The organism is Burkholderia sp. AU33423 (assembly GCF_002223135.1).
GTDB lineage: Bacteria > Pseudomonadota > Gammaproteobacteria > Burkholderiales > Burkholderiaceae > Burkholderia > Burkholderia lata_D.
The window spans coordinates 1-112,806 of sequence record NZ_NKFH01000003.1 but is presented as its reverse complement, the minus strand read 5'-3'; the positions used below and the strand labels follow the sequence as shown (position 1 = coordinate 112,806).

Sequence of the window (112,806 nt, the reverse complement as noted above, 5' to 3'; positions counted from 1 at the left end):
ACCGGCAATCAACTCACCCTCGACTACGATGCACCGGGACGCCTGTCCCGAATCATTGCGCCGCATGCCCTCGTCGCATTCCGGCATGACGCACACGGCCGCATCGTGGAGATCGTCCACCACGACGCAGACGGCGTGCGACTGGGCACGCTGGCGACGTACACGTACGACCGGGAAGGCGACCTCGTCGCGGCCGCCGATCGCTATGGCAATACCCGCTCGTATCGCTACGCCAATCATCTGGTCACGTACTATACGGATCGAACCGGACGCGGCATGCATCTCGAATGGGACGGATCGGGACCCAAGGCGAAATGCATCCGCGAGCGGGCGGACGACGGAAGTCACGCGGTCTCGCTTGCCTGGCACCCCGACTTCCGGATGGTGTCCGTCACCGATGCGCTCGGCAACGTGTCGCGCCATTACTACGACATCAAGGGCTACACGTTCCGGGTCATTCACCCCGACGGCAGCGAGGAATGGCTGTATCGCGACGAGCATGACAACCTGACGCAATACATCCATCGCGACGGCAGCGTCGAGCACATGCGTTACGACGCACGCGGCAATCTCGTCGAGCACGTGCGGGCGGACGGCAGCACGATCGCCATGACCTATGACGACGACACGCGTCTCGTCGGCGTAACCGATCCGCACGGCCATGTCTGGAAACAGGAGCACGATGCGGCCGGACAGGTCGCCGCTCGCATCGATCCGCTCGGTCACCGAACCGAATACAGCTACGACGGGCAAGGCAACGTCACGGCAATCAAGGATGCGAAGGGCGGCGTCGTTTCGCTCACCTACGACGCCGCGGGTCGCCTGACGTCCCGGACGGACTGTTCCGGCAAATCCACCGCGTTGACCTACGATGCCGACGGACGGCTGGCCTCCGAGCAGGATGCGTCAGGCGCCGTGACGACATTTGCTTATGGCGAAAACGGCCGACCGATCGAGATCAGGACGCCAGCGGGAATCGAGCGCGTCAGCTACGACGCCGAAGGACGGTTGCTTGCTCATGTCGATCCCCTGAACAACGAGACTCGTTTCGACTATGACGCCGCGGGCCGGATCGTACGTCGGACCGATCCATTGGGGCACGCGACTACGTACCGCTATGACGGACTGGGGCACGTCACTGCCGTCGTCAACGCGCAATCCGCAACGTACGGTTTCGAGTACGACGCGCTGGGCCGAATCGTTCGGGAAACGGGATTCGACGGACGAACGATCCGTTACACGTACGGAGAAACGGACGGCCTGCTGCAGGCTATCGACGATGCCGGGCAAGTCGTGACGCTCGAACACGATCGCGCCGGCCGGCCGAATGCCCGCGCGGCAGGCGACGATTCCGAGCGCTTCGTCTTCGATGCGAGCGGCAGATGGATCGACGCAACCAACCGCCATAGCCGCGTGCAGCGCTTCTTTGATCCGGTCGGCAATCTGGTTCGCGAGCACCATGCGTACACGTTGTTCGGCGAAGCGCGCAGTTACGTGTGGCATCACGAATATGACGAGCTGGGCAACCGCGTGCGGACCATTCGCCCGGACGGTCATTCGATCGACTGGCTCACCTATGGTTCGGGACACGTGCACGGGATGCTGCTCGACGGCAAGGAGCACTTGCAGTTCGAGCGCGACGACCTGCATCGCGAAACGGTACGCACGCTGTCGAGCCGCGTCAGTCAATTCACGGCATTTGATCCGGCCGGCCGACTGGCCCGACGATCGGTGCAGCGCAACCAGGCACCGGCCCCGTTCGCCGCCCGCAGCTATCGCTACGACGCCGCGGGGCAGGCGGTCGAGATCGAGGACAGCCTCAAGGGCATCATCGGCTATCGTTACGATCCGGCCGGACGCCTTGTCGAATCATCCGGCCCGGCCGGTTCGGAGCGCTTCGCGTTCGACGCGGCCGGAAATTTCGCCAATCCGGATCAGTCGGCCACGTCCCGCCCGTCGCCAGGTGCCAGCCCCGTACGGCCGGACAACACGCTACCGGCGAACGTACCGCGTGCGCTGGGCAACCTGCTGACCGAGTACGCCGGCACACGCTTCGCGTACGACCCACGCGGCAACCTCGTTCATGCCCGCTCACCGAGCGGTGAACGGCACTATGAATGGGACGCGTTCGGCCGCCTGACGGCGGCCCGCATCTCGACGCAGAACCGTCAGAGCCACGCGCGTTACTACTACGACGCGCTCGGGCGCCGGATCGCGAAGGAAGTCGACGGCGAACGCATCATATTCGGCTGGGAAGGCGACCAGCTCGCCTACGAGACCGACGGCAATCGCAGCACGCACTACGTATACGAACCGGGGACGTCGGTGCCACTCGTCCAGTTCCTCTCAGGCTCGAGCATCGGCATGCCCACGCCGACGCACGACGAGACCAATCGATACGCGCCGGAAAGCGACGCGCTGCAGCGTCATCCTCGCCGTGAAGGCGACGCCAGCGTGTTTTACTATCACTGCGACCAGATCGGCACGCCGTTGATGCTCACGGACGAAGCCGGCGAAGTGGTATGGGAGGCTTCCTATCGAGCCTGGGGCCATGCACAGGAAGTCATTGCGCGCGCATCACGGGCTGCCGGTGCGACGCCCCGCAACCCGCTGCGATTCCAGGGCCAGCAGTTCGACGACGAAACTGGGCTGCACTACAATCGCCTCCGGTACTATGATCCGCAGCTCGGGCGCTTCATCAGCGAAGACCCGATCGCACTGCACGGCGGTGTGAATACGTACCAGTACGCGCCCAATCCCGTCGCCTACATCGACCCGCTCGGGCTGGCGAGAGGCAAATGCGTGATCTACTGGTCCAACCCCCTCGAGGATGCGACCGGGCATTACACCGTCAAGACCATCGCCGGTACCGGCAGCATGCATACCGAACAGCAGACCTCGGGCGACGAAACCTGGATCGCACGCGTCAGTAGTACCACGTCCGCCGAACCGATCAACAGCGCGACCTTCGACATCCCGGACGTCGGTGCCGCACAGAAATATCAGCGCGACAAGGTGCGCGCCACTCGGGCTGAACCAGACGGTGCCTACGACGTGTCCAACAACAGCTGCATGACGCACGTGATGGACGTGCTCAACGCCGGGGGAGCCGACGTTCCGGCGAAAGGCAAGCGTGCATGGGCATTCCTCAACCGACATGGCGTCGGCCCACGTGTAAGGTAACCGGAGGTAACGACAGATGATGTCTCCAACGTTGTGCGCCAGGCACGGCGTGCGCCCATTCACCGTAGCGGCGAAGCGCATCGGCGACCGAATTCGCGAGCGCGGACGATTCGAGCCCGATGAATTGGTGCGGGTATCGCTGGATCGGCCCAAGCGCAGCCACGTCGTATGGATGACGCGCGCGGATCTGGACGAGCATGCGGTAACCGCCAACCATGTCGACGGCGTCGCGCATGTCACCGAGCTGCGAAAGTTCGCGTTGCTCGACCGGGCATGCGAGCATGTTTGCCCGGATTGCCTGGACGAACTGCTCGTACGTTCGGGCGAACAACCGCACTCGCCGACGCCCGTATCACGCGCGTTCGACACGGCGATCGTCGCAGACAATGCGACGTTGGACGGTCCGCTAGTCAAATGTGACATCCACGGGATTGCGGTCGGTTCGCGCACATCGCCAGCCATGGCAGCGTTGATCGATCGGCGTGATGCGGTGCCGCACGGTCGGCTAATCAATGTAGTCGTGACTTCACCGAAAGCAGAAAACAAATTCTGGTTCGACGAAGCCTTCCTTCTTCGTGTGCTGGGACCGGATATCGATCTTGCTACTGGCATCTATCGAATGAAATCGGGCGAGCGCAGCCTCCACCTGCTCGAAAGCGGGAAGTCGGTATGCAAGCACTGCCTGAAAGACTGGCTTCGTCGCAACGACATCGCTTAGCGATACACCGCTCCTGACAGGCGACACCGTCGTCCCGACCGGAAATCCTACGGCACGGAGTCGTGAAAGAGATTCCGCATGCTTGCGTCGGAACATGCGATGCGGTGGAAGCGGGTATGCCACGCGACCCGCGTCGGGTTTGTCGCCTTGCGGGACAGAAACGACAAAGGGCCGGGAGGAAAACCTCCCGGCCCTTCGTTCAATTTGGTGCCGGCTGCAGGACTCGAACCCGCCACCTGATGATTACAAATCAACTGCTCTACCAGATGAGCTAAGCCGGCGTAGCGCGAGATTCTACCTCATTTCACGATCTTGAGGCGAGGTCTGCTGCCACCTTTTGAACCGTCGCCATCACCGTCGGTTTTCGGCGGCTCGTCGGCGCCTTCGGAGGGTTCCTCGTTCGCGCCGCTGTCGGCAACCGGCGTCAACCCAGCAGGCGACTCGCCGCGTTGCGCATCATCCGTCGGTGCAGCATCTTCGTCGAACGCACCCGAATCCGCGCCTTCGCCCGCGACCGCATCGACCTGGAACGCCATGCCCTGCCCGTTCTCGCGCGCATAGATCGCGAGCACGTTGGCAACCGGAATCTCGATCTTGTGCGCCTTCCCGGAGAACCGGGCCGTGAACTCGATCCACTCGTTGCCCATCTGCAACTGGCTCGTCGCCTCGAAGCTGATGTTGAGCACGATCTCGCCGTCACGCACGAACTGACGCGGTACGCGCGTCGAGTTGTCGACCCTCACCGCGATATGCGGCGTGTAACCGTTATCGGTGCACCACTCGTACAACGCGCGCAGCAGATAAGGCTTCGTTGAAATCTCTTGCATCACAATCCTCGAACCCGGAGCGGGGGCGCGGCACGCCGCGCCGCCCTCTCCGTCATGCACTCATTGCACCATCAACGACGCATGACCTTTTCGGACGGCGTCAGTGCTTCGATGTAGGCCGGACGGCTGAAGATCCGCTCGGCGTACTTCATCAGCGGCGCCGCGTTCTTCGACAGCTCGATGCCGTAGTGATCCAGACGCCACAGCAGCGGCGCGATCGCGACGTCGAGCATCGAGAACTCCTCGCCGAGCATGTACTTGTTCTTCACGAAGATCGGCGCGAGCTGCGTCAGGCGATCGCGGATCGCGAGGCGTGCCTTCTCGTGGTTCTTCTCCGCTGCCTTGCCCTTCTCGTTTTCGAGCGTGCTGACGTGGACGAACAGTTCCTTCTCGAAGTTGAGCAGGAACAGGCGTGCACGTGCGCGCTGCACGGGATCGGCCGGCATCAGTTGCGGATGCGGGAAGCGCTCGTCGATGTACTCGTTGATGATGTTCGATTCGTACAGGATCAGGTCGCGCTCGACCAGGATCGGCACCTGACCGTACGGGTTCATCACCGAAATGTCTTCCGGCTTGTTGAACAGGTCGACGTCACGGATTTCGAAGTCCATGCCCTTCTCGAACAGCACCAGCCGGCAACGCTGGGAGAACGGGCAAGTTGTGCCGGAATACAGAACCATCATGTTTGCGTTTCCTCAAAAAAGCCGAGGGCCGGCACGCGGCGAACCCCTTCCGGGGTTCCACCTTGCGCCGGCCCCACGCCGGTCAGGCGTGATTACTTGATATCTTTCCAGTACGCGGCATTGAGCCGCCAGGCCAGGAAAGTCAGGACACCGAGAAAGATCAGCACCCATACGCCGAGGCGTTTGCGGGTCTGCTGAGCCGGCTCGGACATCCAGGTCATGTACGCCACCAGGTCGGCAACCGCAGAATCATAATCCACCGCGGACAGTGTCCCCGGTGTGACCTGCTGGAAGCCGATGAGCGTATGGACCTTCTCGCCCGTCTCCTCGTCCGTCTTGTCTTCGAATTTGGCGGCGCGCTGCCCCTGCAGCTGCCACAGTACATGAGGCATGCCAACGTTCTCGAACACCGCGTTGTTCCAGCCGCTCGGCCGTGTATCGTCGCGGTAGAAGCTCCGCAGATACGTATACAGCCAGTCGCGGCCGCGTGCGCGCTCCTCGACCGACAGGTCGGGCGGCGAGGTGCCGAGCCAGTTCTTCGCGTCTTCGGGCCGCATCGCGACGGACATCGTGTTGCCGACCTTGTCGGTCGTGAACAGGAGATTCTTTTCGATCTCCTTCTGGGATATGCCCAGATCCGTCAGACGGTTGTAGCGCATCAGGTTCGCGCTGTGGCAGTTCAGGCAATAGTTTACAAACAATTGCGCGCCGTGCTGAAGCGAAACGAGATTTTCCGTGTTATCGGGCGCCCGGTCGAGCGGAAAATTACCTTCCGCCCGAACCGCCGGCGCCACCAGCAGCGCACACGCGGTCGCCCCGATCAACGCGAGTGTCGAAAGCAGTTTCTTCACGTCGTTCTCTCCTCGCTCACATTAATGGGGCTTGAAGCGCACCCGCTCCGGCGGCTGCTTGAACGTGCCAAGCGGCGTCCAGACGGGCATGCCGAGGAAGAACGCGAAGTAGATCAGCGCACAGGCCTGCGCGATCAATGTCGAGGCCGGCGATGGCGGCCGCGTGCCGAGGAACCCGAGGGTCAGGAACGCCACGACGAAGATCCCGAGGAACACCTTGTGGAACAGCGGCCGGTAGCGGATCGACTTCACCGGGCTGCGGTCGAGCCACGGCAGGAAGAACAGCGTGATCACCGCGGAACCCATCACGACGACGCCCCAGAACTTCGACTCCGTCAGGTACATGAACACGACGATCGCCGCAGCCAGCACCGGCAGGCCCGCCTTCCACTTGCCGCGCGCGCGGATCAGCGCGAGCACGCCGAGCAACGCGATCACGATCATCAGGACGATCTTGAACGGGTCGGTGGTCGCGCGCAGCATCGCGTAGAACGCGGTGAAGTACCAGACCGGCGCGATCTCAGGCGGCGTCTGCAGCGGGTTCGCCGGGACGAAGTTGTTCGCCTCGAGGAAGTAGCCGCCCATCTCCGGCGAGAAGAACACGATCAGCGCGAACACCATCAGGAACCCGCACACGCCGAGGAAATCGTGCACCGAGTAGTACGGGTGGAACGGGATGCCGTCGAGCGGCACGCCGTTCTCGTCCTTCTTCGCCTTGATCTCGATGCCGTCCGGGTTGTTCGAGCCCACTTCGTGCAGCGCGACGAGGTGCGCGATCACGAGGCCGACCAGCACGAGCGGAATCGCGATCACGTGGAACGCGAAGAAGCGGTTCAGCGTGACGTCCGACACCACGTAGTCGCCGCGAATCCACAGCGACAGGTCGGGGCCGACGAACGGGATCGCCGAGAACAGGTTCACGATCACCTGCGCGCCCCAGAACGACATCTGGCCCCACGGCAGCAGGTAGCCGAAGAACGCCTCGGCCATCAGGCACAGGAAGATCGCGCAGCCGAAGATCCACACGAGTTCACGCGGCTTGCGGTACGACCCGTAAAGCAGCCCGCGGAACATGTGCAGGTAGACGACCACGAAGAACATCGATGCGCCCGTGGAGTGCATGTAGCGGATCAGCCAGCCCCACGGCACCTCGCGCATGATGTACTCGACCGACGCGAACGCGAGCGTCGAGTCGGGCTTGTAGTTCATCGTCAGGAAGATGCCGGTGACGATCTGGTTGACGAGCACCAGCAGCGCGAGGGAGCCGAAGAAGTACCAGAAGTTGAAGTTCTTCGGCGCGTAGTACTCGGAAACGTGCTTCTTCCAGGTGGACGTGAGCGGGAAGCGCTGGTCGATCCAGCCGGTAAAACCTGTCGTGGAGACTTCCTTGTTGTCGGCGGCCATCACGCTTCTCCTTTCTCGTCCTTGCCGATCACGAGGGTCGTCGCCGACGTGAACATGTAGGGCGGGATGTCGAGATTCTGAGGCGCCGGCTTGTTCTTGAACACGCGGCCGGCGAGGTCGTAGGTCGAACCATGGCACGGGCAGAGGAAGCCGCCCGGCCAGTCGTCCGGCAGGTTCGGCTGCGGACCCGGCGTGAAGCGTTGGCTTGGCGTGCAGCCGAGGTGCGTACACACGGCCATCACGACGAGAATGTTCTTGCGATCGGCCCGCGCGCGATATTCGTTCGCGCAATACGCGGGCAACGGCATCGTATAGGGCTTTTCAGTGGTCGGATCGGCCACTTCCTTGTCGGCCTTGACCACGTCGGCCAGCATCGCATCGGTGCGGTTCAGGATCCACACCGGCTTGCCGCGCCACGGCACGGTCACCATTTCACCGGGCTTCAGCGCGCTGATGTCGACTTCGACCGGTGCACCGGCCGCTTTCGCTTTCGCGGACGGCGCAAGCGACGCCGCGAAAGGTATGACGGTGGCTACGCCTCCCACGCCACCTGCTACGGATGTCGCAATCAGCCAGGTACGGCGGCCGCTGTCGACGCGTTTCTCTTCCTTGTCTCGCATCACACGCCCCACTTCTGAGTTGGATTTTCCGTCACGACTTTCCATTCCGCCGCTAGTTTGCTCGAATGGAGCCGCCATTTACAAGGCCCGGAGATGAAAATCCCTTCGAAGTGTTTGATAGTTAAGGGTTATCCCCCACTATCGGAGCGATTAAATCATTTCACTTTTAAGCATTTGCTACATTGAGAAATTTCGATGCGCTGCCGCAAATCCGGCATTCAGACCGGGTTATGGATATCGATAAAAAGGTGTTCGATATCGAATTCTTCGGACAAGTGGGCGCCAAGCGCCTGGATTCCGTAGCGCTCGGTCGCATGGTGCCCTGCCGCAACGAACGCGACACCGCTCTCGGCGGCCGTGTGCGTCACGTACTCGGACACCTCGCCGGTCAGGAACACGTCCGCGCCGGCGTCGATCGCCGCGTCGAAATAGCTTTGCGCGGCACCCGTGCACCACGCGATGCGGCGTAACTGCATGTCCGGATCGCCGAGCACGAGCGGCGTGCGGCCAAGCGTGCGCTCGACCTTAGCGACAAAATGCTCGAGCGTGACGGGCATCGGCAGCGTCGCCATCCAGCCGAGGTCGCCTTCGCCGAACCGCTGCTCGCCGATCAGGCCGAGCCGGTCGCCGAGCTGCGCGTTGTTGCCGAATTCGGGATGCGCGTCGAGCGGCAGGTGGAACGCGAACAGGTTCAGATCGTTCGCGAGCAGCAGCTTCAGGCGCTGGTACTTGCGGCCCGTGATCTGCGGCGACTCGTTGCGCCAGAAATAACCGTGATGGACGAGCACGGCATCTGCCCCCCATTCGAGCGCGGCTTCGAGAAACGCGACCGATGCCGTCACGCCGGTAGCGATCTTGTCGATCTTGCGGCGCCCCTCTACCTGGAGGCCATTCGGGCAATAGTCCTTGAAGCGCGCGGTTTCAAGGGTATTGTTCAAGTACAATTCAAGTTCGATCCGATCCATATAAACCTCTAATCCATTCAGATGCTTAGACGCTTCTGGCTGTTCTTCGCGCAGGCGGTTACCGTGCTGCTCGCGCTGATGTTCATCGTCGTGACGCTCAAGCCGCAATGGCTGCAACGGCAAGGACAGCTCGGCAAGCAGCTCGCCACGCCGATCGTCGCGCTGCGCGAAGTCGCGCCGGGCATCGGCGGCGCACCGGCGACCACGTCGTACGCCGAAGCCGCGCAGAAGGCAATGCCGGCCGTCGTCAACGTGTTCTCCAGCAAGGACGGCTCGCTGCCGCCCGACCCGCGCGCGAAGGATCCGCTGTTCCGCTACTTCTTCGGTGACCGCAACGCCCGCAAGCAGCAGGACGAACCGGCCGCCAACCTTGGCTCGGGCGTTATCGTGAGCCCTGAAGGTTACATTCTAACGAACCAGCACGTCGTGGACGGCGCCGACCAGATCGAAGTCGCGCTCGCCGACGGCCGCACGGGCACCGCGAAGGTGATCGGCAGCGATCCCGAAACCGATCTCGCCGTGCTGAAGATCAACATGACGAACCTGCCGACGATCACGCTCGGCCGCTCCGACCAGTCGCGGGTCGGCGACGTCGTGCTCGCGATCGGCAACCCGTTCGGTGTCGGCCAGACGGTCACGATGGGGATCATCAGCGCGCTGGGCCGCAACCACCTCGGCATCAACACGTTCGAGAACTTCATCCAGACCGATGCACCGATCAACCCCGGCAACTCGGGCGGCGCGCTGGTCGACGTGAACGGCAACCTGCTCGGCATCAACACCGCGATCTACTCGCGCTCGGGCGGCTCGCTCGGCATCGGCTTCGCGATCCCCGTGTCGACCGCGCGCACGGTGCTGGAAAGCATCATCACGACGGGCTCGGTCACGCGCGGCTGGATCGGTGTTGAGCCGCAGGACGTCACGCCGGAGATCGCCGAGTCGTTCGGGCTGACGCAGAAATCGGGCGCGATCGTCGCCGGCGTGCTGCAGGGCGGCCCGGCCGATAAGGCCGGCATCAAGCCGGGCGACATCCTGATCTCGGTCAACGGCGACGAGATCACCGACACCACGAAGCTGCTGAACACCGTCGCGCAAATCAAGCCGGGCACGTCGACCAAGGTGCACGTGGTGCGCAAGGGCAAGGCGTTCGACCTGAACGTGGTGATCGGCAAGCGCCCACCGCCGCCGAAGCAGGCGCTCGACGAGCAGGACAGCGATACCGAGTGACGTCGGGCGAGCGGCGCACGGCCGCATGCCGGGACACCGTCGGAAATGAAAAAGGGCAGCCGGTTGGCTGCCCTTTGTTTTAACCCTTGTCGCCGGGCAGACGTCCCCGCCATCCGCTTTTCGACCGACTACGCCACCGGGTTTCGCTCAAGCCCGGCGTCCGGAAGTCCGGCCGCCGCGCGCCGCCCGGCGCGCCGCCATCAACTGGCGGCTTCTCCATTCTCCGCCTCGCCTTCCTCGGCCGGCTTCTTCGGCACGAAGAACCGCGCCGCCAGCAGCCCGATCTCGAACAGCACGACCAGCGGCAGTGCGAGCATCAGTTGCGAGAACACGTCCGGCGGCGTGACGACCGCCGCGACGACGAACGCGCCGACGATCACGTACGGACGCATCTCCTTCAGCTTCTTCAGCGACAGCACGCCCATCCGGACGAGCAGCACGACGACGATCGGCACCTCGAACGTGACCCCGAACGCGATGAACATCCCGAGCACGAAGCTCAGGTAGTTGTCGATGTCGGTGGTCATTTCCGCGCCGAGCGGCGCGTTGTAGTGCGCCATCACGCGGAAGATCGTCGGGAACACGAGGAAGTACGCGAACGCCATGCCGCACAGGAACAGCAGGTAGCTGCTGCCGACGAGCGGCGCAACGAGCTTCTTCTCGTGCTGGTACAGCCCCGGCGCGACGAACGCCCAGATCTGGTACAGCACGATCGGCAGCGCGATCACCAGCGCGACGAGCATCGTGACCTTCATCGGCACGAAGAACGAGCCGGTGACGTCGGTGACGATCATCTTGCCGTCCTTCGGCAGGTTCTCCATCAGCGGCCGCGCGAGCAGCCGGAAGATGTCGGGCGCCCAGTAGACGAGCCCGAGGAACACGACGATCACGGCCGCGCCCGCGCGAATGATGCGATCGCGAAGCTCGACGAGATGGGAAATGAAGGTTTCTTCCGGGGCGTCGCCCGGGTTCTGCTGGGGGTCGCTCACACCGGCCCTCGGTAGGATTGACGAGCGAGCATGCGCTCGGCTCAGAAGAAGCGCGTCGGCCGGCGCAGGCTGGCCGGCTGGTGGCGCGCGACACGCGCGGCGCCCGACTGCACGTGCATACGGCGGGTGGTCGCGCGCTTGTACCAGGCAGGCGCAGCCGCCTGCTTGACGCGCCAGTTGCGGCGCTTCGGCGCGAGCGCGGCCGTACTGCCGCGCCACGACGGCGCGGCGGGCGTGTCGGAACCCGTCGAACCGGCGTCGCCCGCCGCTTCGTTGATGCCGCCGACCGCGGAATGCCACGTGTCGTTCAGGTCCTTCTCGTGCTCACGCAGGTTGTCGTGAATCGTCGTCTCGACATTGCGCGCGGCCGCCTCGAAATCGGTCTTCATCGTGCGCAACGCGTCGAGTTCGATTTCGCGCGAGACCTCGGCCTTCACGTCGTTGATGTACCGCTGCGCACGGCCGAACAGCGCGCCTGCCGTACGCGCAACGCGGGGCAGGCGCTCGGGGCCGAGCACCACGAGCGCGACGACGCCGATCAGCGCCATCTTCGAAAGACCGAGATCCAGCATCGCGAATGCCTGTCAGCGTACCGGCGTTACGCCTTGTTCGAGTCGGAACGCGTCGTTTCCTTCGCGTTGACGTCGACCGAGCCCGAGCGCGGCAGTTGCTGCGCGTCCGCCGGTGCTTCGCCGTCCTTCATGCCGTCCTTGAAACCCTTCACGGCGCTGCCGAGATCGTTGCCGATGTTGCGCAGCTTCTTCGTACCGAAAACCAGCGCGACGATCAGCAGCACGATCAGCCAGTGCCAAATGCTCAATCCACCCATGATGAAACCTCTCCTCAACCACGCCGCCATGCGGCGTAAATCGCCGGCAACGCGCCGGCTTCGACAATCGATGCGGGGAAACGCCCCGCGCCGTCAACCCATCCGCTGCCAGGGGCGCGGGCCGGCCAGGATATGCGCGTGCAGGTGGTAGACCTCCTGCCCGCCGCCCGGGCCCGTGTTGATCACCGTACGGAAACCGGTTTCGCCCCCCGTATACGCGACGCCGAGCTGGCTGGCCAGACGCGAGACGAGCAGCATCAGCCGGCCGAGCATCGGTGCATCGGCGTCGCTCGCCGCCGACAGCGTCGGCAGATGCTGGCGCGGAATCACGAGCACGTGTGTCTCGGCCGCCGGGCGGATGTCGCGGAACGCGACGAATTCGTCATCCTCGTGCACCTTCGTGCTCGGGATCTCGCCTGCCGCGATCTTGCAGAACAGGCAATTCGGATCGTGACTCATGTTGCTCCTGCAGACGCCCGCCCGCGGCCGGTCAGAACCAGGCCTGCGGATCGAGCGGCTTGTTGTCGTTCAGGTACAGCCAACCCTTGATGATACGGTACAGCGTCCAGATCCATGTGACAAACATCACTGCGAATCCGACCACCACGAACATCAGCGCGAACCCGATCACATACGCGATCAGTGCGCGCCAGAACGTGCGGATCTGCCACTCGAAGTGGGCCGCATACGGCGTGCCGGCCACATCGTCGCGCTTCACGTAGTTGATGATGATCGCGATGATGCCCGTGACGCCGCCCGTCAGCCAATGAAACGCATAGAGGCCGTAGAGCACGTGAGTCAGCGTGCGCAGCCCGTTCAGGCGCTCGGCGTCCGCGGCCCCCGGCACCGACGGCGGCGGAAACTGGCTTGGCGTATCGGTCATGATGCTACCCCCGTTAGATGACAATTCTTACAGCTTACCGCACTGTGGCCATCCCGCGACAAGGGCCTGTCAACCGCCGTTTTCCTCGCGCTCGCGACGCTTGCGCAGGGCCTTCTCCTCGATACCCGACAGCCCTTCGCGGCGCTCGAGCTCGCCGATCACGTCGGCCGGGCTCAGGTCGAAATGCGACAGCATCACGAGGCAGTGGAACCACAGGTCGGCCACCTCGCCGACGAGCGCGGTCGGCGCGCCGCCCTGGCGCACGTCCTTCGCGGCCAGCACGACTTCCGTCGCCTCTTCGCCGATCTTCTTCAGCACCGCGTCGTCGCCCTTGTGGAACAGGCGCGATACGTACGATTGATCAGGATCGCCGCCCTTGCGGCTATCGATCACGGCCGCGAGGCGCAGCAGCGTGTCTTCGGTCGATTGCGTCATTTGTAGATGTGTTCGGGGTCTTTCAGCACCGGTTCGACCGCGACCCAGTCGCCGCTGTCGACGGTACCTTCGAATTTCTGGAAGAAGCACGAATGCCGGCCGGTGTGGCACGCGATGCCCGACACCTGCTCGACCTTCAGCAGCACGACGTCCTCGTCGCAGTCGAGCCGCACCTCGTGCACGTGCTGCACGTGGCCCGACTCCTCGCCCTTGAACCAGAGGCGCTTGCGCGAGCGCGAATAGTAGACCGCGCGCTGCGTCTCGATCGTCTTCGCCAGCGCCTCGCGGTTCATCCACGCGAACATCAGCACGTCGTTCGTCGACGCCTCCTGCGCGATCACCGGCACGAGGCCGTTGTCGTCCCAGCGGACCTTGTCGAGCCACGCGGGCAATGCGTTCGTTTCCGTATTCATCACAGCCTCACCGGGATGCCCTGGTCGGCCATGAAGCGCTTCGCCTCGCCGACCGTGTGCTCGCCGTAGTGGAAGATACTCGCGGCCAGCACCGCATCGGCGCGGCCGTCCTTGATGCCGTCGGCCAGGTGCTGCAGCGAGCCGACACCGCCCGACGCGATCACCGGCACCGGCACCGCATCCGACACGCCGCGCGTGAGCGCGAGGTCGAAGCCCGACTTGGTGCCGTCGCGGTCCATGCTCGTGAGCAGGATCTCGCCGGCGCCGAGCTCGGCCATCTTGCGCGCCCATTCGATCGCGTCGAGGCCCGTGTTCTTGCGGCCGCCGTGCGTGAACACTTCCCAGCGCGGCGTCTCGCCATCGGCCGACACGCGCTTCGCGTCGATCGCGACGACGATGCACTGCGAGCCGTACTTGTCGGCCGCGTCGCGCACGAGCTGCGGGTTCGCGACCGCCGACGAATTCATGCTGACCTTGTCCGCGCCCGCGTTCAGCAGGCGCCGCACGTCCTCGACGGCGCGCACGCCGCCGCCGACGGTCAGCGGAATGAAGACCTGCGACGCGACGGCTTCGATGATCGGCAGGATCAGGTCGCGCTGGTCGGACGTCGCGGTGATGTCGAGGAAGGTCAGTTCGTCGGCACCCTGGTCGTCGTAGCGGCGGGCGATTTCGACGGGGTCGCCGGCGTCGCGCAGCTCGACGAAATTGACGCCCTTGACGACACGCCCGGCAGTCACGTCCAGGCAGGGGATGATGCGTTTAGCTAGAGCCATGATGTTGCGCCAAATGCCGCGCTGGGACGGCCGGTTGCGGAAAGCCTCGCGCGAGGCTTCCGGTCGGGGCCGCCTGCAGGCAGCCCCGGCGAGCGGGACAACCGCGCTTACGCGTTGTCGAGTTCGCCGTTCAGTTCGTCCGCGCGCTTTTGCGCGGCCGCGAAATCGAGATCGCCGGAGTAGATCGCCCGGCCGCAGATCACGCCTTCGACGCCGTGCTCTTCCACTTCGCACAGGCTCTCGATGTCCGTGAGGTTCGACAGGCCGCCGCTCGCGATCACCGGGATACCGACCGCCTGTGCGAGCTTCACGGTCGCGTCGATGTTGATGCCCTGCAGCATCCCGTCGCGGCCGATGTCCGTGTAGACGATCGATTCGACGCCGTAGTCCTCGAACTTCTTCGCGAGATCGATCACTTCGTGGCCGGTCAGCTTGCTCCAGCCGTCGGTCGCGACCTTGCCGTCCTTCGCGTCCAGCCCGACGATGATGTTGCCGGAGAACGCGGTGCATGCGTCCTGCAGGAAGCCCGGGTTCTTGACGGCCGCCGTGCCGATGATCACGTAGGACAGGCCGGCGTCGAGATATTTCTCGATCGTCTCGAGGCTGCGGATGCCGCCGCCGAGCTGTACGGGGATTTCGTCGCCGACTTCGTCGAGGATCGCTTCGATCGCCTCGAGATTCTTCGGCTTGCCGGCGAATGCGCCGTTCAGGTCGACGAGATGGAGCCGCCGGGCGCCGAGATCGACCCACTTGCGGGCCATCGCCGCCGGGTCCTCGGAAAAAATCGTGGCCTGGTCCATATCGCCCTGTTTGAGGCGCACACACTGACCGTCTTTGAGGTCGATGGCCGGAATCAGCAACATAGCAATCGGGTGTCGTCGTGGAAAATGAAAAGAATCAGGCGCGTACCGGCCAAACCGGTGCCGCGCCGTCTCGCTAGTTTAGTACAACTCTTTCGGCGCTTAAGCGCGAGCGCGCCGCGCGACAGGCCGTTCGGCCAGATCGACTGTGGCTCGCGCACCACGTTTTACGGTTTCCAGTGTACGAAGTTGCGATACAGACGCAACCCGACCTCCGCGCTTTTCTCCGGGTGGAATTGGGTCGCGAAGATGTTGTCCCGCGCGACCGCGGACGTAAACGGCGCGCCGTAGGCCGTTTCGCCAACCGTATGCACCGGGTTGTCCGGCGTCACGTAATAACTGTGCACGAAGTAGAAATACGCGTCGTCGGGCACGCCGTCCCACAGCGGGTGCGGCTGCGACTGGCGCACGCGGTTCCAGCCCATCTGCGGCACCTTGAAGCGCGAGCCGTCGTCCTGCAGGCGGCCGTCGAGCGCGAAACGCACGACCTTGCCGGGCAACAGGCCGAGGCCCTTCGTGTCGCCTTCCGCGCTCCAGTCGAACAGCATCTGCTCGCCGACGCACACGCCGAGCAGCGGCTTCGTGCGCGAGGCCTCGATCACGGCCTCCTGCAGGCCCGATTCGCCGAGGCTGCGCATGCAGTCGGGCATCGCGCCCTGGCCGGGCAGCACGACCCGGTCGGCCGCGCGGATCGCGGCCGGCGTGTCGACGATCGCCACGTCGGCGGCCGGTTCGGCCTTCTTGAGCGCCTGCGCGACCGAGCGCAGGTTGCCCATCCCATAATCTACAATCGCAATCGAAGTTTTCATCTCAGTGCAGGCAGTAGCGCCCTCAGTCCATTGACGATGAATTCCACCGCCAGCGCCGACAGCATCAGACCCATCAGCCGCGTGGCGATGTTGATGCCCGTGCGGCCGATCCAGTTCGCGATCGGCTCGGCGAGCCGCATCGCGACGAAACACAGAAAAGCCAAAGCCGCGCCGATCGCGACCAGCCCGGCCCGCTCATACCAGTGATGCGAGTTCGCCGCATAGATGATCACCGTGCTGATCGAGCCAGGGCCCGTGAGCAGCGGAATCGCCAGCGGCACGACCGCGATGTTGTCCTTCAGCTCGGCCTCGTGGCGCTCCTCCGGCGTCGATCGCGTGTTGCCGATCTGCGCGTTCAGCATGTTGATCGCCATCAGCAGCATGATGATCCCGCCGCCCACTTCGAGCGACCCGACCGAAATGCCGAAGAAGTTGATGATCTGCTGCCCGAGCAGCGTCGTCACCGTGATCACGCAGAACACCGATACCGACGCGATCCGGATCGTGCGCCGCCGCTCGGCATCCGTCTGCTGCGCCGTCAGGCTCAGGAAGAACGGCACCGCGCCGACCGGGTTGATCAGCGCCAGCAGCGAAATGAACGATTTGAGCAGATCCATCGCAAGCCGGCGCCGCGCGCCGAAGCCGTGAGGTTGTCCTTGACGCTCCGTCCGGTCAGTTCAGGTTCAGAGACTGCCCTTCGTCGACGGGATCTGCCCCGCCGCCCGCTCGTCCAGTTCCACCGCCGCACGCAGCGCACGGCCGAAGGCCTTGAACACGGTTTCGAGCTGATGGTGCGCGTTGATCCCGCGCAGGTTGTCGATGTGCAGCGTGACGCCCGCGTGGTTCACGAAACCGCGGAAGAATTCGATCGACAGGTCGACGTCGAACGTGCCGATCCGCGCCCGCGTGAACGGCACGTGGAATTCGAGGCCCGGCCGGCCGGAGAAGTCGATCACGACGCGCGACAGCGCCTCGTCGAGCGGCACGTACGAATGGCCGTAGCGGCGGATGCCCTTGCGGTCGCCGATCGCCTTCGCGACGGCCTGGCCGAGCGTGATGCCGACATCTTCGACCGTGTGGTGGTCGTCGATATGCGTATCGCCATGCGCTTCAACCTCGAGATCGACCAGACCGTGTCGAGCGATCTGGTCGAGCATATGGTCGAGGAACGGCACACCGGTGGCCAGCTTCTGCTGGCCCGTGCCGTCGAGATTGAGCTTCACACGGATCTGCGTTTCGCTGGTATTGCGAACGACTTCCGCCACACGCATGGCAATTCCTTGACTGAGTCGATGTAAATGGGGATTGATCGTTTCGCGCTGCGGCGCCAGAGGCTCAACCGGGTAGCGCGAGTTTCAAAGCGGCCAGCAGGCGCGCGTTTTCGTCGGGAGAACCGACGGTCAGCCGCACGCATTCAGCCAGCAACGGATGCATTTTACTCACGTTTTTGACCAAAACCCGCTCGGTGAGCAGCGCGTCGAACACGGCGGCCGCGTCCGGCACGCGCACCAGCAGGAAATTGCCGGCGCTCGGGAACACCGTCGTGCCCGGCAGCGCGGCCACTTCCTGGGCGAGACGCGTGCGTTCCGCTCGCAGGTCGGCCGCCTGCGCGTCGAGCACGTCGAGGTGGTCGAGCAGGAAATCGGCTGTCGCCTGGGTCAGCACGTTGATGTTGTACGGCGGACGCACCTTGTCGAATTCGGTCAGCCACGCGGGCGAACCGACCAGATAGCCGAGGCGGATGCCCGCGAGGCCGAGCTTCGACACCGTGCGCATCACGACGACGTTGTCGAATTCGGCGGCGCGCGGCAGCCACGACCGAACGGCGAACGGCTGGTACGCCTCGTCGATCACGACCAGGCTGTGCCGCGCGGCCGCGACGATCCGTTCGATGTCGGCATCGTCATACAGCGTGCCGGTCGGGTTGTTCGGGTACGCGAGATAGACGAGCGCCGGACGATGCTCGGCGACAGCCGCGAGCATCGCGTCGACGTCGAGCGTCAGGTCGGCCTTCAGCGGCACGCCGACGAATTCGAGCTGTGCGAGCTTCGCGGACAGTTCGTACATCACGAAGCCCGGCACCGGCGCGAGCACCTTCGCGCCCGGCTTCGCACAGGCCATCGACATCATGCTGATGATTTCGTCCGAGCCGTTGCCGAGCAGCACGTCGCAGCCGGCCGGCACGCCCATCGCATGGCGCAGCTTGTCGAGCAGCGCGGCCGGGCGCGGCGCCGGGTAGCGGTTCAGCGCGACCTGCGCGAGACGCTCGCCGAGCGCCGCGGCGAGCGGTTCGGGCAGCGGGTACGGGTTCTCCATCGCGTCGAGTTTCACGAACCCGCTCGCGTCCGGCACCGGGTAGCTCGTCATCGCGAGCACGTCGCGGCGGATGATGTCTTGTGGCGTCGTCATGGTCTCAAGCCGGCGTACGTCGCGCCGGCGTCAATGGGTCGGCAGGGCGGCGGCTGCCGCCCTGCACAGGTGTCTCCAGCCCCGGCCTTCGGGGGCGGGCCGGGCCGCACATCGGCGCCAGCCGCGGCCCCGCGCAGCGTGCGGTCAGTGCTTCATCCGGAACTCGGCGCTCTTCGCGTGCGCCTGCAGCCCTTCACCGTACGCGAGCTCGGATGCGATCTCGCCGAGCGTCTGCGCGCCTTCCGCGCTGACCTCGATCACGCTCGAGCGCTTGATGAAGTCGTACACGCCGAGCGGCGACGAGAAGCGCGCGGTGCGCGACGTCGGCAGCACGTGGTTCGGGCCCGCGCAGTAGTCGCCGAGGCTCTCGCTCGTGTAGCGGCCGAGGAAGATCGCGCCCGCATGGCGGATCTGCTGGCCCCATTGCTGCGGCTCCAGCGCGGAAATTTCCAGGTGCTCGGGCGCGATGTCGTTCGCGATCCGGCAGGCCTCGGCCATGTCGCGCACCTTGATCAGCGCGCCGCGGCCTTCGAGCGACGCGCGAATCACGTCCTGGCGCGGCATCGACGGCAGCAGCTCGTCGATCGCCTTTTCGACGCGCTCGAGGAACGCTCCGTCCGGGCACAGCAGGATCGATTGCGCGAGTTCGTCGTGCTCGGCCTGCGAGAACAGGTCCATCGCGACCCAGTTCGGATCGGTCGTGCCGTCGCACAGCACGAGGATTTCCGACGGCCCGGCGATCATGTCGATGCCGACCGTGCCGAACACGCGGCGCTTCGCCGACGCGACGTACGCGTTGCCGGGGCCGCAGATCTTGTCGACGGCCGGCACCGTCGCCGTGCCGTACGCGAGCGCGCCGACCGCCTGCGCACCGCCGATCGTGAACACGCGATCGACCCCGCCGAGCAGCGCCGCGGCGAGCACGAGGTCGTTCTTCACGCCGTCCGGCGTCGGCACGACCATCACGATCTCGCCGACGCCCGCGACGCGTGCGGGAATCGCGTTCATCAGCACCGACGACGGATACGCGGCCTTACCGCCCGGTACGTACAGGCCGACGCGGTCGAGCGGCGTAATCTTCTGGCCGAGCACCGTGCCGTCCGCTTCCGTGTATTGCCAGCTATGCGTGCCGCACTCGATCTTCTGCTTCTCGTGGTACGCACGCACCCGCGCGGCAGCGGCTTCCAGCGCCGCGCGCGCCTTCGGCGCGAGGCCGTCGAGCGCCGTCTGCAGCGCGTCCTGCGGCAGCTCCAGCGCGGCGACGCTGTTCGCGCTCAACCGGTCGAAGCGGTTCGTGTATTCGAGCACCGCGGCGTCGCCGCGCGACTTCACGTCGGCGAGGATCTGCGCGACCGATTGCTCGATCGCCGCGTCTTCGCTCGCCTCGAATGCGAGCAGCGCGCGCAGCTCGGCGCCGAAGCCTTCGCTCGTCGAATCGAGCTTGCGGATGGTGATGGACATGGGAGTTCCGTTACGGTGATGCGCTCAACCGCCATTCTGCGACGCGCGTTCGAACGCGTCGAGGATCGGCTTGAGCGCCGTGCGCTTCAACTTGAGCGCAGCCTGGTTCACGACGAGGCGCGACGAGATCGCCATGATCTCCTCGACCTCGACCAGATTGTTCGCCTTCAGCGTGCCGCCCGAGCTGACGAGGTCGACGATCGCGTCGGCCAGTCCAACCAGCGGCGCAAGCTCCATCGAGCCGTACAGCTTGATCAGGTCGACGTGCACGCCCTTCGCGGCAAAGTGTTCGCGTGCGGTTTCGACGTACTTCGTCGCGACGCGCAGTCGCGCGCCCTGCCGCACGGCGCTCGCATAGTCGAAACCGGCCGACACGGCCACCGACATCCGGCAGCGCGCAATGTTCAGATCGATCGGCTGGTACAGGCCCGAGCCGCCGTGCTCGACCAGCACGTCCTTGCCGGCCACGCCGAAATCGGCCGCGCCGTATTCGACATAGGTCGGCACGTCGCTCGCGCGCACGATGATCACGCGCAGGTCGGGGTTCGTCGTCGGCAGGATCAGCTTGCGCGACGTTTCCGGATCCTCGGTCACCTGCACGCCGGCCGCGGCCAGCAGCGGCAGGGTTTCCTCGAAAATCCGGCCCTTCGACAGGGCAAGGGTCAGCGGCGCGGTCATGCTTGGCTCCCGGAAAGGCGGCGCACGTTCGCGCCGACGGCGGTCAGTTTGGCTTCCATGCGGTCGTAGCCGCGGTCCAGGTGATAGATGCGGTCGACCAGCGTTTCGCCGTCGGCACGCAGCCCGGCGATCACGAGGCTCGCCGACGCACGCAGGTCGGTCGCCATCACGTTCGCGCCCGACAGCTTCTCGACCCCCGTCACGAGCGCGGTATTGCCGTCGATCGTGATGTTCGCGCCGAGCCGGTTCAGCTCCTGCACGTGCATGAAACGGTTCTCGAAAATGGTTTCGACGACCTGCGCGGTGCCCGTCGCGACCGTATTGAGGGCCATGAACTGCGCCTGCATGTCGGTCGGGAACGCCGGATATTCCGACGTGCGGATCGTCACCGCCGACGGGCGGCGGTCCATCTTCACGCGCAGCCAGCTGTCGCCTTCCTCGATCGACACGCCGGCTTCGCGCAGCTTGTCGATCACCGCGTCGAGGATGTGCGGGCGCACGCCCGTCAGCATCACGTCGCCGCCCGCCGCCGCGACCGCGCACAGGAACGTGCCGGCCTCGATGCGGTCGGGGATCACCGAATGGCGCGCGCCGTGCAGCCGCTCGACGCCCTGGATCACGAGGCGATCGGTGCCGATGCCGTCGATTTTCGCGCCCATCGCGACCAGCAAGTGTGCGAGATCGCTCACTTCCGGCTCGCGCGCGGCATTTTCGATCACCGTCTCGCCGTCGGCGAGCGTCGCGGCCATCAGCAGGTTTTCCGTCCCCGTCACCGTGATCATGTCGGTCACGATGCGCGCGCCCTTCAGGCGCTTCGCGCGGGCTTCGATAAAGCCGTGCTCGATGCTGATCTCGGCGCCCATCGCCTGCAGGCCCTTGATGTGCTGGTCGACCGGACGCGCGCCGATCGCGCAGCCGCCCGGCAGCGACACCTTCGCCTCGCCGAAGCGCGCGAGCAGCGGCCCGAGCACGAGGATCGACGCGCGCATCGTCTTCACGAGCTCGTACGGCGCGACGAGGTTGTCGACGCGCGACGCGTCGAGCTGCACGCGGCAGCCGTCGGTCTCGCTCTTCACGCCCATCTGGTTCAGCACCTTCAGCGTGGTCCGCACGTCCTTGAGATTCGGCACGTTGTCGAGATCGACCGGGTCACCGGTGAGCAGCCCCGCGCACAGGATCGGCAGCGCGGCATTCTTCGCGCCCGACACGACGATCTCGCCCGACAGACGGTGGCCGCCTTCGATCACGAGCTTGTCCATCCCATGGCCATGCGCTTCCCCGTTGGCGGCCGGGTGTGCCGTGGCGACGCTCTGGACGGCGTCGCGCTCGTTGACGGTGACTTGCACTCAGTGATTTCCGTTTATGCGTTCTGCCATTCGGCGGGCGTCAGCGTTTTCATGCTGAGCGCGTGAATTTCCTGTTTCATGCGATCGCCGAGCGCCGCATAGACGAGCTGGTGCCGCTGGATCGGCCGCTTGCCTTCGAAGGCAGCCGACACGATCGTCGCGAAAAAATGCTGGCCGTCGCCTTCGACTTCCAGATGCGTGCAGGCGAGACCGCCGGCGATGTATTGCTTGACCTGTTCGGGAGTCGGCAACATGGTGTAAGGCTCCTGTCGGCGCGCGCCGCCCGAATGGCGGCCGCTGCCTGTCGATATCAATGACGCAGTTTGTAGCCGGTCGCGAGCAGCCGCATCGCGATCAGCGCGAGCAGCACGAAGAAACCGGTGACGATCGCGAGGCTCGCGAATGGGTTGATGTCGGACGCGCCGAAGAACCCGAAACGAAAGCCGTCGATCATGTAGAAAAACGGATTGAGACGCGAGATCTCGCGCCACACGGGCGGCAGCGAGTGCGTCGAGTAGAACACGCCGGACAGGAACGTCAGCGGCATGATCAGGAAGTTCTGGAACGCGGCGAGCTGGTCGAACTTCTCGGCCCAGATCCCTGCGATCAGGCCGAGCGTGCCGAGGATCGCCGAGCCGAGCAACGCGAATGCAATGATGAACAGCGGCGCCGCGAAATGCATCGGGATAAACCAGATCGTCACGACGAACACGCCCGTGCCGACCGCGAGGCCGCGCACCACGGACGCGAGCACGTACGCGCCGAAGATGTCGCGATACGACAGCGGCGGCAGCAGCATGAACACGAGGTTGCCGGTGATCTTCGACTGGATCAGCGACGACGAGCTGTTCGCGAACGCGTTCTGCAGCACGCTCATCATCACGAGGCCCGGTACGAGAAAGCTCACGTACTCGACGCCCGGATAGACCTCGACGCGGCCCGACAGCGCGTGGCCGAAGATCGTCAGATACAGCAGCGCCGTGACGATCGGTGCGCACACCGTCTGGAACGACACTTTCCAGAAACGCAGCAGTTCCTTGTAGAACAGCGTTTGAAACCCGCTCATGCCAATCCCTCGATGACCTCTGCCCCGTTCATCACCTGGACGAACACATCTTCGAGGTCGGCCTTGCGGACCTCGATCTCGTCGAACGTGCAGCCCGCCGCGCGGCATTGCGCGAGGATGCGCTCGACATCGTCGTAGCTCGTCAGGCGCAACAGGTGCTCGCCCGGCGCGCGGGCAGCCGGGTCGGACTCCAGCCCGCGCAGCTCGGACGGCAGCGCGCCGGTCGCGAGGCGCAGGTAGAGCTGCAGCCCCGCGAAGCGGCGCAGCAGCGCATCGGTGCGGTCGAGCGCGACCACTTCGCCACGGCGCAACATCGCGATGCGGTCGCACAGCGACTCGGCTTCCTCGAGGTAATGGGTGGTCAGCACGATCGTGTGGCCTTCGCGGTTCAGGCGCGAGATGAATTTCCACAGCGTCTGGCGCAATTCGACGTCGACGCCGGCGGTCGGTTCGTCGAGCACGATCACGGGCGGCCGGTGTACGAGCGCCTGCGCGACCAGCACGCGGCGCTTCATCCCGCCCGACAGCGCGCGCATGTTCGCGTCGGCCTTCTCGGTGAGGTCGAGATTGGCCATCACTTCGTCGATCCAGTCGTCGTTGCGGCGCAGCCCGAAATAGCCGGACTGGATCCGCAGCGTCTCGCGGACGGTGAAGAACGGATCGAACACGAGTTCCTGCGGCACGACGCCGAGTGCGCGGCGCGCGCCACGGAAGTCCTTGACGACGTCGTGACCACGCACCGAGATACTGCCTTCGTCGGCCCGGGCGAGCCCGGCGAGGATACTGATGAGCGTGGTCTTGCCTGCGCCGTTGGGGCCGAGCAGACCGAAAAACTCGCCTTCCTCGACCGACAGGCTGACGCCCTTGAGCGCCTGAAGCGACTTGTAGCGCTTCTTGACGTGACGGATTTCTATGGCTGACATGACTGTGCGCGACGCCAGGGCCGCGACGCCTATTCTGTGCTTGCTGCGAATGAAAATGGGGGCCGGACGCCGATTGGCTGCCCCGCAAAACGCTTGATTATAGGGCAAACCGGCTGGGGGAGCCGGTGCCGGAGGCACGCGGCCTGAAGCTTGCGCGCGCCGGGCGGCGCGGCAGGCTCCGGTCGGACAGGGTCAATGTCGCCCGGTGCCGTCGATGAGCGCGTCGACGCCGTAGGCGCGCGCGAGGCTGGCGAGCTTCGGGGGGAGATTGTGGATGTCGAGGGTCGCGCCGCGCGCTTTGGCGGCACGTTGCCATGCGAGCAGCACGGCGAGCGCGGACGAGTCGAACTGCGTCAGCGCCGCGCAATCGACGGCGGTTGCGCCCGCGCCGATGCGCGCAAGACCGTCCGCGAGCGCGGACTTCGCGCTCGCGACGGTCAGCGAGGAGCCGGCTTCGAAGCCGCTCACGACGCTTGCTTGCCGGCGGCAAGTTGCTGGTTGCGCTGCGTGAGGAACTGGATCAGGCCTTCCACGCCGCTTTGCTGGATCTTCTCGTTGAACTGCTGCTGGTACGTCTGGATCAGCCACGCGCCGAGCACGTTCAGGTCATACACCTTCCAGCCATTGGCCGTCTTATACAGGCGGTAATCGATCTGGACCGGCTGGCCGTTGTTCATCGCGACCGTCTTGACCACGACATCGGTATCGGCCGGATCGGCGCGGAACGGCGGGTACTGGATCTGCTGGTCCGGCTTCAGCTGCGCGAGCGCGCCCGAATACGTGCGGATCAGCAGCAGCTTGAACTGCTCCTGAACCTGTTGCTGCTGCTCGGCCGTCGCCGTGCGCCAGTTGCGGCCCATCGCGAGCTGCGTGGTGCGGCGGAAATCGGTGTACGGCAGGATGTCCTTGTTGACGATCGTGATGATGCGGTTGGTGTCGCCCTGCTTGATCGTCTGCTGCTTGACTTCGTCGAGCACCTGCTGCGTCGCCGTCTTGATCAGCGCCTGCGGGTTCGACTGGTCGACTTGCGCGTGGGCTGCGCTGCCGAACGAGAACAGCGCTGCGAAAACAGGGATCAGGAACAGTTTTTTCATCGTAGTGGCCTGCATGAATGAGTCGATGCGAAGGTTGGAGCAGGTAGCTTACGCGCAAGTTCGCATACGCTACCGACTGAATCGTTTCCGGCTGTAACGAATGTAAATCCGTCAGTGCAGGCGGATACTCGGGAAGCGGAACCCGCCCGGCGACGGCGGCGCTACCTGCATCGCCGGCACGTTCGTCTCGCTGGCCGGGTTCGGCGATTCGGCCGTGCCCGAGGCCGGCGCAGCAACCGCCGCGCCCGATGCCGGCGCGGGCGCCGGCGCTGCGCCGCCCACCGCTGCCGCGCCCGCCGTACCGGCCGCGCCGGCTGCAGCCGGTGCCGCGCCGTCTTCCGGCAGGTCGTACTTCGGCAGCGCGTCGTTGCTCGACGTCGTGGCCGCCTCGCCGCGCGCGTTGCTGATCAGCATCTGGCGGCGTTGCAGGTACGCGTTGCGCACGAACGAATACTTGTCGAGCGCCGCGGCATCCAGCACGTCGCCCGCGCCGAGCAGGTTCGAACGCGTGTTGACGAGGTTCACGCCGAACAGGCCCCAGCTCAGGCCATCCGGCTTCACGTACGTGAGCGGGTTGCCGACGTAGTCGACACCCAGGCCAGCCGTGTCGCGCAGCGTGCTCGGGCCGAGCAGCGGCAGCACGAGGTACGGGCCCGACGGCATGCCGTAGCGGCCCATCGTGATCCCGAAGTCGGCCGTGTGCTTCGGCAGCTTCGCGATCGTCGCGACGTCGAACAGGCCGCCGACGCCGAACACCGTGTTGATCACGACGCGCATGATGTCGCCGACGCCGTCGGCGATCCGCAACTGCACGATGTTGTTCGCCGCGATGTAGACGTCGCCGATGTTCGAGAAGAAGTTCGTCACGCTGTCGCGCACCGGCTGCGGCACCACGTACTGGTAGCCCTTCGCGACCGGCTTCAGCGCATACGTGTCGACCGTGTCGTTGAACTTGTACATCGACCGGTTGAAGCCCTCGAGCGGATCGCCCTTGGTCGGCGTCTGCACGGTCGCGCAGCCGCTCAACGCGGCGACTGCCGCTACCGCCAGCGCCGCCTGCCTGATGCGGATCGTGTGCATGGTCATTCCCTCTTGTTTTCTCTCGTGTGGTTATTGGCCGGCCGAACCGGACACCGCCGACGCCGGCACCGCCACCGGTGCGGGCGCGGCGGGCACGGCGGGCGCGGTGGCCGATGCGCCGGCTGCCGGCTTCGCACCGCCCGCATCGGCGGCCTTGCTGTACAGGAACTGGCCGATCAGGTTCTCGAGCACGATCGCCGATTGCGTCATCGAGATCGTATCGCCCGACTTCAGCATTTCGGTGTCACCGCCCGGATCCAGGCCGATATATTGCTCGCCGAGCAGGCCCGACGTCAGGATCTTCGCCGACGAATCCTTCGGGAACTGATACTGGCCGTCGACATCGATCGTGACAAGCGCCTGGTACGTATTCGTGTCGAAGCCGATCGACTTCACGCGGCCGACCACGACGCCCGCGCTCTTCACGGCCGCGCGCGGCTTCAGCCCGCCGATATTGTCGAATTTCATCCTCACCGAATAGGTCGGCTGAAACGACAGCGAGCTCATGTTGCCGACCTTCAGCGCCAGGAACAGCACCGCAAGGAAGCCCACCACCACGAACAGGCCGACCCAGAAGTCGAGAGCAGTCTTTTTCATCGTCATCCCAAAATTTGGCTTGGCTGAGGCTTAGCTGAACATCAGCGCGGTCAGCAGGAAATCGAGGCCGAGTACGGCGAGCGACGCGAACACGACCGTCTTGGTGGTCGCGCGCGACACGCCTTCGGGCGTGGGCTTCGCTTCATACCCTTGAAACAGTGCAATGAAGGTCACGGCGAACCCGAACACGATGCTCTTGATCACGCCGTTGCCGACGTCGGCCCAGACCTGCACGCCGCCCTGCATCTGCGACCAGAACGCGCCCGGATCGACGCCGATCAGCACGACGCCGACGAAGTAACCGCCGAGCACGCCGACCGCATTGAAGATCGCGGCCAGCAGCGGCATCGCGATGATGCCCGCCCACATGCGCGGCGCGATCACGTTCTTGATCGGGTCCACCGCCATCATCTCGAGCGCGGTGAGCTGCTCGCCGGCCTTCATCAGGCCGATCTCGGCCGTGAGCGACGTGCCCGCGCGGCCCGCGAACAGCAGCGCGGTGACGACCGGCCCGAGCTCACGCACGAGCGACAGCGCGACCAGCAGGCCGAGCGCCTGCTCGGAACCGTAGCGGTTCAGCGTGTAATACCCCTGCAGGCCGAGCACGAAGCCGACGAACAGCCCCGACACGGCAATGATCACGAACGAATAGTTGCCGAGGAAATGGATCTGCTTCGTGACCAGCCGCGGCCGGCGCAGCAGCGGGAAGAATTCCAGCACAAGGCGCACGAACAGCCGCGTGCCGTAGCCCGCGCGCTCGAGGCCGCGGATGACGTAACGTCCGATCGCGCTGATCATGCGCGCCCTCCGCCGAGCCCGAAATCCGCTGCGAGCGGCGGGCTCGTGTAATGAAATTTGAACGGGCCGTCCGGCGCGCCGTCGATGAACTGCCGCACGCTCGGATCGGTCGACGCGCGCAGCTCGTCGGGCGTACCCTGCGCGAGCACGCCGCCGTTGGCCAGGAAATACACGTAGTCGGCGATCGCGAACGATTCCGGCACGTCGTGCGTGACGAGGATCGACGTCGCGCCCAGCGCCTGGTTCAGCGTGCGGATCAGGTTCGCGGTGATGCCGAGCGAGATCGGATCGAGGCCCGCGAACGGCTCGTCGTACATGATGAGCTGCGGATCGAGCGCGATCGCGCGTGCCAGCGCGATACGGCGCGCCATCCCGCCCGATACCTCGGACGGCATCAGGTCGCGCGCGCCGCGCAGCCCGACCGCATTGAGCTTCATCAGCACGAGGTCGCGGATCAGGTCTTCGGGCAGGTCGGTGTGCTCGCGCAGCGCGAACGCGACGTTCTCGAACACCGACATGTCGGTGAACAGCGCGCCGAACTGGAACAGCATGCCCATCTTGCGGCGCAGCGCGTACAGGCCGTCGCGCGTTTGCGCGCCGACATCGGCGCCGTCGAACAGCACCTGGCCGCGGCGCGCGCGCACGAGGCCGCCGATCAGGCGCAGCACGGTCGTCTTGCCGCAACCCGACCCGCCCATGACCGCAACCACCTGCCCACGCCCGAAGCGCAGGTTCAGGTTGGACAGGACGAGGCGGTCGCCGTAGCCAAAGTCGACGTCGCGAAGTTCCAGCAGTGTCTCGGTAGGAGTGGGGCTCACGGAGCTGACAGTCCTTTTACGCAGAACGCCGAATTATAGGGCCTGCATTGGAATGATGTCGTGAAGCCGTTCCGGGCCCGGCGGTCAATGATTGTCAAATTGTCCGGGAAAGCATTGCTGCAACGCAGCAATGGCGGCCCGATAGTCGGTCGCGCCCGTCACCGCACTGACCACCGCGACACTGCCGACGCCCGTTGCCAGTACGGCCGGCAGCGCGTCGAGCCCCACCCCGCCGATCGCGACGAGCGGCGCCTGGGTGCCCGCGAAGCGCGCATAGCGGGTGATCCGCGCGAGGCCCTGTGGCGGCGCAGCAACGGCCTTGGTCGCGGTCGCGTACACGGGGCCGAGCGCGAGATAGCTCGGGCGTTCGTGCAATGCCCGCAACATTTCGTAATAACCGTGGCTCGAAAGTCCGAGCCGCAGGCCCGCGCGCGCGATCGCGGCCAGATCGGCCGTTTCGAGATCTTCCTGGCCCAGATGAACGCCGTACGCCCCCTCTTCTGCAGCGATCTGCCAGTGATCGTTGATGAACACGCGTGCATCGGGATAGCGACGTCCGGCCGCGACCGCGCGGGCGATTTCCCGCCGCAAGGTGTCCGGCGTCGCGCCTTTCACACGCAGCTGCACGGTCCGCACGCCGCAATCGAGCACGCGCTCGACCCATTCGGCGTCCGGCACGACCGGATACAGGCCGAGTTGCGCGGGGCACGGCGCGAACGCAGGTTCGGGCGCGGCCGGCAGCCCGGCGACCCGCGGGAACCGCGCGGCGTCGACCGGCCACGCATCGGCGGCGCGGGTTTCATCGCCGTCGCGCCAGGCCAGCGCCAGCACCAGCGCGTCGATCGGCGCAAAGCCGCAATCGAGGAACGCCGCGAGCGCGGCGATCCAGTCGTCCCCGAGCGGATGCGCGGCGTCGAGCGCGTAACGCGCGCCCGCCGTGTGCAGTACCGCGCCCTGCTCGTCGAATTCGATCGCGACCGCGCCCGGCGCCGCGGGCCGGGACGCGGCCGACGCGCGCGCCTGCGCGGCGCGGTCGCCAGCCGAGACGATCAGCACGTCGCCATCGGCCGGCAAATCGGGCACCGCGACGCAGAGCCGCCACGGCGCCGCCCCGCCCGGCCAGTCGCCGAGCCGCGCGCGAATCCGTTCGGCCGCTTCGGCCAGTTCGTCGGCCGGCGGCCAGAATGCATCGGCGAAACGCGCGCTCATGCGCCGCCTCCGTCCTGGTGCCAGAACGGCATCCCGACGACCGGCGTGCTCGCATGCGCGGTCTCGCGCGCATCCATCGGCCCGGCGAGATACGCGGCACGGCCGGCCTCGACGCCCTGCGCAAACGCGCGCGCCATGATTTCGGGGTGCGTGGCCTGCGACACGGCGGTGTTCAGCAACACGCCGTCGAAGCCCCACTCCATCACCTGGCATGCATGCGACGGCACGCCGAGCCCCGCGTCGACGATCAACGGCACGTCCGGCAGCCGCTCGCGCAGCACGCGCAGGCCGTACGGGTTCACGACGCCCTTGCCCGTGCCGATCGGCGCGCCCCACGGCATCAGCGCCTCGCAGCCGACGTCGAGCAGGCGCCGGCCGATCACCAGATCCTCGGTGCAGTACGGCAGCACCTTGAAACCGTCCTTGACCAGTTGCGCGGCCGCTTCGATCAGGCCGACCGGGTCGGGCTGCAGCGTGTAGTCGTCGCCGATCAGTTCAAGCTTGATCCAGTCGGTGCCGAAGACCTCGCGCGCCATGTGGGCGGTCGTCACGGCTTCGGCGACGGTCTGGCAGCCGGCCGTGTTCGGCAGCAGCGGCACCGCGTGGCGCTTGAGCAGGTCGAAGAAGCCGGCTTCGGCCGTGCCGCCCGTCATCTGGCGGCGCAACGCGACCGTCACCATCCCCGGCCGCGACGCGGCGATCGAATCGGACAGCGACTGCAGCGACGGATAGCGCGACGTGCCGAGCAGCACGCGGCTTGCGAAGGTTTCACCGTACAGCGTCAACGCGTCGGCGGAAGTGAGGGACGTCATGTCGTTTTCCTGAAAGAGCGGGGACGAAGCGTGAACAACGCGGCGGCGCTCAGCCGCCCGCGACCGGGTGCACGACGTCGAGCTTGTCGCCCGCCGCGAGTGCACGCGCCGCGTGCTGCGTGCGCGCGACGAAGTTGCCGTTCAGCGCGACCGCGTACGGCGGACGCGCGCCGTACGCGGCGAGCGCGTCGGCCACCGTTGCGCCGTCGGGCAGCGTCAGGTTCTGTTGGTTGATCTGGATATCCATGAGGCTTCGTCGAATTCGATCGGCAGCGCGCGTCAGGCCGGCTGGCGCGCGTCGTTGCGGTGATGAAGGAGCGTCGGCCAGCGCTCGGCGTCGCGCCACCCGGCGAATGCATCGGCGTCGCCGAACGCGCCGCCGAGCGCGGCTTCGGCGACCGCGACTGCCGCGTGCGCGACTTCCGGCGCGATCATGAAGCCGTGCCGGTACAGGCCGTTCACGGCGAGCGTCGACGCGCCGTCCCAGATCACCGCCGGGCGATGATCGGGCAGCGTCGGCCGGCACTGCGCATTGAGTTCGAGGATGCGCGCCTCGCCGAACGCCGGATGCACGGAGAACGCCGCGCTCAGCAGTTCGAGCGCGGAGCGCACGCTGACGGGCGACATGTCCTCGCCCTCCACCTCGGTCGCGCCGATCACATAGAGATCGTCCTGCTTCGGCGCGATGTACAGCGGGTAGCGCGGATGCAGCAGCCGCACGGGCCGGGTGAGCCCGATGCCGGGCGCGCGCACGCGCGCGACTTCGCCGCGGATGCCGCGCAACGCGGGCAGCGCGGGTTTCGCGCCGAGCCCGCGGCAATCGATCGTGAAATGCGCCGCGGGCAGGTTCGCATCGTCGACGGTGACGTGCCAGTGCAGGTCGACGCCGCGTTCGACGAGGCCGGCCGCGAGCGCACGCAGCGCCTGGCGATTGTCGAGCTGGCCTTCGTTCGGCAGCAGCAGGCCGCGCGCGAAGCGGCCCGCGAGCACCGGCTCGGCCGCGTCGACCTGCGCGCCGGCGAGCGTCACGAAACCGCGGTCGAACAGGTCGGCCGGCGCGTTCGCGCGCACGCGCCGCTCGAACAGCGGCGCCTCCGCGCGATCGGCGTGATGCCAGACGACGAGCGTGCCGTGATGCTGGAAGAAGACGGGTTCGGGCAGTTCCGCGAGCCACTGCGGCCAGCGCGCGAGCGACGCGGCGCCCAGCTCGGTGATCAGCAGCTCCGCGCTCGCGGCTTCCGCGAGCGGCGCGAGCATCGCGGCCGCGATCCACGCAGCCGACTGTTCGCCGTCCGGGCCGCCGCGCTCGTAAAGCGCGACGCGATGCCCGTCGCCGGCGAGCCGCCAGGCGATCAGGCGGCCGACGAGGCCGCCGCCGAGCACCGCGAAATCGGGTCGGAAATCCCGGGCGTTCATCGCGCGCCCTCCGCGCGAGCACGCACGACGAGCGTCGACGCGCACGCGCCGCCGCGCGCGAACGCACGCGGCATCGGACCGGGAACCATGCAAAAGACTGAAGATTGTGCGGTCATCATTCCTTCCGTAACGCGCAAAGCGCGTACCCAAAAGGACGAAACCGGCAGCAAAGGCCGGCCGGGCGGGACAAGGGCGCTGACCATGTGGGATGGCAGCCAGCGCGACCCGGCGGGATCAGAAACTTCCCTCGCCGGTATTACCCGGATCGGGTGCGAAGGGTCTTTCTCAGCCTCATCGCGCTGCCCGGAACATCTGCCGGCCGCGCCACGAAGCACCCCTGTTTCGTCGTCGGCCATTAGACCATAAAAGCGGAAAGCGCCGCAAACTGTCCCCCTTGCGGCAAATTCGCCGTCGTGCCGCGCCGCTCTGGCACAATGCCCGCAGGCCGGCCGCGCGAGCGGCCGGTTGCCGCGTCACCGCCGGCCTTAAGTGCCGTTTAAGACGCGCGGGCGACCATCCGGACGCCCGCCGTCAGTCGGCGCCGCGTCCCGGCATGCCGTATCGCGGCGCGCGCCCGGCTTCGCCCGGCCCGCGCGCCGGCTACTCATCAGGAAGCACATGACCCAATCGATCGATCCCGTCCGCTCCGCCTCCGACGCGCCGCAGGACGAGCGCCCGGTATCCGCATGGAGCCTCATCAAGCCCTACTGGGTATCGTCCGAATGGAAAATCGCATGGGGCCTGCTGGTCACGATCATCGCGATCAACCTCTGCGTGGTCTGGATCAACGTCCGGCTCAACAAGTGGAACGCGGAGTTCTACAACGCGCTGCAGTCGAAGGACGTCCACGACTTCCCGAACCTGCTGATGCAGTTCTCCGCGCTCGCGTTCGCCTTCATCATCCTCGCCGTGTACGGCCGCTATCTGCGGCAGATGCTCGGCTTCCGCTGGCGCCAGTGGCTCACCGACCGCTTTCTCGGCCAGTGGCTCGGCGATCGCGCGTTCTACCGGATCGAACGTGACCGCCTCGCCGACAACCCCGACCAGCGGATCACCGACGATCTCCAGTCGTTCGCGACGACCACGCTCGCGCTGTCGCTCGACCTGCTGTCGACGGTCGTCACGCTCGTGTCGTTCATCACGATCCTGTGGTCGCTCGCCGGCGCGCTGACGATTTCGCTCGGCGCGACGCCGATCGCGATCCCCGGCTACATGGTGTGGGCGGCCGCGCTGTACGCGGTGGTCGGCTCACTGATCATCCAGAAGGTCGGCCATCCGCTCGTGTCGATCAATTACCAGCAGCAGCGCGTCGAGGCCGACTTCCGCTTCGGGCTGATCCGCGTGCGCGAGAACGCCGAGCAGATCGCGTTCTACGACGGCGAGAAGACCGAGACCGGCAACGCGCAAAGCCTCTTCATGCGCATCCGCGACAACTGGTGGCGCGTGATGAAGTACACGAAGCGGCTCACGTTCGTGCTGAGCTTCTACGGGCAGATCGCGATCATCTTCCCGCTCGTCGTCGCCGCGCCGCGCTATTTCGCGGGTGCGTTCTCGTTCGGCGTGCTGATGCAGATCTCGTCCGCGTTCGGCACCGTCAGCGATTCGTTCTCGTGGTTCATCAACAGTTACTCGACCCTCGTCGAATGGCGCGCCACCGTCAACCGTCTGCGCGAATTCAAGCGCGTGATGGGCACGTCGCACCTGAAGGAAAGCCTGTCGCCCGCGACCGAGCACGGCGGCATCAACCTGCACTACGTCGACGGCGCGAAGCTGTCGACGTCGTCGCTCAAGCTCGCGCTGCCGAACGGCAACGCGCTCGCGAACATCGGCAGCGTCACGATCGAGCCCGGCTCGCGCTGGCTCGTGATCGGCAAGTCGGGTTCCGGCAAGAGCACGTTCATGCGCGCGCTCGCGGGCCTGTGGCCATTCGGCGACGGCGCGATCGACGCGCCGGTCGGCGCGCGGATGATGTTCGTGCCGCAGACGAGCTACTTGCCGATCGGCACGCTGAAGGCCGCGCTCACCTATCCGGCGACGGCCGACGCGTTCAGCGACGAAGCCTGCCGCGACGCGCTGCGCGCATGCCGCCTCGAGGATTACGTCGACCGCCTCGACGAGACCGCGCACTGGACCCGCGTGCTGTCGCCCGGCGAGCAGCAACGCCTGGCCGGCGCACGCGTGCTGCTGCACAAGCCCGACTTCCTGTTCCTCGACGAAGCGACGAGCGCGCTCGACGCCGACAACGAAGCGCGTCTGTACCACCTGTTCGCCGAACGGCTGCCGAAGGCCGCGATCGTCAGCATCGCGCACCGCGAATCGCTGGCCGCGTTCCACGTCGGCACGATCAACGTCGAGCGCGTGAACGACAGCGACAAGGTCGCGGCTTGAGCGCACGCGCCGCGCACATCGCACGAATTGCGCTGATCACCGGCGCGGGTTCGGGGATCGGCGCGGCGCTCGCGCGGCAGCTCGCGGCGCCCGGCATGGCGCTGGCCCTGCACGCGCGCGGCGCGGACGACGCGGCGCGCGCCCGGCTCACCGAAGTGGCTCACGCGTGCACGGCGGCCGGCGCGGAGTGCGTCACGCTCACCGGCGATCTCGGCGAGCCGGGCGTCGCCGCGTCGCTCGTCGAAGCAACCGCGTCACGCTTCGGCGGGCTCGATCACCTGGTCGCCAACGCGGGCTTCGCCGCCCGGCAATCCTTTTCCGGTCTGTCCGCGGACGCGCTCGCGTCCGCCTTCGCGGCGATGCCCGGCGCGTTCTCCGCGCTCGCGGGCCGCGCGCGGCCGCTGCTCGAAGCGTCGGTTGCGCCGCGGATCGTCGCGGTCAGTTCGTTCGTTGCGCACCGCTACCGCGCCGATGCGCCGTTCGCGGCCACCGCCGCAGCGAAGGCCGCGCTCGAATCGCTGGTGCGCACCGCCGCCGCCGAATTCGCCGCGCGCGGCATCACCGTCAACGCGGTCGCGCCGGGCTTCACGCGCAAGGACCACGGGCCGAGCGCCGGCAATGCCGCCGCATGGGCGCAGGCCGAACAGGCGACACCGCTCGGCCGGATCGCCGAACCCGACGACGTCGCCGCGCTGATTGCGTTCCTGCTGTCGGACGCCGCGCGGCAGATCACCGGGCAGGTCGTGCATGTCGACGGTGGCCTGACGCTCTGAAGCATGTGCCTGCGCGCCGTGCCGGCGCGTGGACCGTCACCGTTGCCCGGGCCTGCCTGTCGCCCAGGCGCGATCGGATCGGCCATCACGCGTTCCCCGGACGAACGCCCATCGCCCTCACCGCTCACCGCGCCGCCACGCACCGGCACTCACCTTTTTGGCACCCCGCATCCCGCCCGTAAAATAGCCGCCAGACGGCAGAGCACGAGACGAGACAAAAGAGGGGGCGGCAAGCATGCAGGCATTCCAGTGGTTCAGCGAACTGTCGACGCGCGAGCGCAGGACGCTATACGCCGGGTTCGGCGGCTACGCGGTCGATGCGTTCGACTTCATGATCTATTCGTTCCTGATTCCGACGCTGATCGCCACCTGGGGCATGACGAAGAGCGAGGCCGGGATGATCGCGACGAGCTCGCTGATCTCGTCGGCGCTCGGCGGCTGGGTCGCCGGCATCCTCGCCGACCGCTACGGCCGCGTGCGCGTACTGCAGTGGACCATTGCGACGTTCGCGCTGTTCACCTGCCTGTCCGGCTTCACTCATTCGTTCTGGCAGCTGCTCGCGACGCGCACGCTGCAGGGCTTCGGCTTCGGCGGCGAATGGTCGGTCGTGACGATCATGATGGCCGAGACGATCCGCTCGCCCGAGCATCGCGGGAAGGCGGTCGGCACCGTGCAAAGCAGCTGGTCGTTCGGCTGGGGCGCGGCCGCGATCCTCTACTGGGCGTTCTTCGCGCTGCTGCCCGAGCAGGTCGCATGGCGCGCGTGCTTCTGGATCGGCATCTTGCCCGCGCTGTGGATCCTGTACATCCGCCGCAACGTCAGCGATCCCGACATCTACACGGCCACCCGCCGCGCGCGCGACGAAGGCCGCGTGTCGGGCCACTTCCTCGAGATCTTCTCGCCGCCGCACCTGCGCGCGACGCTGTTCGGCAGCGCGCTGTGCACCGGGATGCTCGGCGGCTACTACGCGATCACGACGTGGCTGCCCACCTACCTGAAAACCGTCCGCCACCTGTCGGTGTTCAACACGAGCGGCTATCTCGTCGTGCTGATCGTCGGCTCGTTCGTCGGCTACGTGGTCGGCGCGATCCTGTCCGACCGGCTCGGCCGCCGCGCGTCGTTCGTCCTGTTCGCGATCGGCTCGTTCTCGCTCGGCATGGCGTACACGATGCTGCCGATCACCGACACCGCGATGCTGCTGCTCGGCTTCCCGCTCGGCATCGTCGTGCAGGGGATCTTCGCGGGCGTCGGGGCTTATCTGTCGGAGCTGTATCCGGGCGCGATCCGCGGTTCGGGCCAGGGCTTCTGCTACAACCTCGGCCGCGGGCTCGGCTCGTTCTTCCCGATCCTCGTCGGCGCGCTGTCGCAGTCGATGTCGCTCGTGAAAGCGATCGGCCTCGTCGCGGGCGGCGGCTACCTGCTCGTGATCGTCGCCGCGCTCGTGCTGCCGGAAACGCGCGGCAAGTCGCTCGTCGACGATCCGGCCGTCGCGTCGTGAGCGGCCTCTTCGTTCGGGAAACCGCATGCACGTGATCGTTCTCGGCGCCGGCGTGATCGGCGTCACCACGGCCTGGCACCTGCGCGAAGCAGGCTGCGACGTCACCGTGATCGAACGCGAAGCCGATGTCGCGCAGGCGACGAGCCTCGGCAACGCGGGCGTGATCGCTCCCGGCTACGTGACGCCGTGGGCCGCGCCCGGGATGCCCGGCAAGATCCTCAAGTACCTGTTCAAGCCCGCTTCGCCGCTGATCTTCCGGCCGACGCTCGACGCCGCGCAGTGGCGCTGGATCGCGCGCTGGCTGCGCGAATGCAAGTTCGAGCGGTTCCGTATGAACAAGCAGCGGATGCAGCGCATCGCGTATTACAGCCGCGCGTGCCTGCATGCGTTTCGCGACAGCCATCCGTTCGACTACGGCGCGAGCCGCGGCTACCTGCAACTGCTGCGCGGCGCATTCGACGTCGAGCTGGTTCAGCCCGCGCTGAAGGTGCTGCGCGACGCCGGCATCGCGTTTCGCGAACTCGACGCGGCCGGTTGCACGGCGATCGAGCCGGGCTTGCGCTGGGCGCGGCAGGCGCCCGTCGGCGGCATCTACCTACCCGACGACGAAGCCGGCGACTGCGCACGCTTCACGCGCGAACTGCGAGCACTGTGTGAAACCAACGGCGTGACGTTCCGCTTTCGCACGGCAGCGCGGGCGCTCGACGTTGAAGCCGGCCGGGTGCGCGGCGTGCGGATCGTCGGCAACGGCGACGAGGATGGCGGACCGAATCCGCATTCATCGAACCCCGGCGGCAAGCGCCGCGACGTGCGGCTCGCCGCCGATGCGCTCGTCGTCGCGCTCGGCGTCGACAGCGCCGGCCTGCTGCGGCCGCACGGCATCGACGTGCCGCTGTATCCGGTGAAGGGCTACTCGGCGACGCTCGCCGTCGTCGACGACGAAAAATCGCCGCACGCCGCGCTGATGGACGAATCGCTGAAGACGGCGATCACGCGTTTCGGCCCGACGCTGCGCGTCGCGGGTACCGCGGAACTCGGCAACCGGCACGCCGCGCTGCGCCAGCAGGCGCTCGATACGCTAATGAAGGTGCTCGACGACTGGTTCCCGCACGCGGCCGATCGCGCGTCGGCGCGCTTCTGGGTCGGCCGCCGGCCGATGACGCCCGACGGGCCGCCGCTGCTGGGCGCGAGCGGGATCGACGGACTCTGGCTGAACGTCGGCCACGGTTCGACGGGCTGGGCGATGTCGATGGGGTCGGGGAAGGTGGTGGCGGATCTCGTCACGGGGCGGGAGCCGGAGATCGATCTGTCGGGGTTGACGCTCGCGCGCTACGCCCGGTAGGCCCGGTAGGCCCGGTAGGCCCGACGATATCGTCGACGCGATGCGCGGACGCGATACACATGGCGGCCGGTAATCGCAACGCAGCTCACAGGCCGCTCACTGCGCCGCCTGATCGCCCGCCTCATCGTCCGCCCGCGCAATCGGCGCCGACACGATCGGCCGATGCGACACGCCTTCGTGCGACAGCCGGCTTTCGAACAGCGTGAGCGCGTCGAACCGCAGCGCCACCGGCCGCTTCACCGCACCGCCGTGCGCCGGCTGCCCGACCGCGTCGTGCGGCAGCCGCGCAAGCGTCACATGCGGGCGGAACGGCCGCCGGTCAGCCGGCACGCCGAGTTCGCGCAGCTTCGCCGACAGCGCGGCATTCAACGCCGCGCACGCCGGCTCGGCGGCCAGCTCGGCGACGATCAGCCGCGCGCGCGGCAGGCTCGGCCACCACGCAATTCGTTCGACCGGCATCAACGGCAGCGCATGCGCGGCCGCGAGCGCCGGCAGGCACGCGGCCAGCTCGTCGCAGCACACCCGCTCGATCGCGCCGACGAACGCGAGCGTCACATGCAGCTGCGCGGGCAGCGGACGCCGCGCGCCCCGGGTAACCGGCAACGCGTGCAGCGCGTCGCGCGATGCCGCATCGGGCATCAGCGCGACGAACACGCGCAGCCGGTCCCCGTTCATGACTCGCGCACCACCGCGCGCGGCACGTTTGCGGCATCGGCCGCGGCCGGACGTTGCGGCAGCGGGCCATGCTCGCCCCACACGTCGGTCGGCAGCACGTTCGCGAGTTCCGGAATCGTGTTGCGCGTGAACACCGGATCGGCCACGCCTTCCGCGCGCTGGCGACGATAGTCGCGCCAGGCCGCGTGTGCGTACTTGCCGAGCGCGAGGATCGCGATCAGGTTGATGATCGCCATCAGCCCCATGCTCGTATCGGCCATCGCCCACACGAGCGGCAGTTGCCCGACGCTGCCGAACATCACCATCGCGAGCACCGCGACGCGGAACAGCGGCAGCACGCCGCGCCGCTTCGTGATGAATTCGACGTTGCCTTCCGCATACGCGTAGTTGCCGATCACCGACGAGTACGCGAAGAAGAAGATCGCGAACGCCATGTAGATGCCGCCCCAGTCGCCGACGTGGCTCGCGATCGAACGCTGCGTGAGCGCCGCGCCTTCCATGCCGGTGCCCAGTTCGTACTGGCCCGACAGCAGGATCACGAAGGCGGTCGCGCTGCAGATCACGATCGTGTCGACGAACACGCCGAGCATCTGGATCAGCCCCTGCACGACCGGATGCCGCGTGCTGGCGGTTGCCGCCGCATTCGGCGCGCTGCCCATGCCGGCCTCGTTCGAGAACAGTCCGCGCTTCACGCCCATCGCGACCGCCTGGCTGACCGCATAGCCCGTCAGGCCACCCGCCGCCTGCTCGAGACCGAATGCGCTCTTCACGATCAGCGCGATCACGCCCGGCACCAGCGCGATATGCGTCGCGACCGCATAGACCGCCAGCGCGAGGTAGCCGATCGCCATCAGCGGCACGATCACCTGCGCAACCGCCGCGATCCGGCGAATCCCGCCGAAGATGATCGGCGCGGTCAGCAACACGAGCCCGAGACCGACCGTCGCGCGGCTCCAGCCGAACGACGTGTCGAACGCATCGGCGATCGCGTTGGCCTGAACCGCGTTGAACACGAAGCCGAACGCGAGGATCAGCGACAGCGAGAACAGCACGCCGAAGCCGCGCGAGCGCAGGCCCGTCTGGATGTAGTACGCGGGGCCGCCGCGATAGCTGCCGTCCGCGTGCGACACCTTGAAGATCTGCGCGAGCGTCGCCTCGACGAACGCGGACGACATTCCGACGAGCGCCGTCATCCACATCCAGAAGATCGCGCCCGGCCCGCCGACGGTCAGCGCGACCGCAACGCCGGCGATGTTGCCGGTGCCGACGCGGCTCGCAAGCCCGGTCGCGAACGCCTGGAACGACGAGATGCTGCCCGGCTCGCCCTTGCTGCCGACCAGCTTCACGCTGAGCAACAGCGCCTTCAGCTGGATCATCCGGAACCGCAGCGTGAACCAGAGGCCCACGCCGAGCAGCAGCGCAATCAGCACGTAGTTCCACAACACGCCGTTGACGGCGTCGATCAGCCCTTGCACGAGTGCTTCCATCCAGAATCCTTGTAAATAGGGTCAGTCACATGCAGCCACCGCGAATGCGGCCCGAGGGGCGACATGATATGACAGTTTTCAAGGATTATTACAAAACGAAAGGTTTGGGATGACGGGAAATTGCAGCCGGATGTGATCAGATTAGGCGACGCTTCGCGAAATTGCGGGAGCGCCAGGATCGTGAAGCAGCGACACGGGGCCGTATCGGGATGCGCCCTGTGGCAGTGGCTGACGCGCCGAAACGCCGGTCGGTCGCCCGATACGGAACACGCAGCGCACGCGCGGCACGTCATCGAATCGCATGCGCAAAAAAAACCGGGCGCCCTTTCGGACGCCCGGTTTCCACGACGGCTACCGACCTACGCTTATCGCGGCAGGTTCGAATGCCCCATCAGGTACGCATCGACCGAGCGCGCGCACTGGCGGCCTTCGCGGATCGCCCACACCACGAGCGACTGGCCGCGGCGCATGTCGCCCGCCGCGAACACCTTGTCGACCGACGTGTAGTACGAACGATCGCCTTCGGTCGCCGCACGCGCATTGCCGCGCGCATCCTTCGCGACGCCGAATGCCTCGAGCACGGTGGCTGCCGGCTGCGTGAAGCCCATCGCGAGCAGCACGAGGTCGGCCTTCATTTCGAACTCGGAGCCCGGCACTTCCTGCATCTTGCCGTCCTTCCACTCGACGCGCACCGCGATCAGCTTCTCGACCTTGCCGTTCTTGCCTTCGAGACGCTTCGTCGCGACTGCCCAGTCGCGCTCGCAACCTTCGTCGTGCGACGACGACGTGCGCAGCTTGATCGGCCAGTACGGCCACACCAGCGGCTTGTTTTCCTCTTCCGGCGGCTGCGGCAGCAGCTCGAACTGCGTGACCTGCTTCGCACCGTGACGGTTCGACGTGCCGACGCAGTCCGAACCCGTGTCGCCACCACCGATCACGATCACGTGCTTGCCCTTCGCGAGCAGTTGGTCCGTGAGCTTGTCGCCCGCGTTTACGCGGTTCTGCTGCGGCAGGAAGTCCATCGCGAAATGCACGCCCGCGAGTTCGCGGCCCGGCACCGGCAGGTCGCGCGGCGTTTCCGAACCGCCGGCGATCACGACCGCGTCGAATTCGTCCTTCAGCGTTTCGGGCGAGATGGTTTCCTTCGCCAGGCTGCCGATCGACTCGGGCAGCGGATCCTTGCCGATGAACACGCTGGTGCGGAACGTCACGCCTTCCGCTTCCATCTGGCGCATGCGGCGGTCGATCAGCCACTTCTCGAGCTTGAAGTCGGGAATCCCGTAGCGCAGCAGGCCGCCGACGCGGTCGTTCTTCTCGAACACCGTCACGTCGTGGCCCGCGCGCGCGAGCTGTTGCGCGGCGGCGAGGCCCGCGGGGCCCGAACCGACGACCGCGACCTTCTTGCCCGTCTTGTGCTCGGCCGGCAGCGGCTTCACCCAGCCTTCCGCCCAGGCCTTGTCGATGATCGCGTGCTCGATCGACTTGATGCCGACCGGGTCGTCGTTGATCCCGAGCGTGCAGGCGGCTTCGCACGGCGCCGGGCAGATGCGGCCCGTGAATTCAGGGAAGTTGTTGGTCGAATGCAGGACTTCGATCGCCTGCTGCCAGTCCTGGCGGTAAACGAGATCGTTGAAGTCCGGAATGATGTTGTTGACCGGGCAGCCGTTGTTGCAGAACGGGATGCCGCAATCCATGCAGCGCGCGCCCTGGATCTTCGCGTCCGCGTCGGTCAGCGCCGCGACGAATTCCTTGTAGTGCTTCACGCGCGTGAGCGGTGCTTCGTACGCCTCGTGGCGGCGTTCGAACTCCAGAAAACCGGTTGCCTTGCCCATAAGGTGCTCTTCTGTTCGGTGTATCGGGTGGGGGAGCCGCGCGCGGCAATCATGCGCGCGCGGCATTCGCTATGTCGTTCGTCGCTCAGGCGGCCAGCTCTTCCTTCGCCGCCTTCTTCGCACCGATCTCGCCCAGCGCGCGCTTGTATTCGTGCGGGAACACCTTCACGAACTGGCGGCGCGCCGCGTCCCAGTTTTCCAGCAGCGACTTCGCACGCGGCGAACCCGTGAACTGGAAATGACGCTCGACGAGCCCCTTGAGCAGCGCTTCGTCCGTCGTGCCTTCGTGCCAGAGCGCGCGGTCGACCGTACGCTCCTGCTCGGCCTGCTGCAGCACCGGCTCGAGCGAGACCATCGACTTGTTGCACTTCGCCGCGAACGTGCCTTCCGGATCGTAGATGTACGCGAGACCGCCCGACATGCCGGCCGCGAAGTTGCGCCCGGTCTCGCCGAGCACGACGACCGTACCGCCCGTCATGTATTCGCAACCGTGGTCGCCCGTGCCTTCGACGACCGCCGTCGCACCCGAGTTGCGCACGCAGAAGCGCTCGCCCGCCACACCGCGGAAGAACGATTCGCCTTCGATCGCGCCGTACATCACCGTGTTGCCGCAGATGATGTTTTCCTCGGACTTGCCGCGGAAGTCGTTGGTCGGGCGGATGATGATCCGGCCGCCCGACAGCCCCTTGCCGACGTAGTCGTTGCCGTCGCCGACGAGGTCGAGCGTCACGCCCTTCGCGAGGAACGCGCCGAAGCTCTGGCCGGCCGTGCCCTTCAGCTGGATGTGCACCGCGTCGTCGGCCAGGCCGTCGTGGCCGTGCTTCTTCGCGATCACGCCCGACAGCATCGCGCCGACCGTCCGGTTCACGTTGCGCACCGGCTGGATGAACGACACATGCTCGCCGTTCTCGATCGCGGCCTTCGCCTTCTCGATCAGCACGTGGTCGAGCGCACGCTCGAGGCCGTGATCTTGCACATCGACGTGACGCGGCGCGACGTCCTCGCACTCTTCCGGCTGGTAGAACACGCGCGAGAAGTCGAGGCCCTTCGCCTTCCAGTGCTCGATGCCCTTGCGGGTGTCGAGCAGGTCGGCGCGGCCGATCAGGTCGTCGAACTTCGCGACGCCGAGCTGCGCCATGATCTCGCGCACTTCCTCGGCGACGAAGAAGAAGTAGTTCACGACGTGCTCGGGCTGGCCCTTGAACTTCGCACGCAGCACCGGATCCTGCGTCGCGACGCCGACCGGGCACGTATTCAGGTGGCACTTGCGCATCATGATGCAGCCTTCGACGACGAGCGGCGCCGTCGCGAAGCCGAATTCGTCCGCGCCGAGCAGCGCGCCGATCACGACGTCGCGGCCCGTCTTCATCTGGCCGTCGGCCTGCACGCGGATGCGGCCGCGCAGGCGGTTCAGCACCAGCGTCTGCTGCGTTTCGGCCAGGCCGAGTTCCCACGGCGTGCCTGCGTGCTTGACCGACGACAGCGGCGATGCGCCCGTGCCGCCGTCATGGCCGGCGATCACGACGTGATCGGCCTTCGCCTTCGCGACACCGGCCGCGACCGTGCCGACGCCCACTTCCGACACGAGCTTCACCGAGATGCTCGCGCTCGGGTTCACGTTCTTCAGGTCGTGGATCAGCTGCGCCAGATCCTCGATCGAGTAGATGTCGTGGTGCGGCGGCGGCGAGATCAGGCCGACGCCCGGCACCGAGTAGCGCAGCTTGCCGATGTATTCGGACACCTTGTGGCCCGGCAGCTGGCCGCCTTCGCCCGGCTTCGCGCCCTGCGCCATCTTGATCTGGATCTGGTCGGCCGACGCGAGGTACTCGGCGGTGACGCCGAAGCGGCCCGACGCGACCTGCTTGATCTTCGAGCGCAGCGAATCGCCGTCCTGCAGCGGAATGTCGCTGACGATTTCATCGCCGATGACCGACTTCAGCGTCTCGCCCGACTTGATCGGAATGCCGCGCAGCTCGTTGCGGTAGCGCTTCTCGTCCTCGCCGCCTTCGCCGGTGTTCGACTTGCCGCCGATCCGGTTCATCGCGATCGCGAGGGTTGCGTGCGCTTCCGTGCTGATCGAACCGAGCGACATCGCGCCCGTCGCGAAACGCTTGACGATGTCCTTCGCCGGCTCGACGTTCTCGATCGGGATCGCCTTGGTCGGCTCGACCTTGAACTCGAACAGGCCGCGGAACGTCATGTGACGCTTGGTCTGGTCGTTGATCAGGTGCGCGTATTCCTTGTACGTCTGGTACGAGTTGCTGCGCGTCGCGTGCTGCAGCTTCGCGATCGAATCCGGCGTCCACATGTGGTCTTCGCCACGCACGCGGTACGCGTACTCGCCGCCCGCGTCGAGCATGTCGCGCAGGACCGGGCTGTCGCCGAACGCGTCGCGGTGCAGGCGGATCGCCTCTTCCGCGACTTCGAACAGGCCGATGCCGCCCACCTTCGACGCGGTGCCCTTGAAGTACTTCTCGACCAGGTCGCTCGACAGGCCGAGCGCTTCGAAGATCTGGGCGCCCGTGTACGACATGTACGTCGAGATGCCCATCTTCGACATCACCTTCTGCAGGCCCTTGCCGACTGCCTTCGTGAAGTTGTAGACGGCCTTCTCCGGCGACAGGTCGCCCGGCAGCCCTTCTGCCATCTTCGCGAGCGTTTCCATCGCGAGGTACGGGTGCACGGCTTCCGCGCCGTAGCCCGCGAGCAGCGCGAAGTGGTGCGTTTCACGCGCGGAGCCCGTCTCGACGACGAGGCCCGTGCTCGTGCGCAGCCCTTGCTGGACGAGGTGCGAGTGGATCGCCGACGTGGCGAGCAGCGCCGGAATCGCGACATGCTCGGCGTCCGTCTTGCGGTCCGACACGATCAGCATGTTGTAGCCCGACTTCACCGCGTCGACGGCTTCCGCGCACAGCGACGCGAGGCGGGCTTCGATGCCTTCCTTGCCCCAGGCGACCGGGTAGCAGATGTTCAGCTCGTAGGCGCTGAACTTGCCGCCTGTGTACTGGTCGATCGCGCGGATCTTCGCGATGTCCTTGAAGTCGAGCACCGGCTGCGACACTTCGAGACGCATCGGCGGGTTGATGTTGTTCGTGTCGAGCAGGTTCGGCTTCGGGCCGATGAACGACACGAGCGACATGACCATGTTCTCGCGGATCGGGTCGATCGGCGGGTTCGTGACCTGCGCGAACAGCTGCTTGAAGTAGTGATAGAGCGTCTTGTTCTTGTTCGACATCACCGCCAGCGGCGAGTCGTTGCCCATCGAACCGACGGCTTCCTCACCCTGCTGCGCCATCGGCGCCATCAGGAACTTCAGGTCTTCCTGCGTGTAGCCGAACGCCTGCTGGCGGTCGAGCAGCGCGGCGCCCTGCGTGCGGCCGGCCGCGACTTCCTCGGCCTTCGGCTCGATCTCGTCGAGCTTGATGCGCACGGCGTCGATCCAGCTCTTGTACGGCTTCGCGTTCGCGAGGTTGTCCTTCAGTTCCTTGTCGTCGATGATGCGGCCGTGTTCCATGTCGATCAGGAACATCTTGCCCGGCTGCAGGCGCCACTTCTTGACGATCTTCGATTCGGGGATCGGCAGCGTGCCGGCTTCCGACGCCATGATGACGAGGTCGTCGTCGGTGACGATGTAGCGGGCCGGACGCAGGCCGTTACGGTCGAGCGTCGCGCCGATCTGGCGGCCGTCGGTGAACGCGATCGCGGCCGGGCCGTCCCACGGCTCCATCATCGCTGCGTGATATTCGTAGAACGCGCGGCGGTTCTCGTCCATCAGCGTGTGCTGTTCCCACGCTTCCGGGATCATCATCATCACCGCGTGCACGAGCGGGTAGCCGGCCATCACCAGCAGCTCGAGACAGTTGTCGAACGATGCGGTATCCGACTGGCCCGGGTAGATCAGCGGCCACAGCTTCGGCAGATCGTCGGCGAGCACGTGCGACGCGATCGCGCCGGTACGCGCGTTCAACCAGTTCACGTTGCCCTTCACGGTGTTGATCTCGCCGTTGTGCGCGATCATCCGGTACGGGTGAGCCAGCTCCCACGCCGGGAACGTGTTGGTCGAGAAGCGCTGGTGCACGAGCGCGAGCGCCGACACGACGCGCGTGTCCTGCAGGTCGCGGTAATACACGCCGACCTGGCCCGCGAGCAGCAGCCCCTTGTAGACGATCGTGCGCGCCGACATCGACGGCACGAAGTATTCCTTGCCGTGCTTGAGCTTCAGCGCCTGGATGCGGTGGCTCGCCGTCTTGCGGATCACGTACAGCTTCCGCTCGAGCGCGTCCGTCACCATGATGTCCTTGCCGCGGCCGATGAAGATCTGGCGGATCAGCGGCTCGCTCGCCTTCACGGTCGGCGAAATCGGCATCGCATGGTCGACCGGCACGTCGCGCCAGCCGAGCACGACCTGGCCTTCGGCCTTCACCGTCCGCTCGAGCTCCTGCTCGCACGCGAGACGCGACGCGTTTTCCTTCGGCAGGAAGATCATGCCGACCCCATATTCGCCGGCCGGCGGCAGATTCACGCCCTGCTTCGCCATTTCCTCGCGGTAGAACGCGTCCGGAATCTGGATCAGGATGCCCGCGCCGTCGCCCATCAGCGGATCGGCGCCGACCGCGCCACGGTGATCGAGGTTCTCGAGGATCTTCAGACCCTGCTGAATGATCTCGTGGCTCTTCTTGCCCTTGATGTGAGCGACGAAGCCGACGCCACAGGCGTCGTGTTCGTTTTGCGGGTCATACAGACCTTGTGCGGCGGGCACCGCGGCGAGCGGCTGCTGGTGGTCGTTCATGGGGACACCGTCGTAAAGGGGGCCTGGAGGCCGTTGAACCATTTTCTTGTTGCCGTCGATCCCGCTCCCGACGGGAGACGGCACGGCCGACCGTGGATGGGCATGCTTCGCCCGGGCCACCGGAATTCGGAATATACGCGACGAATCAAAGGAATAGCAACAAAAACCGCTTGATCGAACCCCAATTAAACGCGTGCCTCGATCTGGTGCCGTTTTATTGGGGTCGTATAGTTTTGGTGCAAAAAGAAGCGGCGCCCGCAGCGCCGCCTCCTGAACCGCCGGTCCTGCGTTACTGCTGGATCGGCGGCGTGTTTTCACGCACCTTTCTGGGGCGTCCGCGCGGCAGCGGCGACACCCGCCGGTTCGCGGTACGCGCCGCCCACTCGCGATAATTCTCGCCGCCGAGCACCCAACCCTTCAACGTCGCCTGCTGCAGCTGGTCGGCCTGCCGCTCGTCGAGCGGCTGCTCGCACAGCTCCTTGTACGCGCGCTGGCGGTCGAACGGCGTATTGCCGAGCGCCCAGTAGAGCGGATGGTCGGTGATCAGGCTGTCGACAGTGAGCCCGACGTGGTGCCGGTAGCTCGACCAGCGATAGGCCTCGGGCGTCGCGACGAGCTGCGCGCGCACCGGGCTCATCTCGACCACACGGCTCGCGAGCAGGAAATAGCGCTCGCCTTCGATCACGGTCGCGCGATAGCGGCCTTCCCACAGGGTGCCGCGCCGCGAATAGCGCCGGTTGAAATGCGCGACGTAGCGGCGACCGACGGCCTGCATCGCTTTCGGCAGGCTTGCTTCGTCGCTCGGCGTCACGAGCAGTTGCACCTGGCGGGGCAGCAGCACGTAGGCGTGCACCGACAGGTGATGATCGCGCGCGGCGGCCTTCAGGCAATCGATGAAGAGTTCGTAGTCCTGGTCGTCGACGAACGCGGGTTGCTGATCCAGGCCGCGCAGTATCACGTGCTGCGGCTGGTCGGGAACGTAGAGTCGTGCTAACCGTGCCATGCTGAATGTCCGTTTGAACGCGTTAGGAAATACCCGGGGGTCCGAAAATGCGCACCTGCGTAGAATGCCTGTCCCCGCTGGGCGCGAAAGCGTACGGTCGTACGAAACCTAGGGAGAAAACTCTAACTTACGAGCTTGTTTGGTTTTAAACGCAGTCGTCATAATGAGCACGCCTTTGATCGGAGGAGACACAATGAAACGAAAACTGGCCATTACGGGGGCCGCGGCACTCGCATTCTCATTGGCGGGCGCTACGGCACATGCACAATCCGCAGGTGATTTCTACGTCAGCACCGGCTGGCTGCACCTTGCGCCGCAGGACAGCAGCGACCCGCTGTTCCTCTACCGCGTCGGCGGCACGCCCATCAACCAATCGATTCCCAACACGGGCGCCGGCATCAACGACGCCGATACGCTTGGGCTCGCAACGGGCTACTTCGTCACCGACCACATCTCCACCGAGCTCGTCATGGGGATACCGCCGAAGTTCGACATCACCGGCAAGGGTCAGTTCGAAAAGTTCGGCGTCCTCGGCCGTGCGTACCAGTGGAGCCCCGCCGTATTGCTTCGCTACCACTTCAACGACGCCAACGCGAAGTTCCGTCCGTATGTCGGCGTCGGCGCGACGTATGTCTGGTTCACCGGCGCCAAGATCACGAACAGCAGCTTCGAGAACGGCGTGCTCGGCGGCCCGACCAGCGCGACGACCAGCAACCAGTGGGCGCCCGTCTTCAACGCCGGCTTCACGTACAACTTCACGAAGCACTGGTTCGCGGGCCTGTCGCTCTCGTACATCCCTGTCAGCGTGACCGCGACCTTCACGACGGCCCGCCGGACCCCGGTCGGCACCCTGACCGAAACGTCGAAAGCGAAGATCTCGCTGAATCCGATCGTCACGTACCTGAACGTCGGCTACCGCTTCTAAGCGTAGTCGAATATTTGGGGAATGGTTAATCCTGCTGCAATTTGTAGCGGATTTTTCCTGACGTAACGTCTCCACGATGCGAAACGCCCCGGCAGGAATCCCGTCGGGGCGTCTTTTTTCGCGTCAGGCACGTTCCCGGCACGGGTTTCGCCGGCCGTCGGCGCGGCCGTCAGGGAATGGCGATGTCGTCCAGCGCAGCCGGGCCGATCAGGTCGATCCGGTCCGTGCAGACCGCATCGACACCCCAGCGCGCGAGTTCGCGTGCCCGTTCGAGGTCGTTTACCGTGTAAACCAGGATGCGCAGCCCGGCCGCCTTGATCGCGCGCACGAGCGGCTCGTCGAGCTGTTTGTGGTCTGCATGCAACGAAACGCAGCCGAGCGCGCCGACGACTTGCGCATGCCAGTCGTCCGGCACGGCCTCGTAGAGCATCCCGCGCGGCAGCGCAGGCGCCGTCGCGCGCGCCTGTTGCAGCGCGTCGAACGAGAACGACGACAGGAGCGGCGGAACCGCGGCATCGCGCCAGTACACGGCTGCGTCGGCCGCCACGCGCTGCCCCGTCTCGCGCTCGCGCCCCGGGCACGGCTTGATCTCGACATTCGCGGCCAGTCCGTGGGCGAGGCAGCGCGCCGCCGCCGCCTCGAGCGTCGGCATCCGCTCGCCCGCGAAGCGCGCGTCGCGCCACGCGCCCGCATCGAGCGCGGCCAGCGCGTCATAACGCATGCCTGCCGCCGCGCCGTGACCGTTCGACGTGCGGTCGACCGTATCGTCGTGCAGCAGGAACGTCACGTCGTCGGCCGACAGCTTCGCGTCGAACTCGACCATCCGATGGCCACGGCGCGCGCCCTCGTCGAGCGCGGCGAGCGTGTTCTCCGGCGCGAGCGTGCCGCCGCCGCGATGGGCGACGACGCGCGGATAAGGCCACCAGTCGGTACGGGTCGTCATCGTCGGTCTCTCGGCAAGGTCAGCAGGTTCAGCCGGCACGCTTGCCGGTCTCGGGATCGAAGAAATGCAGCCGGTGCGCCGGCAGCGAGGCCGCCAGCGCCGTGCCGCGCGCGGGACGGTCCGCGTGCGGCAAGCGTACCGCGACGTCATGATTGCCCCAGCGGCCGTGCGCGAGATTGTCCGCGCCGAGCAGCTCGCACGAGTCGACCGGCAGCGTCGCCTGCGCGACGCCCGGCTGCGGCGTCATGTGCTCGGGACGCACGCCGAGCACCCAGTCGCGCCCGGTGGCGATCGCCGCGCCGATGCCGGGGGCGCCTGCGACCGGCAGCGCAGGGCCGCCACCCGCGACCGTAAACGTCGCGCCGTCGTCCGACAGCCGGCCGTGCATCAGGTTCATCGCGGGCGAGCCGATGAAGCCCGCGACGAACACCGTCGCCGGCTTCTCGTACACGTCGACCGGCGCGCCGATCTGCTCCGCGTAGCCGCGGTTCATCACGATCACGCGCTGCGCGAGCGTCATCGCCTCGATCTGGTCGTGCGTGACGTAGACGCTCGTCGTCGCGAGCCGCGCATGCAGCCGCTGGATCTCGAGCCGCATCTGCACGCGCAATTTCGCGTCGAGGTTCGACAAAGGCTCGTCGAACAGGAACACCGACGGCTCGCGCACGATTGCGCGCCCCATCGCGACGCGCTGCCGCTGGCCGCCCGACAGCTCGCGCGGCCGCCGTGCGAGCAGTGGCTCGAGCTCGAGGATCTTCGCGGCCGCGGCCACCCGCGAATCGATCGTTGCGCGCTCGATCCCGCGGATCTTCAACCCGTAGCCCATGTTCTGCGCGACCGTCATGTGCGGGTACAGCGCATAGTTCTGGAACACCATCGCGATGTCGCGATCCTTCGGCTCCAGCGTGTTGACGACACGCTCGCCGATCGCGATCTCGCCGTCCGTCACCGTCTCGAGCCCCGCGATCATCCGCAGCAACGTCGACTTGCCGCAGCCCGACGGGCCGACCAGCACGATGAATTCGCCGTCGGCGATCTCCACGTCGATGCCATGCAGCACGTGCTGCTTGCCGTCATAGGATTTCCTGACGCCCTTCAAGCTCAGCGCAGCCATTCTTGGTCTTTCTCCCGGTTGCCGTCCGTCATTTATTTCTCGGAATCGACGAGGCCGCGCACGAACCAGCGCTGCATCGCCAGTACGACGACGAGCGGCGGGATCATTCCCAGCAGCGTCGCCGCCATCACGTATTGCCATTCGGTCGCGGCGTCGCCGCTCGCGATCATCGTCTTGATGCCCACCACCGCCGTCGACAGCGAGGCCTCCGTCGTGATCAGGATCGGCCACAGATACTGGTTCCAGCCGTAGATGAACGTGATCACGAACAGCGCCGCGATGCTCGTCTTCGACAGCGGCAGCACGACGTCCCAGAAGAACCGCAGCGGCCCCGCGCCGTCGATGCGCGCGGCGTCCATCAGCTCGTCGGGCAGCGTCATGAAGAACTGGCGGAACAGGAACGTCGCGGTCGCCGACGCGATCAGCGGCAGCGTGAGCCCCGCATAGGTGTTCGTCAGGTGTAGCGTCGACACGACCTGCACGGTCGGGAAGATCCGCACTTCCACCGGCAGCATCAGCGTGATGAAGATCAGCCAGAACGCCGTGTTGCGGAACGGGAAGCGGAAATAGACGATCGCGTACGCGGACAGGATCGACACCGCGATCTTGCCCACCGCGATGCCGAGCGCCATCGCGAAGCTGTTCACGAGCAGGCGGCCGAACGGCGCGGTCGTGCCGCCGCTGCCGTGCCCCCAGATGTACGCGACGTTCTCGAACAGGTGCGTGCTCGGCACGAGCGACAGCGGCACCGTGAACACTTCCTGCGCGTTCATCGTCGCCGCGCAGAACGCGACGTAGACGGGAAACACGATCAGCACGACGCCCGCGATCAGCACCGCGTGGCAGAACAGGTCGAAGCCCTTGCGATTTTCGATCATGCGTATTGCACCCTGCGTTCGACGAAGCGGAACTGGATCACCGTGAGCCCGACGACGATGATCATCAGCACGACCGACTGCGCGCCCGAGCTGCCGATGTCGAGCCCCTGGAAGCCCTCCGCGAAGATCTTGTAGATCAGTGTCTTCGTGCTCTGTGCCGGGCCGCCGCCGGTGGCCGCGTCGATCACCGGGAACGTGTCGAAGAACGCGTAGACGAGGTTCACGACCAGCAGGAAGAAGCTGGTGGGCGACAGCAGCGGCAGCACGATGTTGAAGAAGCGCCGCACCGGCCCGGCGCCGTCGATCGCCGCCGCCTCGATCAGCGAGCGCGGGATCGCCTGCAGGCCCGCGTAGAAGAACAGGAAGTTGTAGCTCACCTGTTTCCACACCGACGCGAGCACGACCAGGAACATCGCCTGGTCGCCGTTCAGCGCGTGGTTCCACACAATGCCGCTCTTCGCGAGCGCATAGGTGATCAGGCCGATGCTCGGGTTGAACAGGAACGCCCACAGCACCGCGGCGATCGTCGGGGCAACCGCATACGGCCAGATCAGCAGCGTGCGGTACACGCGCGCGCCGCGGATCACGCGATCGGCGCACGCGGCGAGAATCAGCGAAACGACGAGCCCGCTCACCGTGACGAGCGAACTGAACACGAGCGTCGTGCGGAACGAATCGAGATACAGCGGATCGGCGAACAGGTGCGTGAAGTTCGCGAGGCCGACGAATTCGCTCGACGTGCCGAACGCGTCCTGCATCTGCGTCGACTGCCATAGCGCGACGCCGGCCGGCCACAGGAAGAACACGGCGGTGATCGCGAGCTGCGGCGCGATCAGCAGGTACGGCAACAGGCTCGTACCGAAACGGGAACGGGATTGCATCGCGGATATCCGGTCAGGCGCAACGGAAAGGGGGCGTGCCGCCGGCCGGCACGCGCATCCGTACAGGATGCGACGCGGCCGACAGCACGGTGCGATGCGGGCTCAGCCGCCCGACTTCTCGAACCGGCGCAGCAATTCGTCGCCGCGCGACGCGGCCGAATCGAGCGCGTCCTTCGGCGACTTCTTCTGCGCCCAGACCTGTTCGAACTCCTCGTCGACCACCGTGCGGATCTGCGGCATGTTGCCCAGGCGCAGCCCCTTCGTGTACGGCAGCGGCGGCTTGTTCAGCATCTGCTTGATCGCGGTTTCGGCGCTCGGGTTCTTCGCGTAGAAGCCCTGCTGGCGCGTGAGGTCGTACGCCGCGGTCGTCACGGGCAGGTAGCCCGTGTCCTGGTGCCACTTCGCGGCGACAGCCGGCGAGGCCAGGTACGCGAGGAATTTCGCGACGCCCTTGTAGGTCGCCGGATCCTTGCCCGCCAGCACCCACAGGCTCGCGCCGCCGATGATCGCGTTCTGCGGGGCGCCCTTCACGTTCGCGTCGTACGGCATCATGCCCGTGCCGTAGCTGAACTTCGCGAACTTCTGCACGTTCGCGAGCGCGCCCGACGACGTCGTCAGGATCCCGCAGTCGCCGCTGTAGAACTTCGCCGACGCTTCGTCCTTGCGGCCCGCGTACGTGAACGTGCCGTCCTTCGCCATCTGCTGCAGGAACGAGATGTGCGCGATCTGCTGCGGCTTGTTGAATTCGAGCACCGCGTCGGTACCGTCGAAGCCGTTGTTGCGGCTCGCGAACGGCAGCCCGTGCCACGCGCTGTAGTTCTCGAGCTGGATCCAGCCCTGCCAGCCAGTCGTGAAGCCGCATGCCATCCCCGACTTGCGCAGCTTCTCCGCGTCGGCCTGCACGTCGGCCCACGTCTTCGGCGGCTGGTTCGGGTCGAGCCCGGCCTTCTTGAACGCGTCCTTGTTGTAGTACAGCACCGGCGTCGAGCTGTTGAACGGCATCGATACGAGATGGCCCGTCTTCGCGTCGCTGTAGTAGCTCGCGATGGTCGGCACGAACGCCTTTTCGTCGAGCGGCACGCCGGCCTGCTTGAACACGTCGTAGACGGGCACGACAGCCTTCTTCGCCTGCATCATCGTGGCCGTGCCGACTTCGTAGACCTGGAGGATCGCCGGTGCGTTGCCGCTGCGATAGGCGGCGATGCCGGCCGCGAGCGCCTGGTCGTAGGTGCCCTTGAAGACCGGCACGATCTTGTAGTCGCTCTGCGACGCGTTGAACTGGTCGGCGATCGCGTTGACCCGCTCGCCGAGCGCGGCCTCCATCGCATGCCAGAACTGGATTTCCGTCGCGGCGAGCGCCACGTGCTGTACCCCGAACATCAGCGCGCCGCCGAGCGCGATCGAACGAACCAGTGTCCCCGCAGGCTTCTTCTTCATCGACCTCTCTCCTATGAAAACGTTACCAACAGCGTGTGCAACATTCCCGTCGCCATTGAACCGGCGAAGTCTAGTGATCGTTTGTGACAGTCAGTTGTCGTTGATGACGAACAGGCGCTGATACTCCTTCAGCGCGAAGCGGTCGGTCATGCCGGCGATGTAGTGCGCGACGAGCCGCGGCTGCTGCGCGACATCGTCGGACTGGTACGGCGGCGGCAGCAGGCGCGGATCGTCGATGAACGCGTCGAACAGACCGGTGACGACGCGCTGCGCCTTGCTCGCCATGCGCATCACCTTGTAGTGGCGATAGAGGTTCTTGAAGAGGAAACGCTTGAGGGCGGCCGCCTGCGCGGCAACGGTTTCGCTGTGCGACACGAGCGGCGGCGCGGCGCGCACGTCGTCGAGCGACGCGGGGGCGACACGCGCGAGATTGCGCGTCGTCTCGTCGATCAGGTCGACGATCAGCGTGTTGATGATGCGGCGCACCGTCTCGTGCACGAGACGGCGGCCTTCGAGGTGCGGGAATTCGGCGAGCGCCGCCTCGTAGTGGCGCTGCCACAGCTCGACTTCCGCGAGCTGTTCGATCGTGATCAGGCCGGAGCGCAGGCCGTCGTCGACGTCGTGGTTGTTGTACGCGATCTCGTCCGCGATGTTGGCGAGCTGCGCTTCGAGCGACGGCTGGCGGCCCTGCAGGAAGCGCTCGCCGAGCGCGCCCAGCTTGCGCGCATTCTCGCGCGAGCAGTGCTTCAGAATGCCTTCGCGCGTCTCGAAGCACAGGTTCAGCCCGTTGAACGCGCCGTAGTGCTCCTCGAGCTCGTCGACGACCGCCAGGCTCTGCAGGTTGTGCTCGAAGCCGCCATGCTCGCGCATGCAGGCATTCAGCGCATCCTGCCCGGCATGGCCGAACGGCGTATGGCCGAGGTCGTGCGCGAGCGAGATCGCCTCGACAAGATCCTCGTTCAGGCGCAGGTTGCGCGCGACCGAGCGCGCGATCTGCGCGACTTCGAGACTGTGCGTGAGGCGTGTGCGGAACAGGTCGCCTTCGTGATTGACGAAGACCTGCGTCTTGTATTCGAGCCGGCGAAATGCGGTCGAATGGACGATGCGGTCGCGGTCGCGCTGGAATTCGGTGCGCGCCGCCGGCGGTGCTTCCGGATGGCGACGGCCGCGCGACTGCGACGCGTGTGCGGCATACGGAGCGAGATGGGCTTCCAGCGCCGCCAGCGTCGGCGGCTCGGCCACCGGCGCAGCAGATGCGCGGCCGGCTTCGGGCAGTGTGCTGCTGGATGTCTCGCTCACGTCTCCTCCATGTCAGGGGCGCCGGGGCATCCGGGCCGCCGTTAGCGGGTAGTCTGCGCCAGTGTGGCGAACACGGCTTCGTCCGGCGCCTGCGTGATCAGCGTATCGCCGAATCGCTTCAGCAGGATGAACTTGATCGCGCCGGCCTCCGCCTTCTTGTCGACGCGCATCAGGTCCATGTAGCGCGCGTCGCCGAGCGCGGGCCCGCGGGTCGGCAGGTGCGCGGCCGCGATCACCGCATCGAGACGCTGCCGCGATGCTTCGTCGAGCAGGCCAAGCCGCACCGACAGGTCGCCCGCCATCACCATCCCGCAGCCAACCGCTTCGCCATGCAGCCACTCGCCGTAGCCGAGGCCGGCCTCGATCGCATGGCCGAACGTATGGCCGAAATTCAGGATCGCGCGCAGGCCGCCTTCGCGTTCGTCGGCCGCCACCACGCCCGCCTTGATCTCGCACGAGCGCTTCACCGCATGCGCGAGCGCGGCCGGGTCGCGACGGTTCAGCGCGTCGACGTTCGCCTCGATCCAGTCGAAGAATTCCGCATCGGCGATCGCGCCGGTCTTGATGATCTCGGCGACGCCGGCCGCCAGTTCGCGGTCGGGCAGGGTCGTCAGCGCGCCGATGTCCGCGATCACGGCCTGCGGCTGGTAGAACGCGCCGATCATGTTCTTGCCGAGCGGGTGGTTGATGCCCGTCTTGCCGCCGACCGACGAATCGACCTGCGACAGCAGCGTCGTCGGCACCTGGATGAACGGCACGCCGCGCATGTAGCACGCGGCCGCAAAGCCCGTCATGTCGCCGATCACGCCGCCGCCGAGCGCGACGAGCGTCGTCTTGCGGTCCGCGCGGTCGGTCAGCAGGCCGTCGAAGATCAGGTTCAGCGTTTCCCAGTTCTTGTACGCCTCGCCGTCCGGCAGCACGACCGTGGACACGCGCTTGCCGAGCGGCGCAAGCGCCGCGCGCAGCGCGTCGCCGTAGAGCGGATCGACCGTCGTGTTCGTGACGATCGTGACGGACGAGCCCTTGATATGAGGCGCGAACAACTCGGCGCGGCCGATCAGGCCGGCGCCAATATGAATCGGATAGGCGCGGTCGCCCAGATCGACGTTGACAGTAATCATGCTTGTAGCGGCTTGGCGATGACGCCCGCCAGTTCGAGTTGCATCAGCACCATGTTGACGAGACCGTTGACGGACGGACGGCCGGTCTCGATGACGAAATCCGCGCATTCGCGGTACAGCGGGTCGCGTACTTCGTACAGCGCTTCGAGACGCCCCTTCGGATCTTCGGTCTGCAGCAGCGGGCGGTTCTTGTCCTTGCGCGTGCGCAGCCACAGATCGTGCGGATTGGCGCGCAGGTAGACGACGATGCCGTGGCTTTTCAGGCAGTCGCGGTTTTCCGGGCGCAGCACCGCACCGCCGCCCGTCGCGAGCACGATGTTCTCGCGCTGCGTGAGATCGGCGATCACCTGCGTTTCGCGATCGCGAAACCCGGCCTCGCCCTCCATCTCGAAGATCACAGGAATGCGCGCGCCCGTGCGGGCCTCGATTTCGTGGTCGGAGTCGAAGAACGTCCTGTCGAGACGACGCGCGACCGCACGGCCCACGGTGGTCTTACCCGCTCCCATAAGGCCGACGAAAAATACGTTTGCATGTGGGTCCCGCGCTTGCAACGGCTTCCTCTGCTTCAATCTTGCTGGTGTGTGGCGCAGCTTACTGGCAAAGCGGCTGCCTTGTCGAGCCTGCGCCGGCGGCTTCCGGCCCCGTTTTCTCGGCATCCGCGCCGCCCGCGCCGGGCGCATTGCAGCGCGCATCGACGACGGTCGGCGTGATGAAGACGACCAGTTCGTTACGTTGATCGCGTTGCGCGCGGTGCCGGAAAAGCGCGCCCAGAAACGGTATTTTGCCCAAGAGCGGCACGCGCGTCACATCGTTCCGGTTCAGTTGCTCATAGATCCCGCCAATCGCGACCGTCCCGCCGTTCTCGACCTCGACGCGCGTCTGGACGTGCTTCGTATGGATCGCCGGGCCGGCCGCCGTCGGCTCGCCGATGCTGTCCTTCGTCACGTCCAGGTCGAGCACCACACGCCCGTCCGGCGTGATCTGCGGCTCGACCTCGAGCTTGAGCGTCGCCCGGCGGAACTGCACGCCGCTCACGCCGTTGCCGACCTTCGCCTGGTACGGCAGCTCCGAGCCCTGTTCGACGATGGCCTTGACGCGATCGGCGGTCACCACGCGCGGACTCGAAACGATCTGGCCCCGCCCTTGCGCCTCGAGCGCGCTCAGCTCGACGTCGAGCATGCGACTGAGCGGCGCGGCGAACAGCGTGAAGCCGGCGGTTGCCGCTTCGAAGCCGCCGAGCGGCCGCGCAGCCAGGTCGAGCGCGTTGCGGGCACCGGTCATAAACATGGCGCTCTCGCCCGACGGCGGCCGCTCCTGCGCCCGCAGCGCGACGCGCGCGCCGAGATTACGCGAAAAACCCTGCTCGCCCTCGACGATGCGGGCCTCGATCCGGACCTGCCGTGAGGGCCGGTCGATCGCATCGATCAGGCTCGCGATCTGGTCGAGACGCGGCGCGAGATCGGTGACGAACAGCAGGTTCGTGCGCGGATCGGCAGCTGCGGCACCACGCTTCGACAGCAGGCGCTGGCCGGTCGCGCCGGCCAGGAGCCGCTGCACGTCCTGCGCACGCGGGTAGTGCAGCGCGAACGTCCGGCTCGCAAGCGGCTCCAGATCGGCGGCCCGCGCGTGCATTTCGAAGCGCTCGCGTTCGCGGGCAGCCAGTTCGGCCGCCGGCGTGACCCATATCACGTTGCCCCGCCGGGACATCGCGAGCCCGTGTGTGTCGAGCAGCGTGTCGAAGGCATCGCGCCAGCGGACATTGTTCAGACGTAACGTGACGGTGCCACGCACCTGCTCGCTGACGACAATATTGAGTCCGGTGAACCGCGCGAACGCGTCGAACGCGGCCGCAAGCCCCGCGCCCTGCAAATTCAGCGAGATCCGCCGCGTGTCGTCCGCATCGCCCGGCTGCCGGGCCGCAGCGTCGCTCATCCGTGCCGGCGGCGCCAACGGGATCGGCGGCCCCTCCAGCCCGGGTGCCGGGGTGGCGGCCTCCGCCTGAAGCGCCGCGCGAGCCGCCTGGTCGAACGGCGGCGGGCCGGCCTCCGTCGATACGGTGTGATCCGCACCGTCCACCACGCCTTGTGGCAACGGCAGGCCCGGCACCTGCGTATCCAACGATGCGGCAGGCCAGACGGCCGGCAGCGGCGGCAACGACGCGCTTGCACTAGCCGCGGTCAATCCGGCCCAAACGACGAGCACCCGGCATCCGTGCTTGATCATGGCCGCCTCCCGTCGTCCAGCGTGACCCGGTACGCGCCGTCCGCTGTTGCCAGCGTCACGGCGACGGGATCGACGCGCACCACCCGCGCGGCCCCGACGGTATCGCCGGGGACCACGGCCGTGAACGCGCCGTCACCGTCGTCGAACAGTGCAAGACCTGCATGACCGTCGCGAATCGTGCCGGCCAGGCGGGCAGCCGCCCCCTCCGCTTCGGACGAACAGGCCTCGCCGAACGGATCGGCGCCGGGCGTGTCGGCCAGAACCGGCGCCTCCCCGCCCGTGGACGTTGGCGCCGGCAACTCCGGAAACACGTCGACGGACATTTCCACGCGCGCGGCCTCCTTTCCCCGTTCGACACGCAGCGCGGACGGCACTGCCAGCACCGGGAAACGGGCCAGCCCGCCGACCATCTGCAGCAACGCGCGAAAGCCGCCGTACGCGACGATATGCACCGAGCGCCTGCCGTCCGGCCCCGCGCCATCGGCGCGCAGCGGTTCGATCGATACGTCGCGCAGCCCGCTCGACGCGGCGCGATCCGCCAGTTCCAGCATCAAAGCGGCCCATTCCGGCGTACGCGGCGAGCGATCGCCGTGTGCCGCCGCCGGCTGCACGCCGCGTTGCCGTGCGGCGGCCACCAGGACACGCCGCGCGTCGGCCTCCCGCATCTGCGCCGCTGCGAGCAACACGCGGCTATGCGCGAGCCCGCTCCAGTCGGCAGCATTCGCCAGATGAATGCCGCCTGCCAGCACGGCCGCGAATGCGAGCCCGCAGCCTGCGACGTGCGCAGCCGACGGCGACACGCGCCGCATGCCGCCCCGCCATCCGTCGCCGCGCAGTGCGGGCCGATGCGCGAGCGCCATCATGTGCCGCCTCCCGACGCTTTCCGGGACGCCATCGCGTCGTGCCAGCGCAGCTGGACCGAGAACCGGAACGGCATCCCGCCTGTAGCGACCGGCGCATCGGAAGCAGGCTTCAACACATCGATATCGATCCGCCAGCCACGTTGCTCACGTGCCATCCCCGCGAGCCATCGCGCGGCCGCCCGGTAGCTCGCGGCACGCGCGTCGATCACGGCACCGGCCGACGTCGTGCGCAGCGCGTCGAGCCGGACGGTGCCGTCGCGCACCTGCGCCAGCGTGGCCAGCAGCCCTGCGACGTGCCGATAAGGCGCGGCAAGCTCGGCCGCCTGCGCATCGCGCTGCGCGGCAACGGCCGCCGCCCTGGCTGCGCGTGTCGCGGCCCCCACCTGCGGCTGCAACTGCCGCAGCCGCGCCTCCACGCTTGCACGTTCGGCATCCACACGCCACGCCGCCGCGGTGGCAGCGCCCGTCCACAGGCCGGCGCCGAGCACACCGAACAGAATCGCCGCACCGCACTGCGCGGCCCGGCGACGTCGCAACGCCCGCGCCAGCCGCTCGCGGTATGGCAGCAGGTTGAAACCGCCCGGCTCCGCACGACAGGCCGTCATTCCCACACCCCGCGCAATGCCAGCCCGAATGCGACAGCCCATGCCGGGCCGCCCGGCATGCCGGCGGGCGGGCACGGCTGCCCGCTCCAGCCCGTGCAGTCGAACGACACCGCAACCGCACCGAGCACATCGCCGATCTCGGCGACGGACGTGTCGAAGCGGGCGATGCAACGCTCGTCCCCGGACACAAGTACGCAACACACGGCCCCGAGCGCGCGCTGGCGCAATGCATCGGAAAACGCCCCCGGCACGGCGCCGGACAGCGTCAGCACCGGTACGGCCAACGGGCCGTCGATTCGCCAGCCGTGCACGCCCGAGTCATGAAACCAGAGCGCCGCGTAGGGGCCCGCCTGCGCGTCGGGTTCGAATTGCGCGGCATAGCGCAACGCACGCAGCGCCGCGGCCGACTCGCCGTCGACCACCGTCAGGTCGACACCGGCCTGGGCAGCCACGTCGATCCGCCGTTCGAGCAGCGCCAGCGGCGCCACGGCAACCTCGATCTCGCCCGCTCCCGCGCCGCCCTCCTGCCGCCAGTCGAACGCGAGACTGTCCGGCGCCAGCCCCGAGATGCGTTCGGCCGCCTGCCGCGCGGCGTCCTCGACGTCGGCCCGCCCGGCCAGGTCGAGCGTTGCGGTGCGCATCTCGTCATCGTGCAACGCCATCACGCCGCGCGCGTCGCACCGCACGCCGGCCGCCGACAGCCTCGACACGGCGGCGGCCAGCGCGCGCGCAACAGCCGCCCAGCGCGCATCCTCCGGCCCGCCCGCCAACCCGACCGGCTCCCGCTCGAGTCCCTCGACGCACACCTCCGCGCCCCGGCCGCGCCGGCTCAACACGACCACCCTCACCTCATGCGCACCGACGTCGATTCCCGTCGACCGGTGCCCGCCCTGTGCAAACCGCGCTCGCCATCGTCCCGCCATCCCAGCCTCCCGAATTCGTCGCGGCCCATGCCGCGTTTCCGAGACCTGATTCTGCAAATCAGCGCGTGCGGCCGACAGTCGGCCTAATGGCCAGCATCCGCTCGCGACGACCATGCGCGGGCTATGCTGGAAGTACGCCAGGCCGCGTCTTCGCGGCGGGCGGCCCCCGCGTCAGGACCGGTCTTACCGGGCAGCTATAATCGCGGGACTGTTTTCCGGTATGCCTATGCAATCCACGACTCCTACGTCCCCGCCTCCCGCCCCGGAGCCGAAGAAGCGGCCCTGGTGGCAAAAAGTCCTGCTCGGATTCGCCACGATGTGCGTGGCGCTCGTCGTGGCCGGCGGCCTCGTGCTCGGCTACGCGCTCGTCGTTGCGTGGCCGAACATGCCGTCGCTCGACGCGCTGACCGACTATCGGCCGAAGGTGCCGCTGCGCATCTATACGTCCGATCACGTGCTGATCGGCGAATTCGGCGAAGAGCGCCGCGACGTCGTCCATTTCAAGGACGTGCCCGACTCGCTGAAGAAGGCGATCCTCGCGATCGAGGACGCGCGCTTCTACGATCACGGGGGGGTCGACCTCACCGGCATCGTCCGCGCCGGCTTCGTCGCGCTGACGAACGGTCATGCATCGCAGGGTGCGAGCACGATCACGATGCAGGTCGCGCGCAACTTCTTCCTGTCGAGCGAGAAGACCTACACGCGCAAGATCTACGAGATGCTGCTCGCGTACCGGATCGAGCGTGCGCTGACGAAGGATCAGATTCTCGAGGTCTACATGAATCAGATCTATCTCGGCCAGCGCGCGTACGGCTTCGCGAGCGCTGCGCGGGTCTACTTCGGCAAGGATCTGAAGGACATCTCGCTGGCCGAAGCCGCGATGCTCGCCGGGCTGCCGAAGGCACCGTCCGCGTACAACCCGGTCGTGAACCCGAAGCGTGCGAAGGTGCGCCAGGAATACATCCTGCAGCGGATGCTCGAGCTGAATTTCATCACGCGCGAACAGTACGACGAAGCTTCCGCTCAGCCGCTCGTCGTCAAGGGTCCGGGCCGCGATTTCAGCGTGCACGCCGAGTACGTCGCGGAAATGGTCCGACAAATGATGTACGCGCAGTACCGCGAGGAAACCTACACGCGCGGCTTCAACGTCGTCACGACGATCGACTCCGCGGATCAGCAGGTCGCGTACACCGCGCTGCGCAAGGGCATCATGGATTACGAACGCCGGCACGGCTATCGGGGGCCGGAAGGCTTCATCGAGCTGCCGGCCGGGGCCGACGACCGCGAACAGGCGATCGACGATGCGCTGCTCGAACACCCCGACAACGGCGAACTGATCGCCGCGGTCGTCACGGCCGCCAGCCCGCGCCAGATCACGGTCGCGTTCATCGACGGCAGCAATGCGACGATCGAAGGCGACAACCTGCGCTTCGCGTCGGGCGCGCTGTCGGCCAATGCGCAGCCGAATCGCCGCATCCGCCCGGGCGCGATCGTCCGCGTCGTGAAGAACGACGCCGGCAAATGGTCGATCACGCAGTTGCCGCAGGTCGAGGGAGCGTTCCTGTCGATCGTCCCGCAGGACGGCGCGATCCGCTCGCTCGTCGGCGGCTTCGACTACAACAAGAACAAGTTCAACCACGTCACGCAGGCGTGGCGGCAGCCGGGTTCGTCGTTCAAGCCGTTCATCTATTCGGCGTCGCTCGACAAGGGCCTCGGGCCGGCAACCGTGATCAACGACGGCCCGCTGTATTTCAGCGCCGCCGAAACGGGTGGCCAGCCGTGGGAGCCGAAGAACTACGGCGGCGGCTTCGAAGGTCCGATGTCGATGCGCACCGCGCTGCAGCGCTCGCGCAACCTCGTGTCGATCCGGATCCTGAACCACATCGGCACGAAGTACGCGCAGCAGTACATCACCCGCTTCGGCTTCGACGCCGAACGCCATCCGGCCTACCTGCCGATGGCACTCGGCGCGGGCCAGGTCACGCCGCTGCAGATGGCGGGCGCGTACTCGGTCTTCGCGAACGGCGGCTACCGCGTCAATCCGTACCTGATCGCCGAAGTCACCGATCCGAACGGCGCGATCGTCGTGCGCGCGCAGCCGCTCGTCGCCGAGCAGAATGCGCCGCGCGCGATCGACCCGCGCAACGCGTACGTGATGAACAGCCTGCTGCAGAGCGTCGCGCAGCGCGGCACGGGCGCACGGACCAACGTGCTGAAGCGCACCGACCTCGCGGGCAAGACCGGCACGACGAACGACTCGCACGACGCGTGGTTCGCCGGCTATCAGCACACGCTCGCCGCGATCGCGTGGATCGGCTACGACAATCCGCGCAGCCTCGGCGATCGCGAAACGGGGGGCGGCCTGTCGCTGCCGGTCTGGATCGACTACATGGGCGCCGCGCTGAAGGGTGTGCCCGAGTTCAAGCCGACGGTGCCGGACGGCGTCGAGTCGCTCGGCGGCGAGCTGTACTTCACCGAGTTCGCGCCGGGCCACGGCTTCGTGTCGACGGTCGGCGTACCGCAGGCGCCGGCCGCGCAGAACGTCGACGCCACCGTGCCGCACGTCGACGAGCAGGAAAAGCAGGACATCATGAACCTGTTCGCGCACTGACCACCGGCACGGACATGAAAAAAGCGCCCCGCGGGGCGCTTTTTCTTTGATACGACGCGTCGAGGCGCAGCCCGGCTTCGGCCGGAGCGGTTACGGCGCGCTGAACGTGATCGGCAGGCCGGCCTGCTGCGTCGCGTATTCGGTGAGCGCCGAGAAAAACTCGGTGCCCGTGCGCGTATCGCGCCATTCGCCGTCGATGAAACGGTAGTGGAAGCCGCCCGCCCTCGCGGCGATCCACACTTCCTTCATCGGCGGCTGCAGGTTGACGATGATCTTCGAACCGTTCTCGAACGTCAGCGTCAGGACGCTGCCGTTGCGCTCCAGATCGATGTCGTGATCGCCGTCGTTGGCGTCGTCGACGGTACGCTCGACGGCCGCCAGCACGGCCTCGGCACGGGTCAGGTATTCGGTATCGGACATGCTAAACTCTATCGGTTCAATTGTTCAGGGACGATCATGCGAGTCGTTTTCCGGATGAGCGCGATTGTAGCGGCTTTGGCGATTCTTGCCGGCTGCGGTCAAAGCGGCGCGCTTTATCTGCCCACCGTGCCTCCGATGCCCAAGCCACTCCAGCAGCAGGACACCCCGCCGTCGGACGTGAAGCCGACCGATGAAAACGCGTCGTCCGACAGTGTGCCCGATTCGTCCGGCACGCCGCTCACGCTGTCACCCGAATTGTCGAGCAGCGCATCGTCCATGCCTGCACCGGCGTCGAGCCCGGCCGTCGCGAAGTAACGACGCGCCGCCTGCACGGCTCACGAAACAAGGCGATGACTTCCCGGTCATCGCCTTTTGTTTTTCAGGCTGCGCCGTCACGCGCGCACGCGCCGCCATCCCCATGCGATGAGCCGCCAGCCGAGCAGCACGGCGACGATTCCCCCATATAGCTTCGGCTGCGCGAGATTGTGCTTGCCGGCCCTCATCCACCAGAAGTGCAGCACGCCGAACAGCGCGATCGCGTAGATCGCGCTGTGCAGCGTCGCCCAGTGGCGCCCCAGGCGGCGCACCATGGCGCGCGGCGACGTTGCCGCGAGCGGAATCAGCAGCACGAACGCGGCGAAACCGACCGTGATGAACGGGCGCTTGCCGACGTCCTTCAGGATCGCGACGACGTCGAACCACTTGTCGAACCACAGGTAGGTCGTGAAGTGCAGCGTCGCGTAGAAGAACGCGAACAGCCCGATCATCCGGCGAAAACGCAGCAGCGTGGCGAACCCCGTCATGCGCCGAAGCGGCGTGACGGCGAGCGTGATGCACAGGATCACGAGCGTCCAGAGCCCCGTCGAGCGCGTGATGAACTCGATCGGATTCGCGCCGAGCCGGTCGGTCAGCCCGAACAGCACGAGACGCGCGAGCGGATAAAGACCGGCCGCGAAAACCAGCACCTTGGCCGGCGCGAGCCAGCGCGGTGCGGCGGGATGGACCGCGCCGCTCCGTGCGGCACGTGCAGCCTGGCCAGCGCCGGCTGTGGGCGCGGCCGTCAGGGTCGAAGGGGGCAGGTCGTTTCTCACCGTCGCCCTCAGAAATTCTTCTTCAGGTCCATGCCCTGATACATCGACGCGACCAGGTCGCCGTAGCCGTTGAACATCAGCGTCTTGCGCTTCGGCGTGAAAAAGCCGTCCTCGCCGATGCGCCGCTCGGTCGCCTGGCTCCAGCGCGGATGATCGACGTTCGGGTTCACGTTCGAATAGAAACCGTACTCGTTCGACGCGTACGTGTTCCAGCTCGTCTTCGGCTGCTTGTCGACGAAGCGGATCTTCACGAGCGACTTCGCGCTCTTGAAGCCGTACTTCCACGGCACGACGATCCGCACCGGTGCGCCGTTCTGGTTCGGCAGCACCTGCCCGTAGACGCCCATCGTCAGCAGCGTCAGCGGATTCATCGCCTCGTCCATCCGCAGCCCTTCCGAGTACGGCCAGTCGAGCACGGGCGTCGAGAGCCCGGGCATCTGCGACGGATCGGCCAGCGTGATGAACTGCACGTATTTCGCGTTACCGGTCGGCTGCACACGCTTGATCAGCTCGGACAGCGGCACACCGATCCACGGAATCACCATCGACCATCCCTCGACGCAGCGCAGCCGGTATACGCGCTCCTCGAGCGGCGCGAGTTTCAGCAGTTCGTCGAGATCGAACACCTTCGGATGCAGCACCTCGCCCTCGACGCTCACACGCCACGGGTGCGGCCGCAGCGTGCCGGCGTTCTGCGCGGGGTCGCTCTTGTCGGTACCGAATTCGTAGAAGTTGTTGTAGGTGGTGATGTCCTTGAACGGCGTCACCTTGTCGGCCGCGACGAACTTCGGATTCGTCTTCGCCGCCAGCTTCGCGGCCCGCGCATCAGGCGACGCATAGGCGGCCAATGCTGCGCCGCTGCCACCGAGCAGCCCGCCCGCCGCCGCGAGGCCGGCCGCCTGCAATACGCGCCGCCGGTTCTCGAACACCGCACGCGGCGTGATTTCGCCGGGTGCAATATCGCCGCCGGTCAGTACGTTCCGCAAAGGGCGTTTGATCCACATCGTGCTGCTCCTCCTGCCTGCGCCGCGCGCAGTTTCATGAGCGTTCGACCTGCCCCGTCTTGCGCCGTTCGACGTCAGGACCGCCCGCCCGTTACAAAAGAAAACCGCCGGGCACGCAGTGCACCGGCGGTTTCATAGTCGGACGAACAGCGGAAATCTTACAGCTTGCCGTAGCTGTGCAGCCCGGACAGGAACATGTTGACGCCGAGGAACGCGAACGTCGTCACGAGCAGGCCCGTGAGCGCCCACCATGCGGCCACCGTGCCGCGCAGGCCCTTCATCAGGCGCATGTGCAGCCACGCCGCGTAGTTGAGCCACACGATCAGCGCCCAGGTTTCCTTCGGGTCCCAGCTCCAGTAGCCGCCCCACGCTTCGGCGGCCCACAGCGCGCCGAGGATCGTCGCGATCGTGAAGAACGCAAAACCGACCGCGATCGACTTGTACATCACGTCGTCGAGCACGTCGAGCGTCGGCAGACGATCGGCGAGCACGCCGCGCTCCTTCATCAGGTACGCGACCGACACCATCGCCGACAGCGCGAAACTGCCGTAGCCGATGAAGTTCGCCGGCACGTGGATCTTCATCCACCAGCTCTGCAGCGCCGGCACGAGCGGCTGGATCTGCTGCGCATCGCGCGCGACCGAGTACCACATCAGGAAGCCGACGGCCGCGCTGATCACCAGCAGCACGAACGCGCCGAGCGCGCGCGTGCCGTAGTGGCCTTCGTAATACAGATAGAGCAGCGCGGTGATCAGGCTGAACAGCACGAACACTTCATACAGGTTCGACACCGGAATGTGCCCGACGTCCGCCCCGATCAGGTAGGACTCGTACCAGCGCACCATCAGGCCGGTGAAGCCCATCAGCACGGCGACCCACGTGAGCTTCTGGCCGATCGCGGAACCCGACTCCGAGCGTGCGAGCAAGCCGATCCAGTAGAAGATCGTCGCGAGCACGAACAGCGCGCTCATCCACAGGATGGCCGACTGGCTCGACAGGAAGTACTTGAGGAAGAACGCCGAATCGGCGCGCGCGAGATCGCCCTGGTAGATCCGGATCGACAGCAGCGCCAGCACGGCGATCGACGCCATCATCAGCCGCGCGGGCTTCCAGCGCCAGCCGAGCGCGATGAGCGCCGGCACGGTGCCGATCATCACCGCCTTGTCGTAGTAATCCATGTGCGCGTTGTAGTGCACGAGCGCATAGCCCGCGCCCACCACGAGCGCCAGTGCGAACAGCCAGTCGAATAGCGACAGGCGCGCGAGGAACGGACGGTCGTCGAACAGCGGCGCCGTAACCGGAGCCTGGGCCGACGCCCGATGGGAAGAGGAAACTTGCGTGAGATCCATGATGTTACCGGGTGGAATTCTCGGAATCGGAACCGCCGCCGGCAGGCGGACGGGCCGTCGATGCCGCACCGGCCGGCGCGGCGTCGCGAGGTGCGGCGTGCAAGGCGGCACCGGCCGCGTCGCGCGTCTGCACGAACTCTTTCTCGAAATCGAAGGTCTTGCGGGCCGTGGACATTGCCATCACCACATCGACGCCCGAACCGGCGTCCTTCAACCAGAACCAGAGGCGCCGCTCGCGCACGTAGAACATCGAGAAGATGCCGGCGACCAGCAGCAGGCTGCCAAGATACACCAGATTCTTGCCGGGTGCGCGCGTCAACTGAAATACCGAAGCTTGCACCTGCTTGAATGAGTCAAGCTGCAAATAGACCGGCGATCCATACAAAAAGCTGTCGGATAGCGCATTGATCGCGTTCTGCACGAAGCGGATCGTGTCGGTGCCCTGCTGCGCCGCCGGCTCGCCCGCACGCTCGCGCGCGATCTGCCAGACCTCCCACATCGAGCCCTCGAGCATGCGCAGCAGCAGGCTCGCGGCCTTCTCCTGCTCGGCCTTCGGCACCGAGCGGTCGATGAACGTCGCCACGGCCTGGAAGCCACCGATCGGCTGGCCGTCGGCGCCACGGCCGACGCTGTCGTCGCCCGCCGCAAAAAGGGTCAGCACCTTCAGCGCGCTGTCCTGCAGGCGGCTGCGCAGCGATGCGTCGGTGCCCGGCAGCGAACGCTGCGCGAAGCGTGCAGCGGCCTCGGCGCGCGCGGACGGATCCTCGAGCGCGGCACGCAGGTGCATCCATTCGCCGATCGAATCCTGGCTGTCGGCCGGAATCCGCATGTAGCGGAACGGGTCGTTCGGGCTCGCACGCACGCCGGCGAGGAACACGCGCTCGCCCTTCATGTCGACGGGCAGCATGTAGTTGTTGAATTCGCGCGCCTGGCCGTCCTTGCCGCGGATCTTGTACTGCACGGACGGGCCGATGTTGTGGAGCTGCGTCGGCTTCGACGTCTTCGCGCCGGAGCCGAGGCGTTCGTCGAACGCTTCCTTCAGCGAGCTCGTCGTCGCGACACCGCGCACGTCCGGCTTGCCGTTCGCGTCGGCCATGTTCTCGACGTTGATCGCACGGAAATCGGAGAACTCGATCGTGTCGCCGTCGTTGCCCGGCATCTGCAGCGGCGCCGAACTGCCGATCGTCCCCTTCACGGGGAAGGTCTTCGCGTTGCCGCCCGTCATCGGGTAGGCCGTCATCTGCATCTGCGAGCCGCCGTCCTGGAAGCTCGACTGGTAGATCGACACGCCCTTGTACGTGAACGGCTTGTTGACCTCGACGCGCGCCGGGATCTTCTGGCCGGTCTCGCGATCGATCACGACGATGTCGCTCGCGAACAGCTTCGGCATGCCCGTCGTGTAGTAGTCGACGATGAACTTGTTGAGCTGGATCGAGAACGGCAGGTCCTGGATCAGCGAGCCGCTCGGCTGGTTCAGGATCGCGGTCGATACGAACTGCCCCTCGGGCACCCACGCGTAGCCGCGGAACGTCGGGTTCGACGCGGACAGGCGATGGTCGGGCGAGATCTCGCTTATCGTCGCGCTCGTGTTGACCGGGCTCTTGCCGAACATCCACATCTGGAATTTGATCGGCAGGTTGCTGTCGAGCAGGCCGCCGATACAGATCACGACGATCGCGAGGTGCGCGGAGATGTAGCCCCACTTGGTCATCGCGCCGCGCTTCGCGGAGATCAGCGTCGCGCCGTCGTTTTCACGCACGATGTGCTTGTAGCCGGCCTTGGTGACGAACGTGGCGAGCGTCGCCGTGACGGTCGCGCGCGTGCCGGACGTCGTGTATTCGGCCTTGTGGTGGAACGCCCGCAGGCTGCCTTCGCGAACCTTGTCCTTCCAGCTCTTCGCATCGGCGAGCATCTTCGGCGCGTTGCGGATCACGCACAGCGAGATCGACACGACGAGGAAGATCAGGATCAGCATGAACCACCACGCGCTGTACACGTTGTACAGGCCGAGCGAGCGGAAGATGTCCGCCCAGAACGGCCCGAACTGGTTCACGTAGTTCGGATACGGATCGTCCTGGGTCAGGACCGTGCCGATGATGCTTGCAATCGACAGCACCACCAGCAGCGCAATCGCGAAGCGCATCGAGCTCAGCAACTCGACCGCGCGCTTCGGTGCGCCCTGACCCGACTTCGACTGCAACCCCGACGTGGTAACGCTCATTCAAACTCCGACTCAGGGGAAACAGCCCCCAACGCTCACTTTGATTACTGCCCCGAAGGGCGGTCAGCACGCTCGGGACGGCCGGCGCGCGCTGACAAAAAAGAAGGGCGAGGCAACCGCAACGATGCGGCGCCCCACCCTTTTCTTGTTCTGACTCCGGCCGCCCTTCGGGCGCCCGGTCATTCCGTTCGCGGCTTACCGCTCAACGCAGGCCCGCGATGTAATCCGCGACGGCCTTGATCTCGTTGTCCGACAGCCGCGTTGCGATCTGATGCATCGCCTCGTTGTTGTTGCGCGCGCCGGCACCCTGCTGGAACGCGGTCAACTGCGCGACCGTGTAATCGGCCCATTGCCCCGACAGACGCGGGTACTGGACCGGGATCCCTTGCCCTGTCGGCCCGTGGCAGCTCGCGCAGGCAGGTACGCCCTTCTCCGCGATGCCGCCGCGATAGATCTTCTGGCCGATCGGCACGGTTGCCGCATCGCGTGCGGTGCCGAGCTTCGTCGTCTGCGACCCGTAATACGCGGCGACGTTGCGCATGTCGTCTGCGCTCAGCGCGCTCGCGAATCCGACCATCACCGCGTTGGTACGCCCCGGCCCCTTCGCGCCCGGCTGCGTCTTGAAGTCGTTCAACTGCTTGACCAGATATTCGGGATGCTGGCCGGCAAGCTTCGGGAAACTGCCCGATGCGCTATTGCCGTCGGCGCCGTGACACGACGCACACACCTGCCCGGCAATTGCCTTGCCACGGTCGAGATCCGGCTTTGCCGCATCCGCCGCGTTTGCCTCCGCTACGAAACCTACGAACCCTGCTGCAACCTGAAGCACCATCAGAGACTTGCACAGTCGATTCATTCGCACACCCTGTTTCGTCTTGTGGGAATTTGAGGTTCTGCAAAAAACGACGGCGTTCAGTCTACCGCAGAAGCTACATAAAAGCGCGAGGCAGGCGCCCGGTAGCCTTCGGTAAAACCGCCGTATTGTACAATATCGTGTTGAAAGCTCCCGCGCCTATCGGGGCTACCCCGCCTCCACCAAGCGGCTCGCGCCGCCCGTCCTTCCGGTTCCCATGGCCTTTCTGCTCCATCAAGCCCGCTTCTACACGACCGTCAACCATCTGCGCGACCTGCCGCCGACGGTCCAGCCGGAAATCGCGTTCGCGGGCCGCTCGAATGCCGGCAAGTCGACGGCGATCAACGTGCTGTGCAACCAGAAGCGGCTCGCCTTCGCGTCGAAGACGCCTGGCCGCACGCAGCATATCAACTACTTCTCCGTCGGCCCGGCCGCCGAGCCCGTCGCGAATCTCGTCGACCTGCCCGGCTACGGCTACGCCGAAGTGCCCGGCGCCGCCAAGGCGCACTGGGAAATGCTGCTGTCGTCCTATCTCGCGACCCGCTCGCAGCTCTGCGGCCTGATCCTGATGATGGATTCACGCCGTCCGCTGACCGATCTCGACCGCCGCATGATCGAGTGGTTCGTGCCGACCGGCAAGCCGATCCACACGCTGCTGACGAAGTGCGACAAATTGACGCGGCAGGAAAGCATCAACGCGCTGCGGACCACGCAAAAGGGGCTCGATGCGTATCGTGACCAGGGTGTTCAGGGCAAGCTGACGGTTCAGCTGTTCTCGGCGATGAAGCGCATTGGGCTCGACGAGGCGCACGAATTGATCGAAAGCTGGGTGCGGCCGTCCGTCGCCGACGAAAAAAGCGAGCCTGTAGCACAATGATCGGGCAACGCGCGGCCGGGATCGGCGGCGCGCACCTGACGGCGCCTGCGGTTTCGGCCGGCTCATAAAAAAACCCGCCGTTGAACGGCGGGTCAAACAGCCTAATCGAAAAACGACAGGCACCCGCTCAGGGAGGAGAAGCGGGGAGCTGCACGCGACGCGTGCCGCTCGATCGCTATCATATACCAACGCTCCCGAAAATGACCTAAGGGTTCCGTAAGGTCTTACTGCCCTGATTTCTACCCAATCGCCATGAGCTTCCATCCGCTTCATCGTCCGCGCCGGATGCGCCGCGACGACTTCTCCCGGCGCCTGATGCGCGAAAACCGCCTGACCACCGACGACCTGATCTATCCGGTCTTCGTCGTCGAAGGCACCCACGAACGGCAGCCGGTGCCGTCGATGCCCGGCGTCGAACGCGTGTCGGTCGATCTGTTGATGCACGTCGCCGAGCAGTGCGTCGAACTGGGCGTGCCCGTGCTGTCGCTGTTCCCGGCCATCGAGCCGTCGGTGAAAACGCCTGACGGCCGCGAGGCGGCCAATCCGGAAGGCCTGATCCCGCGTGCGGTGCGCGAGCTGAAGAAGCGCTTCCCCGAACTCGGCGTGCTGACCGACGTCGCACTCGACCCGTACACGAGCCATGGCCAGGACGGCGTGCTCGACGAAAACGGCTACGTGATCAACGACGACACGATCGAGATCCTGATCGATCAGGCGCGCGCGCAGGCGGAAGCCGGCGTCGACATCGTCGCCCCGTCGGACATGATGGACGGCCGCATCGGCGCGATCCGCGAAATGCTGGAAAGCGACGGCCATATCCACACGCGAATCATGGCCTATTCGGCCAAGTTCGCGTCGGCGTTCTACGGCCCGTTCCGCGACGCGGTCGGCTCGGCATCCAATCTGGGCAAGGGCAACAAGATGACCTACCAGATGGATCCGGCGAACAGCGACGAAGCGCTGCGCGAAGTGCGCCTGGACATCGACGAAGGCGCCGACATGGTGATGGTCAAGCCCGGCATGCCGTACCTCGACATCGTGCGCCGCGTGAAGGACGAGTTCCGCTTCCCGACCTACGTGTACCAGGTGAGCGGTGAATACGCGATGCTCAAGGCCGCCGCGATGAACGGCTGGCTCGACCACGACAAGGTCGTGCTCGAATCGCTGCTCGCGTTCAAGCGTGCGGGCGCCGACGGCGTGCTCACGTACTTCGCACTCGACGCCGCGCGTCTGCTGAAAGCGCAACGCTAAGCGCCTGCCGGCAGGCGGAAAGAAAAACGGCGGGACACTTCGGTGTCCCGCCGTTTTTTGTTTGCTGTCGATCGCGGCCGTATGCCTTGTCGATCGTCAGCTCATGCCACGCAAGCGCGCCGGCTCGCCGCCGGCACGCGCGTGCCCCGCATGGTCATACCGTCGGAACTGCAGCCCGGTCGAGACTGCGCAGGAACGTCTCGGCCGCCTGATAGCCGACTACGCGCCCGATCTCGTTGCCGCTTCTATCGAAGAAGATGATGCCCGGCGGCCCGAACAGGTTGAAACGCTTCAGCAGCGCCTGGTCGTCCGGGTTGTTCGCGGTGACATCCGCGCGCACGAGATGAAGCTGCGCGAGCCGCGCCTGCACGCGCGCGTCGGTAAACGTCAGATGCTCCATTTCCTTGCAGCTCACGCACCAGTCGGCGTAGAAATCGAGCATCACGGGCTGGCCCGACGTCTTCAGCAGCGTGTCGAGTTCGCCACTCGAGCGCACCGATGCGAACGCGGGCCCATCCTGCGCGGCGGCTGCTGCGCCTGCCGCCGTGGTGCCGCCCGACGCAACCGTGCGTGCCGCCAGCACCGCCAACGGCTTGACCGGATCGGTCGATCCCGCGGCCAGGCCGACGAGCAGCGTGGCCGCCCAGATCGCGAGCGCAGCGCCCACGCCACGGCCGAGGCGACGCCAGATGGACGTGGCGCCGGCGTTCGGCGTGAACAGCCCGAGTGCCGCGGCCGCGATCAGCAGCCACAACGCGGCGAGCACCATCTTCAGGCCACCGGCCAGCACCGGCCATACGATCCACAGCGCGGCTGCGAGCAGCACGATGCCGAAGAACACCTTCACGCCGTCCATCCATGCGCCGGCGCGCGGCAGTACCGTCCCGGCACCGACGCCGACGACCAGCAGCGGCACGCCCAGCCCCAGCCCCATCGCGAACAGTGCAGCGCCGCCGAGCAGCGCATTGCCCGTGTGCGCGATGAAGGCGAGCACCGCGAACAGCGGCGCTGTCATGCATGCGCCGACGACCAGCGCGGACAGCGCGCCCATCGCCGCGACCGCAACGAAATGACCGCCCTGGCGCGCGCTCGATACCTCCGCAGCGCCGTTCTGCCAGCGCGCGGGCAGCGCAATGTCCTTGCCCGAGATCAGCGAGACGGCAAACGCGGTCAACAGCACGCCGAACGCGCCAAGCACCCACGGGTTCTGCAGCCACGCACCGAGGCTCTGGCCGACCAGCGCCGCGGCAATGCCGAGCACCGTGTAGACCAGCGCCATGCCGACCACATAGGTCATCGACAGCGCGAAACCGCGCGCATGCGTCGCGCGCGTGCCCTGGCCGATGATGATCGCCGACACGATCGGAATCATCGGATACGAACACGGCAGGAGGCTCAGCACGACGCCCGCGACGAAATACAGCGCGACGATCGTGAAGAAGCCATGCCCTTCGAGCAGCGACTGCGCGAAATCGGCGCTCGTGACCTTGTCGAACCAGCTGTCCGCGGCAGCCGTATCGCCGGACGACGGCGACGACGACGAAGCGGCGCCCAGCGCGGCGCCATCGACCTTCACGACGTGCTCGGCCGGCGGATAGCAGATGCCCTCGTCCGCGCACCCCTGCGACGTCACCGCGAGCTCGAACGGTCCCGACGCCTGCTTGACGGGCACATGGACGACGACTTCGTCACGGTAGGTCTCGACGTTCTTCTGGAAAGTCTGGTCGAACTTCACGTGGCCGGCCGGGAATTGCGGATCGCCGAGCGTCGCCTGCCCGCTCTTCACCGCGAATGCGAACCGCTCACGGTACAGGTAATAGCCGTTGGCGACCTTGAAGTGGACGTCCACCTGTCGCGGCGATTCGCTTGCGCTGAACTTGAATGCAACCGACGGATCGAGGAAATCGTCGGCCGCGCGCGCGACCGACAGGCCGCCCAGCACGAGCATGAACGACAACAGGACTGCGAGAAATCGCAGCGCGCGCACGCGCACGGGAAGCGCCATACCGTTAAACATGAAATAGACGTTGAGTTTCGCTGGTCACCCACTGGCCGTACGCGGCCGATGCCGTCGTCTGCCACGAGACGATTTCCGGCGTCTCGTAAGGATGATGCGCGAGAATAAATCGCTCCAGTTCGAGCGCCCGCACAGGGCTCGTCTTGAACAGCAACTGGATCTCGTCGGCCGTTTCGACCTTGCCCTGCCAGTGGTAGCGCGACTTGATCGCGCCGAGCTCCGACACGCACGCGGCAAGCCGCGCATCGAGCGCACCGTCTGAAAGCGTCTTGGCGATCTCGGCATCGGGCACCGTCGTCAGCATCAGCACCACTATCATCCGCGCCCTCCTGGCTGGTCTATCGGCTCCCGCCGACGCGAATTGCCCACCTGGGGCGCGCGCCGGCTGCCCCGTATCGTAGCGCAGCCCGCGCAACGCTGCCGGCGCCGCCCTGCGACAATCGATCGCAGCCGGCGCCGGAAAAACAAAAAGGGCCAAGCAATTGCTCGGCCCCTTTCAGATACTGCTGCGTACCGGAAGCTTACTCAGCTTCTTGCACGTTTTCCGTTTCGTCGACTTCCGGACGATCGAGCAGCTCGACCAGTGCCATCGGTGCGTTGTCGCCCACGCGGAAACCGAACTTCAGCACGCGCAGGTAGCCGCCCGGACGGTTCGCGAAACGCGGACCGAGCACGTCGAACAGCTTCGCCACCGAGTCACGATCGCGCAGGCGGTTGAACGCCAGGCGACGGTTTGCCAGCGACGGCTTCTTGCCGAGCGTGATCAGCGGCTCGACGACTTTACGGAGTTCCTTCGCCTTCGGCAGCGTCGTCTTGATGACTTCGTGCTCGATCAGCGAGTTGGACATGTTACGGAGCATAGCCAGACGGTGGCTGCTCGTGCGGTTCAGTTTCCGCAGACCATGACGATGGCGCATTTCAGTTTCCTTGATTCAAAGTTTTGATCCAGCTCTTCTATCGCACCTCGATGGGTGCACGGGCCGGTAACGAAAAAAAGCAAGATGCGGATTTTAAAGGAAAATCCGCATCTTTGCCAACTACAGTAACAACCGGGCTTACTTGTCGAGACCAGCCGGCGGCCAGTTTTCGAGCTTCATGCCCAGCGTGAGACCGCGCGAAGCGAGCACTTCCTTGATCTCGTTGAGCGACTTGCGACCGAGGTTCGGCGTCTTCAGCAGCTCGTTTTCCGTGCGCTGGATCAGGTCGCCGATGTAGTAGATGTTCTCGGCCTTCAGGCAGTTCGCCGAACGAACCGTCAGCTCGAGATCGTCCACCGGACGCAGCAGGATCGGATCGATCTGCGGTGCACGCGACGGCGCTTCGGCTGCCGTTTCCGTGCCTTCCAGCGCCGCGAACACGGACAGCTGGTCGACCAGGATGCGGGCCGATTGACGGATCGCTTCTTCCGGCGTGATCACACCGCTCGTCTCGATGTTCATCACGAGCTTGTCGAGGTCGGTACGCTGCTCGACACGTGCGCTTTCGACAGCGTAGCTCACGCGGCGAACCGGCGAGAACGATGCGTCGAGGACGATGCGGCCGATGATCTTGGCCGTGTCTTCGCCGTAGCGACGAACGTTGCCGGGCACATAGCCGCGACCCTTTTCGATCTTGATCTGAACGTCGAGCTTGCCGCCCTTCGACAGGTGCGCAATCACGTGATTCGGGTTGATGACTTCGCAGTCGTGAGCCAGCTCGATATCGCCGGCCGTGACAACGCCTTCACCTTCCTTGCGCAGCGTAACCGTCACTTCGTCACGGTTATGCAGCTTGAACACCACGCCCTTCAGGTTCAGCAGCAGGTTGACGACGTCTTCCTGCACGCCATCCAGCGTCGAGTACTCGTGCACCACGCCTGCGATCGTCACTTCGGTCGGCGCGTAGCCAACCATCGACGACAGCAGCACGCGGCGAAGCGCATTGCCCAAGGTATGGCCGTAACCGCGTTCGAACGGTTCCATGACCACCCTCGCGTGGTTCTCGCCCAGCGATTCCACGGCGATGATCTTGGGTTTCAGCAAACTGGTTTGCATGGGCTTTCCTTTTCAATACCCTCGGCTCGTTACACCGATAAGGCTGACCGGTAACAACCAGAAAATAAACAGCCGAGGCCCCTCCTTGCGCAACGCAATCGGGGTACCTCGGCCGTCAATCGGATTAACGCGAATACAATTCGACGATCAGGCTTTCGTTGATGTCGCCTGCGATTTCAGCGCGTTCCGGCATTTGCTTGAACGTGCCTTCGAACTTCTTCGCATCGACTGCAACCCAGCTCGGCATGCCGCCTTGCTCGGCCAGCGACAGCGCTTCAACGATACGCGCTTGCTTCTTCGCCTTTTCGCGGATCGCAACGATGTCGCCTGCCTTCACTTGCTGCGACGGGACGTTCGCGACGACGCCGTTCACGGTGATCGACTTGTGGCTCACCAGCTGACGCGCTTCAGCGCGGGTCGAGCCGAAGCCCATGCGATACACGACGTTGTCGAGACGCGATTCGAGCAGTTGCAGCAGGTTTTCACCCGTGTTGCCCTTGCGGCGGTCGGCTTCAGCGAAGTAGCGGCGGAACTGACGCTCCAGCACGCCGTAGATACGCTTGACCTTCTGCTTTTCGCGCAGCTGCGTACCGTAGTCGGACGTACGTGCGCCCGAGGTACGGCCGTGCTGACCCGGCTTGCTGTCGAGCTTGCACTTGTCGGCGAGCGAGCGGCGTGCGCTCTTCAGGAACAGGTCGGTGCCTTCACGGCGGGACAGCTTGGCCTTCGGGCCGATATAACGTGCCACTTTGCATTCCTCTATCAATCAGTCACGCAGATCTGAATCCGCGCTAGTTCGCGCCCTTTGGGGCGAACGGTGGGCTTAGTCAATCAAAAAAGCAACGCCCGTCGACGCTGAGCGGCGACAGGCAATGTGCTAGCACGAACGTGCCAGCACACCTTTAGATACGACGACGCTTCGGCGGACGGCAGCCGTTGTGCGGAATCGGGGTGACGTCCGAAATCGCGGTGATCTTGATGCCGAGGCCGTGCAGTGCGCGCACTGCCGACTCACGACCCGGGCCCGGGCCCTTGATCCGCACTTCCAGATTCTTCACGCCGTATTCCATCGCGACGCGGCCAGCCGACTCGGCTGCGACCTGAGCAGCGAACGGCGTCGATTTGCGCGAGCCCTTGAAGCCCTGACCGCCCGACGTCGCCCATGCCAGTGCGTTGCCTTGGCGATCGGTGATCGTGATGATCGTGTTGTTGAACGACGCGTGAACGTGAACCACGCCTTCAGCGACGTTCTTCTTAACCTTCTTGCGAACGCGTTGCGCCGCGGTGTTCGAAGCCTTAGCCATTACGTTTTCCTGTAACTGTCAGTTCCGCTTACTTCTTCAGCGCTTGCGCTGCACGACGCGGACCCTTGCGAGTACGTGCGTTCGTACGCGTACGCTGACCGCGCATCGGCAGGCCCTTGCGATGACGAACACCACGGTAGCAACCGAGGTCCATCAGGCGCTTGATGTTCATCGTCACTTCACGGCGCAGATCGCCTTCGACGACAAACTTGCCCACTTCTTCACGCAGCTTTTCCAAGTCTGCGTCGGTCAAGTCCTTGACCTTCTTCGAAAAATCGACGCCAGCTGCCACGCAGATGCTGCGCGAACGGGTGCGGCCGACACCAAAGATTGCCGTCAGGCCGATCTCGGTGTGCTGGTGATTCGGGATGTTAACCCCTGCGATACGAGCCATTGTTTTTCCTCAAACAAAAAGCGCAAACAAACGCGCGGTCAGCCTTGGCGCTGCTTGTGGCGCGGATCCGAGCTGCAGATCACGCGAACGACGCCTTTGCGCTTGATGATCTTGCAATTGCGGCAAATGCGCTTAACCGATGCCATCACTTTCATGATAATACCCTTTTTTCAAATCACTTCGCCCGGAACACGATCCGCGCACGAGACAGATCGTAAGGCGTCAATTCAACCGTCACCTTGTCGCCAGGCAGGATGCGGATGTAGTGCATCCGCATCTTCCCGGAAATATGCCCCAATACGACATGGCCGTTTTCCAGCTTCACACGGAAGGTCGCATTCGGGAGGTTTTCAATCACCTCACCCTGCATCTGGATTACATCGTCTTTGGCCATAGTCCTTTCAACGCATCGGGATGTTGCCGCCCTTGAAGTTCGCCTTCTTGAGCAGTGACTCATACTGTTGCGACATAACGTACGACTGCACCTGCGCCATAAAGTCCATCGTGACGACGACAATGATCAGCAGCGACGTTCCACCAAAATAAAACGGCACGTTCCAGCGCAGCACCAGGAACTCCGGCAGCAGACACACGAAGACGATGTAGATCGCACCGGCCAGCGTCAGACGCGTGAGGATGCGGTCGATATATCGCGCGGTCTGATCGCCCGGACGAATGCCCGGAACAAACGCGCCGCTCTTCTTCAGGTTGTCTGCGGTTTCCCTGCTGTTGAACACCAGTGCGGTGTAGAAGAAGCAGAAAAACACGATCGCCAGCGTGTACAGCAACACATAGACCGGCTGGCCCGGCTTCAGCGCTTCCGCCACGTTATGCAACGTATTGGAAATCCAGCTTCCCGTCGGCTGACCGGTACTGAACCAGCCGAGAATCGTTGCCGGGAACAGAATGATCGACGATGCGAAGATCGGCGGAATCACACCCGACATGTTCAGCTTCAGCGGCAGATGCGACGACTGCCCACCGTAGATCTTGTTGCCGACCTGGCGCTTCGCGTAGTTCACGAGGATCTTGCGCTGACCGCGTTCGATGAACACGACCAGGTAAGTCACCGCGGCAATCAGAACGACGATGATGATCGCCGAAATGATGCTCATCGAACCCGTACGCACCAGCTCGAACAACCCACCGACGGCATTCGGGAACCCTGCTGCGATCCCGCCGAAGATGATGATCGAGATCCCGTTGCCCAGACCACGCTCGGTAATCTGCTCGCCGAGCCACATCAGGAACATCGTGCCCGTCACCAGCGTCACGACCGTCGTCAGACGGAACAGCATGCCGGGGTCGGTGACGAGGCCCGGCTGGTTTTCCAGCGCAGCCGCGATACCGAACGCCTGGAAGGTCGCGAGCACCACGGTGAAATACCGCGTGTACTGCGTGATCTTCCGTTGCCCTGCCTGCCCTTCCTTCTTCAGCGCCTCGAGCTGCGGCGAGACAATCGCCAGCAACTGCATGATGATCGACGCCGAGATGTACGGCATGATCCCCAGCGCAAAGATCGTGAAGCGGGAAAGCGCGCCACCCGAGAACATGTTGAACATGCCCAGGATGCCGCCCGCCTGGCTTTGGAACAGCTTCGCCAGTTGATCCGGATCGATGCCCGGCACGGGAATGTGCGCGCCGATGCGATAGACGATCAGCGCCAGGAGCAAGAACATTGCTCGCCGGCGCAGATCGCCGAATTTCGCCGTGCTTCGACCGGGTTTTGCAAGACTCGGGCTGTTAGCCAAGTACCTTCTCCGATGAATGCAAGTGACGACGCGCTACGCGTGTCACTCGGCGAACGAACCGCCAGCCGCTTCGATCGCAGCGCGCGCACCCTTGGTGGCACCGAGACCCTTCACGACGATCTTGCGCTTCAGTTCGCCCGTCGCGATGATCTTTGCGCTCTTCGTCAGCTCACCGACCAGGCCGGCTTGCTTCAGTGCGAGCAGATCGATCTCGTCGACCGGCAGCTTCTCGAGGTCGCCCAGGCGCACTTCACCGACGAATTCCTTCGTCAGCGACGTGAAGCCGCGCTTCGGCAGACGACGTTGCAGCGGCATCTGACCGCCTTCGAAACCGACTTTGTGGAAGCCGCCCGAACGCGATTTCTGACCCTTGTGACCACGGCCAGCCGTCTTGCCGAGGCCCGAACCGATGCCACGGCCGACGCGACGCTTGGCGTGCTTGGCGCCAGCTGCCGGCTTCAGGTTATTCAATTCCATATCAACTCCTTGATCCGTAGGGCCGCTTACGCGATGACCTTAACGAGGTACGAGACCTTGTTGATCATGCCGCGGACCGCCGGCGTGTCCTGAAGCTCGCTGACCGAGTTGAGTCGGCGCAGGCCCAGGCCACGCACGGTCGCGCGGTGCGATTCGCGGGTCCCGATCAGGCTCTTCACGAGCTGAACCTTGACAGTTTTTTCAGACATGGTGACCACCCGGGCTTAGCCCAAAATTTCTTCGACGGACTTGCCGCGCTTCGCCGCGATGTCTGCCGGGGTGGACTGCTTGCGCAGACCGTCCAGCGTGGCGCGAACGAGGTTGTACGGGTTCGTCGAACCGTGGCTCTTCGCCACAACGTTCTGAACGCCCATCACGTCGAACACTGCGCGCATCGGGCCGCCGGCGATCACGCCCGTACCTGCCTTCGCCGGAGCGAGGAGGACAGCGGATGCGCCATGCTTGCCGTGCACTTCGTGTTGCAGCGTGCCGTTCTTGAGCGGCACCTTGAACATGTTGCGACGAGCTTGTTCCATTGCCTTCTGGACAGCGACCGGCACTTCCTTCGCCTTGCCCTTGCCCATACCGATGCGGCCATCACCGTCGCCAACCACGGTCAGTGCGGCGAAGCCGAGAATACGGCCACCCTTCACGACCTTGGTCACGCGATTGACCGAAATCATCTTTTCACGAAGGCCGTCGTCGCGCTCGTCAGCCTGAACTTTCGCTTGCATCTTTGCCATGACGAATTCCTTCCTTAGAACTTGAGCCCAGCTTCGCGAGCTGCCTCAGCCAGCGCCTTGACGCGGCCGTGGTAGCGGAAGCCCGAGCGGTCGAAGGCGACGGATTCGATGCCGGCAGCCTTTGCCTTTTCGGCAATACGCTTGCCGATCAGCGTCGCAGCATTGACGTTGCCGCCCTTGCCCGACTTGTCGGCCAGTTCTGCGCGCACTTCTGCTTCGAGCGTCGACGCGCTGGCGAGCACCTTGGTGCCGCACGGCGAGAACACTTGAGCGTAGATGTGCGTATTCGTGCGATGCACGGCGAGACGCGCGACCTGCAGCTCAGCGATCTTGATACGCGTCTGGCGAGCGCGGCGCAGGCGAGATTGAGTCTTATCCATGATTGCGCACCCTTACTTCTTCTTCGTTTCTTTGAGGATCACAACCTCGTCGGAATAGCGCACGCCCTTGCCCTTGTACGGCTCCGGCGGACGGTAACCGCGGACTTCCGCAGCTACTTGACCGACTTGTTGCTTGTTGATCCCCTTGATCACGATTTCGGTTTGCGTCGGGGTTTCTGCCTTGACGCCTTCCGGCATCTGGTGCACCACCGGGTGCGAGAAACCCAGCGACAGGTTCAGCTTGTCGCCTTGCGCTTGTGCACGATAACCGACGCCAACCAGCGTCAGCTTGCGCTCGAAACCCTTGGTCACGCCGTGCACGGCATTCGCGATAATCGCGCGCATCGTGCCCGACAGTGCATTTGCTTCGCGGCTTTCGTCCACCGGCGACAGGTTCAGCGTGCCGTCGTTGTTCGCCACGTTCACGAGCGGATTGATCGCTTGCGTGATGGTGCCCAGCGGGCCCTTGACGGTGATCGCACCGTCGGCCAGCTTGACTTCCGCGCCTTGCAGCGCGATCGGGCTCTTACCTACTCGAGACATGTTTCTCTCTCCTCGGCTTTAAGCGACGTAGCAGATGACTTCGCCGCCGACGCCGGTAGCGCGCGCCTTGCGGTCGGTCATCACGCCCTTCGGCGTCGACACGATTGCCACACCGAGGCCATTCATGACCTGCGGAATGTCGTTACGGCCACGGTACACGCGCAGGCCAGGCTTCGACACGCGTTCGATGCGTTCGATGACCGGACGGCCGGCGTAGTACTTCAGCGCGATATTCAGTTCGGACTTCGCACCTTCCGCCTTCACGGCGAAATCGTCGATATAGCCTTCGTCTTTCAGGACTTGCGCGATTGCAACCTTGACTTTCGACGAGGGCATCGACACCGATACCTTCTCGACCATCTGCCCATTGCGGATGCGAGTCAGCATATCGGCGATAGGATCACTCATGCTCATTTACGTTTCTCCTATTACCAGCTCGCCTTGGTCAGGCCAGGAATCTCGCCACGGAATGCGATTTCACGAATCTTGTTACGCGCGAGGCCGAATTTACGGAACGTGCCACGCGGACGGCCCGTAATCGCGCAGCGGTTACGCTGGCGGGTCGGGTTTGCGTTGCGGGGCAGTTGCTGCAGCTCAAGGCGTGCTTCGTAGCGCTCTTCTTCCGACTTGCTTTGGTCTTCGACGATCGCCTTCAGCGCATCGCGCTTTGCTGCGAACTTCGCGACCAGGCGGGCGCGCTTCTTTTCACGTTCGATCAGTGCCAGTTTAGCCACGGTAACCTCAGTTTCTGAACGGGAACTTGAAGCTGGCGAGCAGAGCCTTTGCTTCGTCGTCGGTCTTCGCAGTCGTCGTGATGCTGATGTTCAGCCCACGCAGTGCGTCGATCTTGTCGTAGTCGATTTCGGGGAAAATGATCTGCTCTTTCACACCGATGTTGTAGTTGCCACGGCCATCGAAAGCACGACCCGACACGCCGCGGAAGTCACGCACGCGGGGCAGGGCAACCGTCACGAAACGGTCGAGGAATTCGTACATTGCTTGGCCACGCAGCGTCACCATCGCGCCGATCGGGTAACCTTGGCGGATCTTGAAGCCTGCGATTGCCTTGCGTGCCTTCGTCACGACCGGCTTCTGACCAGCGATCTTCGTGAGGTCGCCAACGGCGTTCTCGATGATCTTCTTGTCAGCGATCGCTTCGCCAAGACCCATGTTCAGCGTGATCTTGGTGATGCGCGGCACTTCCATGACCGACTTGTAACCGAACTTCTCGATCAGGCCGGGCACAACCTTTTCTTTGTAAAACTCTTGAAAACGAGCCATTTTTTACTCCGCTGCGTCAGGCGCTCAGTACAGCACCGGTCGTCTTCAGGAAGCGAACCTTCTTGCCTTCCTCGACCTTGATGCCAACACGCGACGCCTTGCCATTCGCGTCGACCAGTGCGACGTTCGAAATATGCAGGGGCATCGTCTTCGCTTCCACGCCGCCAGTCGTACCCTTCATCGGGTTCGGCTTCACATGCTTCTTGACGAGGTTGATACCTTCAACCGTCACATGCTCTGCACCGACAGCCAGCACGACGCCGCGCTTGCCCTTGTCCTTGCCAGTGACGACGATGACTTCGTCACCTTTGCGAATCTTGTTCATCGCGACTCCTTACAGCACTTCCGGCGCCAGCGAAACGATCTTCATGAATCGTTCGCTACGCAGCTCACGCGTGACCGGCCCGAAGATACGGGTACCGATCGGCTCGAGCTTGTTATTCAAAAGCACAGCGGCGTTGCCGTCGAACTTGATCAGCGAGCCGTCTTGACGGCGCACGCCCTTGGCGGTGCGGACCACCACGGCGTTGTAAATTTCGCCTTTCTTCACGCGCCCGCGCGGCGTTGCCTCTTTGACGCTCACCTTGATGATGTCGCCAATGCCGGCATAACGACGCTTCGAGCCGCCGAGCACCTTGATGCACAGGACTTCACGTGCACCCGTGTTGTCGGCTACTTCGAGCCGAGATTCGGTCTGGATCATGGTTTGTCTTTCCCAACTTAATCCGGATGCACCACCATGATGCATTCGGTCAGTCTTGGTCCCGTCAGCCAATCGGCTGCTTGGGTTGGAACAGCAGCGACGGCAAACGAAACCCGCCATCGCAATTCGGTGAATCTTTCGGACAGGCAGGCGCCAGTCCGCTTCCCCCACCAACTTCGCCCGCGACGGGGCTCCCATAAAGAGGGAAGACCAGGATTATAACAAATAATCCTGGTCACGCAAGCAAATACTTTGCGATTTCAAGCACTTCGCGGAGAAGTGCCCGTTACTGCCTACTGCGCTGCCCGCTTAGATGACGCGAGCTGCTTCGACGAGGCGCGACACCGTCCAGGCCTTCGTCTTCGAAACAGGACGAGTTTCCTGGATTTCGACGAGATCGCCTTCGTTGTAGGTGTTCGCTTCATCGTGCGCGTGGTACTTCTTCGAACGCACGACATACTTGCCGTAGATCGGGTGCTTGACGCGGTGCTCGATCAGCACGGTGACGGTCTTGTCCATCTTGTTGCTGACGACCCGACCGACCAGCGTCCGCTTCAGCGAGGTTTTCACGCTATCGTTCATTTCTGGTTCGCCTTCTGAGTCATGACGGTCCGCACACGTGCGATGTCGCGACGAACCTTCTTCAGCTGGCTCGTGTTCGTGAGCTGCTGGGTCGCGAGTTGCATGCGCAGGCCGAATTGCGCCTTCAGCAGGTCCGCCAGCTCCTTGTTGAGCGCGGCCTGGTCTTTCTGGAGAAGTTCGGAAGCCTTCATATTTTCTCCTTAGGCGCCGAGCTGGCGCACGATGAACGCCGTCTTCAGCGGCAGCTTGGCTGCAGCCAGACGGAACGCTTCGCGTGCCAGTTCTTCGGTTACGCCGTCCATTTCATAGAGCATCTTGCCCGGCTGAATCTCGGCGACGTAGTACTCAGGGTTACCCTTACCGTTACCCATACGCACTTCGGCCGGCTTCTGCGAAATCGGCTTGTCCGGGAAGATCCGGATCCAGATGCGGCCGCCACGCTTGATGTGACGCGTCATTGCACGACGCGCCGCTTCAATCTGGCGTGCGGTCAAACGACCGCGACCGATAGCCTTCAGACCGAATTCACCGAACGACACTGCGTTGCCGCGCGTCGCCTTGCCGGTGTTACGACCTTTCTGCTCTTTACGATACTTTCTGCGTTTCGGTTGCAGCATCGTTATTCTCCAGTCTTGCCGTCTTCGGGCTTGCCGGCGCCGCGGCGCGGTGCGCCACGACGAGCACCCGGAGCGCCGCCTTCGCCGTCACGGCGCGGACGACGGTCGCCCGGACGCGCATTGCGACGCGGACGCTTGTCTTCGGCTACTTCTTCCACCACCGGTGCGTCGTTGCGGCCGAGCGTATCGCCCTTGTAAACCCACACCTTGACGCCGATGATCCCGTAGGTCGTCTTCGCTTCCGAGGTCGCGTAGTCGATATCAGCACGCAGCGTGTGAAGGGGCACGCGACCTTCGCGATACCACTCCGTACGAGCGATTTCGATACCGTTCAGACGGCCCGCGCTCATGATCTTGATGCCTTGGGCACCCAGACGCATCGCGTTCTGCATCGCACGCTTCATCGCGCGACGGAACATGATCCGGCGCTCGAGCTGTTGCGTGATCGAGTCAGCGATCAGCTGAGCATCGGTTTCCGGCTTGCGGATTTCCTCGATGTTGACGTGAACCGGCACGCCCATGCGGCGTTGCAGTTCCGTCTTCAGCTGTTCGATATCCTCGCCCTTCTTGCCGATGACCACGCCCGGACGCGAGCTGTAAATCGTGATGCGCGCGTTCTTCGCCGGACGCTCGATGACGACCCGACCGACCGAAGCGTTCTTCAGCTTCTTCTTCAGGTATTCACGAACACCGATGTCTTCCTGCAGCATTGCCGCGAAATTGTTGTTGTTCGCGTACCAACGCGAAGCCCAATTGCGGCTGACAGCCAGGCGGAAGCCAGTCGGATGAATTTTCTGTCCCATCGTATGGCTCCTTAATTCCCGACCGTCACAGTGATGTGACAGGATTGCTTCTCGATGCGGTTACCGCGGCCCTTGGCGCGCGCGGTGAAACGCTTGAGCGATGCAGCCTTGTCGACGTAGATGCTCTTGATCTTGAGCTCGTCGATATCAGCGCCTTCGTTGTGCTCCGCATTCGCGATTGCCGACAGCACAACCTTCTTCACGATGCCAGCCGCCTTCTTCGGCGAGAACGTCAGAACGTTCAGCGCCTTGTCGACCGGCAAACCGCGGATCTGGTCAGCCACAAGGCGCGTTTTCTGCGCCGAGATGCGGGCACCGCGATGAATTGCTTTCACTTCCATCTTGATTGCCCCTTATTTCTTGGCCTTCTTGTCGGCTGCGTGACCCTTGAACGTACGGGTCAGTGCGAACTCGCCAAGCTTGTGGCCGACCATGTTTTCCGAGATGTACACCGGAACGTGTTGACGGCCGTTGTGAACAGCGATCGTCAGGCCGATGAAATCCGGCAGAATCGTCGAGCGACGCGACCAGGTCTTGATCGGCTTTTTGTCGCGCGAAGCTGCAGCCGCCTCAACTTTCTTCAGCAAATGGGCGTCGCAGAACGGACCTTTTTTAACAGAACGTGCCATTGCCTACTCCTTAACGCTTGTGACGGCGCTGGACGATCATCGTCGTCGTGCGCTTGTTGCTGCGGGTGCGGTAACCCTTAGCCGGCGTACCCCACGGGCTCACCGGGTCGCGACCTGCAGCCGTCTTGCCCTCACCACCACCGTGCGGGTGATCAACCGGGTTCATCGCAACGCCACGCACCGTCGGGCGGATACCGCGCCAGCGGTTCGCGCCAGCCTTGCCGATCTGGCGCAGGCTATGCTCTTCGTTGCCGACTTCACCGATCGTTGCACGGCACTCGATGTGCACGCGGCGGATTTCGCCCGAACGCAGACGAACCTGCGCGTAGACGCCTTCACGTGCCAGCAGCATGGCCGACGTGCCAGCCGAACGCGCCATTTGCGCGCCCTTGCCCGGCAGCATCTCGATGCAGTGGATCGTCGTACCGACCGGAATGTTGCGGATCGGCAGCGTGTTGCCTGCACGGATCGGCGCTTCCGAACCCGACATCAGCTGTTGGCCGACGGTCAGGCCCTTCGGGGCGATGATGTAGCGACGTTCGCCGTCTGCGTAGAGCACCAGCGCGATGTTCGCGCTACGGTTCGGGTCGTACTCGAGACGCTCGACCTTTGCCGGAATGCCATCCTTCGTGCGACGGAAATCGACGATACGGTAGTGCTGCTTGTGACCACCACCCTTGTGACGCGTGGTGATACGACCGTTGTTGTTACGGCCGGCGGTCGAGCTCTGCGAGTCGAGCAGTGCCGCGAACGGCTTGCCCTGGTGCAGGTTCTTGTTGACCACCTTGACCATCGCGCGGCGACCCGGCGATGTCGGCTTAACTTTAACGATTGCCATGATTACTTGGCCTCCGCTTCAAAGTTGATTTCCTGGCCGGGCTTCAGGCAAACGTACGCCTTCTTCACGTCCTTGCGGCGGCCCATCGAACGGCCAAAGCGCTTTTGCTTGCCCTTCTGAACCAGCACGTTGACGGAATCAACTTCAACCTTGAACAGCAGCTCGACAGCCGCCTTCACTTCCTGCTTCGTGGCATCCGGTGCGACTTCGAACACGACTTGCTCGTTCTTGTCGGCAACCAGCGTCGCCTTTTCCGAGATCACCGGTGCGAGCAGGACCTGCATCAAACGATGATCGTTCTTGCGAATCTCGCTCATGACAGCAACTCCTCGATCTGGGCGACCGCAGCCTTCGTGACCAGCACTTTCTTGAAGTAGATCAGCGAGAGCGGGTCAGCGTAGCGCGGCTCGACAATTGCCACGTGCGGCAGGTTGCGCGATGCCAGGTACAGGTTTTCGTCAACCGTGTCGGTGATGATCAGCACGGAGTCGAGACCCATGGTCTTGAATTTTTCGGCCAGCAGCTTGGTCTTCGGCGCTTCGAGGATGATGTCCTCGACGACCGACAGACGGCCTTCACGGGCCAGCTGCGAGAAGATCGAGCAGAGACCTGCGCGATGCATCTTCTTGTTGACCTTGTGCGAGAAGTTTTCTTCCGGCGAATTCGGGAAGATACGACCACCGCCACGCCACAACGGGCTCGACGACATACCGGCACGAGCGCGGCCCGTACCCTTCTGGCGCCACGGCTTCTTCGTCGTGTGCTTGACTTGCTCACGGTCCTTCTGTGCGCGGTTACCTTGGCGAGCATTCGCCTGGTAAGCGACGACGACCTGGTGGATCAGCGCTTCGTTGTAGTCACGACCGAACACGACGTCCGATGCGTTGACCACTGCACCTTCCTGACCATTTTCGTTCAGGAGCTTGAGTTCCATTATTTCGCCCCCTTGGTCTTGACGGCCGGCGTCACGAAGACCTTGCCGCCCTTCGCGCCCGGAATCGCACCCTTCACGAGCAGCAGCTTGCGCTCTGCATCGATACGAGCGATTTCGAGGTTCTGCACCGTCACCGTCACGTCACCCATGTGACCCGTCATGCGTTTACCCGGGAAAACACGACCCGGATCCTGCGCCATACCGATCGAGCCCGGCACGTTGTGCGAGCGCGAGTTACCGTGCGTAGCACGGCCGGAGGAGAAGTTGTAACGCTTGATCGTACCGGCGTAGCCCTTACCGATCGACACGCCTTGCACGTCGACCTTCTGGCCCACTTCGAAAAGATCGGCACCGACCACGGCGCCATTCGACAGCTCAGCCGCCTTGGCCGCGTCAATGCGGAATTCCTTGAGGATTTCACCGGCTTCGACACCGGCTTTGGCGAGATGACCTGCCAGCGGCTTCGTCACGCGCGAGGCACGACGGGAGCCGAATGCAACCTGCACGGCCGTGTAGCCGTCGGTTTCAACAGTCTTGATCTGCGTCACGCGGTTGTCCGACACGTCCAGCACGGTGACGGGAATCGAATCCCCTTCCGCCGTGAAGATACGGGTCATGCCAACCTTGCGACCTACGAGTCCAAGGCTCATCATTTTCTCCATTCCCGACTGCGATTGGTCGGGGCTGATTTACAAAATGCCGGGCACGCAAGGCCCAACTTTTTTACACGAATACGCGAAAAGCCAAGCAGTATAGCCCGACTTCTCGATTTCCGCAAGCAATACAAAGACTTAGCGCCGCCCGGCATGCCGATCGGCGCCGGAAGCCTTACTGCAGCTTGATTTCCACGTCGACGCCAGCCGGCAGGTCGAGTTTCATCAGCGCGTCAACCGTCTTGTCGGTCGGATCGACGATGTCCATCAGGCGCTGGTGGGTACGGATTTCGAGCTGATCGCGCGACGTCTTGTTGACGTGCGGCGAACGCAGGATGTCAAAACGCTGAATGCGCGTCGGCAGCGGCACCGGGCCACGGACGATTGCGCCAGTCCGCTTCGCGGTATCGACGATTTCGGCAGCCGATTGATCGATCAGACGATAGTCGAAAGCCTTCAGGCGAATGCGGATTTTCTGTTGCTGCATGACGATTCCTTGGAAAGAGCGAGGCGATGTTGCATCGCCGGACACTAAAAGAACGTGAAACATGACGCCTGCGGGGAGCGAGACATCAGGTTCCGGACGGTACTTCCACTGCTAAGCCCGCGATTCTACACGAAATTCTGGAGCGATGGTGCGAGTTTCTCGCCCCGCGCCTCGGCGTGACGGAAAAACAAAACCGGGTGCCAGCGCAAGCTGGACACCCGGTTTCGACGGTACGGACTGCATACCGCGGAATCGCGGACCCCGTCGGGATCCGCGGATCGTCGATATTACTCGATGATCTTGGCGACGACGCCGGCGCCGACCGTACGGCCGCCTTCGCGGATTGCGAAGCGCAGACCTTCTTCCATCGCGATCGGTGCAATCAGCTTCACCGTGATCGACACGTTGTCGCCCGGCATCACCATTTCCTTGTCCTTCGGCAGCTCGATCGAGCCCGTCACGTCCGTCGTACGGAAGTAGAACTGCGGACGGTAGTTGTTGAAGAACGGCGTGTGACGGCCGCCTTCGTCCTTGCTCAGCACGTACACTTCAGCCGTGAAGTGCGTGTGCGGCGTGATCGAACCCGGCTTCGCCAGAACCTGGCCACGCTCCACGTCTTCACGCTTCGTGCCGCGCAGCAGGATACCAACGTTGTCGCCTGCTTGACCTTGGTCCAGCAGCTTGCGGAACATTTCAACGCCCGTGCAGGTCGTCTTCACCGTCGGCTTGATACCGACGATTTCGATTTCTTCGCCGACCTTCACGATGCCGCGCTCAACGCGACCCGTCACAACCGTACCACGGCCCGAGATCGAGAACACGTCTTCCACCGGCATCAGGAACGCGCCGTCAACTGCACGCTCCGGCGTCGGGATGTACGTGTCCAGCGCGTCGGCCAGGCTCATGATCGCCACTTCGCCCAGCTCGCCCGTGTCGCCTTCCAGCGCCAGCTTCGCCGAACCCTTCACGATCGGCGTGTCGTCGCCCGGGAAGTCGTACTTCGACAGGAGTTCGCGAACTTCCATCTCGACCAGCTCGAGCAGTTCAGCGTCGTCCACCATGTCGCACTTGTTCAGGAACACGATGATGTACGGAACGCCAACCTGACGCGCCAGCAGGATGTGCTCACGCGTTTGCGGCATCGGGCCGTCTGCTGCCGAGCAAACCAGGATCGCGCCGTCCATCTGCGCTGCGCCCGTGATCATGTTCTTCACATAGTCAGCGTGGCCCGGGCAGTCGACGTGTGCGTAGTGGCGGTTAGCCGTTTCGTACTCGACGTGTGCCGTGTTGATCGTGATGCCGCGTGCCTTTTCTTCCGGTGCCGCGTCGATCTGGTCGTATGCCTTCGCTTCGCCGCCGAACTTCTTCGTCAGAACCGTCGTGATCGCTGCCGTCAGCGTCGTCTTGCCGTGGTCAACGTGACCAATCGTACCAACGTTCACGTGCGGCTTGGTCCGCTCGAATTTACCTTTTGCCATGATTCTCTTCTTTCAAAAAATTAATCGATTGGTAGCTACAGATTTACTTCGACTTCGCGCTGATGATCGCGTCTGCAACGTTGCGCGGAGCTTCAGCGTAGTGCTTGAACTCCATCGTGTACGTTGCGCGACCTTGCGTCAGCGAGCGCAGCGACGTCGAATAGCCGAACATTTCCGACAGCGGCACTTCGGCGCGCACGATCTTGCCGCCGCCAACCATGTCTTCCATGCCCTGGACGATACCGCGACGGCCCGACAGGTCGCCCATCACGTTGCCCATGTAGTCTTCCGGCGTCTCGACTTCGACAGCCATCATCGGCTCGAGGACGACCGGGTTCGCCTTGCGCATTGCTTCCTTGAACGCCATCGAACCGGCCATGCGGAACGCGTTTTCGTTCGAGTCAACGTCGTGGTACGAACCGAACGTCAGGTGAACCTTCACGTCGACGACCGGGAAGCCAGCCAGCACGCCCGACTTCAGCGTGTCCTGGATACCCTTGTCGACCGCCGGGATGTATTCACGCGGAATCACACCACCCTTGATCTCGTCGAAGAACTCGTAGCCCTTGCCTTGTTCGTTCGGCTCGAGCGTGATGACTGCGTGACCGTACTGGCCGCGACCGCCCGACTGCTTGACGAACTTGCCGTCGACGTCCTTCGCCGTCGAACGGATCGTTTCGCGGTATGCAACCTGCGGCTTGCCGACGGTTGCTTCCACGCCGAATTCACGCTTCATCCGGTCGACCAGAATTTCGAGGTGGAGCTCGCCCATGCCCGAAATGATGGTCTGGCCCGACTCTTCGTCGGTCTGCACGCGGAACGACGGATCTTCCTGAGCCAGACGGTTCAGCGCCAGGCCCATCTTTTCCTGGTCAGCCTTGGTCTTCGGCTCGACAGCCTGCGAAATCACCGGCTCCGGGAACACCATGCGCTCGAGCACGATCGGGTTTGCCGGATCGCACAGCGTGTCGCCGGTGGTCGCTTCCTTCAGGCCGACCGCAGCAGCGATGTCGCCTGCACGGACTTCCTTGATTTCTTCACGCTGGTTCGCGTGCATCTGCAGAATACGGCCGAGGCGCTCCTTCTTGCCCTTGGTCGAGTTCAGCAGCGTGTCGCCCGAGTTGACGACGCCCGAGTACACACGGAAGAAGATTAGCTGGCCGACGAACGGGTCGGTCATGATCTTGAACGCGAGCGACGAGAACTTCTCCTCGTCCGACGCCTTGCGCTCTGCTTCTTCACCGTTTTCGAGCTCGCCCTTGACCGGCGGGATGTCGACCGGCGACGGCAGGAAGTCGATCACGGCGTCGAGCATACGCTGCACGCCCTTGTTCTTGAACGCGGTACCGCACAGCATCGGCTGGATTTCGCACGCGATCGTACGGTCGCGCAGCGCCTTGACGATGTCGGCTTCCGGCAGGTCGCCTTCTTCCAGGTACTTGTTCATCAGGTCTTCGCTGGCTTCAGCAGCCACTTCGACCATCTTCTCGCGCCATTCCTTGCAGGTCTCTGCGAGCTCGGCCGGGATGTCGACGTAGTCGAACTTCGTGCCTTGCGACGCTTCGTCCCAAATGATCGCCTTCATCTTGATCAGGTCGACGACGCCCTTGAAGTTTTCTTCCGCGCCGATCGGCACCACGACCGGAACCGGGTTCGCCTTCAGGCGCAGACGGAGCTGGTCGTAGACCTTGAAGAAGTTCGCACCGGTACGGTCCATCTTGTTGACGAACGCGAGACGCGGCACCTTGTACTTGTTAGCCTGGCGCCACACCGTTTCCGACTGCGGCTGCACGCCGCCCACTGCGCAGTACACCATGCACGCGCCGTCGAGCACGCGCATCGAGCGCTCGACTTCAATCGTGAAGTCGACGTGGCCCGGGGTGTCGATGATGTTGATGCGGTGTTCCGGATAGTTGCCGCCCATGCCCTTCCAGAAGGCGGTGGTAGCAGCGGACGTGATCGTGATGCCACGCTCTTGTTCCTGCTCCATCCAGTCCATCGTGGCTGCGCCGTCGTGGACTTCACCGATCTTGTGGTTCACACCGGTGTAAAACAGAATGCGCTCGGTCGTCGTCGTTTTGCCGGCGTCGATGTGAGCGCTAATACCGATATTGCGGTAGCGCTCGATAGGAGTCTTGCGAGCCACTTTGATCCTCTACTGGGATGACACGATGCAGCCCTGCTGCATCATGCTTCAACACAAACGGGCGAGGCGCCTGAAAAGCGCACCCGCCCGGAATTTATTTCCGCTAAAAGCCCAGCCAGGCGCTTAGAAACGGAAATGCGAGAACGCGCGGTTGGCTTCTGCCATGCGGTGAACTTCGTCGCGCTTCTTCATCGCGCCGCCACGGCCTTCGGCCGCTTCGGAGAGTTCACCTGCCAGGCGCAGGGCCATCGACTTCTCGCTACGCTTCTTCGCAGCCTCACGCAGCCAGCGCATCGCCAATGCCATACGACGCGACGGGCGCACTTCGACCGGAACTTGATAGTTGGCACCACCAACGCGACGGCTCTTCACTTCGACCACCGGCTTGACGTTGTTGAGCGCAACCGTGAACACTTCCAGCGGGTCCTTGCCACCCTTGGTCTGGATTTGTTCGAATGCGCCATAAACGATGCGCTCTGCGACCGACTTCTTGCCGGACAGCATCAGCATGTTCATGAACTTGGCTACATCAACGTTACCGAACTTCGGATCCGGCAACACTTCCCGCTTGGGGACTTCGCGACGACGCGGCATGATTCTTCCTTTACTTGTTCAGTTGGAGCTGGTTCCAGCTCCGCGGCCACCAACAAACCCGATCACATCTTCACGACTAACCAGCTTGGCCGGGTGACCACTTACTCGACAGCACCGGCAATCCGGCACTCCCGCCTTGACCGCCCTGCGGCGATCCCTGATCAAAAACTGCTTACTTGGCAGCCTTTGCACGCTTCGCGCCGTACTTCGAGCGCGCTTGCTTACGGTCCTTGACGCCCTGGGTATCCAGCGAGCCGCGAACCATGTGGTAACGCACACCCGGCAAGTCCTTCACACGGCCGCCGCGGATCAGCACAACCGAGTGTTCCTGCAGGTTGTGGCCTTCACCGCCGATGTACGAAATCACTTCGAAGCCGTTCGTCAGACGAACCTTGGCGACCTTACGGAGTGCCGAGTTCGGCTTCTTCGGCGTCGTCGTGTACACACGGGTGCACACGCCGCGACGCTGGGGGCAGTCCTGCAGGGCCGGGCTCTTGCTCTTCGTCGTTTCCGACTGACGGCCTTTGCGAACCAGTTGGTTGATGGTTGGCATTGTTTATTCCTGAAATTGAACAAAATCTGCGCATCGATTTCGGGCAAAGCGAGAATCGGCGCACAGTTGACTTCCGAACCGGCGAAACGGGTGCGAACCTTGGAACGCGACTCGGCCCACCGAATACCGGAACCCAGCATCATATTCCGGAAATACCAACTAAGTCAACGGCTTGCGTGATTCGCCAGCCGAGCGCGTGGTTTACCGGAAGGGTCGGAACGCCTGTGTCAGGCCGACTCGACGACGTCGATGATCTCGTCGCCGAAGCGTTCGAGCTTGCGCACGCCCATGCCGGGGATATGGCGCAGGTCGTCGATCGTCTCCGGCGCGTTGCGCGCGATCTCGGCGAGCGTTGCGTCGTGGAAGATCACGTAGGCCGGCACGCCGTCCGTTTTTGCCGTTTCCGCGCGCCACGCACGCAGCGCGTCCCACCGTGCACGCTCACGCGTGCCCATGCCGGCCGTCGGATCGACGCGCGTACCGCTGCGGCTCGACGACTGGCGCGTGCGCTGCGGCTTCACGTAGCGGCGCAGCGTGACCTTCTCCTCGTTCTTCAGCACGGGCTTCGCGGCCTCGGTCAGCATCAGTGCGCCGAAGCCGCCATGGTCGACGGCCAGGTAGCCGTACGCGACGAGCTGCCGGAAAATCGCACGCCACTCCGGCTCGGACAGCGCCGCGCCGATTCCGAACGTGCTGAGTTGGTCGTGGCCGCGCTGCAACACCTTCTCGGTGCGCCCGCCGCGCAGGATCTCGATCAGGTGGCTCGAGCCGAAATTGAAGCCGCTCGCGCGCTGCGCGCGGAACACGCACGACAGCGCCATCTGCGCCTCGCGCGTCGCGTCCCACGAATCGGGCGGCTCGAGACACGTGTCGCAGTTGCCGCACGGCTTGCTCTCCTCGCCGAAGTAGTTCAGCAGCCGTACGCGGCGGCACGAGATCGTCTCGCACAGCCCGAGCAGCGCGTCGAGCTTCGACGTCTGGACGCGCTTGTGCGCGTCGTCCGCATCCGACTCGTCGATCATCTTTCGCTGCTGGACGACGTCGCCGAGACCGTACGCCATCCACGCATTCGCGGGCATCCCGTCGCGGCCGGCGCGGCCCGTTTCCTGGTAGTAGCCCTCGACGCTCTTCGGCAGATCCAAGTGCGCGACGAAGCGCACGTCGGGCTTGTCGATGCCCATGCCGAACGCGATCGTCGCGCACATCACGATGCCTTCCTCACGCTGGAACATTTCCTGGTGCTTCTGCCGCACCTCGAACTCCATCCCCGCGTGATACGGCAGCGCACGCACGCCCTGCGCCTTCAGCCATTCGGCCGTTTCCTCGACCTTGCGGCGCGACAGGCAATAAACGACGCCCGCGTCCGTCGTACCGTCGGCGTTCGTATGTTCGGCGCGGATGAAATCCAGTAGCTGCGAACGCGCGTTGTCCTTTTCGACGATCCGGTAGCGGATGTTCGGGCGGTCGAAGCTCGATACGAACACGCGCGCGTCGTCGAGCGCGAGACGGTGGATGATCTCGTCGCGCGTGATCGCATCGGCCGTGGCGGTCAGTGCGATGCGCGGCACCGACGGGAACCGTTCATGCAGCACCGACAGCTGGATGTATTCCGGGCGGAAATCGTGCCCCCATTGCGACACGCAGTGCGCTTCGTCGATCGCGAACAGGCCGATCTTCGCGCGCTCGAGCAGGTCGAGGAAGCGCCCCGTCATCAGCCGCTCCGGCGCGACGTACAGCAGGTCGATTTCACCTTCGCGCAGCGCGCGCTCGGTCGCCGCAGCCTCGGCACCCGACAGCGTCGAATTCAGGTACGCGGCGCGCACGCCCACTTCGCTCAGTGCGGCGACCTGGTCCTGCATCAGCGCGATCAACGGCGACACGACGATGCCGGCGCCCTGCCCGGCCTCGCGGCGCAGCAGCGCCGGAATCTGGTAGCACAACGACTTGCCGCCGCCGGTCGGCATCAGCACGAGACAATCGCCGCCGCCGGCGACGTGTTCGACGATCTCGCCCTGCTGGCCGCGAAATGCGGGATAACCAAATACTTCGTCGAGGATTTCGAGGGCGCGGGACATGAATGAGGACAGGGACGGCTAAGCGATGACCGCAATTTTAACAACCCGCTCGTGCGACGCGTGGCGAATCGTGCGGTTTTGGCCGATTGGCCAGGATTCGTTCACTCGGATGAACGACGGACGAAAAAAAACCGCCCGGCGGAACCGGGCGGTTTCGGTGACAGCAAGGTAAGGCAAGGCGGCTCGCGCCGCCCGCACTTACTCGGCTGCCGGGTGTTGCTGCGGCTCTTCCGCCGGCGCGCTCGGCGTGCCGAAGTCGAATGCCTCTTCCGCTGCGATCTGGTCGAAACGCTCGCGATCCGACGATTCCTTCGCCTTGCGTGCCTTGTGGAACGCGAGACCCGTACCGGCCGGAATCAGACGGCCGACGATCACGTTTTCCTTCAGGCCACGCAGATCGTCGCGCTTGCCCATGATCGCCGCTTCGGTCAGCACGCGGGTCGTTTCCTGGAACGATGCCGCGGAGATGAACGAGTCGGTCGACAGCGATGCCTTCGTGATACCGAGCAGCACGTTGTCGTACGAAGCCGGGCGCTTGTCCTCGGCGATCATGCGATCGTTCTCGTCCAGCATGTCGGAACGCTCGACCTGTTCGCCCGGGATGAAGCGCGTATCACCGTTGTCGGTGATCTGCACACGACGCAGCATCTGGCGAACGATCACCTCGATGTGCTTGTCGTTGATCTTCACGCCCTGCAGACGATACACGTCCTGCACTTCGTCGACGATGTAGCGCGACAGCGCCTCGATACCCTGCAGACGCAGGATGTCGTGCGGATCCGCCGGACCGTCCACGATCATTTCGCCCTTGTTGACGACCTGTGCATCGTGAACCAGAACCTGCTTTTCCTTCGCGATCAGGAACTCGTGCTGGTTGCCCTCGAGATCCGTGATGACGAGACGCTGCTTGCCCTTCGTGTCCTTACCGAACGACGTCGTACCGGTGACTTCCGCGAGAATGCCGGCATCCTTCGGCGAACGCGCTTCGAACAGCTCCGCCACCCGCGGCAGACCGCCGGTAATGTCACGCGTCTTCTGCGCTTCCGTCGGGATACGTGCGAGCACTTCACCGACCTGCACCTGCTGGCCATCCTTCACGGTGATCAGTGCGCCGACCTGGAAGCCGATCTGCACTGCGTGCTCCGTGCCCGGAATCTTCACTTCGTCGCCGTTCGCGTCGAGCAGCTTGACCTGCGGACGCACGCTCTTCGAAGCCTGCGAACCACGGCGCTTCACGTCGATCACGACCAGCGTCGACAGGCCGGTCACGTCGTCGATCTGCTTCGCGACGGTCACGCCTTCCTCGACGTTCTCGAACTTCACCGTACCACCGTACTCGGTGATGATCGGACGCGTCAGCGGATCCCACGTGGCGAGCTGCGTGCCTGCCTTGATCGTCGCGCCGTCGAGCTGCAGCAGCGTCGCGCCGTACGGCACTTTGTGACGCTCGCGCTCGCGACCGAAATCGTCGGTGATCATCGCTTCGCCGGAACGGGAAATGACGATCTGCTCGCCCTTCGCGTTCGTGACGTAGCGCATCGTCGCCGTAAAGCGCACGATACCGTTGCTCTTCGCTTCGACCGACGAAGCCACTGCCGCACGCGATGCCGCACCACCGATGTGGAACGTACGCATCGTCAGCTGCGTGCCCGGTTCACCGATCGACTGTGCGGCGATCACGCCAACCGCTTCGCCGACGTTCACGAGCGAGCCGCGGCCGAGGTCACGGCCGTAGCAGGCTGCGCACAGGCCGTAACGCGTTTCGCAGGTCAGCGGCGTGCGCACGCGCACTTCGTCGATGCCGAGGCGTTCGATTTCCTCGACCGCCGTTTCGTCGAGCAGCGTGCCCGATTCGTACACCGTTTCCTGCGTTTCCGGGTTCACGACGTCCGCAACCGCAACGCGGCCGAGGATACGGTCACGCAGCGCTTCGACGACTTCACCGCCTTCGACGAGCGCCTTCATCGCCACGCCGTTCGACGTGCCGCAATCGTCTTCCACCACGACCAGATCCTGCGTGACGTCGACGAGACGACGCGTCAGGTAACCCGAGTTCGCGGTCTTCAGTGCCGTATCAGCCAGACCCTTACGTGCACCGTGGGTCGAGATGAAGTACTGCAACACGTTCAGACCTTCGCGGAAGTTCGCGGTAATCGGCGTCTCGATAATCGAGCCGTCCGGCTTCGCCATCAGGCCACGCATACCGGCCAGCTGACGAATCTGAACCGCCGAACCCCGGGCGCCCGAGTCGGCCATCATGTAGATCGAGTTGAACGACTCCTGGCGCGTCTCGTTGCCGTCGCGGTCCGTCACCGGCTCCGTCGACAGCTGCTCCATCATCGCCTTGCCGACCGCTTCCGACGTTGCCGACCAGATGTCGACCACGTTGTTGTAGCGTTCCTGCGCGGTGACGAGACCCGACATGTACTGGCGGTCGTACTCCTTCACCTTCTTCGCGGCGTCGCCGACGATCGTTTCCTTCTGCGGCGGCACGAGCATGTCGTCCACGCAGATCGAGATGCCGGCACGCGTCGCGAGACGGAAACCCGACTGCATCAGCTGGTCGGCAAACACCACCGTCGCACGCAGACCGCACTTGCGGAACGCCGTGTTGATCAGGCGCGAGATTTCCTTCTTCTTCAGCGGCTTGTTCAGCACCGAGAACGGCAGGCCGTGCGGCAGGATCTCCGACAGGATCGCGCGACCGACGGTCGTCGCGTACAGCGAGATCTTCGGCACGAACGGCGGTGCGCCTTCCGACGTGTCTTCGTTGTGGACCATTTCGGTGATCCGCACGTTGACGCGCGATGCCAGCTCGACTTCCTTGTTCTCGTACGCGCGGATCACTTCCGACACGCCCGTGAACGACAGGCCTTCGCCCTTGGCATTGACCGCTTCGCGGGTCGCGTAGTACAGACCCAGCACGATATCCTGCGACGGCACGATCGACGGATCGCCGTTGGCCGGGAACAGCACGTTGTTCGACGCCAGCATCAGCGTACGCGCTTCCATCTGCGCTTCGAGCGACAGCGGCACGTGAACGGCCATCTGGTCACCGTCGAAGTCGGCGTTGAACGCCGCGCAAACGAGCGGGTGCAGCTGAATTGCCTTGCCTTCGATCAGCACCGGCTCGAACGCCTGGATACCAAGACGGTGCAGCGTCGGCGCACGGTTCAGCATCACCGGGTGCTCGCGGATCACCTCTTCGAGGATGTCCCACACCACCGGCGTCTGGTTCTCGACTTCCTTCTTCGCAGCCTTGATGGTCGTCGCGACGCCCATCACTTCCAGCTTGTTGAAGATGAACGGCTTGAACAGCTCGAGCGCCATCAGCTTCGGCAGACCGCACTGGTGCAGCTTCAGCGTCGGGCCGACCACGATGACCGAACGGCCCGAGTAGTCGACGCGCTTGCCCAGCAGGTTCTGACGGAAACGACCGCCCTTACCCTTGATCATGTCGGCGAGCGACTTCAGCGGACGCTTGTTCGCGCCCGTCATCGCCTTGCCGCGACGACCGTTGTCGAGCAGCGAGTCGACGGCTTCCTGCAGCATCCGCTTTTCGTTGCGGACGATGATTTCAGGTGCCTTCAGCTCGAGCAGACGCTTCAACCGGTTGTTACGGTTGATCACGCGGCGATACAGGTCGTTCAGGTCCGACGTCGCGAAACGGCCGCCGTCCAGCGGCACGAGCGGACGCAGTTCCGGCGGCAGCACCGGCAGCACTTCGAGGATCATCCACTCGGGCTTGATGCCCGAGCGCTGGAATGCCTCGAGGACCTTCAGGCGCTTCGCGTACTTCTTGATCTTCGCTTCCGAGCCGGTGTTCTTCAGCTCGGTGCGCAGCGTCTCGACCTGCTCGTCGATGTTGATCGCGCGCAGCAGTTCACGCACGCCTTCCGCGCCCATTTCGGCACGGAATTCGTCGCCGTATTCCTCGACCTTGTTGTAGTAATCCTCTTCGGTCATGATCTGCCGCGCTTTCAGCGGCGTCATGCCCGGTTCGATCACCACATAGGCTTCGAAGTACAGCACGCGTTCGATGTCGCGCAGCGTCATGTCGAGCACCATGCCCAGACGCGACGGCAGCGACTTCAGGAACCAGATGTGAGCGACCGGCGAGGCCAGCTCGATGTGGCCCATCCGTTCGCGACGCACCTTCGCCAGCGTCACTTCGACGCCGCACTTCTCGCAGATCACGCCGCGGTGCTTCAGACGCTTGTACTTGCCGCACAGGCACTCGTAGTCCTTGATCGGCCCGAAGATCTTCGCGCAGAAGAGACCATCGCGTTCCGGCTTGAACGTACGGTAGTTGATGGTCTCCGGCTTCTTCACTTCGCCGAACGACCACGAACGGATCTTGTCCGGCGAGGCCAGACCGATCTTGATCGCGTCGAAAACTTCTTCCTGTTGGACTTGCTTGAATAGATCGAGCAGAGCTTTCATTGCTTTCTCTCCGTAGTCCGATTAATTGCGGTCGAGATCGATATCGATACCGAGCGAGCGGATTTCCTTCACGAGCACGTTGAAGGATTCCGGCATGCCTGCATCGATCACGTGATCGCCCTTGACGAGGTTTTCGTACACCTTCGTCCGGCCGTTCACGTCGTCCGACTTCACCGTCAGCATTTCCTGCAGCACGTAGGACGCGCCGTACGCTTCGAGTGCCCACACTTCCATTTCACCGAAACGCTGGCCACCGAACTGCGCCTTACCACCCAGCGGCTGCTGCGTGACGAGCGAGTACGGGCCGGTCGAACGCGCGTGCATCTTGTCGTCGACCAAGTGGTGCAGCTTCAGGTAGTGCATGTAGCCGAGCGTCACGCGACGTTCGAACATTTCACCCGTGCGGCCGTCGTACAGGCGGACCTGGTTCTTCGACGGGTTCATGCCGAGCTGTTCAGCGATGTCGTCCGGGAACGCGAGGTCGAGCATCTTGCCCATTTCTTCCTCGGTCGCACCGTCGAACACCGGCGTTGCGAACGGCACGCCTTCGCGCAGGTTCTTCGCGAGTTCGAGGATCTCTTCGTCGGTGAAGCTTTCCAGGTCTTCCTGGCGGCCCGAGTCGTTGTAGATCTTCGTCAGGAACACGCGCAGTTCCTCGATCTTCGCCTGACGCTGCAGCATTTCGCCGATTCGCCAGCCGAGGCCCTTCGCGGCCCAGCCGAGGTGCACTTCCAGGACCTGACCCACGTTCATCCGCGACGGAACGCCCAGCGGGTTCAGCACGACGTCTGCCGGACGGCCATCGGCCATGTACGGCATGTCTTCGATCGGGACGATCTTCGACACGACACCCTTGTTACCGTGACGGCCTGCCATCTTGTCGCCAGGCTGCAGGCGACGCTTGACCGCAAGGTACACCTTGACCATCTTCAGCACGCCCGGCGGCAGTTCGTCGCCTTGCGTGAGCTTCTTGCGCTTCTCTTCGAACGCGAGGTCGAACTGGTGACGCTTTTCTTCGATCGAGTTCTTGATCGCTTCGAGCTGCGCCGCTGCTTCGTCGTCCGCGAGGCGGATGTCGAACCAGTGGTAATGGTCGAGGTCTTCCAGGTAAGCCTGGTCGATCTTCGTGCCCTTCGCGAGCTTCTTCGGACCGCCGTTCGCGACCTTGCCCACGAGCATGCGTGCGAGACGCTGGAACGCGTCGCCTTCCACGATGCGCAGCTGGTCGTTCAGGTCGAGACGGTAGCGCTTCAGTTCGTCGTCGATGATCTGTTGCGCACGCTTGTCACGCTGGATGCCTTCACGCGTGAACACCTGGACGTCGATCACGGTACCGCTCATGCCCGACGGCACGCGCAACGACGTGTCCTTCACGTCCGAAGCCTTCTCGCCGAAGATCGCGCGCAGCAGCTTCTCTTCCGGCGTCAGCTGGGTCTCGCCCTTCGGCGTGACCTTGCCGACCAGCACGTCGCCTGCTTCGACTTCGGCACCGATGTACACGATGCCCGATTCGTCGAGACGGCCGAGCTGGACTTCCGCCAGGTTCGAGATGTCGCGCGTGATTTCTTCCGGCCCGAGCTTCGTGTCGCGTGCAACGACGTTCAGCTCTTCGATGTGGATCGACGTGTAGCGATCGTCGGCCACGACCTTCTCCGAGATCAGGATCGAATCCTCGAAGTTGTAGCCGTTCCACGGCATGAACGCGATCAGCATGTTCTGGCCGAGCGCGAGCTCACCCAGGTCCGTCGAGGCGCCGTCGGCCAGCACGTCGCCGCGCGAGACCTTGTCGCCCATCTTCACGATCGGACGCTGGTTGATGTTCGTGTTCTGGTTCGAACGCGTGTACTTGATCAGGTTGTAGATGTCGACACCGACTTCACCTGCGACTGCTTCGTCGTCGTTCACGCGAATCACGATACGGCCTGCGTCGACATAGTCGACGACGCCGCCGCGGAACGCCTGAACCGTCGTACCCGAGTCGACCGCACAGGTGCGCTCGATGCCCGTACCGACGACCGGCTTTTCCGGACGCAGACACGGCACGGCCTGACGCTGCATGTTCGAACCCATCAGTGCACGGTTCGCGTCATCGTGCTCAAGGAACGGAATCAGCGAAGCTGCCACCGACACGATCTGCGACGGCGCGACGTCCATGTACTGGATACGGTCCGGCGTGACCATCATCGTTTCGCCGGCTTCACGCGACGACACGAGTTCGTCGATCAGCTGGCCGTTCTCGTCGATCGCGGCGTTTGCCTGAGCGATCATGTAGCGGCCTTCTTCGATCGCCGACAGGTAGTCGATCTGGTCGGTCACCTTGCTGTCCACGACCTTGCGGTACGGCGTCTCGAGGAAGCCGTACTCGTTCAGGTGCGCATACAGTGCGAGCGAGTTGATCAGACCGATGTTCGGACCTTCCGGCGTTTCGATCGGGCACACGCGGCCATAGTGGGTCGGGTGCACGTCGCGAACTTCAAAGCCTGCGCGCTCGCGCGTCAGACCGCCCGGGCCCAGTGCGGAAACACGGCGCTTGTGCGTGATTTCCGACAGCGGGTTGGTCTGGTCCATGAACTGCGACAGCTGCGACGAACCGAAGAACTCGCGGATCGCTGACGAAATCGGCTTCGAGTTGATCAGATCGTGCGGCATCAGGTTTTCGCTTTCGGCCTGGCCGAGGCGTTCCTTGACCGCGCGCTCGACACGCACGAGACCCGCGCGGAACTGGTTTTCCGCCAGTTCGCCGACGCAACGCACACGACGGTTGCCGAGGTGGTCGATGTCGTCCACTTCGCCCTTGCCGTTGCGCAGCTCGACGAGGATCTTGATCGTCGCGAGGATGTCGTCGTCCTGCAGCGTCATCGGGCCGGTGATCTCGTCACGGCTGACGCGGCGGTTGAACTTCATACGGCCGACCTTCGACAGGTCGTACGCTTCTTCGCTGTAGAACAGACGGTTGAACAGCGCCTCGACCGCTTCTTCGGTCGGCGGCTCGCCCGGACGCATCATGCGGTAGATCGCGATGCGCGCGGCCGTACGATCCGTCGTTTCGTCGACACGCAGCGTCGACGAGATGTACGGACCCTGGTCCAGGTCGTTCGTGTAGAGCGTCTGGATGTCCTTGATGCCCGCTTCGCGCAGCTTCTCGAGCACGCTTTCCGTGACTTCGTCGTTCGCGCTCGCGATCACTTCGCCGGTATCGCCGTCGACGACGTTCTTCGCCAGCACGCGGCCGAGCAGATAGTCTTCCGGCACCGAGATGAACTTGGTCTTCGCGGCTTCGAGGTCGCGAATGTGCTTCGCGTTGATCCGCTTGTCCTTCTGGACGATGACCTTGCCATCACGATCCGTGATGTCGAAACGCGCGACTTCACCACGCAGGCGCTCGGGCACGAACTCGAGTTGCGCGCCTTCGCCCATCAGCGTGAAGTTGTCGAACACGAAGAAGTTCGCGAGGATCTGTTCCGGCGTGAGGCCGATGGCCTTCAGCAGGATCGTGACCGGCATCTTGCGGCGACGGTCGACGCGGAAGTACAGGATGTCCTTCGGATCGAATTCGAAGTCGAGCCACGAGCCGCGGTACGGAATGATCCGTGCCGAGAACAGCAGCTTGCCCGAGCTGTGCGTCTTGCCCTTGTCGTGTTCGAAGAACACGCCCGGCGAACGGTGCAGCTGCGAGACGATGACACGCTCGGTGCCGTTGATGACGAACGAGCCCGTCGGCGTCATGAGCGGAATTTCGCCCATGTACACTTCCTGCTCTTTCACTTCCTTGACGACCGGCTTGTTCGGCGATTCCTTGTCGAGGATGACAAGGCGGACCTTCGCGCGCAGCGCGGAGCAGTACGTCAGGCCACGCTGCTGGCATTCCTTGATGTTGAATGCCGGCGCGGACAACGCATAGCTCACGAACTCGAGACGTGCGAAACCGTTGTGCGAAACAATGGGAAACACCGATGTGAACGCGGCCTGCAAACCTTCAGGCTTGCGTTGCGTGGCCGGCACATCGGCTTGCAGAAACGTGCTGAATGATTCAAGCTGGGTAGCCAGCAGGAAAGGAACTTGGTGAACGATGGGGCGCTTCGCGAAACTCTTGCGAATGCGCTTCTTCTCGGTGAAGGAATATTGCATACGATCTCCGAATCACGGCGGGTGCTATCGAGGCGGAATACCTGGACGTTTCAAACCCGAGTGTTCACCGACTGAGACCCGATGGCCGTCCGACGGCTTGAACGAGCCGAGAAGCTTGGTGGTTGGCCGCTACCAACCGCTGGCTGACGGCAGCGGATGCCTGTGTTGCCCGCTACCCGACCAAACTTGCCTTCTGCAGTCGCTTCAGAAGACAAAGAGAACCGCCATTCGTGATCAATGACAACGATCAGGCGGTTTTCCTTGGCTTCTGGGGCCGATTATTCGGGCTCCCGAATGAGTGCCAGAATAACGTCCCCACAAAGCACAAAAAGGCCGGCGGTGAAAATACCGCCAGCCTTCGCACAGCGCGCCGAAACTTACTTGACTTCGACCTTCGCGCCTGCTTCTTCCAGCTTCTTCTTGGCTTCTTCAGCAGCAGCCTTGTCGACGCCTTCCTTGACAGCCTTCGGTGCGCCGTCAACGACGTCCTTCGCTTCCTTCAGGCCCAGGCCCGTCAGTTCGCGAACTGCCTTGATGACTGCAACCTTGTTGCTGCCTGCTTCAGCCAGAACGACCGTGAATTCGGTCTTCTCTTCTGCTGCAGCAGCTGCGCCGCCGCCTGCCGGGCCAGCAACTGCCACTGCAGCTGCCGACACGCCAAACTTCTCTTCGAATGCCTTGACCAGTTCGTTCAGTTCCAGAACGGTCATCCCTTCGACTGCTGCCAGGATGTCTTCTTTTGCGATTGCCATTTGAAATACTCCTAAATTGAATTCGGATACAGCCAGCGATCAATGACGCTGATGCACGCTCGATTACGCAGCTTCCGCTTGCTTCTTCTCGGCCAGCGCGGCCAGAGCGCGCGCGAAGCCCGAAACAGGCGATTGCATAACGAACAGCAGCTTCGAGAGCAGTTCTTCGCGGCTCGGGATGCTTGCCAGCGCTTGCACGCCAGCCTTGTCCATCACCTTGCCATCGAACGAACCAGCCTTGATGACCAACTTGTCATTGCTCTTGCTGAAGTCGTTGACGACCTTAGCAGCAGCAATTGCATCTTCCGAGATGCCGTAGATCAACGGGCCAGTCATCTGCTCTGCCAGCGGAGCAAACGGGGTACCTTCAACAGCGCGACGCGCCAGCGTGTTCTTCAACACGCGCAGGTAAACCTGTTGCTCACGCGCTTTCGCGCGCAGCTTGGTCAGATCGCCAACCGCAATTCCACGATACTCAGCCAGCACAACGGTCTGGGCCTTCGCGACTTGCGCGGAAACCTCAGCGACGACGGCTTGCTTGTCTTCTCTATTAAGCGGCACGGTTAGCCTCCAGAAACGATACGTTCGGCGCGGCCGGCATGGCCGAAACCTCACGTACCTCGTTCAACAACGGCGTCCGACCTCGTTAGGAGTATTTCCACCTCACGCCGGGAATCGCTTCACGGCCTGCGGCTTCACCACTGCAAAACTTTTTCGGGTTCGCCATCTGCGTTGGCTTGAATTAAGGGATCACCTGACTGCTGCGCCCCACCAACGGTCTTTGATAACCGGTTGCCCGCCGTACCGCACGAGCAACCGCCCAAAGCCCATGTAGGCCGCTTCGCGAACGAAGCGGCCCGAATACTTGCTTACTGTGCTGCCAGCGTAGCCTGGTCGACACGCACGCCGACGCCCATCGTGCTCGACAGTGCGATCTTGCGCAGGTAGACGCCCTTGCTCGTTGCCGGCTTTGCCTTCTGCAGCGCTTCGATCAGCGCCGACAGGTTCGAACGCAGTGCGGTCGGTTCGAACGATGCACGGCCGATGGTCGCGTGGATGATACCGGCCTTGTCGACACGGAATTGCACCTGACCAGCCTTCGCGTTCTTGACGGCGGTTGCGACGTCCGGCGTGACCGTACCGACCTTCGGGTTCGGCATCAGGCCGCGCGGGCCGAGGATCTGACCGAGCGTACCGACGATACGCATCGTGTCCGGCGAAGCGATCACGATGTCGAAGTCCATCTGGCCAGCCTTGATCTGCTCTGCCAGGTCTTCCATACCGACGATTTCCGCGCCTGCTGCACGTGCTTGCTCAGCCTTCTCGCCTTGCGCGAACACAGCAACGCGAACCGACTTGCCCGTACCTGCCGGCAGAACGACCGAACCACGAACGACTTGATCCGACTTCTTCGCATCGATGCCGAGCTGGACTGCGACGTCGATCGACTCGTCGAACTTCGCGCTCGCGCATTCCTTCACGAGGCTCAGTGCGTCTTCGATCGCGTACAGCTTCTGACGATCAACCTTGGCAGCAAATGCCTGACGGCGCTTGGAGATCTTAGCCATTTACACGCCCTCCACAGTGATGCCCATCGAGCGTGCGCTACCAGCGATGGTGCGAACGGCTGCGTCCAGATCAGCTGCCGTAAGGTCCGGCATCTTGGTCTTCGCGATTTCTTCAGCTTGAGCGCGCGTGATCGAACCGACCTTGTCGGTGTGCGGCTTGCTCGAGCCCTTGTCCACCTTCGCCGCCTTCTTGATCAGGACGGTCGCCGGCGGCGTCTTCATCACGAACGTGAAGCTCTTGTCAGCGAATGCCGTGATGACCACCGGCACCGGCAGACCCGGCTCCATGCCTTGAGTCTGCGCGTTGAACGCCTTGCAGAACTCCATGATGTTCAGGCCGCGCTGGCCCAGTGCCGGACCGACCGGCGGCGACGGGTTGGCTTTACCTGCAGGGATCTGCAGCTTGATAAAGCCGATAATCTTCTTTGCCATTTGTGAACCTCATTGGAACGCCGGAGAAGGCGTTCGGTGAGTAATAACGCGCTTTCGCCGCTGGCTACTGACGCTCCTCAACGACCATGACGCGGGCCGTAAGCGCGAAGGTGGGCAGCCGAGGCTGCCCACCGAATCGGGATCAAACTTTTTCGACCTGGCCGAATTCGAGTTCGACCGGGGTGGATCGGCCAAAAATGGTGACCGACACACGCACGCGAGATTTTTCGTAGTTGACTTCTTCGACGGTGCCATTGAAGTCCGTGAACGGGCCTTCCTTGACACGCACCATCTCGCCGACTTCGAACAGGGTCTTCGGGCGCGGCTTCTCAACGCCTTCCTGCATCTGCGACATGATCTTTTCGACTTCCTTCGGGGAAATCGGGGTCGGGCGGTTACGCGCACCGCCGACGAAACCGGTGACCTTCGCGGTGTTCTTCACGAGGTGCCACGTTTCGTCCGTCATTTCCATTTCCACCAGCACGTAGCCGGGGAAGAAACGACGCTCGGTCACAGCCTTGTGGCCGCCTTTGACTTCGACCACTTCTTCGGTCGGAACCAGGATCTGACCGAATTTGTCCTGCATGCCAGCACGTTCGATGCGCTCTTGAAGCGCGCGTTGCACGCTCTTCTCCATACCGGAGTAGGCGTGCACGACGTACCAACGCTTTCCGCTCGGGGATGCCGGAGTATCGCTCATATCATTTCCAACCCAGAATCGCCGAGAAAATCACCCATTCGATCGATTTGTCACTCAACCAGAGGAAAATCGCCATCACGAGCACGAAACCGAACACGACGAGTGTGGTTTGCGTTGCTTCCTTGCGGGTGGGCCAAACGACCTTCCGGACTTCCTTGTACGAATCCTTGGCAAAGGCGATGAGGCTCTTGCCAGGTGCGGACATCAGCCCGACGGCCACGCCGGCGATGATACCTACCGCCAACGCGGCACCGCGGACATACCACTGCTGATTGGCCAGCCAGAAGAAGCCCACGAATCCGGCCAAGACCAACAATACGCCCAGGGCCAGCATCAGCTTATCGCCGGAGGTATTTACAGTTTCGACGGATGGATTCGCCATAACACCTTAAAACAAATGCCACGTAGGACACGTGGCTATTTTTTGGCAGGGGCAGAGGGAATCGAACCCCCAACCTTCGGTTTTGGAGACCGACGCTCTGCCAGTTGAGCTATACCCCTAAACCATGTTGGGGCTGGCTGTTGCCAGCCCCAAAACTGTCGATCAACGAATAACTGGCTTACTCGATGATCTTGGCGACGACGCCGGCGCCGACCGTACGGCCGCCTTCGCGGATTGCGAAGCGCAGACCTTCTTCCATCGCGATCGGTGCAATCAGCTTCACCGTGATCGACACGTTGTCGCCCGGCATCACCATTTCCTTGTCCTTCGGCAGCTCGATCGAGCCCGTCACGTCCGTCGTACGGAAGTAGAACTGCGGACGGTAGTTGTTGAAGAACGGCGTGTGACGGCCGCCTTCGTCCTTGCTCAGCACGTACACTTCAGCCGTGAAGTGCGTGTGCGGCGTGATCGAACCCGGCTTCGCCAGAACCTGGCCACGCTCCACGTCTTCACGCTTCGTGCCGCGCAGCAGGATACCAACGTTGTCGCCTGCTTGACCTTGGTCCAGCAGCTTGCGGAACATTTCAACGCCCGTGCAGGTCGTCTTCACCGTCGGCTTGATACCGACGATTTCGATTTCTTCGCCGACCTTCACGATGCCGCGCTCAACGCGACCCGTCACAACCGTACCACGGCCCGAGATCGAGAACACGTCTTCCACCGGCATCAGGAACGCGCCGTCAACTGCACGCTCCGGCGTCGGGATGTACGTGTCCAGCGCGTCGGCCAGGCTCATGATCGCCACTTCGCCCAGCTCGCCCGTGTCGCCTTCCAGCGCCAGCTTCGCCGAACCCTTCACGATCGGCGTGTCGTCGCCCGGGAAGTCGTACTTCGACAGGAGTTCGCGAACTTCCATCTCGACCAGCTCGAGCAGTTCAGCGTCGTCCACCATGTCGCACTTGTTCAGGAACACGATGATGTACGGAACGCCAACCTGACGCGCCAGCAGGATGTGCTCACGCGTTTGCGGCATCGGGCCGTCTGCTGCCGAGCAAACCAGGATCGCGCCGTCCATCTGCGCTGCGCCCGTGATCATGTTCTTCACATAGTCAGCGTGGCCCGGGCAGTCGACGTGTGCGTAGTGGCGGTTAGCCGTTTCGTACTCGACGTGTGCCGTGTTGATCGTGATGCCGCGTGCCTTTTCTTCCGGTGCCGCGTCGATCTGGTCGTATGCCTTCGCTTCGCCGCCGAACTTCTTCGTCAGAACCGTCGTGATCGCTGCCGTCAGCGTCGTCTTGCCGTGGTCAACGTGACCAATCGTACCAACGTTCACGTGCGGCTTGGTCCGCTCAAATTTACCCTTGGCCATTTTCGACTCCCAGAAGGAATTTCACAGGTTGCGCCGCGCGCAAACAAGACACTGACTTTTTACTGCTGGTGCCCATGGGCAGGATCGAACTGCCGACCTCTCCCTTACCAAGGGAGTGCTCTACCACTGAGCCACATGGGCGCTTTACGCTTCAACTTCGCGGTCTGGAGCGGGTGAAGGGAATCGAACCCTCGTCGTAAGCTTGGAAGGCTTCTGCTCTACCATTGAGCTACACCCGCACGGGCCACAAACGATTCCTTACCGCTCACTGCGCTGATAATCTTGGTGGAGGAGGTTGGATTCGAACCAACGTAGGCGTAAGCCAACAGATTTACAGTCTGCCCCCTTTAGCCACTCGGGCACCCCTCCGTAGAGAACTGACGATTATGGGGGTGCATCGCACTTCTGTCAAGCGGATCCGGAAGATTATTTTCACTCTCTCCCCGACACTTGCTTGACCACCGATCTCCCGTCCTTGCCCGGCTAAGGCAAGCATGGGTGCTACTGATCAGTGCCACATCTTCGTCAGACTCCGCCCTCAACGTCGATCTGCATCTACGCTGAAAACGAAAGACCGCCATCATACGACCTCTTACGCACTCTGCCAAGCGGGTAAACGAAAAATTTCCGCAAATTTCGTGCCGGGCGGATTCATTGATCCATCCCCGATATTTTGGGGGATGTCGCTTCCAATCTCGCGGGTTGTCAGGCCGGACCTGCAGGCGATATACACGACAAGGCTTTCGGGCGTTTTCCAGCAACGCCATCGAGTCCTCCGGCCACGGCTGCCGGCGCGAAGTCGTAGGCGCGGTACCGGCCTTTGCCGACTTCAACGACCGGTGCGATACCATCGCGGGTCAACTGCCCGCCTACCGCAGCGAATCCTCGGCATACGCACGACATCCCGCATGCCCCAACGATGCCGCCTCGTGCAGCTGAACGCGAGTACCTGCGTAGGATTCGACGCCGGCGCGTTCTCCGCTCCGCATCCAAGCGACGACGCCGCAAAGCTGGCGTGCGAGATCCAGCCTTCGACATCGACCGATCGCTGCCTGGCGTTGGTCGTGCTAACCCGAGATCAAGGCCGGAACACGACCCGCCGGTTTCCGCCGGGCGATGGCTCCGCGCTCCGGGATCCGAGTACCGCATGCACGGTGCGATCGACCGGCATCGACGCCAGCGACAAGCACTTCGCGTTAATCGGCGAAGGGCGAGACTGCTTTGGCGGCACGGCCTATTCGCTCATCGAAGAAATCTATGTGTTGCGAGACGGGCAGCCCGTGCTCGTCAAAAGGAGCAGCGCGGATTTCTGATGCTATCGGGTCGACGAACTCGCGGACGCAGGTTCGCGCTACGCAGCGCTCCTTCCCATCCGGTGGGTTACACGCGTCGTTTCTTCGCTCAAGTCGACTTGAGCGAAGATGCAACGAATTGAGTCACAAACAGCCCTGGATGGCTACACAATGCCATTCACGGCACGATTCGACTTCGCACGCTCGACGGGGAACAGTCACTCAGCGCGCGCAGCGAGTACGCACCAAACGTCCGATAGAGGCGACCCGTTGCCCGGTATGCTGACGGCTCGTGTGGTGACGGAGGCCGTGAAACATGCTCGATAGGCACGAAATTGCAACAGTGACTTTTGGCCGAGGATGAGCTCGATACGCCGATGAACGACGCCCGATAATCGGCAATCGAGGAGTTGGCGATGCCACACAGGGCCTAAGCCCGCGACGCTCAAATCTGCCCCGAGAGGTAGTCAGGTACGCGAGATGAAGTCGTTACTCAACTTGGCGGCCGTCGTCGTGAGCAGCAGGGGGATGGATGTTTGAATATAGGTTTCAGCCAGCGCCAGCTACCAGTGCGGGGCCAGCTCGATCGGATTGATCCGTAGCGCTGCGCTGCGAGTTGCTCGAGAACGGCAGGTGCCTGAATCGACGCATGCGGCGCCTGGATATGGCCAGGCCGCCCACTCCGCTCCCCCATGCATTTCCGCCACCCAAATGCAAAAACCCCCGCCTTGTCGGGCGGGGGTTTCTGGCTTAGGGAGCCTGACGATTACCTACTTTCACACGGGAATCCGCACTATCATCGGCGTAGAGTCGTTTCACGGTCCTGTTCGGGATGGGAAGGGGTGGGACCGACTCGCTATGGTCATCAGGCAA

Annotated in this window: 116 protein-coding genes, 5 tRNA genes, 1 rRNA gene and 1 riboswitch (1 of these 123 only partly in view); of the genes, 13 read left to right on the top strand and 109 right to left on the bottom strand. The window is 64.4% G+C overall.

The window, feature by feature from the left end:
- On the top strand, positions 1-3,183 hold the 3' portion of the coding sequence (locus CFB50_RS02125; RefSeq protein ID WP_089444837.1) for an RHS repeat-associated core domain-containing protein. Its footprint begins 1,497 nt before the window's first position; only the last 3,183 of its 4,680 coding nucleotides appear in the window; the start codon falls outside the window, past its left edge; it ends in the stop codon at positions 3,181-3,183.
- Between the two features lie 16 nt (positions 3,184-3,199).
- Positions 3,200-3,901, top strand: coding sequence for a hypothetical protein (locus CFB50_RS02120; protein WP_144020621.1), 702 nt, complete (start codon positions 3,200-3,202; stop codon positions 3,899-3,901).
- A gap of 205 nt (positions 3,902-4,106) precedes the next feature.
- Here the strand turns inward: CFB50_RS02120 and CFB50_RS02115 are convergent.
- The 7 genes from CFB50_RS02115 to CFB50_RS02085 form a co-directional block, all read right to left on the bottom strand.
- Positions 4,107-4,182, bottom strand: a tRNA-Thr gene (locus tag CFB50_RS02115).
- 18 nt (positions 4,183-4,200) lie between these two features.
- Entirely contained in the window at positions 4,201-4,728 is a 528-nt protein-coding gene (locus CFB50_RS02110; RefSeq protein WP_089444835.1) for a ClpXP protease specificity-enhancing factor, read from the bottom strand.
- Positions 4,729-4,799: 71 nt separating this feature from the next.
- Positions 4,800-5,411, bottom strand: a complete 612-nt coding sequence (locus tag CFB50_RS02105) for a glutathione S-transferase N-terminal domain-containing protein (protein ID WP_006400565.1) — start codon at positions 5,409-5,411, stop codon at positions 4,800-4,802.
- 92 nt (positions 5,412-5,503) lie between these two features.
- Positions 5,504-6,262: a cytochrome c1 gene (locus CFB50_RS02100; RefSeq protein WP_069246974.1), complete on the bottom strand. Its 759-nt coding sequence runs from the start codon at positions 6,260-6,262 to the stop codon at positions 5,504-5,506.
- Between the two features lie 21 nt (positions 6,263-6,283).
- Positions 6,284-7,666 (bottom strand): cytochrome b, encoded by a 1,383-nt coding sequence (locus CFB50_RS02095; RefSeq protein ID WP_089444834.1) that lies wholly within the window; start codon positions 7,664-7,666, stop codon positions 6,284-6,286.
- Positions 7,666-8,286 carry a ubiquinol-cytochrome c reductase iron-sulfur subunit gene (petA, locus tag CFB50_RS02090; RefSeq protein WP_089444833.1) on the bottom strand — a complete coding sequence of 207 codons (621 nt, stop codon included), beginning with the start codon at positions 8,284-8,286 and terminating at the stop codon, positions 7,666-7,668. Before petA ends, CFB50_RS02095 begins: the two co-directional genes overlap by 1 nt.
- 218 nt (positions 8,287-8,504) lie before the next feature.
- On the bottom strand, positions 8,505-9,251 hold the full coding sequence (locus tag CFB50_RS02085) for a Nif3-like dinuclear metal center hexameric protein (RefSeq protein WP_069246971.1): 747 nt from the start codon (positions 9,249-9,251) through the stop codon (positions 8,505-8,507).
- 21 nt (positions 9,252-9,272) lie between these two features.
- On the opposite strand from CFB50_RS02085, the gene CFB50_RS02080 reads away from it, so the two are divergent.
- The gene (locus tag CFB50_RS02080) at positions 9,273-10,478 is read left to right on the top strand and encodes a Do family serine endopeptidase (protein ID WP_089444832.1); all 1,206 of its coding nucleotides are present in this window, start codon (positions 9,273-9,275) and stop codon (positions 10,476-10,478) included.
- 200 nt (positions 10,479-10,678) lie between these two features.
- Here the strand turns inward: CFB50_RS02080 and tatC are convergent, their stop codons facing one another.
- The 29 genes from tatC to CFB50_RS01935 form a co-directional block, all read right to left on the bottom strand.
- Positions 10,679-11,467, bottom strand: coding sequence for a twin-arginine translocase subunit TatC (gene tatC, locus CFB50_RS02075; protein ID WP_046544799.1), 789 nt, complete (start codon positions 11,465-11,467; stop codon positions 10,679-10,681).
- A 41-nt stretch (positions 11,468-11,508) separates the two neighbouring features.
- Positions 11,509-12,039 (bottom strand): Sec-independent protein translocase protein TatB, encoded by a 531-nt coding sequence (gene tatB / locus CFB50_RS02070; protein WP_089444831.1) that lies wholly within the window; start codon positions 12,037-12,039, stop codon positions 11,509-11,511.
- A gap of 26 nt (positions 12,040-12,065) precedes the next feature.
- Positions 12,066-12,296 (bottom strand): Sec-independent protein translocase subunit TatA, encoded by a 231-nt coding sequence (tatA, locus tag CFB50_RS02065; protein ID WP_021161850.1) that lies wholly within the window; start codon positions 12,294-12,296, stop codon positions 12,066-12,068.
- A 93-nt stretch (positions 12,297-12,389) separates the two neighbouring features.
- Complete coding sequence (locus CFB50_RS02060) at positions 12,390-12,755, bottom strand: histidine triad nucleotide-binding protein (RefSeq protein ID WP_046544797.1); 366 nt, start codon at positions 12,753-12,755, stop codon at positions 12,390-12,392.
- Between the two features lie 31 nt (positions 12,756-12,786).
- Positions 12,787-13,179: a DUF4870 family protein gene (locus CFB50_RS02055; protein ID WP_046544796.1), complete on the bottom strand. Its 393-nt coding sequence runs from the start codon at positions 13,177-13,179 to the stop codon at positions 12,787-12,789.
- Positions 13,180-13,248: 69 nt separating this feature from the next.
- The gene (locus CFB50_RS02050; RefSeq protein WP_006751798.1) at positions 13,249-13,614 is read right to left on the bottom strand and encodes a phosphoribosyl-ATP diphosphatase; all 366 of its coding nucleotides are present in this window, start codon (positions 13,612-13,614) and stop codon (positions 13,249-13,251) included.
- Positions 13,611-14,027: a phosphoribosyl-AMP cyclohydrolase gene (gene hisI, locus CFB50_RS02045; protein ID WP_039366640.1), complete on the bottom strand. Its 417-nt coding sequence runs from the start codon at positions 14,025-14,027 to the stop codon at positions 13,611-13,613. Before hisI ends, CFB50_RS02050 begins: the two co-directional genes overlap by 4 nt.
- Complete coding sequence (gene hisF / locus CFB50_RS02040; protein ID WP_011350732.1) at positions 14,027-14,800, bottom strand: imidazole glycerol phosphate synthase subunit HisF; 774 nt, start codon at positions 14,798-14,800, stop codon at positions 14,027-14,029. Before hisF ends, hisI begins: the two co-directional genes overlap by 1 nt.
- Positions 14,801-14,907: 107 nt before the next feature.
- A complete protein-coding gene (hisA, locus tag CFB50_RS02035; RefSeq protein ID WP_069246967.1) occupies positions 14,908-15,663 on the bottom strand; it encodes a 1-(5-phosphoribosyl)-5-[(5-phosphoribosylamino)methylideneamino]imidazole-4-carboxamide isomerase in 756 nt (251 codons plus the stop codon).
- A gap of 164 nt (positions 15,664-15,827) precedes the next feature.
- Positions 15,828-16,469 (bottom strand): imidazole glycerol phosphate synthase subunit HisH, encoded by a 642-nt coding sequence (hisH, locus tag CFB50_RS02030; RefSeq protein ID WP_089444830.1) that lies wholly within the window; start codon positions 16,467-16,469, stop codon positions 15,828-15,830.
- Positions 16,466-17,086 carry a YchE family NAAT transporter gene (locus tag CFB50_RS02025; RefSeq protein WP_089444829.1) on the bottom strand — a complete coding sequence of 207 codons (621 nt, stop codon included), beginning with the start codon at positions 17,084-17,086 and terminating at the stop codon, positions 16,466-16,468. Before CFB50_RS02025 ends, hisH begins: the two co-directional genes overlap by 4 nt.
- Positions 17,087-17,152: 66 nt before the next feature.
- A complete protein-coding gene (gene hisB / locus CFB50_RS02020) occupies positions 17,153-17,740 on the bottom strand; it encodes an imidazoleglycerol-phosphate dehydratase HisB (RefSeq protein ID WP_011350728.1) in 588 nt (195 codons plus the stop codon).
- Between the two features lie 64 nt (positions 17,741-17,804).
- Entirely contained in the window at positions 17,805-18,878 is a 1,074-nt protein-coding gene (gene hisC / locus CFB50_RS02015; protein WP_089444828.1) for a histidinol-phosphate transaminase, read from the bottom strand.
- Between the two features lie 144 nt (positions 18,879-19,022).
- The gene (hisD, locus tag CFB50_RS02010) at positions 19,023-20,339 is read right to left on the bottom strand and encodes a histidinol dehydrogenase (protein ID WP_089444827.1); all 1,317 of its coding nucleotides are present in this window, start codon (positions 20,337-20,339) and stop codon (positions 19,023-19,025) included.
- 24 nt (positions 20,340-20,363) lie between these two features.
- Entirely contained in the window at positions 20,364-21,017 is a 654-nt protein-coding gene (gene hisG / locus CFB50_RS02005) for an ATP phosphoribosyltransferase (protein ID WP_011350725.1), read from the bottom strand.
- Positions 21,014-22,363, bottom strand: coding sequence for a UDP-N-acetylglucosamine 1-carboxyvinyltransferase (gene murA / locus CFB50_RS02000; RefSeq protein ID WP_069246963.1), 1,350 nt, complete (start codon positions 22,361-22,363; stop codon positions 21,014-21,016). The genes hisG and murA overlap by 4 nt, the downstream gene beginning before the upstream one ends.
- A gap of 14 nt (positions 22,364-22,377) precedes the next feature.
- Positions 22,378-22,617, bottom strand: coding sequence for a BolA family protein (locus CFB50_RS01995; protein ID WP_006477131.1), 240 nt, complete (start codon positions 22,615-22,617; stop codon positions 22,378-22,380).
- A gap of 56 nt (positions 22,618-22,673) precedes the next feature.
- A complete protein-coding gene (locus tag CFB50_RS01990; RefSeq protein ID WP_011350723.1) occupies positions 22,674-23,429 on the bottom strand; it encodes an ABC transporter permease in 756 nt (251 codons plus the stop codon).
- On the bottom strand, positions 23,426-24,352 hold the full coding sequence (locus CFB50_RS01985; protein WP_059522281.1) for an ABC transporter ATP-binding protein: 927 nt from the start codon (positions 24,350-24,352) through the stop codon (positions 23,426-23,428). Before CFB50_RS01985 ends, CFB50_RS01990 begins: the two co-directional genes overlap by 4 nt.
- A 192-nt stretch (positions 24,353-24,544) precedes the next feature.
- The gene (locus CFB50_RS01980) at positions 24,545-24,820 is read right to left on the bottom strand and encodes an STAS domain-containing protein (RefSeq protein WP_089424333.1); all 276 of its coding nucleotides are present in this window, start codon (positions 24,818-24,820) and stop codon (positions 24,545-24,547) included.
- Positions 24,817-25,446 (bottom strand): MlaC/ttg2D family ABC transporter substrate-binding protein, encoded by a 630-nt coding sequence (locus CFB50_RS01975; protein WP_050013177.1) that lies wholly within the window; start codon positions 25,444-25,446, stop codon positions 24,817-24,819. Before CFB50_RS01975 ends, CFB50_RS01980 begins: the two co-directional genes overlap by 4 nt.
- A gap of 111 nt (positions 25,447-25,557) precedes the next feature.
- Entirely contained in the window at positions 25,558-26,526 is a 969-nt protein-coding gene (locus CFB50_RS01970; protein WP_089444886.1) for an MlaA family lipoprotein, read from the bottom strand.
- A gap of 30 nt (positions 26,527-26,556) precedes the next feature.
- Positions 26,557-27,129: an outer membrane lipid asymmetry maintenance protein MlaD gene (gene mlaD, locus CFB50_RS01965; protein ID WP_089444826.1), complete on the bottom strand. Its 573-nt coding sequence runs from the start codon at positions 27,127-27,129 to the stop codon at positions 26,557-26,559.
- 24 nt (positions 27,130-27,153) lie between these two features.
- The gene (gene mlaE, locus CFB50_RS01960; RefSeq protein ID WP_069246960.1) at positions 27,154-27,921 is read right to left on the bottom strand and encodes a lipid asymmetry maintenance ABC transporter permease subunit MlaE; all 768 of its coding nucleotides are present in this window, start codon (positions 27,919-27,921) and stop codon (positions 27,154-27,156) included.
- Entirely contained in the window at positions 27,918-28,739 is an 822-nt protein-coding gene (locus tag CFB50_RS01955) for an ABC transporter ATP-binding protein (protein WP_006477138.1), read from the bottom strand. Before CFB50_RS01955 ends, mlaE begins: the two co-directional genes overlap by 4 nt.
- An 84-nt stretch (positions 28,740-28,823) precedes the next feature.
- Positions 28,824-29,948: a thiamine phosphate synthase gene (thiE, locus tag CFB50_RS01950; protein WP_089444825.1), complete on the bottom strand. Its 1,125-nt coding sequence runs from the start codon at positions 29,946-29,948 to the stop codon at positions 28,824-28,826.
- Positions 29,945-30,760, bottom strand: a complete 816-nt coding sequence (locus CFB50_RS01945; RefSeq protein ID WP_034183640.1) for a thiazole synthase — start codon at positions 30,758-30,760, stop codon at positions 29,945-29,947. The genes thiE and CFB50_RS01945 overlap by 4 nt, the downstream gene beginning before the upstream one ends.
- A 49-nt stretch (positions 30,761-30,809) precedes the next feature.
- Positions 30,810-31,007, bottom strand: coding sequence for a sulfur carrier protein ThiS (gene thiS / locus CFB50_RS01940; RefSeq protein WP_011350713.1), 198 nt, complete (start codon positions 31,005-31,007; stop codon positions 30,810-30,812).
- 32 nt (positions 31,008-31,039) lie between these two features.
- The gene (locus CFB50_RS01935; protein WP_089444824.1) at positions 31,040-32,176 is read right to left on the bottom strand and encodes an FAD-dependent oxidoreductase; all 1,137 of its coding nucleotides are present in this window, start codon (positions 32,174-32,176) and stop codon (positions 31,040-31,042) included.
- Positions 32,177-32,401: 225 nt separating this feature from the next.
- Positions 32,402-32,525, bottom strand: a riboswitch (TPP riboswitch).
- A gap of 269 nt (positions 32,526-32,794) precedes the next feature.
- On the opposite strand from CFB50_RS01935, the gene CFB50_RS01925 reads away from it, so the two are divergent.
- From CFB50_RS01925 to CFB50_RS01910, 4 genes are all read left to right on the top strand, one after another.
- Complete coding sequence (locus CFB50_RS01925; protein ID WP_089444823.1) at positions 32,795-34,564, top strand: ABC transporter ATP-binding protein/permease; 1,770 nt, start codon at positions 32,795-32,797, stop codon at positions 34,562-34,564.
- Positions 34,561-35,337 (top strand): SDR family NAD(P)-dependent oxidoreductase, encoded by a 777-nt coding sequence (locus CFB50_RS01920; protein ID WP_069246955.1) that lies wholly within the window; start codon positions 34,561-34,563, stop codon positions 35,335-35,337. The genes CFB50_RS01925 and CFB50_RS01920 overlap by 4 nt, the downstream gene beginning before the upstream one ends.
- Before the next feature lie 235 nt (positions 35,338-35,572).
- Positions 35,573-36,835, top strand: a complete 1,263-nt coding sequence (locus CFB50_RS01915) for an MFS transporter (RefSeq protein WP_089444822.1) — start codon at positions 35,573-35,575, stop codon at positions 36,833-36,835.
- A gap of 25 nt (positions 36,836-36,860) precedes the next feature.
- Positions 36,861-38,177 carry a D-amino acid dehydrogenase gene (locus tag CFB50_RS01910; protein ID WP_089444821.1) on the top strand — a complete coding sequence of 439 codons (1,317 nt, stop codon included), beginning with the start codon at positions 36,861-36,863 and terminating at the stop codon, positions 38,175-38,177.
- Positions 38,178-38,273: 96 nt separating this feature from the next.
- On the opposite strand, the gene thpR is transcribed toward CFB50_RS01910, so the two are convergent.
- From thpR to CFB50_RS01880, 5 genes are all read right to left on the bottom strand, one after another.
- The gene (thpR, locus tag CFB50_RS01905) at positions 38,274-38,852 is read right to left on the bottom strand and encodes an RNA 2',3'-cyclic phosphodiesterase (RefSeq protein WP_089444820.1); all 579 of its coding nucleotides are present in this window, start codon (positions 38,850-38,852) and stop codon (positions 38,274-38,276) included.
- On the bottom strand, positions 38,849-40,339 hold the full coding sequence (locus CFB50_RS01900) for an alanine/glycine:cation symporter family protein (RefSeq protein ID WP_089444819.1): 1,491 nt from the start codon (positions 40,337-40,339) through the stop codon (positions 38,849-38,851). The genes thpR and CFB50_RS01900 overlap by 4 nt, the downstream gene beginning before the upstream one ends.
- 365 nt (positions 40,340-40,704) lie before the next feature.
- Entirely contained in the window at positions 40,705-42,171 is a 1,467-nt protein-coding gene (locus CFB50_RS01895; RefSeq protein WP_089444818.1) for a glutamate synthase subunit beta, read from the bottom strand.
- Positions 42,172-42,256: 85 nt separating this feature from the next.
- Positions 42,257-46,960 (bottom strand): glutamate synthase-related protein, encoded by a 4,704-nt coding sequence (locus CFB50_RS01890; protein WP_089444817.1) that lies wholly within the window; start codon positions 46,958-46,960, stop codon positions 42,257-42,259.
- Between the two features lie 289 nt (positions 46,961-47,249).
- Complete coding sequence (locus tag CFB50_RS01880; RefSeq protein ID WP_006477151.1) at positions 47,250-47,963, bottom strand: transposase; 714 nt, start codon at positions 47,961-47,963, stop codon at positions 47,250-47,252.
- 193 nt (positions 47,964-48,156) lie between these two features.
- On the opposite strand from CFB50_RS01880, the gene CFB50_RS01875 reads away from it, so the two are divergent.
- Positions 48,157-48,888 (top strand): OmpW/AlkL family protein, encoded by a 732-nt coding sequence (locus CFB50_RS01875; protein WP_089444816.1) that lies wholly within the window; start codon positions 48,157-48,159, stop codon positions 48,886-48,888.
- Between the two features lie 169 nt (positions 48,889-49,057).
- Here the strand turns inward: CFB50_RS01875 and ugpQ are convergent, their stop codons facing one another.
- The 12 genes from ugpQ to CFB50_RS01815 all read right to left on the bottom strand — a co-directional run bounded on the left by ugpQ (position 49,058) and on the right by CFB50_RS01815 (position 61,175).
- Complete coding sequence (ugpQ, locus tag CFB50_RS01870) at positions 49,058-49,831, bottom strand: glycerophosphodiester phosphodiesterase (protein ID WP_089444815.1); 774 nt, start codon at positions 49,829-49,831, stop codon at positions 49,058-49,060.
- A 28-nt stretch (positions 49,832-49,859) separates the two neighbouring features.
- Complete coding sequence (locus CFB50_RS01865) at positions 49,860-50,945, bottom strand: sn-glycerol-3-phosphate import ATP-binding protein UgpC (protein WP_069246945.1); 1,086 nt, start codon at positions 50,943-50,945, stop codon at positions 49,860-49,862.
- 32 nt (positions 50,946-50,977) lie between these two features.
- On the bottom strand, positions 50,978-51,823 hold the full coding sequence (gene ugpE / locus CFB50_RS01860) for a sn-glycerol-3-phosphate ABC transporter permease UgpE (RefSeq protein ID WP_089444814.1): 846 nt from the start codon (positions 51,821-51,823) through the stop codon (positions 50,978-50,980).
- Positions 51,820-52,704, bottom strand: coding sequence for a sn-glycerol-3-phosphate ABC transporter permease UgpA (gene ugpA / locus CFB50_RS01855; RefSeq protein WP_069246943.1), 885 nt, complete (start codon positions 52,702-52,704; stop codon positions 51,820-51,822). The genes ugpE and ugpA overlap by 4 nt, the downstream gene beginning before the upstream one ends.
- Positions 52,705-52,806: 102 nt before the next feature.
- Positions 52,807-54,141, bottom strand: coding sequence for a sn-glycerol-3-phosphate ABC transporter substrate-binding protein UgpB (gene ugpB, locus CFB50_RS01850; protein ID WP_069246942.1), 1,335 nt, complete (start codon positions 54,139-54,141; stop codon positions 52,807-52,809).
- Between the two features lie 90 nt (positions 54,142-54,231).
- Positions 54,232-55,440 (bottom strand): deoxyguanosinetriphosphate triphosphohydrolase, encoded by a 1,209-nt coding sequence (locus CFB50_RS01845; protein WP_089444813.1) that lies wholly within the window; start codon positions 55,438-55,440, stop codon positions 54,232-54,234.
- Between the two features lie 41 nt (positions 55,441-55,481).
- Positions 55,482-56,561 (bottom strand): 3-dehydroquinate synthase, encoded by a 1,080-nt coding sequence (aroB, locus tag CFB50_RS01840; protein WP_089444812.1) that lies wholly within the window; start codon positions 56,559-56,561, stop codon positions 55,482-55,484.
- Entirely contained in the window at positions 56,558-57,112 is a 555-nt protein-coding gene (gene aroK / locus CFB50_RS01835) for a shikimate kinase AroK (RefSeq protein ID WP_039366741.1), read from the bottom strand. Before aroK ends, aroB begins: the two co-directional genes overlap by 4 nt.
- 40 nt (positions 57,113-57,152) lie before the next feature.
- On the bottom strand, positions 57,153-58,784 hold the full coding sequence (locus CFB50_RS01830; RefSeq protein WP_089444811.1) for a type IV pilus secretin PilQ: 1,632 nt from the start codon (positions 58,782-58,784) through the stop codon (positions 57,153-57,155).
- A complete protein-coding gene (locus tag CFB50_RS01825) occupies positions 58,781-59,647 on the bottom strand; it encodes a pilus assembly protein (protein ID WP_089444810.1) in 867 nt (288 codons plus the stop codon). Before CFB50_RS01825 ends, CFB50_RS01830 begins: the two co-directional genes overlap by 4 nt.
- Entirely contained in the window at positions 59,644-60,252 is a 609-nt protein-coding gene (locus tag CFB50_RS01820) for a fimbrial protein (RefSeq protein WP_089444809.1), read from the bottom strand. The genes CFB50_RS01825 and CFB50_RS01820 overlap by 4 nt, the downstream gene beginning before the upstream one ends.
- A complete protein-coding gene (locus CFB50_RS01815; RefSeq protein WP_089444808.1) occupies positions 60,249-61,175 on the bottom strand; it encodes a competence protein ComA in 927 nt (308 codons plus the stop codon). Before CFB50_RS01815 ends, CFB50_RS01820 begins: the two co-directional genes overlap by 4 nt.
- A 226-nt stretch (positions 61,176-61,401) precedes the next feature.
- Here CFB50_RS01815 and CFB50_RS01810 point away from each other — a divergent pair, with 226 nt between their 5' ends.
- Positions 61,402-63,786, top strand: a complete 2,385-nt coding sequence (locus CFB50_RS01810; RefSeq protein WP_089444807.1) for a penicillin-binding protein 1A — start codon at positions 61,402-61,404, stop codon at positions 63,784-63,786.
- Between the two features lie 90 nt (positions 63,787-63,876).
- On the opposite strand, the gene cyaY is transcribed toward CFB50_RS01810, so the two are convergent.
- A complete protein-coding gene (cyaY, locus tag CFB50_RS01805) occupies positions 63,877-64,206 on the bottom strand; it encodes an iron donor protein CyaY (RefSeq protein ID WP_069246934.1) in 330 nt (109 codons plus the stop codon).
- 36 nt (positions 64,207-64,242) lie between these two features.
- Between cyaY and lptM the strand changes: the two genes are divergently transcribed.
- The gene (gene lptM / locus CFB50_RS01800) at positions 64,243-64,521 is read left to right on the top strand and encodes an LPS translocon maturation chaperone LptM (protein ID WP_081421163.1); all 279 of its coding nucleotides are present in this window, start codon (positions 64,243-64,245) and stop codon (positions 64,519-64,521) included.
- A gap of 77 nt (positions 64,522-64,598) precedes the next feature.
- Here the strand turns inward: lptM and msrQ are convergent, their stop codons facing one another.
- The 5 genes from msrQ to CFB50_RS01775 all read right to left on the bottom strand — a co-directional run bounded on the left by msrQ (position 64,599) and on the right by CFB50_RS01775 (position 70,727).
- Positions 64,599-65,285 carry a protein-methionine-sulfoxide reductase heme-binding subunit MsrQ gene (gene msrQ / locus CFB50_RS01795; RefSeq protein WP_089444885.1) on the bottom strand — a complete coding sequence of 229 codons (687 nt, stop codon included), beginning with the start codon at positions 65,283-65,285 and terminating at the stop codon, positions 64,599-64,601.
- Between the two features lie 20 nt (positions 65,286-65,305).
- Positions 65,306-66,301, bottom strand: coding sequence for a protein-methionine-sulfoxide reductase catalytic subunit MsrP (msrP, locus tag CFB50_RS01790; RefSeq protein WP_089444806.1), 996 nt, complete (start codon positions 66,299-66,301; stop codon positions 65,306-65,308).
- A gap of 158 nt (positions 66,302-66,459) precedes the next feature.
- Positions 66,460-67,650 carry a c-type cytochrome biogenesis protein CcsB gene (gene ccsB / locus CFB50_RS01785; protein WP_089444805.1) on the bottom strand — a complete coding sequence of 397 codons (1,191 nt, stop codon included), beginning with the start codon at positions 67,648-67,650 and terminating at the stop codon, positions 66,460-66,462.
- Positions 67,651-67,654: 4 nt separating this feature from the next.
- Positions 67,655-69,871 carry a cytochrome c biogenesis protein ResB gene (locus CFB50_RS01780; protein WP_089444804.1) on the bottom strand — a complete coding sequence of 739 codons (2,217 nt, stop codon included), beginning with the start codon at positions 69,869-69,871 and terminating at the stop codon, positions 67,655-67,657.
- A 202-nt stretch (positions 69,872-70,073) separates the two neighbouring features.
- Positions 70,074-70,727, bottom strand: a complete 654-nt coding sequence (locus CFB50_RS01775; protein WP_089444803.1) for a c-type cytochrome — start codon at positions 70,725-70,727, stop codon at positions 70,074-70,076.
- Between the two features lie 214 nt (positions 70,728-70,941).
- Between CFB50_RS01775 and yihA the strand changes: the two genes are divergently transcribed.
- Both yihA and hemB read left to right on the top strand, forming a co-directional pair.
- Positions 70,942-71,601, top strand: coding sequence for a ribosome biogenesis GTP-binding protein YihA/YsxC (gene yihA, locus CFB50_RS01770; RefSeq protein WP_089444802.1), 660 nt, complete (start codon positions 70,942-70,944; stop codon positions 71,599-71,601).
- Between the two features lie 252 nt (positions 71,602-71,853).
- Positions 71,854-72,852 carry a porphobilinogen synthase gene (gene hemB, locus CFB50_RS01765; protein ID WP_060070217.1) on the top strand — a complete coding sequence of 333 codons (999 nt, stop codon included), beginning with the start codon at positions 71,854-71,856 and terminating at the stop codon, positions 72,850-72,852.
- A 154-nt stretch (positions 72,853-73,006) separates the two neighbouring features.
- Here the strand turns inward: hemB and dsbD are convergent, their stop codons facing one another.
- The 49 genes from dsbD to CFB50_RS01515 form a co-directional block, all read right to left on the bottom strand.
- Positions 73,007-74,869: a protein-disulfide reductase DsbD gene (gene dsbD, locus CFB50_RS01760; protein WP_089444801.1), complete on the bottom strand. Its 1,863-nt coding sequence runs from the start codon at positions 74,867-74,869 to the stop codon at positions 73,007-73,009.
- The gene (gene cutA / locus CFB50_RS01755; RefSeq protein ID WP_046544764.1) at positions 74,862-75,188 is read right to left on the bottom strand and encodes a divalent-cation tolerance protein CutA; all 327 of its coding nucleotides are present in this window, start codon (positions 75,186-75,188) and stop codon (positions 74,862-74,864) included. Before cutA ends, dsbD begins: the two co-directional genes overlap by 8 nt.
- Positions 75,189-75,390: 202 nt before the next feature.
- Positions 75,391-75,786, bottom strand: a complete 396-nt coding sequence (gene rplQ / locus CFB50_RS01750) for a 50S ribosomal protein L17 (RefSeq protein ID WP_006477175.1) — start codon at positions 75,784-75,786, stop codon at positions 75,391-75,393.
- 138 nt (positions 75,787-75,924) lie between these two features.
- On the bottom strand, positions 75,925-76,902 hold the full coding sequence (locus tag CFB50_RS01745) for a DNA-directed RNA polymerase subunit alpha (RefSeq protein WP_006477176.1): 978 nt from the start codon (positions 76,900-76,902) through the stop codon (positions 75,925-75,927).
- A 124-nt stretch (positions 76,903-77,026) separates the two neighbouring features.
- Positions 77,027-77,650: a 30S ribosomal protein S4 gene (gene rpsD / locus CFB50_RS01740; protein ID WP_021161733.1), complete on the bottom strand. Its 624-nt coding sequence runs from the start codon at positions 77,648-77,650 to the stop codon at positions 77,027-77,029.
- 154 nt (positions 77,651-77,804) lie between these two features.
- Complete coding sequence (gene rpsK, locus CFB50_RS01735; RefSeq protein ID WP_004197937.1) at positions 77,805-78,206, bottom strand: 30S ribosomal protein S11; 402 nt, start codon at positions 78,204-78,206, stop codon at positions 77,805-77,807.
- 28 nt (positions 78,207-78,234) lie between these two features.
- Complete coding sequence (gene rpsM / locus CFB50_RS01730) at positions 78,235-78,600, bottom strand: 30S ribosomal protein S13 (protein WP_006477178.1); 366 nt, start codon at positions 78,598-78,600, stop codon at positions 78,235-78,237.
- A gap of 38 nt (positions 78,601-78,638) precedes the next feature.
- Positions 78,639-78,755, bottom strand: a complete 117-nt coding sequence (gene rpmJ, locus CFB50_RS01725; RefSeq protein ID WP_004199844.1) for a 50S ribosomal protein L36 — start codon at positions 78,753-78,755, stop codon at positions 78,639-78,641.
- Positions 78,756-78,775: 20 nt separating this feature from the next.
- A complete protein-coding gene (gene infA, locus CFB50_RS01720) occupies positions 78,776-78,994 on the bottom strand; it encodes a translation initiation factor IF-1 (protein ID WP_004521905.1) in 219 nt (72 codons plus the stop codon).
- 7 nt (positions 78,995-79,001) lie between these two features.
- Entirely contained in the window at positions 79,002-80,351 is a 1,350-nt protein-coding gene (gene secY / locus CFB50_RS01715) for a preprotein translocase subunit SecY (protein ID WP_006482915.1), read from the bottom strand.
- A 42-nt stretch (positions 80,352-80,393) separates the two neighbouring features.
- A complete protein-coding gene (gene rplO, locus CFB50_RS01710) occupies positions 80,394-80,828 on the bottom strand; it encodes a 50S ribosomal protein L15 (protein WP_006482880.1) in 435 nt (144 codons plus the stop codon).
- A gap of 26 nt (positions 80,829-80,854) precedes the next feature.
- Complete coding sequence (gene rpmD, locus CFB50_RS01705) at positions 80,855-81,037, bottom strand: 50S ribosomal protein L30 (protein WP_006400644.1); 183 nt, start codon at positions 81,035-81,037, stop codon at positions 80,855-80,857.
- A gap of 15 nt (positions 81,038-81,052) precedes the next feature.
- Positions 81,053-81,571 carry a 30S ribosomal protein S5 gene (rpsE, locus tag CFB50_RS01700; RefSeq protein ID WP_006482895.1) on the bottom strand — a complete coding sequence of 173 codons (519 nt, stop codon included), beginning with the start codon at positions 81,569-81,571 and terminating at the stop codon, positions 81,053-81,055.
- 14 nt (positions 81,572-81,585) lie between these two features.
- Positions 81,586-81,951, bottom strand: a complete 366-nt coding sequence (rplR, locus tag CFB50_RS01695) for a 50S ribosomal protein L18 (RefSeq protein ID WP_006477183.1) — start codon at positions 81,949-81,951, stop codon at positions 81,586-81,588.
- Positions 81,952-81,963: 12 nt separating this feature from the next.
- Complete coding sequence (gene rplF / locus CFB50_RS01690; protein WP_006758786.1) at positions 81,964-82,494, bottom strand: 50S ribosomal protein L6; 531 nt, start codon at positions 82,492-82,494, stop codon at positions 81,964-81,966.
- Positions 82,495-82,512: 18 nt separating this feature from the next.
- Positions 82,513-82,908: a 30S ribosomal protein S8 gene (gene rpsH / locus CFB50_RS01685; RefSeq protein WP_011350677.1), complete on the bottom strand. Its 396-nt coding sequence runs from the start codon at positions 82,906-82,908 to the stop codon at positions 82,513-82,515.
- Positions 82,909-82,922: 14 nt separating this feature from the next.
- Positions 82,923-83,228: a 30S ribosomal protein S14 gene (gene rpsN / locus CFB50_RS01680; protein ID WP_011350676.1), complete on the bottom strand. Its 306-nt coding sequence runs from the start codon at positions 83,226-83,228 to the stop codon at positions 82,923-82,925.
- Positions 83,229-83,235: 7 nt separating this feature from the next.
- Positions 83,236-83,775 carry a 50S ribosomal protein L5 gene (gene rplE / locus CFB50_RS01675; RefSeq protein ID WP_006477186.1) on the bottom strand — a complete coding sequence of 180 codons (540 nt, stop codon included), beginning with the start codon at positions 83,773-83,775 and terminating at the stop codon, positions 83,236-83,238.
- 16 nt (positions 83,776-83,791) lie between these two features.
- The gene (gene rplX / locus CFB50_RS01670) at positions 83,792-84,100 is read right to left on the bottom strand and encodes a 50S ribosomal protein L24 (RefSeq protein ID WP_006477187.1); all 309 of its coding nucleotides are present in this window, start codon (positions 84,098-84,100) and stop codon (positions 83,792-83,794) included.
- A gap of 9 nt (positions 84,101-84,109) precedes the next feature.
- A complete protein-coding gene (rplN, locus tag CFB50_RS01665) occupies positions 84,110-84,478 on the bottom strand; it encodes a 50S ribosomal protein L14 (protein ID WP_006482918.1) in 369 nt (122 codons plus the stop codon).
- Between the two features lie 309 nt (positions 84,479-84,787).
- Positions 84,788-85,060: a 30S ribosomal protein S17 gene (rpsQ, locus tag CFB50_RS01660; RefSeq protein ID WP_006477189.1), complete on the bottom strand. Its 273-nt coding sequence runs from the start codon at positions 85,058-85,060 to the stop codon at positions 84,788-84,790.
- Positions 85,057-85,251: a 50S ribosomal protein L29 gene (gene rpmC / locus CFB50_RS01655; RefSeq protein ID WP_006400652.1), complete on the bottom strand. Its 195-nt coding sequence runs from the start codon at positions 85,249-85,251 to the stop codon at positions 85,057-85,059. The genes rpsQ and rpmC overlap by 4 nt, the downstream gene beginning before the upstream one ends.
- A 9-nt stretch (positions 85,252-85,260) precedes the next feature.
- Entirely contained in the window at positions 85,261-85,677 is a 417-nt protein-coding gene (rplP, locus tag CFB50_RS01650) for a 50S ribosomal protein L16 (protein WP_006482873.1), read from the bottom strand.
- 2 nt (positions 85,678-85,679) lie between these two features.
- Positions 85,680-86,480, bottom strand: coding sequence for a 30S ribosomal protein S3 (rpsC, locus tag CFB50_RS01645; protein WP_006482899.1), 801 nt, complete (start codon positions 86,478-86,480; stop codon positions 85,680-85,682).
- Between the two features lie 11 nt (positions 86,481-86,491).
- Entirely contained in the window at positions 86,492-86,821 is a 330-nt protein-coding gene (rplV, locus tag CFB50_RS01640; protein ID WP_004199272.1) for a 50S ribosomal protein L22, read from the bottom strand.
- A gap of 12 nt (positions 86,822-86,833) precedes the next feature.
- The gene (rpsS, locus tag CFB50_RS01635; RefSeq protein ID WP_004199273.1) at positions 86,834-87,109 is read right to left on the bottom strand and encodes a 30S ribosomal protein S19; all 276 of its coding nucleotides are present in this window, start codon (positions 87,107-87,109) and stop codon (positions 86,834-86,836) included.
- A gap of 10 nt (positions 87,110-87,119) precedes the next feature.
- Positions 87,120-87,947, bottom strand: coding sequence for a 50S ribosomal protein L2 (gene rplB, locus CFB50_RS01630; RefSeq protein ID WP_006482900.1), 828 nt, complete (start codon positions 87,945-87,947; stop codon positions 87,120-87,122).
- Between the two features lie 2 nt (positions 87,948-87,949).
- A complete protein-coding gene (rplW, locus tag CFB50_RS01625) occupies positions 87,950-88,264 on the bottom strand; it encodes a 50S ribosomal protein L23 (RefSeq protein WP_004199275.1) in 315 nt (104 codons plus the stop codon).
- Positions 88,261-88,881 carry a 50S ribosomal protein L4 gene (gene rplD / locus CFB50_RS01620; protein ID WP_011350675.1) on the bottom strand — a complete coding sequence of 207 codons (621 nt, stop codon included), beginning with the start codon at positions 88,879-88,881 and terminating at the stop codon, positions 88,261-88,263. The genes rplW and rplD overlap by 4 nt, the downstream gene beginning before the upstream one ends.
- Positions 88,881-89,531, bottom strand: a complete 651-nt coding sequence (gene rplC, locus CFB50_RS01615) for a 50S ribosomal protein L3 (RefSeq protein ID WP_006482922.1) — start codon at positions 89,529-89,531, stop codon at positions 88,881-88,883. Before rplC ends, rplD begins: the two co-directional genes overlap by 1 nt.
- A gap of 178 nt (positions 89,532-89,709) precedes the next feature.
- On the bottom strand, positions 89,710-90,021 hold the full coding sequence (gene rpsJ, locus CFB50_RS01610) for a 30S ribosomal protein S10 (RefSeq protein WP_004199280.1): 312 nt from the start codon (positions 90,019-90,021) through the stop codon (positions 89,710-89,712).
- A gap of 287 nt (positions 90,022-90,308) precedes the next feature.
- On the bottom strand, positions 90,309-91,499 hold the full coding sequence (tuf, locus tag CFB50_RS01605; protein ID WP_011350666.1) for an elongation factor Tu: 1,191 nt from the start codon (positions 91,497-91,499) through the stop codon (positions 90,309-90,311).
- A gap of 43 nt (positions 91,500-91,542) precedes the next feature.
- Positions 91,543-93,645, bottom strand: a complete 2,103-nt coding sequence (gene fusA, locus CFB50_RS01600) for an elongation factor G (RefSeq protein ID WP_039339232.1) — start codon at positions 93,643-93,645, stop codon at positions 91,543-91,545.
- 123 nt (positions 93,646-93,768) lie between these two features.
- Positions 93,769-94,239 (bottom strand): 30S ribosomal protein S7, encoded by a 471-nt coding sequence (rpsG, locus tag CFB50_RS01595; protein WP_006477195.1) that lies wholly within the window; start codon positions 94,237-94,239, stop codon positions 93,769-93,771.
- Between the two features lie 172 nt (positions 94,240-94,411).
- The gene (gene rpsL, locus CFB50_RS01590) at positions 94,412-94,792 is read right to left on the bottom strand and encodes a 30S ribosomal protein S12 (RefSeq protein WP_006400662.1); all 381 of its coding nucleotides are present in this window, start codon (positions 94,790-94,792) and stop codon (positions 94,412-94,414) included.
- Positions 94,793-95,019: 227 nt separating this feature from the next.
- Positions 95,020-96,867 carry a DNA helicase RecQ gene (recQ, locus tag CFB50_RS01580; protein WP_069246925.1) on the bottom strand — a complete coding sequence of 616 codons (1,848 nt, stop codon included), beginning with the start codon at positions 96,865-96,867 and terminating at the stop codon, positions 95,020-95,022.
- Between the two features lie 198 nt (positions 96,868-97,065).
- The gene (rpoC, locus tag CFB50_RS01575) at positions 97,066-101,310 is read right to left on the bottom strand and encodes a DNA-directed RNA polymerase subunit beta' (protein ID WP_069246924.1); all 4,245 of its coding nucleotides are present in this window, start codon (positions 101,308-101,310) and stop codon (positions 97,066-97,068) included.
- Between the two features lie 21 nt (positions 101,311-101,331).
- Entirely contained in the window at positions 101,332-105,438 is a 4,107-nt protein-coding gene (gene rpoB / locus CFB50_RS01570; RefSeq protein WP_069246923.1) for a DNA-directed RNA polymerase subunit beta, read from the bottom strand.
- A 377-nt stretch (positions 105,439-105,815) separates the two neighbouring features.
- Entirely contained in the window at positions 105,816-106,190 is a 375-nt protein-coding gene (gene rplL, locus CFB50_RS01565; RefSeq protein WP_021161757.1) for a 50S ribosomal protein L7/L12, read from the bottom strand.
- Positions 106,191-106,253: 63 nt separating this feature from the next.
- Positions 106,254-106,751, bottom strand: coding sequence for a 50S ribosomal protein L10 (gene rplJ, locus CFB50_RS01560; RefSeq protein ID WP_021161756.1), 498 nt, complete (start codon positions 106,749-106,751; stop codon positions 106,254-106,256).
- A gap of 308 nt (positions 106,752-107,059) precedes the next feature.
- Positions 107,060-107,758: a 50S ribosomal protein L1 gene (rplA, locus tag CFB50_RS01555; protein WP_006482906.1), complete on the bottom strand. Its 699-nt coding sequence runs from the start codon at positions 107,756-107,758 to the stop codon at positions 107,060-107,062.
- Positions 107,759-108,190, bottom strand: a complete 432-nt coding sequence (gene rplK, locus CFB50_RS01550) for a 50S ribosomal protein L11 (protein ID WP_006477201.1) — start codon at positions 108,188-108,190, stop codon at positions 107,759-107,761.
- A 142-nt stretch (positions 108,191-108,332) separates the two neighbouring features.
- The gene (nusG, locus tag CFB50_RS01545; protein WP_006400672.1) at positions 108,333-108,890 is read right to left on the bottom strand and encodes a transcription termination/antitermination protein NusG; all 558 of its coding nucleotides are present in this window, start codon (positions 108,888-108,890) and stop codon (positions 108,333-108,335) included.
- A gap of 1 nt (position 108,891) precedes the next feature.
- Positions 108,892-109,272, bottom strand: coding sequence for a preprotein translocase subunit SecE (secE, locus tag CFB50_RS01540; protein WP_006482892.1), 381 nt, complete (start codon positions 109,270-109,272; stop codon positions 108,892-108,894).
- A 43-nt stretch (positions 109,273-109,315) separates the two neighbouring features.
- A tRNA-Trp gene (locus tag CFB50_RS01535) sits at positions 109,316-109,391 on the bottom strand.
- A 59-nt stretch (positions 109,392-109,450) separates the two neighbouring features.
- The gene (tuf, locus tag CFB50_RS01530) at positions 109,451-110,641 is read right to left on the bottom strand and encodes an elongation factor Tu (RefSeq protein ID WP_011350666.1); all 1,191 of its coding nucleotides are present in this window, start codon (positions 110,639-110,641) and stop codon (positions 109,451-109,453) included.
- A gap of 66 nt (positions 110,642-110,707) precedes the next feature.
- Positions 110,708-110,782, bottom strand: a tRNA-Thr gene (locus CFB50_RS01525).
- 24 nt (positions 110,783-110,806) lie between these two features.
- Positions 110,807-110,880: transfer RNA gene (locus CFB50_RS01520), tRNA-Gly, on the bottom strand.
- 44 nt (positions 110,881-110,924) lie between these two features.
- Positions 110,925-111,010 (bottom strand) — tRNA-Tyr (locus tag CFB50_RS01515).
- A 560-nt stretch (positions 111,011-111,570) separates the two neighbouring features.
- On the opposite strand from CFB50_RS01515, the gene CFB50_RS01510 reads away from it, so the two are divergent.
- Positions 111,571-111,954 carry a hypothetical protein gene (locus CFB50_RS01510; protein ID WP_089444800.1) on the top strand — a complete coding sequence of 128 codons (384 nt, stop codon included), beginning with the start codon at positions 111,571-111,573 and terminating at the stop codon, positions 111,952-111,954.
- 736 nt (positions 111,955-112,690) lie between these two features.
- Here the strand turns inward: CFB50_RS01510 and rrf are convergent.
- Positions 112,691-112,803: ribosomal RNA gene (gene rrf, locus CFB50_RS01505) — 5S ribosomal RNA — on the bottom strand.
- Positions 112,804-112,806 lie beyond the last annotated feature (3 nt).

Excerpts from the sequence above, each read along its gene's own strand:
- CFB50_RS02120 (WP_144020621.1), top strand. The coding sequence starts at position 3,200 with ATGATGTCTCCAACGTTGTGCGCCAGGCACGGCGTGCGCCCATTCACC.
- CFB50_RS02110 (WP_089444835.1), bottom strand. The coding sequence starts at position 4,728 with ATGCAAGAGATTTCAACGAAGCCTTATCTGCTGCGCGCGTTGTACGAG.
- CFB50_RS02105 (WP_006400565.1), bottom strand. The coding sequence starts at position 5,411 with ATGATGGTTCTGTATTCCGGCACAACTTGCCCGTTCTCCCAGCGTTGC.
- CFB50_RS02095 (WP_089444834.1), bottom strand. The coding sequence starts at position 7,666 with ATGGCCGCCGACAACAAGGAAGTCTCCACGACAGGTTTTACCGGCTGG.
- petA (WP_089444833.1), bottom strand. The coding sequence starts at position 8,286 with ATGCGAGACAAGGAAGAGAAACGCGTCGACAGCGGCCGCCGTACCTGG.
- CFB50_RS02085 (WP_069246971.1), bottom strand. The coding sequence starts at position 9,251 with ATGGATCGGATCGAACTTGAATTGTACTTGAACAATACCCTTGAAACC.
- CFB50_RS02080 (WP_089444832.1), top strand. The coding sequence starts at position 9,273 with ATGCTTAGACGCTTCTGGCTGTTCTTCGCGCAGGCGGTTACCGTGCTG.
- tatB (WP_089444831.1), bottom strand. The coding sequence starts at position 12,039 with ATGCTGGATCTCGGTCTTTCGAAGATGGCGCTGATCGGCGTCGTCGCG.
- tatA (WP_021161850.1), bottom strand. The coding sequence starts at position 12,296 with ATGGGTGGATTGAGCATTTGGCACTGGCTGATCGTGCTGCTGATCGTC.
- CFB50_RS02060 (WP_046544797.1), bottom strand. The coding sequence starts at position 12,755 with ATGAGTCACGATCCGAATTGCCTGTTCTGCAAGATCGCGGCAGGCGAG.
- CFB50_RS02055 (WP_046544796.1), bottom strand. The coding sequence starts at position 13,179 with ATGACCGATACGCCAAGCCAGTTTCCGCCGCCGTCGGTGCCGGGGGCC.
- CFB50_RS02050 (WP_006751798.1), bottom strand. The coding sequence starts at position 13,614 with ATGACGCAATCGACCGAAGACACGCTGCTGCGCCTCGCGGCCGTGATC.
- hisI (WP_039366640.1), bottom strand. The coding sequence starts at position 14,027 with ATGAATACGGAAACGAACGCATTGCCCGCGTGGCTCGACAAGGTCCGC.
- hisF (WP_011350732.1), bottom strand. The coding sequence starts at position 14,800 with ATGGCTCTAGCTAAACGCATCATCCCCTGCCTGGACGTGACTGCCGGG.
- hisA (WP_069246967.1), bottom strand. The coding sequence starts at position 15,663 with ATGTTGCTGATTCCGGCCATCGACCTCAAAGACGGTCAGTGTGTGCGC.
- hisH (WP_089444830.1), bottom strand. The coding sequence starts at position 16,469 with ATGAAAACTTCGATTGCGATTGTAGATTATGGGATGGGCAACCTGCGC.
- CFB50_RS02025 (WP_089444829.1), bottom strand. The coding sequence starts at position 17,086 with ATGGATCTGCTCAAATCGTTCATTTCGCTGCTGGCGCTGATCAACCCG.
- hisB (WP_011350728.1), bottom strand. The coding sequence starts at position 17,740 with ATGCGTGTGGCGGAAGTCGTTCGCAATACCAGCGAAACGCAGATCCGT.
- hisC (WP_089444828.1), bottom strand. The coding sequence starts at position 18,878 with ATGACGACGCCACAAGACATCATCCGCCGCGACGTGCTCGCGATGACG.
- hisD (WP_089444827.1), bottom strand. The coding sequence starts at position 20,339 with ATGTCCATCACCATCCGCAAGCTCGATTCGACGAGCGAAGGCTTCGGC.
- hisG (WP_011350725.1), bottom strand. The coding sequence starts at position 21,017 with ATGACCGCGCCGCTGACCCTTGCCCTGTCGAAGGGCCGGATTTTCGAG.
- CFB50_RS01995 (WP_006477131.1), bottom strand. The coding sequence starts at position 22,617 with ATGTTGCCGACTCCCGAACAGGTCAAGCAATACATCGCCGGCGGTCTC.
- CFB50_RS01990 (WP_011350723.1), bottom strand. The coding sequence starts at position 23,429 with ATGAGCGGGTTTCAAACGCTGTTCTACAAGGAACTGCTGCGTTTCTGG.
- CFB50_RS01985 (WP_059522281.1), bottom strand. The coding sequence starts at position 24,352 with ATGTCAGCCATAGAAATCCGTCACGTCAAGAAGCGCTACAAGTCGCTT.
- CFB50_RS01975 (WP_050013177.1), bottom strand. The coding sequence starts at position 25,446 with ATGAAAAAACTGTTCCTGATCCCTGTTTTCGCAGCGCTGTTCTCGTTC.
- CFB50_RS01970 (WP_089444886.1), bottom strand. The coding sequence starts at position 26,526 with ATGCACACGATCCGCATCAGGCAGGCGGCGCTGGCGGTAGCGGCAGTC.
- mlaD (WP_089444826.1), bottom strand. The coding sequence starts at position 27,129 with ATGACGATGAAAAAGACTGCTCTCGACTTCTGGGTCGGCCTGTTCGTG.
- mlaE (WP_069246960.1), bottom strand. The coding sequence starts at position 27,921 with ATGATCAGCGCGATCGGACGTTACGTCATCCGCGGCCTCGAGCGCGCG.
- thiE (WP_089444825.1), bottom strand. The coding sequence starts at position 29,948 with ATGAGCGCGCGTTTCGCCGATGCATTCTGGCCGCCGGCCGACGAACTG.
- CFB50_RS01945 (WP_034183640.1), bottom strand. The coding sequence starts at position 30,760 with ATGACGTCCCTCACTTCCGCCGACGCGTTGACGCTGTACGGTGAAACC.
- thiS (WP_011350713.1), bottom strand. The coding sequence starts at position 31,007 with ATGGATATCCAGATCAACCAACAGAACCTGACGCTGCCCGACGGCGCA.
- CFB50_RS01935 (WP_089444824.1), bottom strand. The coding sequence starts at position 32,176 with ATGAACGCCCGGGATTTCCGACCCGATTTCGCGGTGCTCGGCGGCGGC.
- CFB50_RS01925 (WP_089444823.1), top strand. The coding sequence starts at position 32,795 with ATGACCCAATCGATCGATCCCGTCCGCTCCGCCTCCGACGCGCCGCAG.
- CFB50_RS01915 (WP_089444822.1), top strand. The coding sequence starts at position 35,573 with ATGCAGGCATTCCAGTGGTTCAGCGAACTGTCGACGCGCGAGCGCAGG.
- CFB50_RS01910 (WP_089444821.1), top strand. The coding sequence starts at position 36,861 with ATGCACGTGATCGTTCTCGGCGCCGGCGTGATCGGCGTCACCACGGCC.
- thpR (WP_089444820.1), bottom strand. The coding sequence starts at position 38,852 with ATGAACGGGGACCGGCTGCGCGTGTTCGTCGCGCTGATGCCCGATGCG.
- CFB50_RS01900 (WP_089444819.1), bottom strand. The coding sequence starts at position 40,339 with ATGGAAGCACTCGTGCAAGGGCTGATCGACGCCGTCAACGGCGTGTTG.
- CFB50_RS01895 (WP_089444818.1), bottom strand. The coding sequence starts at position 42,171 with ATGGGCAAGGCAACCGGTTTTCTGGAGTTCGAACGCCGCCACGAGGCG.
- CFB50_RS01890 (WP_089444817.1), bottom strand. The coding sequence starts at position 46,960 with ATGAACGACCACCAGCAGCCGCTCGCCGCGGTGCCCGCCGCACAAGGT.
- CFB50_RS01880 (WP_006477151.1), bottom strand. The coding sequence starts at position 47,963 with ATGGCACGGTTAGCACGACTCTACGTTCCCGACCAGCCGCAGCACGTG.
- CFB50_RS01875 (WP_089444816.1), top strand. The coding sequence starts at position 48,157 with ATGAAACGAAAACTGGCCATTACGGGGGCCGCGGCACTCGCATTCTCA.
- ugpQ (WP_089444815.1), bottom strand. The coding sequence starts at position 49,831 with ATGACGACCCGTACCGACTGGTGGCCTTATCCGCGCGTCGTCGCCCAT.
- CFB50_RS01865 (WP_069246945.1), bottom strand. The coding sequence starts at position 50,945 with ATGGCTGCGCTGAGCTTGAAGGGCGTCAGGAAATCCTATGACGGCAAG.
- ugpE (WP_089444814.1), bottom strand. The coding sequence starts at position 51,823 with ATGATCGAAAATCGCAAGGGCTTCGACCTGTTCTGCCACGCGGTGCTG.
- ugpA (WP_069246943.1), bottom strand. The coding sequence starts at position 52,704 with ATGCAATCCCGTTCCCGTTTCGGTACGAGCCTGTTGCCGTACCTGCTG.
- ugpB (WP_069246942.1), bottom strand. The coding sequence starts at position 54,141 with ATGAAGAAGAAGCCTGCGGGGACACTGGTTCGTTCGATCGCGCTCGGC.
- aroB (WP_089444812.1), bottom strand. The coding sequence starts at position 56,561 with ATGATTACTGTCAACGTCGATCTGGGCGACCGCGCCTATCCGATTCAT.
- CFB50_RS01830 (WP_089444811.1), bottom strand. The coding sequence starts at position 58,784 with ATGATCAAGCACGGATGCCGGGTGCTCGTCGTTTGGGCCGGATTGACC.
- CFB50_RS01825 (WP_089444810.1), bottom strand. The coding sequence starts at position 59,647 with ATGATGGCGCTCGCGCATCGGCCCGCACTGCGCGGCGACGGATGGCGG.
- CFB50_RS01820 (WP_089444809.1), bottom strand. The coding sequence starts at position 60,252 with ATGACGGCCTGTCGTGCGGAGCCGGGCGGTTTCAACCTGCTGCCATAC.
- CFB50_RS01815 (WP_089444808.1), bottom strand. The coding sequence starts at position 61,175 with ATGGCGGGACGATGGCGAGCGCGGTTTGCACAGGGCGGGCACCGGTCG.
- CFB50_RS01810 (WP_089444807.1), top strand. The coding sequence starts at position 61,402 with ATGCAATCCACGACTCCTACGTCCCCGCCTCCCGCCCCGGAGCCGAAG.
- cyaY (WP_069246934.1), bottom strand. The coding sequence starts at position 64,206 with ATGTCCGATACCGAATACCTGACCCGTGCCGAGGCCGTGCTGGCGGCC.
- lptM (WP_081421163.1), top strand. The coding sequence starts at position 64,243 with ATGCGAGTCGTTTTCCGGATGAGCGCGATTGTAGCGGCTTTGGCGATT.
- msrP (WP_089444806.1), bottom strand. The coding sequence starts at position 66,301 with ATGTGGATCAAACGCCCTTTGCGGAACGTACTGACCGGCGGCGATATT.
- ccsB (WP_089444805.1), bottom strand. The coding sequence starts at position 67,650 with ATGGATCTCACGCAAGTTTCCTCTTCCCATCGGGCGTCGGCCCAGGCT.
- CFB50_RS01780 (WP_089444804.1), bottom strand. The coding sequence starts at position 69,871 with ATGAGCGTTACCACGTCGGGGTTGCAGTCGAAGTCGGGTCAGGGCGCA.
- CFB50_RS01775 (WP_089444803.1), bottom strand. The coding sequence starts at position 70,727 with ATGAATCGACTGTGCAAGTCTCTGATGGTGCTTCAGGTTGCAGCAGGG.
- yihA (WP_089444802.1), top strand. The coding sequence starts at position 70,942 with ATGGCCTTTCTGCTCCATCAAGCCCGCTTCTACACGACCGTCAACCAT.
- hemB (WP_060070217.1), top strand. The coding sequence starts at position 71,854 with ATGAGCTTCCATCCGCTTCATCGTCCGCGCCGGATGCGCCGCGACGAC.
- dsbD (WP_089444801.1), bottom strand. The coding sequence starts at position 74,869 with ATGTTTAACGGTATGGCGCTTCCCGTGCGCGTGCGCGCGCTGCGATTT.
- cutA (WP_046544764.1), bottom strand. The coding sequence starts at position 75,188 with ATGATAGTGGTGCTGATGCTGACGACGGTGCCCGATGCCGAGATCGCC.
- rplQ (WP_006477175.1), bottom strand. The coding sequence starts at position 75,786 with ATGCGCCATCGTCATGGTCTGCGGAAACTGAACCGCACGAGCAGCCAC.
- CFB50_RS01745 (WP_006477176.1), bottom strand. The coding sequence starts at position 76,902 with ATGCAAACCAGTTTGCTGAAACCCAAGATCATCGCCGTGGAATCGCTG.
- rpsK (WP_004197937.1), bottom strand. The coding sequence starts at position 78,206 with ATGGCTAAGGCTTCGAACACCGCGGCGCAACGCGTTCGCAAGAAGGTT.
- rpsM (WP_006477178.1), bottom strand. The coding sequence starts at position 78,600 with ATGGCTCGTATCGCAGGGGTTAACATCCCGAATCACCAGCACACCGAG.
- rpmJ (WP_004199844.1), bottom strand. The coding sequence starts at position 78,755 with ATGAAAGTGATGGCATCGGTTAAGCGCATTTGCCGCAATTGCAAGATC.
- infA (WP_004521905.1), bottom strand. The coding sequence starts at position 78,994 with ATGGCCAAAGACGATGTAATCCAGATGCAGGGTGAGGTGATTGAAAAC.
- rplO (WP_006482880.1), bottom strand. The coding sequence starts at position 80,828 with ATGGAATTGAATAACCTGAAGCCGGCAGCTGGCGCCAAGCACGCCAAG.
- rpmD (WP_006400644.1), bottom strand. The coding sequence starts at position 81,037 with ATGTCTGAAAAAACTGTCAAGGTTCAGCTCGTGAAGAGCCTGATCGGG.
- rpsE (WP_006482895.1), bottom strand. The coding sequence starts at position 81,571 with ATGGCAAAGATGCAAGCGAAAGTTCAGGCTGACGAGCGCGACGACGGC.
- rplR (WP_006477183.1), bottom strand. The coding sequence starts at position 81,951 with ATGGATAAGACTCAATCTCGCCTGCGCCGCGCTCGCCAGACGCGTATC.
- rplF (WP_006758786.1), bottom strand. The coding sequence starts at position 82,494 with ATGTCTCGAGTAGGTAAGAGCCCGATCGCGCTGCAAGGCGCGGAAGTC.
- rpsH (WP_011350677.1), bottom strand. The coding sequence starts at position 82,908 with ATGAGCATGAGTGATCCTATCGCCGATATGCTGACTCGCATCCGCAAT.
- rplE (WP_006477186.1), bottom strand. The coding sequence starts at position 83,775 with ATGGCTCGTTTTCAAGAGTTTTACAAAGAAAAGGTTGTGCCCGGCCTG.
- rplX (WP_006477187.1), bottom strand. The coding sequence starts at position 84,100 with ATGAACAAGATTCGCAAAGGTGACGAAGTCATCGTCGTCACTGGCAAG.
- rplN (WP_006482918.1), bottom strand. The coding sequence starts at position 84,478 with ATGATCCAGACCGAATCTCGGCTCGAAGTAGCCGACAACACGGGTGCA.
- rpsQ (WP_006477189.1), bottom strand. The coding sequence starts at position 85,060 with ATGAACGATAGCGTGAAAACCTCGCTGAAGCGGACGCTGGTCGGTCGG.
- rpmC (WP_006400652.1), bottom strand. The coding sequence starts at position 85,251 with ATGAAGGCTTCCGAACTTCTCCAGAAAGACCAGGCCGCGCTCAACAAG.
- rplP (WP_006482873.1), bottom strand. The coding sequence starts at position 85,677 with ATGCTGCAACCGAAACGCAGAAAGTATCGTAAAGAGCAGAAAGGTCGT.
- rpsC (WP_006482899.1), bottom strand. The coding sequence starts at position 86,480 with ATGGGACAGAAAATTCATCCGACTGGCTTCCGCCTGGCTGTCAGCCGC.
- rplV (WP_004199272.1), bottom strand. The coding sequence starts at position 86,821 with ATGGAAGTGAAAGCAATTCATCGCGGTGCCCGCATCTCGGCGCAGAAA.
- rpsS (WP_004199273.1), bottom strand. The coding sequence starts at position 87,109 with ATGGCACGTTCTGTTAAAAAAGGTCCGTTCTGCGACGCCCATTTGCTG.
- rplB (WP_006482900.1), bottom strand. The coding sequence starts at position 87,947 with ATGGCAATCGTTAAAGTTAAGCCGACATCGCCGGGTCGCCGCGCGATG.
- rplW (WP_004199275.1), bottom strand. The coding sequence starts at position 88,264 with ATGAGCGAGATTCGCAAGAACGATCATCGTTTGATGCAGGTCCTGCTC.
- rplD (WP_011350675.1), bottom strand. The coding sequence starts at position 88,881 with ATGGAACTCAAGCTCCTGAACGAAAATGGTCAGGAAGGTGCAGTGGTC.
- rplC (WP_006482922.1), bottom strand. The coding sequence starts at position 89,531 with ATGAGCCTTGGACTCGTAGGTCGCAAGGTTGGCATGACCCGTATCTTC.
- rpsJ (WP_004199280.1), bottom strand. The coding sequence starts at position 90,021 with ATGCAGCAACAGAAAATCCGCATTCGCCTGAAGGCTTTCGACTATCGT.
- tuf (WP_011350666.1), bottom strand. The coding sequence starts at position 91,499 with ATGGCAAAAGGTAAATTCGAGCGGACCAAGCCGCACGTGAACGTTGGT.
- rpsG (WP_006477195.1), bottom strand. The coding sequence starts at position 94,239 with ATGCCGCGTCGTCGCGAAGTCCCCAAGCGGGAAGTGTTGCCGGATCCG.
- rpsL (WP_006400662.1), bottom strand. The coding sequence starts at position 94,792 with ATGCCAACCATCAACCAACTGGTTCGCAAAGGCCGTCAGTCGGAAACG.
- recQ (WP_069246925.1), bottom strand. The coding sequence starts at position 96,867 with ATGTCCCGCGCCCTCGAAATCCTCGACGAAGTATTTGGTTATCCCGCA.
- rpoC (WP_069246924.1), bottom strand. The coding sequence starts at position 101,310 with ATGAAAGCTCTGCTCGATCTATTCAAGCAAGTCCAACAGGAAGAAGTT.
- rpoB (WP_069246923.1), bottom strand. The coding sequence starts at position 105,438 with ATGCAATATTCCTTCACCGAGAAGAAGCGCATTCGCAAGAGTTTCGCG.
- rplL (WP_021161757.1), bottom strand. The coding sequence starts at position 106,190 with ATGGCAATCGCAAAAGAAGACATCCTGGCAGCAGTCGAAGGGATGACC.
- rplA (WP_006482906.1), bottom strand. The coding sequence starts at position 107,758 with ATGGCTAAGATCTCCAAGCGCCGTCAGGCATTTGCTGCCAAGGTTGAT.
- rplK (WP_006477201.1), bottom strand. The coding sequence starts at position 108,190 with ATGGCAAAGAAGATTATCGGCTTTATCAAGCTGCAGATCCCTGCAGGT.
- nusG (WP_006400672.1), bottom strand. The coding sequence starts at position 108,890 with ATGAGCGATACTCCGGCATCCCCGAGCGGAAAGCGTTGGTACGTCGTG.
- secE (WP_006482892.1), bottom strand. The coding sequence starts at position 109,272 with ATGGCGAATCCATCCGTCGAAACTGTAAATACCTCCGGCGATAAGCTG.
- tuf (WP_011350666.1), bottom strand. The coding sequence starts at position 110,641 with ATGGCCAAGGGTAAATTTGAGCGGACCAAGCCGCACGTGAACGTTGGT.